Source organism: Mycolicibacterium peregrinum (assembly GCF_001665625.1).
Lineage (GTDB): Bacteria > Actinomycetota > Actinomycetes > Mycobacteriales > Mycobacteriaceae > Mycobacterium > Mycobacterium peregrinum_B.
This window is the reverse complement of the sequence record NZ_LZSY01000179.1, coordinates 1-85,122: the sequence shown is the minus strand read 5'-3', so window position 1 is coordinate 85,122 and position 85,122 is coordinate 1. Positions and strand designations below refer to the sequence as shown.

83 protein-coding genes and 1 tRNA gene are annotated in these 85,122 nt (G+C 66.3%); 32 read left to right on the top strand and 52 right to left on the bottom strand.

Annotation, left to right across the window (positions count from 1 at the left end; translation table 11 throughout):
* Positions 1–4: 4 nt before the first annotated feature.
* Genes A5779_RS29130 through A5779_RS29110 form a run of 5 tightly spaced genes read right to left on the bottom strand, consistent with a single transcriptional unit; the run spans position 5 to position 5,055 of the window.
* Positions 5–1,564 (bottom strand): adenylate/guanylate cyclase domain-containing protein, encoded by a 1,560-nt coding sequence (locus A5779_RS29130; RefSeq protein WP_064887196.1) that lies wholly within the window; start codon positions 1,562–1,564, stop codon positions 5–7.
* Positions 1,565–1,591: 27 nt separating this feature from the next.
* Complete coding sequence (locus tag A5779_RS29125; protein ID WP_064887195.1) at positions 1,592–2,323, bottom strand: cobalt-precorrin-6A reductase; 732 nt, start codon at positions 2,321–2,323, stop codon at positions 1,592–1,594.
* On the bottom strand, positions 2,323–3,078 hold the full coding sequence (gene cobM, locus A5779_RS29120) for a precorrin-4 C(11)-methyltransferase (protein WP_064887194.1): 756 nt from the start codon (positions 3,076–3,078) through the stop codon (positions 2,323–2,325). The genes A5779_RS29125 and cobM overlap by 1 nt, the downstream gene beginning before the upstream one ends.
* On the bottom strand, positions 3,075–4,250 hold the full coding sequence (locus tag A5779_RS29115; RefSeq protein ID WP_064887193.1) for a bifunctional cobalt-precorrin-7 (C(5))-methyltransferase/cobalt-precorrin-6B (C(15))-methyltransferase: 1,176 nt from the start codon (positions 4,248–4,250) through the stop codon (positions 3,075–3,077). Before A5779_RS29115 ends, cobM begins: the two co-directional genes overlap by 4 nt.
* A gap of 28 nt (positions 4,251–4,278) precedes the next feature.
* Positions 4,279–5,055 carry a decaprenylphospho-beta-D-erythro-pentofuranosid-2-ulose 2-reductase gene (locus tag A5779_RS29110; protein WP_064887192.1) on the bottom strand — a complete coding sequence of 259 codons (777 nt, stop codon included), beginning with the start codon at positions 5,053–5,055 and terminating at the stop codon, positions 4,279–4,281.
* A 35-nt stretch (positions 5,056–5,090) separates the two neighbouring features.
* Between A5779_RS29110 and A5779_RS29105 the strand changes: the two genes are divergently transcribed.
* Complete coding sequence (locus A5779_RS29105; RefSeq protein ID WP_055114847.1) at positions 5,091–5,516, top strand: F420-dependent biliverdin reductase; 426 nt, start codon at positions 5,091–5,093, stop codon at positions 5,514–5,516.
* A 7-nt stretch (positions 5,517–5,523) separates the two neighbouring features.
* Here the strand turns inward: A5779_RS29105 and A5779_RS29100 are convergent, their stop codons facing one another.
* The gene (locus A5779_RS29100) at positions 5,524–6,651 is read right to left on the bottom strand and encodes a M24 family metallopeptidase (RefSeq protein WP_064887191.1); all 1,128 of its coding nucleotides are present in this window, start codon (positions 6,649–6,651) and stop codon (positions 5,524–5,526) included.
* 86 nt (positions 6,652–6,737) lie between these two features.
* On the opposite strand from A5779_RS29100, the gene A5779_RS29095 reads away from it, so the two are divergent.
* The gene (locus tag A5779_RS29095) at positions 6,738–7,598 is read left to right on the top strand and encodes a hotdog fold domain-containing protein (protein ID WP_064887190.1); all 861 of its coding nucleotides are present in this window, start codon (positions 6,738–6,740) and stop codon (positions 7,596–7,598) included.
* The gene (locus A5779_RS29090; RefSeq protein ID WP_064887189.1) at positions 7,595–8,554 is read left to right on the top strand and encodes a 5'-3' exonuclease; all 960 of its coding nucleotides are present in this window, start codon (positions 7,595–7,597) and stop codon (positions 8,552–8,554) included. The genes A5779_RS29095 and A5779_RS29090 overlap by 4 nt, the downstream gene beginning before the upstream one ends.
* Positions 8,555–8,611: 57 nt before the next feature.
* On the opposite strand, the gene A5779_RS29085 is transcribed toward A5779_RS29090, so the two are convergent.
* The 7 genes from A5779_RS29085 to pafA form a co-directional block, all read right to left on the bottom strand.
* The gene (locus tag A5779_RS29085) at positions 8,612–9,433 is read right to left on the bottom strand and encodes a DUF4333 domain-containing protein (RefSeq protein ID WP_064887188.1); all 822 of its coding nucleotides are present in this window, start codon (positions 9,431–9,433) and stop codon (positions 8,612–8,614) included.
* A gap of 38 nt (positions 9,434–9,471) precedes the next feature.
* Complete coding sequence (locus A5779_RS29080; RefSeq protein WP_064887187.1) at positions 9,472–12,270, bottom strand: DEAD/DEAH box helicase; 2,799 nt, start codon at positions 12,268–12,270, stop codon at positions 9,472–9,474.
* On the bottom strand, positions 12,260–13,216 hold the full coding sequence (gene tatC / locus A5779_RS29075) for a twin-arginine translocase subunit TatC (protein WP_064887186.1): 957 nt from the start codon (positions 13,214–13,216) through the stop codon (positions 12,260–12,262). The genes A5779_RS29080 and tatC overlap by 11 nt, the downstream gene beginning before the upstream one ends.
* A gap of 76 nt (positions 13,217–13,292) precedes the next feature.
* Positions 13,293–13,544 carry a Sec-independent protein translocase subunit TatA gene (tatA, locus tag A5779_RS29070; protein ID WP_055114862.1) on the bottom strand — a complete coding sequence of 84 codons (252 nt, stop codon included), beginning with the start codon at positions 13,542–13,544 and terminating at the stop codon, positions 13,293–13,295.
* Between the two features lie 30 nt (positions 13,545–13,574).
* Complete coding sequence (locus tag A5779_RS29065) at positions 13,575–14,579, bottom strand: helix-turn-helix transcriptional regulator (protein WP_064887185.1); 1,005 nt, start codon at positions 14,577–14,579, stop codon at positions 13,575–13,577.
* A 103-nt stretch (positions 14,580–14,682) separates the two neighbouring features.
* Positions 14,683–15,672 carry a helix-turn-helix transcriptional regulator gene (locus A5779_RS29060; RefSeq protein ID WP_064887184.1) on the bottom strand — a complete coding sequence of 330 codons (990 nt, stop codon included), beginning with the start codon at positions 15,670–15,672 and terminating at the stop codon, positions 14,683–14,685.
* Positions 15,673–15,690: 18 nt separating this feature from the next.
* A complete protein-coding gene (gene pafA, locus A5779_RS29055) occupies positions 15,691–17,049 on the bottom strand; it encodes a Pup--protein ligase (protein ID WP_088304178.1) in 1,359 nt (452 codons plus the stop codon).
* A 145-nt stretch (positions 17,050–17,194) separates the two neighbouring features.
* Here pafA and A5779_RS29050 point away from each other — a divergent pair, with 145 nt between their 5' ends.
* Positions 17,195–18,319, top strand: a complete 1,125-nt coding sequence (locus tag A5779_RS29050) for a baeRF11 domain-containing protein (RefSeq protein ID WP_064887202.1) — start codon at positions 17,195–17,197, stop codon at positions 18,317–18,319.
* Here A5779_RS29050 and A5779_RS29045 read toward each other — a convergent pair.
* Positions 18,299–18,982 (bottom strand): TetR/AcrR family transcriptional regulator, encoded by a 684-nt coding sequence (locus A5779_RS29045; protein ID WP_064887183.1) that lies wholly within the window; start codon positions 18,980–18,982, stop codon positions 18,299–18,301. The two genes, A5779_RS29050 and A5779_RS29045, sit on opposite strands and share 21 nt — an antisense overlap.
* An 81-nt stretch (positions 18,983–19,063) precedes the next feature.
* Between A5779_RS29045 and A5779_RS29040 the strand changes: the two genes are divergently transcribed.
* Positions 19,064–19,501, top strand: a complete 438-nt coding sequence (locus A5779_RS29040) for a hypothetical protein (RefSeq protein WP_064887182.1) — start codon at positions 19,064–19,066, stop codon at positions 19,499–19,501.
* Here A5779_RS29040 and A5779_RS29035 read toward each other — a convergent pair.
* Positions 19,433–20,089, bottom strand: a complete 657-nt coding sequence (locus A5779_RS29035; protein WP_207549134.1) for a TetR/AcrR family transcriptional regulator — start codon at positions 20,087–20,089, stop codon at positions 19,433–19,435. The two genes, A5779_RS29040 and A5779_RS29035, sit on opposite strands and share 69 nt — an antisense overlap.
* Positions 20,090–20,113: 24 nt before the next feature.
* Here A5779_RS29035 and A5779_RS29030 point away from each other — a divergent pair, with 24 nt between their 5' ends.
* Positions 20,114–20,827 carry an SDR family NAD(P)-dependent oxidoreductase gene (locus A5779_RS29030; RefSeq protein ID WP_064887180.1) on the top strand — a complete coding sequence of 238 codons (714 nt, stop codon included), beginning with the start codon at positions 20,114–20,116 and terminating at the stop codon, positions 20,825–20,827.
* Here the strand turns inward: A5779_RS29030 and prcA are convergent.
* The 9 genes from prcA to A5779_RS28985 form a co-directional block, all read right to left on the bottom strand.
* The gene (gene prcA, locus A5779_RS29025; protein ID WP_064887179.1) at positions 20,816–21,577 is read right to left on the bottom strand and encodes a proteasome subunit alpha; all 762 of its coding nucleotides are present in this window, start codon (positions 21,575–21,577) and stop codon (positions 20,816–20,818) included. The two genes, A5779_RS29030 and prcA, sit on opposite strands and share 12 nt — an antisense overlap.
* Entirely contained in the window at positions 21,578–22,375 is a 798-nt protein-coding gene (gene prcB, locus A5779_RS29020) for a proteasome subunit beta (protein ID WP_064887178.1), read from the bottom strand.
* Positions 22,376–22,434: 59 nt separating this feature from the next.
* Positions 22,435–22,629: a ubiquitin-like protein Pup gene (locus A5779_RS29015; protein ID WP_055114885.1), complete on the bottom strand. Its 195-nt coding sequence runs from the start codon at positions 22,627–22,629 to the stop codon at positions 22,435–22,437.
* A 105-nt stretch (positions 22,630–22,734) separates the two neighbouring features.
* Positions 22,735–24,243 carry a depupylase/deamidase Dop gene (gene dop, locus A5779_RS29010; RefSeq protein WP_064887177.1) on the bottom strand — a complete coding sequence of 503 codons (1,509 nt, stop codon included), beginning with the start codon at positions 24,241–24,243 and terminating at the stop codon, positions 22,735–22,737.
* 9 nt (positions 24,244–24,252) lie between these two features.
* Entirely contained in the window at positions 24,253–25,164 is a 912-nt protein-coding gene (gene thpD, locus A5779_RS29005) for an ectoine hydroxylase (protein ID WP_064887176.1), read from the bottom strand.
* On the bottom strand, positions 25,161–25,553 hold the full coding sequence (locus A5779_RS29000; RefSeq protein WP_064887175.1) for an ectoine synthase: 393 nt from the start codon (positions 25,551–25,553) through the stop codon (positions 25,161–25,163). Before A5779_RS29000 ends, thpD begins: the two co-directional genes overlap by 4 nt.
* Positions 25,554–25,566: 13 nt before the next feature.
* Complete coding sequence (ectB, locus tag A5779_RS28995; protein ID WP_064887174.1) at positions 25,567–26,853, bottom strand: diaminobutyrate--2-oxoglutarate transaminase; 1,287 nt, start codon at positions 26,851–26,853, stop codon at positions 25,567–25,569.
* A 48-nt stretch (positions 26,854–26,901) separates the two neighbouring features.
* The gene (gene ectA, locus A5779_RS28990; RefSeq protein WP_064887173.1) at positions 26,902–27,447 is read right to left on the bottom strand and encodes a diaminobutyrate acetyltransferase; all 546 of its coding nucleotides are present in this window, start codon (positions 27,445–27,447) and stop codon (positions 26,902–26,904) included.
* Positions 27,448–27,790: 343 nt separating this feature from the next.
* Positions 27,791–28,765: a DMT family transporter gene (locus A5779_RS28985; protein ID WP_082941894.1), complete on the bottom strand. Its 975-nt coding sequence runs from the start codon at positions 28,763–28,765 to the stop codon at positions 27,791–27,793.
* Between the two features lie 73 nt (positions 28,766–28,838).
* Between A5779_RS28985 and A5779_RS28980 the strand changes: the two genes are divergently transcribed.
* On the top strand, positions 28,839–29,741 hold the full coding sequence (locus A5779_RS28980) for a LysR family transcriptional regulator (RefSeq protein WP_064887172.1): 903 nt from the start codon (positions 28,839–28,841) through the stop codon (positions 29,739–29,741).
* A gap of 70 nt (positions 29,742–29,811) precedes the next feature.
* Here the strand turns inward: A5779_RS28980 and arc are convergent, their stop codons facing one another.
* Entirely contained in the window at positions 29,812–31,653 is a 1,842-nt protein-coding gene (gene arc, locus A5779_RS28975) for a proteasome ATPase (protein WP_064887171.1), read from the bottom strand.
* Between the two features lie 145 nt (positions 31,654–31,798).
* Here arc and A5779_RS28970 point away from each other — a divergent pair, with 145 nt between their 5' ends.
* From A5779_RS28970 to A5779_RS28960, 3 genes are read left to right on the top strand one after another with little or no spacing between them, the layout of a single operon-like run.
* On the top strand, positions 31,799–32,302 hold the full coding sequence (locus tag A5779_RS28970; RefSeq protein ID WP_082940169.1) for an MTB12 family secreted protein: 504 nt from the start codon (positions 31,799–31,801) through the stop codon (positions 32,300–32,302).
* An 8-nt stretch (positions 32,303–32,310) separates the two neighbouring features.
* Complete coding sequence (locus A5779_RS28965; RefSeq protein ID WP_064887170.1) at positions 32,311–32,862, top strand: lipoprotein LppK; 552 nt, start codon at positions 32,311–32,313, stop codon at positions 32,860–32,862.
* A 3-nt stretch (positions 32,863–32,865) separates the two neighbouring features.
* Positions 32,866–33,159 carry a DUF503 domain-containing protein gene (locus tag A5779_RS28960; protein WP_064887169.1) on the top strand — a complete coding sequence of 98 codons (294 nt, stop codon included), beginning with the start codon at positions 32,866–32,868 and terminating at the stop codon, positions 33,157–33,159.
* A gap of 112 nt (positions 33,160–33,271) precedes the next feature.
* On the opposite strand, the gene A5779_RS28955 is transcribed toward A5779_RS28960, so the two are convergent.
* Positions 33,272–34,156: a tRNA (adenine-N1)-methyltransferase gene (locus tag A5779_RS28955; RefSeq protein ID WP_064887168.1), complete on the bottom strand. Its 885-nt coding sequence runs from the start codon at positions 34,154–34,156 to the stop codon at positions 33,272–33,274.
* A gap of 85 nt (positions 34,157–34,241) precedes the next feature.
* Between A5779_RS28955 and A5779_RS28950 the strand changes: the two genes are divergently transcribed.
* From A5779_RS28950 to A5779_RS28940, 3 genes are read left to right on the top strand one after another with little or no spacing between them, the layout of a single operon-like run.
* Entirely contained in the window at positions 34,242–35,069 is an 828-nt protein-coding gene (locus tag A5779_RS28950; RefSeq protein WP_064887167.1) for a RecB family exonuclease, read from the top strand.
* Positions 35,066–35,863, top strand: coding sequence for a thioesterase family protein (locus A5779_RS28945; protein ID WP_064887166.1), 798 nt, complete (start codon positions 35,066–35,068; stop codon positions 35,861–35,863). Before A5779_RS28950 ends, A5779_RS28945 begins: the two co-directional genes overlap by 4 nt.
* Positions 35,860–36,378 (top strand): DinB family protein, encoded by a 519-nt coding sequence (locus A5779_RS28940; RefSeq protein ID WP_064887165.1) that lies wholly within the window; start codon positions 35,860–35,862, stop codon positions 36,376–36,378. Before A5779_RS28945 ends, A5779_RS28940 begins: the two co-directional genes overlap by 4 nt.
* 43 nt (positions 36,379–36,421) lie before the next feature.
* Here A5779_RS28940 and A5779_RS28935 read toward each other — a convergent pair whose 3' ends face one another.
* The 3 genes from A5779_RS28935 to A5779_RS28920 all read right to left on the bottom strand — a co-directional run bounded on the left by A5779_RS28935 (position 36,422) and on the right by A5779_RS28920 (position 41,760).
* Positions 36,422–36,679 carry a DUF3297 family protein gene (locus A5779_RS28935; RefSeq protein ID WP_064887164.1) on the bottom strand — a complete coding sequence of 86 codons (258 nt, stop codon included), beginning with the start codon at positions 36,677–36,679 and terminating at the stop codon, positions 36,422–36,424.
* A 328-nt stretch (positions 36,680–37,007) separates the two neighbouring features.
* Positions 37,008–40,700 carry a YobI family P-loop NTPase gene (locus A5779_RS28930; protein WP_330220089.1) on the bottom strand — a complete coding sequence of 1,231 codons (3,693 nt, stop codon included), beginning with the start codon at positions 40,698–40,700 and terminating at the stop codon, positions 37,008–37,010.
* Positions 40,701–41,244: 544 nt separating this feature from the next.
* Positions 41,245–41,760 carry a hypothetical protein gene (locus tag A5779_RS28920; protein WP_131811707.1) on the bottom strand — a complete coding sequence of 172 codons (516 nt, stop codon included), beginning with the start codon at positions 41,758–41,760 and terminating at the stop codon, positions 41,245–41,247.
* A 299-nt stretch (positions 41,761–42,059) separates the two neighbouring features.
* Here A5779_RS28920 and A5779_RS28915 point away from each other — a divergent pair, with 299 nt between their 5' ends.
* The 3 genes from A5779_RS28915 to A5779_RS28905 are packed head-to-tail and all read left to right on the top strand — an operon-like array spanning position 42,060 to position 43,533.
* The gene (locus A5779_RS28915; RefSeq protein ID WP_064887160.1) at positions 42,060–42,377 is read left to right on the top strand and encodes an ArsR/SmtB family transcription factor; all 318 of its coding nucleotides are present in this window, start codon (positions 42,060–42,062) and stop codon (positions 42,375–42,377) included.
* Positions 42,374–42,889, top strand: a complete 516-nt coding sequence (locus tag A5779_RS28910; RefSeq protein WP_064887159.1) for an SRPBCC family protein — start codon at positions 42,374–42,376, stop codon at positions 42,887–42,889. The genes A5779_RS28915 and A5779_RS28910 overlap by 4 nt, the downstream gene beginning before the upstream one ends.
* 11 nt (positions 42,890–42,900) lie before the next feature.
* Positions 42,901–43,533 carry a flavodoxin family protein gene (locus A5779_RS28905; RefSeq protein WP_207549133.1) on the top strand — a complete coding sequence of 211 codons (633 nt, stop codon included), beginning with the start codon at positions 42,901–42,903 and terminating at the stop codon, positions 43,531–43,533.
* On the opposite strand, the gene A5779_RS28900 is transcribed toward A5779_RS28905, so the two are convergent.
* The 4 genes from A5779_RS28900 to A5779_RS28885 form a co-directional block, all read right to left on the bottom strand.
* The gene (locus A5779_RS28900; protein WP_064887158.1) at positions 43,499–44,875 is read right to left on the bottom strand and encodes an FAD-containing oxidoreductase; all 1,377 of its coding nucleotides are present in this window, start codon (positions 44,873–44,875) and stop codon (positions 43,499–43,501) included. The two genes, A5779_RS28905 and A5779_RS28900, sit on opposite strands and share 35 nt — an antisense overlap.
* 3 nt (positions 44,876–44,878) lie before the next feature.
* Positions 44,879–45,361 (bottom strand): DUF4126 family protein, encoded by a 483-nt coding sequence (locus A5779_RS28895; protein ID WP_064887157.1) that lies wholly within the window; start codon positions 45,359–45,361, stop codon positions 44,879–44,881.
* 89 nt (positions 45,362–45,450) lie between these two features.
* Positions 45,451–46,305, bottom strand: a complete 855-nt coding sequence (gene hisG, locus A5779_RS28890) for an ATP phosphoribosyltransferase (RefSeq protein WP_055120319.1) — start codon at positions 46,303–46,305, stop codon at positions 45,451–45,453.
* Between the two features lie 15 nt (positions 46,306–46,320).
* Positions 46,321–46,602 (bottom strand): phosphoribosyl-ATP diphosphatase, encoded by a 282-nt coding sequence (locus A5779_RS28885; protein ID WP_055114923.1) that lies wholly within the window; start codon positions 46,600–46,602, stop codon positions 46,321–46,323.
* A 37-nt stretch (positions 46,603–46,639) separates the two neighbouring features.
* Between A5779_RS28885 and A5779_RS28880 the strand changes: the two genes are divergently transcribed.
* The gene (locus A5779_RS28880; protein WP_064887156.1) at positions 46,640–47,140 is read left to right on the top strand and encodes a DUF7956 family protein; all 501 of its coding nucleotides are present in this window, start codon (positions 46,640–46,642) and stop codon (positions 47,138–47,140) included.
* Here A5779_RS28880 and A5779_RS28875 read toward each other — a convergent pair.
* A complete protein-coding gene (locus A5779_RS28875) occupies positions 47,137–48,612 on the bottom strand; it encodes a sugar porter family MFS transporter (protein WP_064887155.1) in 1,476 nt (491 codons plus the stop codon). The two genes, A5779_RS28880 and A5779_RS28875, sit on opposite strands and share 4 nt — an antisense overlap.
* Before the next feature lie 98 nt (positions 48,613–48,710).
* Positions 48,711–49,394: an HAD family hydrolase gene (locus A5779_RS28870; RefSeq protein WP_064887199.1), complete on the bottom strand. Its 684-nt coding sequence runs from the start codon at positions 49,392–49,394 to the stop codon at positions 48,711–48,713.
* 45 nt (positions 49,395–49,439) lie between these two features.
* On the opposite strand from A5779_RS28870, the gene A5779_RS28865 reads away from it, so the two are divergent.
* The gene (locus tag A5779_RS28865; protein WP_064887154.1) at positions 49,440–50,246 is read left to right on the top strand and encodes an NAD(P)H-binding protein; all 807 of its coding nucleotides are present in this window, start codon (positions 49,440–49,442) and stop codon (positions 50,244–50,246) included.
* A gap of 19 nt (positions 50,247–50,265) precedes the next feature.
* On the opposite strand, the gene metH is transcribed toward A5779_RS28865, so the two are convergent.
* On the bottom strand, positions 50,266–54,015 hold the full coding sequence (metH, locus tag A5779_RS28860; protein ID WP_064887153.1) for a methionine synthase: 3,750 nt from the start codon (positions 54,013–54,015) through the stop codon (positions 50,266–50,268).
* A 120-nt stretch (positions 54,016–54,135) separates the two neighbouring features.
* Positions 54,136–54,321, bottom strand: a complete 186-nt coding sequence (locus A5779_RS28855; RefSeq protein ID WP_064887152.1) for a hypothetical protein — start codon at positions 54,319–54,321, stop codon at positions 54,136–54,138.
* A 134-nt stretch (positions 54,322–54,455) separates the two neighbouring features.
* Here A5779_RS28855 and A5779_RS28850 point away from each other — a divergent pair, with 134 nt between their 5' ends.
* Positions 54,456–55,301, top strand: coding sequence for a PAC2 family protein (locus A5779_RS28850; RefSeq protein WP_413784948.1), 846 nt, complete (start codon positions 54,456–54,458; stop codon positions 55,299–55,301).
* Positions 55,302–55,340: 39 nt separating this feature from the next.
* Here A5779_RS28850 and A5779_RS28845 read toward each other — a convergent pair whose 3' ends face one another.
* The 3 genes from A5779_RS28845 to A5779_RS28835 all read right to left on the bottom strand — a co-directional run bounded on the left by A5779_RS28845 (position 55,341) and on the right by A5779_RS28835 (position 58,382).
* The gene (locus tag A5779_RS28845; protein WP_064887150.1) at positions 55,341–56,219 is read right to left on the bottom strand and encodes an SDR family oxidoreductase; all 879 of its coding nucleotides are present in this window, start codon (positions 56,217–56,219) and stop codon (positions 55,341–55,343) included.
* A 38-nt stretch (positions 56,220–56,257) separates the two neighbouring features.
* A complete protein-coding gene (gene mshC / locus A5779_RS28840) occupies positions 56,258–57,496 on the bottom strand; it encodes a cysteine--1-D-myo-inosityl 2-amino-2-deoxy-alpha-D-glucopyranoside ligase (RefSeq protein ID WP_064887149.1) in 1,239 nt (412 codons plus the stop codon).
* Positions 57,497–57,620: 124 nt separating this feature from the next.
* Positions 57,621–58,382, bottom strand: coding sequence for a 3'(2'),5'-bisphosphate nucleotidase CysQ (locus A5779_RS28835; protein ID WP_064887148.1), 762 nt, complete (start codon positions 58,380–58,382; stop codon positions 57,621–57,623).
* 68 nt (positions 58,383–58,450) lie between these two features.
* Here A5779_RS28835 and A5779_RS28830 point away from each other — a divergent pair, with 68 nt between their 5' ends.
* On the top strand, positions 58,451–58,858 hold the full coding sequence (locus A5779_RS28830) for a DUF2628 domain-containing protein (RefSeq protein ID WP_064887147.1): 408 nt from the start codon (positions 58,451–58,453) through the stop codon (positions 58,856–58,858).
* Positions 58,859–58,865: 7 nt separating this feature from the next.
* On the opposite strand, the gene A5779_RS28825 is transcribed toward A5779_RS28830, so the two are convergent.
* Genes A5779_RS28825 through A5779_RS28805 form a run of 5 tightly spaced genes read right to left on the bottom strand, consistent with a single transcriptional unit; the run spans position 58,866 to position 62,232 of the window.
* Positions 58,866–59,702 (bottom strand): Rv2133c family protein, encoded by an 837-nt coding sequence (locus A5779_RS28825; RefSeq protein WP_064887146.1) that lies wholly within the window; start codon positions 59,700–59,702, stop codon positions 58,866–58,868.
* Positions 59,686–60,273, bottom strand: coding sequence for an Rv2134c family protein (locus A5779_RS28820; protein WP_055114947.1), 588 nt, complete (start codon positions 60,271–60,273; stop codon positions 59,686–59,688). The genes A5779_RS28825 and A5779_RS28820 overlap by 17 nt, the downstream gene beginning before the upstream one ends.
* Before the next feature lie 35 nt (positions 60,274–60,308).
* Entirely contained in the window at positions 60,309–60,980 is a 672-nt protein-coding gene (locus tag A5779_RS28815; RefSeq protein ID WP_064887145.1) for a histidine phosphatase family protein, read from the bottom strand.
* Between the two features lie 54 nt (positions 60,981–61,034).
* Positions 61,035–61,865, bottom strand: coding sequence for an undecaprenyl-diphosphate phosphatase (locus A5779_RS28810; RefSeq protein WP_064887198.1), 831 nt, complete (start codon positions 61,863–61,865; stop codon positions 61,035–61,037).
* Positions 61,866–61,920: 55 nt separating this feature from the next.
* Positions 61,921–62,232, bottom strand: coding sequence for a hypothetical protein (locus A5779_RS28805; RefSeq protein ID WP_055114951.1), 312 nt, complete (start codon positions 62,230–62,232; stop codon positions 61,921–61,923).
* A 123-nt stretch (positions 62,233–62,355) separates the two neighbouring features.
* Here A5779_RS28805 and A5779_RS28800 point away from each other — a divergent pair, with 123 nt between their 5' ends.
* Genes A5779_RS28800 through A5779_RS28790 form a run of 3 tightly spaced genes read left to right on the top strand, consistent with a single transcriptional unit; the run spans position 62,356 to position 64,711 of the window.
* Entirely contained in the window at positions 62,356–63,384 is a 1,029-nt protein-coding gene (locus A5779_RS28800) for a YncE family protein (RefSeq protein WP_064887144.1), read from the top strand.
* The gene (locus A5779_RS28795; protein WP_055114955.1) at positions 63,381–63,650 is read left to right on the top strand and encodes a DUF5703 family protein; all 270 of its coding nucleotides are present in this window, start codon (positions 63,381–63,383) and stop codon (positions 63,648–63,650) included. The genes A5779_RS28800 and A5779_RS28795 overlap by 4 nt, the downstream gene beginning before the upstream one ends.
* On the top strand, positions 63,650–64,711 hold the full coding sequence (locus tag A5779_RS28790) for a quinone-dependent dihydroorotate dehydrogenase (protein WP_174554315.1): 1,062 nt from the start codon (positions 63,650–63,652) through the stop codon (positions 64,709–64,711). Before A5779_RS28795 ends, A5779_RS28790 begins: the two co-directional genes overlap by 1 nt.
* A gap of 11 nt (positions 64,712–64,722) precedes the next feature.
* Here the strand turns inward: A5779_RS28790 and A5779_RS28785 are convergent, their stop codons facing one another.
* The 4 genes from A5779_RS28785 to A5779_RS28770 form a co-directional block, all read right to left on the bottom strand.
* Positions 64,723–66,195, bottom strand: coding sequence for an acetyl-CoA acetyltransferase (locus A5779_RS28785; RefSeq protein ID WP_064887142.1), 1,473 nt, complete (start codon positions 66,193–66,195; stop codon positions 64,723–64,725).
* Between the two features lie 10 nt (positions 66,196–66,205).
* Positions 66,206–67,651, bottom strand: a complete 1,446-nt coding sequence (locus A5779_RS28780; protein ID WP_064887141.1) for an aldehyde dehydrogenase — start codon at positions 67,649–67,651, stop codon at positions 66,206–66,208.
* Between the two features lie 176 nt (positions 67,652–67,827).
* On the bottom strand, positions 67,828–68,352 hold the full coding sequence (locus A5779_RS28775) for a YbhB/YbcL family Raf kinase inhibitor-like protein (RefSeq protein ID WP_064887140.1): 525 nt from the start codon (positions 68,350–68,352) through the stop codon (positions 67,828–67,830).
* Positions 68,353–68,401: 49 nt separating this feature from the next.
* Positions 68,402–69,736, bottom strand: coding sequence for a M20/M25/M40 family metallo-hydrolase (locus tag A5779_RS28770; RefSeq protein ID WP_064887139.1), 1,335 nt, complete (start codon positions 69,734–69,736; stop codon positions 68,402–68,404).
* Positions 69,737–69,824: 88 nt separating this feature from the next.
* Here A5779_RS28770 and A5779_RS28765 point away from each other — a divergent pair.
* Positions 69,825–69,910, top strand: a tRNA-Leu gene (locus A5779_RS28765).
* Between the two features lie 140 nt (positions 69,911–70,050).
* Here the strand turns inward: A5779_RS28765 and A5779_RS28760 are convergent.
* Positions 70,051–70,728, bottom strand: coding sequence for a TetR/AcrR family transcriptional regulator (locus A5779_RS28760; RefSeq protein WP_064887138.1), 678 nt, complete (start codon positions 70,726–70,728; stop codon positions 70,051–70,053).
* 105 nt (positions 70,729–70,833) lie between these two features.
* Here A5779_RS28760 and A5779_RS28755 point away from each other — a divergent pair, with 105 nt between their 5' ends.
* The 6 genes from A5779_RS28755 to A5779_RS28730 all read left to right on the top strand — a co-directional run bounded on the left by A5779_RS28755 (position 70,834) and on the right by A5779_RS28730 (position 78,330).
* Positions 70,834–71,964: a VOC family protein gene (locus A5779_RS28755; RefSeq protein ID WP_064887137.1), complete on the top strand. Its 1,131-nt coding sequence runs from the start codon at positions 70,834–70,836 to the stop codon at positions 71,962–71,964.
* Positions 71,961–72,899 (top strand): fumarylacetoacetate hydrolase family protein, encoded by a 939-nt coding sequence (locus A5779_RS28750; RefSeq protein WP_064887136.1) that lies wholly within the window; start codon positions 71,961–71,963, stop codon positions 72,897–72,899. The genes A5779_RS28755 and A5779_RS28750 overlap by 4 nt, the downstream gene beginning before the upstream one ends.
* On the top strand, positions 72,896–74,785 hold the full coding sequence (locus tag A5779_RS28745; RefSeq protein ID WP_064887135.1) for an acyl-CoA synthetase: 1,890 nt from the start codon (positions 72,896–72,898) through the stop codon (positions 74,783–74,785). The genes A5779_RS28750 and A5779_RS28745 overlap by 4 nt, the downstream gene beginning before the upstream one ends.
* Positions 74,782–76,368, top strand: coding sequence for a bifunctional 3-(3-hydroxy-phenyl)propionate/3-hydroxycinnamic acid hydroxylase MhpA (gene mhpA / locus A5779_RS28740; RefSeq protein WP_064887134.1), 1,587 nt, complete (start codon positions 74,782–74,784; stop codon positions 76,366–76,368). The genes A5779_RS28745 and mhpA overlap by 4 nt, the downstream gene beginning before the upstream one ends.
* 10 nt (positions 76,369–76,378) lie before the next feature.
* Complete coding sequence (locus A5779_RS28735) at positions 76,379–77,062, top strand: amidohydrolase family protein (protein WP_064887133.1); 684 nt, start codon at positions 76,379–76,381, stop codon at positions 77,060–77,062.
* Positions 77,063–77,139: 77 nt separating this feature from the next.
* On the top strand, positions 77,140–78,330 hold the full coding sequence (locus tag A5779_RS28730) for a cytochrome P450 (protein WP_064887132.1): 1,191 nt from the start codon (positions 77,140–77,142) through the stop codon (positions 78,328–78,330).
* A gap of 22 nt (positions 78,331–78,352) precedes the next feature.
* Here the strand turns inward: A5779_RS28730 and A5779_RS28725 are convergent, their stop codons facing one another.
* Complete coding sequence (locus A5779_RS28725; protein WP_064887131.1) at positions 78,353–79,699, bottom strand: alpha/beta fold hydrolase; 1,347 nt, start codon at positions 79,697–79,699, stop codon at positions 78,353–78,355.
* A gap of 31 nt (positions 79,700–79,730) precedes the next feature.
* Entirely contained in the window at positions 79,731–81,614 is a 1,884-nt protein-coding gene (locus A5779_RS28720) for a S8 family peptidase (RefSeq protein ID WP_064887197.1), read from the bottom strand.
* 406 nt (positions 81,615–82,020) lie between these two features.
* Here A5779_RS28720 and A5779_RS28715 point away from each other — a divergent pair, with 406 nt between their 5' ends.
* Both A5779_RS28715 and A5779_RS28710 read left to right on the top strand, forming a co-directional pair.
* Positions 82,021–82,773 carry a response regulator transcription factor gene (locus tag A5779_RS28715; protein WP_064887130.1) on the top strand — a complete coding sequence of 251 codons (753 nt, stop codon included), beginning with the start codon at positions 82,021–82,023 and terminating at the stop codon, positions 82,771–82,773.
* A 292-nt stretch (positions 82,774–83,065) separates the two neighbouring features.
* Positions 83,066–85,122 (top strand): PatA/PatG family cyanobactin maturation protease (locus tag A5779_RS28710; RefSeq protein ID WP_064887129.1); only part of this gene is annotated, 2,057 nt, incomplete at its 3' end.

Genomic DNA, 85,122 nt, shown 5'->3' with positions numbered 1-85,122 from the left:
CTGATCAACGCCTGACCGGCGGTCCGGTGACCCGGGTGCCAGGGGTGACGCGGGCGATTCCCCGCACGATCCGAGGCATCCGCCGTGCCATCACCGCCATGGCCTGGTCCGATCGACGCATCGTGGGCCTCGGACCAGGAGTGGGTACCGAGGACAGCTCCGCTTCGGGCGTTCCGGCCCGCGCACCGTGGCGATCGACCGCGAGGAGCCGCCAGGTGCCCGGCACCCCACGTAGCTCGACGTCGCCGCGGTCCTGGAAGCCGGTTCCCGAGCCCACGACGAGATCGCGGACGGTGCTCGACACCAGGATCTCCCCCGCGCCGGCCAACCCGAGGATGCGCGCCGCGATGTGGACGGCGATTCCCCCGATATCGCCGTCCAGCAGTTCGCATTCGCCGGTGTGGATGCCGGCGCGGATCTCGATGCCCATGGTCTCGGTCTGATCGCGCAGCGCCTCGGCGCAGCGGATCGCTTGTGTGGGACCGTCGAATGTGGCGAGGTGTCCGTCACCGGTGCTCTTCACCACGACACCACCGAATCGACCGGTCAGGTCAGTGGTGATCTCCCCCATCCGATGCAGCACCGCCCGCCACCGCTCGTCACCGGTGGCCGCGGCGTGTTGGGTGGAGGCCACCATGTCGGTGAACAGCACCGTGCGCAGCGCCCGGTGGGACTGCGACGGTGCAGCATGGCTGCCGGTGAGGAATCCCTCGATCTCGCTGGTGATCTCGTCGGGGTTGGCAATCCAGGGCGCATGGTCGGTGCCGTCCACCTCCAACAGCCGCGCACCCGGGATGCGGGCGGCGATATACCTCCCGCCCTGGATCGGGACCAGATCGCCGGTGGCGTGGATGACCAGAGTCGGCGCCGTGATCGTCGACAGGACCGACCGCACATCGATCCGGAACAGTGCCCCCAGCGTGGCCCGGGCCATTCCCGGGCTGGCACTCATCCGCTCCACCATCCCGAGCTGGCGCACCGAACCGGCGTCCGGGAGCAGCAGTTTGAGTGCCGCACCGGTGCCCCACTGCGAGGTGCTGGCGCGGCCGAACTCCTGAAAGGTGGCCAGCTGCCGGGTCGAGGGCGTGTATTCCTCGCCCATCTCGGTCAAGATCCGGGCGTGCAGCTCGGACGGGTCACTGTCGAAGTCAGCCCACTGGGTGATACCGAAGTACGCGAAGGTGCCGGCGAGGATCAGGGCCTGGGTCCGTTCGGGCCGGGTCGCCGCGAACAGCATCGCCGCGGGTCCGCCCTCGCTCAACCCGAACAGCACGGCACGGCCGAACCCTGCGGCATCCATCACGGCCTCGATCTCGGCCGCCCGTTCGTCAAGCGTGCGTACCTGCGGGACGGGGTCCGACAGCCCGACGCCGGCCTTGTCGTACAGCAGGACGCGGCAGAACGTCGAGATCCGCTCCATGAAGGCCTCGAACTCGGGCATCGTCCAGAACAGCTCCAGATGGCTGACGAACGAACCGGCGTAGACAAGGTCGACGGGCCCGTCTCCGAATACCTGGTAGGCGAGACTCAGACCGCCGCACGGTGCATATGACGTCTCCGCCACGTTCGGAGCCTACTGCTGCAGGGCACCTCAGCCTGCGGTTTTGGCCCTAACCCAGCTCGCAGCCTCCTCGACCGTGGCGACCGTCTGCACGCCGGGCGGGAGTGCCGGGCGGTCCACCATCACCACCGCCACGCCCGCCGACTCGGCCGCCCGCAGTTTGGGCTCGGTCATCGCGCCGCCACTGTTCTTGGTCACCAACGCATCGACGCGGTGCTCCCGCAGCAGCGCCAGTTCCCCGTCGTAGTCATACGGACCGCGGGACAGCAGCAGTTCATGATCGGCAGGCAGCGTGTCGGAGTCGGGCGGGGTGACGGCGCGGATCAGGAACCAGGCGTCGACGTCCTTGAACGCCCGGGTGCCGGATCTGCCGGTGGTGAGAAAGACCCGGGAATAGCCGTTACCCGTCACGGTTTCGGCGGCTTCGGTGTCCGATCCCACCACGATTGCCGACCCTGGCGCCCAGGCCGGCCGGGCCAGGACCAGATGGGGCACGCCGAGTTCGGCGCACACCTGTGCCGCATGCGCGGTGATGGTGGCGGCGAAGGGATGGGTGGCGTCGACAACCGCCTCGACACCCTCGTCGACCAGCCATCGCCGCATTCCCTCCACACCGCCGAACCCGCCGATGCGTACCGGACCGACCGGCAGCGCCGGGTCGGGGACCCGCCCGGCCAGCGAGCTGATCACCTCGACGTCTGGGTGCAGAACGGCGGCCAGGGCCCGCGCCTCGCCGGTGCCACCGAGCAGAAGGACTTTCATCAGTGGGTGGCCCCGCGGCGCCGATCCGACGAGTACAGGTAGCTGTCGGAGAACCCTTCCGCGGCAAGGACATCGCCGATGACGATGACCGCGGTTTTGGTCACCTCGGCGGCGTGCATCTTCTCGGCGATGTCGGCGAGCGTGCCGCGCAGCACGATCTCCTGCGGCCAGCTCGCGAATGCCACCACCGCACAGGGTGTTTCGGGTCGGTATCCGCCGTCGAGGAGCTGCGGGACGATGTTGTCGATCTGGGCGGCGGCCAGGTGCAGCACCAACGTCGCGCCCGGGGCCGACAGCGTGCGCAGGTCCTCACCGTCGGGCATCGCCGTGGACAAGGTGGCCACCCGGGACAAGGTGACGGTCTGGGCCACGCCGGGAACGGTGAGTTCGCGCCCCAGGGCGGCGGCCACCGCGGCGAATGCCGGCACGCCGGGCACGATCTCGTACCCGATGCCCAGTTCGTCGAGCCTGCGGCACTGTTCGGCCAGCGCACTGTAGATCGACGGGTCGCCGGAATGCAGCCGGGCCACGTCGAAACCCGCGTGCTCCGCGGCCACCAACTCGTCGATGATCTGGTCCAGGTTCAGCGGACCGGTGTCGACGACCTTGGCGTCGGGCGGACACAGCGCCAGCAGATCGTCGGGCATGATCGACCCGGCGTACAGACACACCGGACAGCTACCGAGCAGCTTGGCGCCGCGCACGGTGATGAGATCGGCCGCGCCGGGGCCGGCGCCGATGAAGTACACCGTCATCGCTTGACCACCGCCCACTGGGTCACCGGCAGCGCAGGACGCCAGCCGGTGAATCCGCCGATCGCACCGCCCTGGTAGTGCTGATAACGCCGCAACTCGCCGCCTTCCTTCGAATACCATTGCGCAACAACTACTTCAGATTCCAGCGTGACGGCATTGACCACCAGGCGCCCACCTGAGGGCAGCCGGTCGAAGCACGCCTGCAGCAGCCCGGGCTGCGTGACGCCGCCGCCGATGAAGATCACGTCAGGATCGGGCGCACCGTCGAGCGACTCGGGCGCACCACCGCGCACGTCCACCCGGACCCCGAACGCCGTGACGTTGCCCATGATCCGGTCCCGTCGCTGCTCATCCCGCTCGAATGCGATCGCCGTGCATCCCACTGCGCTACGCGACCATTCGATCGCGATGCTGCCTGAGCCCGAGCCGACATCCCACAGCAGTTCCCCGGGCCGGGGTCCCAGCGCGGCCAGGGTGACGGCTCGGATGGACTGCTTGGTCAGCTGGCCGTCGTGGGCGAACGCCTCGTCCGGCAGCGCCTGAGCCCGGCGCTCGTCGGGAAGATAGGCCACCGCGATCACGTTGAGGTCGTCGATTCCGGCCGGCGGTGTCGTCGCCCAGTCCCGGGCGAGGCCGTCGTGGCGGCGCTCCCCCGGCCCGCCCAGTTGCTCAAGCACGGTCAATTCCGAATCCCCCCGGCCGGATTCGCTCAACAGCCGAGCCAGCACGGTGGGAGTCTGCGCGTCGCGCGACAGCACCACCGCCCGGCCGCCACGCCGCACCGCGGTGTGTGGTGGGGCGGTGACCAGGCTGATCACCTCGGTGTCGGGCACCGTCCAGCCCAGCCGGGCGCAGGCCAGCGTCACGCTCGACACGTGCGGCAGCACCCGCACCCGCTGCGCCCCGAACAACCGGATCAGCGTCGCGCCGATGCCGTGCAGCAGCGGATCCCCGCTCGCCACCACGTGCACATCGGCGTCACCGAAAAGCGTCGGCAGCGCGGGCAGCATCGGCGACGGCCACTCGCGCCGGTCCCGCGTCACGCTGTCGTCGAGCAGCTCCAGTTGCCGTGGTGAGCCGTACACGACGGTGGCGGTCGCCAACTCGTCACGCGAGGTCTGCGACAACCCCGCCATCCCGTCGGCCCCGATGCCGACCACCGTGATCGTCATCGGGGCCTTCTCTCTTCGCGCAAGCGGCTCATCGGGGCAACCTGCGCCAGATCGGCCGCGGCACGAACCGCGTCACGAAGATCATCGGCCGAATCACCCACGGCACCCACACTGCGCGCTTGCCCTTGTGCAGCGCCTTGGCCGCGGCCTCGGCCACCTGAGCCGGCGTGCTGGAGAACGGCGCCGGCTCCATCCCCTCGGTCATCCGGCCGATCACGAACCCGGGTCGCACGATCAACAACTGGACACCGGTCTCGTGCAGGGCATCGGTGAGCCCGGAGGCGAACGCATCCAGTCCGGCCTTGGCCGAACCGTAGACGTAGTTGGCGCGGCGGGCCCGGGCGCCGGCGATCGAGGAGAACACCACCAGCCGACCCCGATCCCTGGCACGCATGCGCTGGGCCAGCACGGTGAGCAGGCCGACCTGGGCCACGTAGTCGGTGTGTACGACAGCCACGGCATGGGCCGCGTCGACCTCGGCCCGGTCCTGATCCCCCAGCACCCCGAAGGCCAGCACGGCGGTGCCGATCGGTCCGTGCGCGGCTTCGACCGCGTCGACGACACCGGCGTGACCCGCGACGTCGTCGGCATCGAACTCGGCGGTGTGCACCGCCGCTGCACCGGCCGCCTGCACCGCCGCAACCTGCTCGACGAGCTGATCGGTGCGGCGGGCCGCCAGCACCACGACCGCCCCGGCGGCGAGCCGAACCGCGAGTTCGACACCGATCTCGCTGCGACCCCCGAAAATCACCACGACACGGGGATCCGTGCCGGTAATCCCGGCCGTGTCTGCTGTGTCCTCCATGGCAGCGATTATGTCCTGCGCTAGCGTGGACCCCGATGGCTACATCTCGTGGCAGGGCAACCACCAAGCTCACCAGCGAAGCATTGGCGTTCCTCACCGAACGTCACCTGGCGATGCTCACCACGCTGCGCTCGGACAACTCCCCGCACGTCGTGGCGGTGGGTTTCACCTTCGACCCGAAGACCCACATCGCGCGGGTCATCACCAACGGTGGTTCGCAGAAGGCGGTGAACGCGCACGAGCGTGGCATCGCAGTCCTCAGCCAGGTCGACGGTGCGCGCTGGCTGTCGCTGGAGGGCAAGTCCACGGTGAGCAGCGAGCCCGACGCGGTCCGCGACGCCGAGCTTCGGTATGCCCAGCGCTACCGCACCCCGCGGGTGAATCCCCGCCGTGTGGTGATCGAGGTACGGATCGAGCGCGTGCTGGGCTCCTCGGAGCTGCTGGACCGCAGCGAGGGCTAGTTCCCGGCTAGTTCACCGGCACCACGACGAGGTCGTGCGGTTGGTTGTTGACCGATTCTGCGCCGTCTTCGGTGACCACCACGATGTCCTCGATCCGCGCGCCCCACTGCCCCGGGAAATACACGCCGGGCTCCACGCTGAACGCCATCCCGGCTTCCAGCGGCAGATCATTGCCCTCCACGATGTAGGGCTCTTCGTGCACGGAGAGTCCGATGCCGTGTCCGGTGCGGTGGACGAAAGCCTCGGCCAACCCTTCGGCGGCCAGCACGTCGCGGGCGGCCGCGTCGATCTGTTCGGCGGTCACGCCGGGGCGTACCGCCGCGACGGCCGCCTGCTGGGCGCGCTGCAGCACCGCGTAGCGCCGCGCCACCTCGGGATCCGGTTCGCCGATGCTGTAGGTGCGGGTCGAGTCGGAGTTGTAGCCGGGCTCGTACGGACCGCCGATGTCGACGACGACGACGTCACCGGCGCTCAGCTCGCGTTCCGAGCATTCGTGGTGTGGGTCGGCGCCGTTGGGGCCGGAGCCGACGATGATGAACGCCACCTCTGAATGCCCTTCGGCCACAATCGCTTCGGCGATGTCAGCGGCAACGTCAGCCTCGGTACGGCCGGGCACCAGAAAGTCGGGCACCCGGGCGTGCACCCGGTCGATCGCCGCGCCTGCCTTGCGCAGCGCGTCGATCTCGGCCGGGTCCTTGATCATCCGCAGCCGCCGCAGCACGTCGGTGGCAAGCACCGGGACGACCCCGAGGAGGTCGGCAAGGGGCAGCAGGTGCAGCGCGGGCATCGAGTCGGTGACCGCTGTCTTCACGCCGGTTCCGCCCAGTGCCTCGGCCACCATCTGGTAGGGATTCTGGCCGTCGACCCAATCACACACCGTCACACCGAGATCGGTGACCGCAGATTCCCGCAACGCGGCCAGCTCGAGGCGCGGTACCACGATGGTCGGATCGCCTGTGGCAGGCAGGACCAGTGCGGTCAGCCGCTCGAAGGTCTGCGCCCGTGAGCCGACCAGATACCGCAGGTCATATCCCGGTGTGATGACCAGACCGGCCAGGCCGGCATCCGCGGCGGCTGACGCGGCCGCCGAAAGACGGTGGGCGTAGACATCGGTGCTGAATCGGCTGACGGTCATGGGGTCGAGGCTAATCGCTGCGTCGCCCCGGTGTCCGTCCGAGTGTCCGTCCAGGGCGCCACCTCGCACCGGCTACTGTCGCTGGAATGTTGCGTGATATCCGTGATCTCACCGACGATCCCGAGGCCTACGCTGCCGAGCTGCGCCGGCGCTGGGGCGGCCTGCTGAGTTACCGCTACCTCGGGCGCTCGTACTCTTCGATGGATCTGGGCCCGGTCGACGACACGGTGACGTTGCGCCGCGACATGCGCAACCCAACCGGCGGAGTGCTGCTCGCGGTGCTGGGCATCTCTTCCCCGGACAGTGGCGGCGTGAGCGATCTGGAGGCCGTGCCCAATCCGGTCATCCATTCCTGCCAGGTGCTGGACCCGGCGCGCGATGTGACGCGCATCCGGGTGGACACCGAAGTGCTCAAGCAGGGCAGGCAACTGGCCTACAGCCGGTCGGTGATCGTCGACGCCGACAATCCGGACCGGGTCATCGCGCTCACCGAGGGCCAGGGCATCTCGATCGGCGTGCCACCGGAGGGCCTCGAGAAGATGCCGGTGGACCCGATCGGCATCGTCGACGGTCCGGATCTGCCGCCGCTGTGGCAGGTGTTCGGCGGGACCAAACGCACCGACGGACACTGGGCGCTGCCGGAACTTGCAGTCGAGGTCGCCTCACCGGACGCCGCGCTGCACATCGGGCCGCAGTTCGTGATCCTGGAGGCGGCCGCGGCCGACGCCGCCGCAGGCGCGGCAAATACCGAGGCACTGCAAGGCCTTTCGTCGCATGTGATGTTCCTGGCTCGCGGCAAGGCCGGCCCGTTCCGGGTCGACACCCAGGTGCTGTCCGGAGCGGATGGCACCATCGCGGTGCGGGCGACCCTGCACGATGAGGGTGCCGACGGCAAAGCCGTCACTGCCGCGTCCTATGTCTTCGGTCGGATGGAGGAAACCCGATGAGCGACCCTGTTCTGCTGCTCGACGGCGCCAGCATGTGGTTCCGGTCGTACTTCGGCGTGCCGTCGTCGATCAAGGCGCCCGATGGCCGGCCGGTGAACGCGGTGCGCGGGTTTTTCGATTCCATTGCCACGCTGGTGACCCGGGAGCGGCCACGCCGGCTGGTGGTGTGCCGCGACGACGACTGGCGGCCGCAGTGGCGCGTGGACCTGGTGCCGTCGTACAAGGCTCATCGGGTCGAAGAGCCCCAGCCCGACGGAATCCCTGACGTCGAAGAGGTCCCCGACGATCTCACCCCGCAGGTCGACATGATCATGAACCTGCTCGACGCGTTCGGCATCGCGACCGCCGGAGCGGCCGGGTACGAGGCTGACGACGTGCTCGGCACGCTGGCCACCCGCGAGCAGCATGATCCCGTGGTGGTGGTCAGCGGCGATCGTGACCTGCTGCAACTCGTGCGCGATGAGCCGGTCCCCGCGGTCCGTGTGCTCTACATCGGCCGCGGTCTGGCCAAGGCGACGAAGTTCGGCCCGATGGAAGTGGCCGAGCAGTACGGGGTACCGATCGACCGGGCCGGGCCGGCATACGCGGAGCTGGCCCTGCTGCGAGGTGACCCGTCCGACGGTCTTCCCGGGGTTCCCGGGATCGGCGAGAAGACGGCCGCGACGCTACTGGCCCGGCATGGTTCGCTGGTGGGCATCCAGGAAGCCGCTCAAGACCCGAAATCGTCAATGTCCAAAGCACATCGGGCCAAGCTGGTGGCCGCCGCCGACTATATGGCCGCGGCCGAACCGGTGGTGCGGGTGGCCACAGACGCTCCGGTGACGTTGTCCGGCGCGACCGATGAGTTGCCGTTGGCCGCCGGTGACCCGGCGCGGGTCGCCGAACTGGCCGCAGCGTACGGCGTGACCTCGTCGATCAGCCGGTTGCAGGCGGCTCTGGACCGACTGCCCGGCTGATCGCGCGAGGTGGCGGCCACTGATCCGCGCCGTTGGGGGCCTATCTAGCGGGAGGGCCTACTTGGGTCGACCGACCTCGTAGGTGCCCTTGTCGTCCTTGAACGTCACCGTCACCTTGCGCTTGGTGCCGTCGATGGTGACCTCGCAGTCGAAGGTCGAATCCTTCTCGACCGTCGGGTTTTCGCCGTCGTTGCACTTGACGCCGGTGACCTTGGTGGCGCCGTAGCCGTTGGTCTTGTCGGTGAGGATCTGCTCGACGCCGCTCTGGGCTTTGTTGATGTCGAGCTTGGTCGTGACGAAAAAGCCCGGCTTCCAGAAACCGAGGATGCAGACCACCAGCACGATGACGGCGAGAACGCCGCCGACGACGCCACCGATCACTCCGAGGGATGCCTTCGAGCCCTGCTCGGCACCTGGAATGCCGTACTGACCGAACTGGCCGGGCGCACCGTACTGGCCCGGTTGACCGTATTGCCCAGGCTGACCGAACTGGCCTGGCTGACCGGGCTGACCCGGCTGTCCGGGCTGACCGTACGGGGGTTGCTGTCCATAACCGGGCACCTGGCCGTACTGAGGCTGCTGGCCGGGCTGCGGGTACGCCTGTTGCTGGGCGTACTGCTCAGGCCCGGGGTACTGCGGCTGCTGGGGCTGTTGCGGCTGCGAATAGTCCGGCTGCTGCCCACCCTGCTGCGGCGGGTACGACGGATACTGCTGCGGTGTGTACGCCGGGGGCTGCCAGGCCGGAGCGTTGGTCGAGGCGTCCTCGGAGGCGGGAGCCGGCGGCTGCCACGCCTCGGCGCCGGCCGCCTGGTCCGCCCCGGGCTCAGGCTGCTGACCGGACGATGGTTGTCCCTGGTCAGGTCCCTGCGGTCCGCTCATGGTTCTCCTTGATCCTGTTCGGTGTCGCCCCAGACACCCTACCCCGCATCAACAGCAACAACGCCGCGCCGAACATCGTTGACAGCGCGTTTCGCGGTATTGCGCAAGGCGGATTGCGGCGCGGCATTACGGACTTGGTCGAGCAGATCGAGCACCTGGCGGCACCACCGCACGAAATCGCCCGCCGAAAGCGCCGAACCCGACCCGACGTCGGAGGCGGCCAGGGCGGCTGCCAGATCACCGGTGGTGGCCCAGCGGTAGACGGCGGTGACGAATCCTTCGTCGGGTTCCCGGCTCGGGGCCAGCCGGTGGCGCTGCTCGTCGCCCCGCAGGTCCGCCGAGATCCGCCGGGTCTGCGCCAGCGCGCGGCGCAGGCCGGCAGTGGGAATGTCGACACCGAGCACACCGCCCGCAGCGTCTCCCCGCGACTCGAACAGGACGGCCGAGAGCACCGCGGCCAGTTCCGCCGGCTGCAGGCCCTGCCACTGACCGCCGCGCAGGCATTCGGCGACCAGCAGATCGCTCTCGCTGTAGATCCGGGCGAGTAGCCGACCGGCGTCGGTGACCCTGAGATCCGCCTTGAGTTCGCCGGCATTGTCCGCTTCTATGAAGCCGCGTTCGCTGAGCAGCGCCACGATCCGGTCGAAGGTGCGGGCCAGCGAGTTCGTCGCCGCGTTCACCTTCTGCTGAATCTGCGCGTTGTCCCGTTCGATGCGCAGATAACGTTCGGCGATCCGGGCCTGCGCTTCCCGGCCCGGTTGTTGATGTGCCGGATGATCCCGCAATTCGTCACGCAGGCCGGCAAGTTCGGGATCTACGTCACGTTCGGGGGCAGCGGCGCGCCGGCCCGCGCGGACCGAGGGCAACGACAGGTCGGCCGCGGCCGACTGCAATGCCGACGCCAGGTCCCGGCGCACGCGCGGCTGCCGGTGCTCCACCCGCTTGGGTAGCGTCATCGCGCCCAGCGGCGCCGAGGCGCCCGAATAGTCGGCCGACGAAATCCGGCCGGCCCAACGATGTTCGGTCAGCACCAGCGGTCTCGGGTCGTCACTGTCGCGTTGGGCCGCCTCCAGCACGACCGCCAGCCCGCCGCGGCGCCCCTGGGTGATGGTGATGATGTCGCCACGGCGCAGCGCGGCCAAGGCGTCAGTGGCCGCCTTGCGTCGCTGCAGGCGTGAAGCCCGCGACTGTGCACGCTCGCGCTCACCGATCTTGGCCCGCAACCGGACGTAGTCGAGGATCGGCGCGTCTTTACCACCGAGTTCGGCTGCCAGCTCGCCCATCATCCGCTCACCGCGCGCGATCCCGCGCACCAATCCGACCACCGACCGGTCCGCCTGGTACTGGGCGAAGGACCGTTCCAGCAGTTTGTGGGCCTGTTCGGGCCCCATCTGCTGCACCAGATTGATCGTCATGTTGTAGCTCGGGGCGAACGAGCTGCGTAACGGGAAGGTTCGAGTCGACGCCAGGCCGGCGACCTCGGCAGGTTCGGCGTTGCTGTCGTCGGGCCGCCACAACACCACGGCGTGGCCCTCGACGTCGATGCCGCGGCGCCCCGCCCGCCCGGTCAGCTGGGTGTACTCCCCCGGCGTCAACGGGACGTGCTGCTCGCCGTTGAACTTCACCAGCCGCTCGAGCACCACGGTGCGGGCGGGCATGTTGATCCCCAGCGCCAGGGTCTCGGTGGCGAACACCGCCTTGACCAGCCCTGCGGTGAACAGTTCCTCCACCGTGTGCCGGAACACCGGCAGCATGCCGGCGTGATGGGCCGCCAGGCCGCGCAGCAGGCCTTCCCGCCACTGGTGGTAATCGAGCACGATCAGGTCGGATTCGGCCAGGTCGGCGCAGCGTCGGTCGACGATCTCGGAGATCCGGCCGCGTTCCTCGTCCGTGGTCAGCCGCAGTGGGGCACGCAGGCACTGCTGGACGGCCGCGTCGCAGCCGGCCCGCGAGAATACGAAGGTGATGGCGGGAAGCAGCCCCGCGGCGTCCAGGGTGGCGATGACGTCGGGCCGGCTGGGCGGCCGGTACAGCTGGGGACGACCACCGCCCCGACCACGTCCACGGCCCCGTGGTTCCCAGTCCGCCAGCCGGTCGGCCTCACGCCGATGGCTGATGTGGCGCAACAGGTCCGGGTCGACCAACGTTGATGTCGCCGCCGGGGCGGCTCCGCCAGTGCTTCCGGTGCCCTCGAACAGATCGAACAGCCGCCGGCCGACGAGCATGTGCTGCGACAGCGGGACGGGCCGGTGTTCGTCGACGACGACGGTGGTATCGCCGCGGACGGTCTGGATCCAGCCACCGAACTCCTCGGCATTGCTGACGGTGGCCGACAGGCTGACCAGCAGCACCTCCTCGGGCAGGTGCAGGATCACCTCTTCCCACACCGCCCCGCGCATCCGGTCGGCCAGGAAGTGCACCTCGTCCATCACGACGTAGGAAAGTCCGTGCAGTGCAGGCGAATTCGCATACAGCATGTTGCGAAGCACTTCGGTGGTCATCACCACGATGTCGGCGTCCCCGTTGATGGACTGGTCGCCGGTGAGCAGTCCGATCTTGTCCGCGCCGTAGCGGGTCACCAGGTCGTTGTGTTTCTGGTTGCTGAGCGCCTTGATCGGTGTGGTGTAGAAGCACTTGCCGCCGGCGGCCAGCGCCAGGTGCACGGCGAACTCGCCGACCACGGTCTTGCCCGCCCCGGTGGGCGCGCATACCAGTACGCCGTGGCCGCTTTCCAGGGCGCGGCAGGCGCGGAGCTGGAAATCGTCGAGTGCGAACGGGTATTCGGCGGTGAACTTGGTCAGTTCGCCACCGTTCTGGTCACCCGACTCAGGTGGCATCGTCGTCGATGTCGATCCGCGATGCCCCCGAGTCCGGCGCTGTTACCGGGTCGGGCCTCGGAACGGGCTCCACCGTGGGGATCGGCGCGGCCTCGTCTTCCGGCACCTCCAGAGCCTCGCGCCGGGCCTTGCGTCTGTCGTTGATCCGGGCGACCTGGATGGCGAACTCCAGCAGCAGGCTCAGCGCGCAGGCCAGTGCCAGCATGGTGAACGGGTCCGAGCCGGGGGTGGCGAACGCCGCGAACACGAACAACCCGAAGATCAGTCCGCGACGCCACGACTTGAGCCGCTCGTAGGTGAGCATGCCGACGAGGTTGAGCATGATGATCAGCAACGGGAATTCGAAGCTGATGCCGAACACCAGCAGCAGGTTGATCAGGAATCCGAAGTACTGCTCGCCTGAAAGCGCGGTGACCTGTACGTCACTGCCGACGGTCAGCAGGAAGCCGAGGGCGGTGGCCAGCACCACGTAGGCCAGTACCGCGCCGGTGATGAACAACACCGCGCCGACGCCGACGAACGCCATCGCGAACCGGCGTTCCTTCTTGTACAGGCCGGGGGTGATGAACGCCCACAGCTGGTACAGCCAGACCGGGCAGGCCATCACCAGGCCGGCCGCCAGCGCCACCTTGAGGCGCAGCATGAACTGGTCGAACGGACCGGTCGCCAACAGCCGGCACTCACCGTCGGGGGCGATGGTCGCCCGGGCCGAATCCGGCAGCGAACAGTAAGGACCGCGCAGCCATTCGCCCAGGCTGTGCACGCCGAAGAATCCGTGGGTGTACCACAGGAATCCGAAGATGGTGGTGACCAGCACTGCGGCCACCGCGATCAACAGACGGTTGCGCAGTTCGTGCAGGTGGTCGACCAACGACATCGTGCCGTCGGGGTTGACCCGCGAACGGCGGCGGCGGGGATCGAGCTTCTTGATGAATCCGGAGGTCACGGGCGTGTTCTAAAGGCCTGGTCGTAGACGCGACACGGCATCGCGGGGCGATGACCGCGATCGATTGCCGGACCGGTCAGGCCGTGTGGCGATCCGGGGACTGCTCCGGGGCGGGAGCCTCGACCCGCTCGGATGTGATCGGCTTCGCCGGTTGCGGCGCGTCGGCCGAAGACCCGGAAGAATCCGACTGCATCTCCTTGATCTCCGACTTGAAGATCCGCATCGACTTACCGAGCGACCGGGCCGCATCCGGCAGCTTCTTGGCGCCGAAAAGCAGCACGAACACCGCGATGACAATGATCCAGTGCCAGGGTTGTAGACCACCCAATTTGGTTACCTCCAGACGTCTGTGCTGAGTCTACGCGCGTGTGTCGTCGGCGTCGTCGGCGTGCGGCACCACCGCGTCGTAGACGCGCAGAGCCTCACCGGCAGATTCCTGCACCCGCTGGGCGAGGTCGGGCGGGTCCAACACCCGCACGGCCGAACCGAATCCGAGCAGGAAGCGGGCCATCCACTCAGGCGAGGCGTACGTCATCACTGCCTCACACGCCCCGTCGGGCAATTCATTGACCACCCGCAACGGGTAGTAGTCGAACATCCACGAGGCGGAGCAGTCGATCAGCAGGGTGGCCGACGGCAATGACGGGTCGGCGGTGTCGGGATCGAACAGCGAGGTGTCGGTGCCGGCCTGCACCGCCGGCGACGGTGGCGCCGACGGATCGGCGAGACGCTCGGCCGCGACAATCCGGTCGAACCGGAACATCCGGACTGCCTCGGCGGTCCGACACCACGCCTCCAGATAACTGTTGTCACCGATCAGCACCACGCGGATCGGGTCCACCGTGCGGGTCGTGAGCGAGTCACGCGACGCCGAGTAGTACTCCAGGGTCAGCGCGCGGGCGTCACGCACGGCAGCGCGAACCGCCGCGGCCGCCCCGTTTTCCTGGGGCACGCTCTCCCCGGAACCGGATTCCTCGAGGGCCGCGCGCTGGGTGCCCGCCGCGGATTCGATCTTGGCGATGGCGCTGCGTGCGGCCTCCGGATCCACCATCCCTGGAACGTCGACCAGCGACCGCAACGCCACCAGGATGCCGGTGGCTTCCGTGGATGTCAGGCGCAGCGGGCGGTCGACGCCCGCGCTGAACGTGACTTCGACTGTGTCGCCTTCGAAGTCGAAGTCGATCAGATCGCCGGGACTGTAGCCGGGGAGCCCGCACATCCAGAGCTGCTCGAGATCGGAATCAAGCTGTTTGCGGGTAACCCCCAGTGCGGCCGCTGCTTCGTCGCGGGTCACCTTCGGGTTGGCCTGGAAATACGGCACCATGTTGAGCATCCGGACCAGCCGGGTCGAGACCTGACTCATGCGCGATCCGCCTCCGGCTCCTCGCTGACCCTCATGCGCCGATCCGCCTCCGGCTCCTCGCTGACCCTCATGCGCCGATCCGCCTCCGGCTCCTCGCTGACCCTCATGCCTGCGCCACCTGCGCCCGCAACCTGCTCACCACATCCTCACGCAACGACGGTGGTTCCAGCGCGACCGCATCGACGCCGTAGCTGGCGATCTCACGGGCCAGCCGGTCCGACATTCCGATGTCGACGGTGATCTCCTCCCCTGCGCGCCCGCCCAGCGTGCGCGGCACGGTCTCGATGGCCTGCCGGCGCAGCGCGGTGGCACGTCCGCCGGCGATCCACACCCTGGCCTGCTCCCCCGTCGGCTGTTCGGCGACCGCGCGGGCGACGATGTCGCGCAGGTTCAACCCCACGGGCTTGGCCACTGCCCCGGCCGGCCCCTCGGTGCTCACGTCGGGATCGATGCGGGATAGACGGAAAGTACGGGTGTCGTCGCGGTCCCGGTCATGCCCCACCAGGTACCACCGGCCGCGATGGGTCACGACGCCCCAGGGCTCGACGTTGCGGCTCGTGTGTTCGGCGTTGCGCGAGGCGCGGTGCCGGAACCGCACCGCATGCCCGGAGTCGATCGCCGCCAACAGGATTCGCAATACCTCTTCAGAACCGCGCAGCCCGGGCAGCGTCGCAGTCGACGCAATGGCGACACCGACCCCGTCGGCATCGACGTCCACACCGGCGGCACGCAGCTTCAGCAGCGCCCCCTGCGTCGCGGTGATCAACTCGGGCGACTGCCACAGCTGCGTGGCCACTGCGACCGCCGCCACCTCATCACCTGTCAGTTGGACCGCGGGCAGCGCATACTCGTCGCGGTTGATGCGGTAGCCCTCGGTCGAGTCGAACTTCGAGACGCGCCCCGTCTCCAACGGGATCCCGAGGTCGCGCAGTTCGTTCTTGTCGCGCTCGAACATGCGGGAGAACGCCTCATCGGTGGGACTGTCCTCGTAGCCCTGAACGATGTTGCGGACCTTGTCGGCAGGCAGGAAGCGATCGCTGGACAACAAGGCGATGACAAGATTTATCAACCGCTCGACTTTGGATACCGCCACGGGATGAAAGCTTAAAGCTCACATGCTGGCGATCAGGCGCTTGACCCGCTCATCGACCGATCGGAACGGATCCTTGCACAGCACGGTGCGCTGAGCCTGGTCGTTGAGCTTGAGGTGCACCCAGTCCACGGTGAAGTCCCGTCCGGCTTCCTGTGCCGCACTGATGAACTCGCCACGCAGCTTGGCTCGGGTGGTCTGCGGCGGGGTGTTGACCGCGGCGTCGATCTCCTCGTCGGTGGTGATCCGGGACGCCAGTCCCTTCCGCTGCAACAGGTCGAACACCCCACGACCGCGCTTGATGTCGTGGTAGGCGAGGTCGAGCTGGCTGATCTTGGGGTCGGACAGCTCCATGTTGTAGCGATCCTGGTAGCGCTGGAACAGCTTGCGCTTGATCACCCAGTCGATCTCGGTGTCGACCTTCGCGAAGTCCTGGCTCTCGACCGCGTCGAGTTGGCGGCCCCACAGATCGACCACCTGCTCGATCTGAGTGCTGGGCTCGCGGGTCTGCAGGTACTCCACGGCGCGGCTGTAGTACTCCCGCTGGATGTCCAGGGCGCTGGCTTGCCGCCCGCCGGCCAGCCGCACCGGACGACGACCGGTCAGGTCGTGGCTGACCTCGCGGATGGCCCGGATCGGGTTGTCCAGGGAGAAATCCCGGAACGGGACGCCGGCCTCGATCATCTCCAGCACCAGCGAGGCGGTGCCCACCTTGAGCATGGTGGTGGCCTCGCACATGTTGGAGTCGCCGACGATGACATGCAGCCGGCGGTACTTCTCGGCGTCGGCGTGCGGCTCGTCGCGGGTGTTGATGATCGGCCGGGAGCGCGTCGTCGCGCTGGAGACGCCCTCCCAGATGTGCTCGGCGCGCTGGCTCAGGCAGAAGGTGGCGGCCTTGGGCGTCTGCAACACCTTGCCCGCACCGCAGATGAGCTGGCGGGTGACCAGGAACGGCAGCAGCACGTCGGAGATCCGGGAGAACTCACCGGCCCGCACGATCAGGTAATTCTCGTGGCAGCCGTAGGAGTTGCCCGCCGAGTCGGTGTTGTTCTTGAACAGGTAGATGTCGCCGCCGATGCCCTCGTCGGCCAGGCGCTGCTCGGCGTCGATCAGCAGATCCTCCAGCACACGCTCACCGGCGCGGTCGTGGGTGACCAGCTGCGTCAGGTTGTCACACTCGGCGGTCGCGTACTCGGGGTGGCTACCCACGTCGAGATACAACCGGGCGCCGTTTCGAAGGAAGACGTTGGAACTGCGGCCCCACGACACGACCCGCCGGAACAGATAGCGGGCAACCTCGTCGGGGCTGAGCCGGCGATGGCCATGGAACGTGCAGGTCACACCGAATTCCGTCTCGATGCCCATGATTCGTCGCTGCACGCTAACGAGCTTACGGGGTGGTTCACAGTAACGGTGGGCAAGCACCGTCATTGTGTTCGTGGCGCCACCGATCTGGGACTTTTGGCCCTGGTCACTCCAAGTCACGGGAAGATGGTCGGAAAGGAGTCCGCGCAAAGGAGTGGTGATGACCCGCTACGAACTGCCCGATGTTGCCGACCTGATCCGCCTTGGCGAGCCCCATGAGAACGCCATCACGGTCTATGCGGAAACCGCACCGGGACCGGACGAGCGGGACAAGAGCGTGCTCACGGCGAAGAGCGCAGTGGACCGGGCACTGCGCACCATCCGCGAGTCCGGGGCGCGCCACGCCGTGGAGGAACAGCTGCGATCACGGTGGAACGAGATCGCCGAATCGGAACTGTGGCTGAGTCTGTCCCGTTCGGTGGCCATCTTCATCGCCGACGACTTCCATGAGGTCTACGTCCTGCCCAACGCCCTGGAGAGCCAGCTGCAGGTGGGCAGCTACTTCGACATCGGCCAGCTGGTCCGGGCGGTCACCACACCGCAGGAGGCGTATGCGCTGACACTGTCCGCGGACGGTTGGAACCTGTGGCAGGCGACCGCCAGCACGCGAGCCGAGGAGTTGGAGCTCACCGGCGAGTACGCGGTCGACGTCGCCGACGCGACCAACCGCGCGACGGTGCGCGACCGGGGGCATGTGCGGCGCCTGGTCGGTGACGAGGGCAAGAAGCTGTTGCTGGAGCAGTACGCCAAGCGGGTCGCCGATGCGGTGGACGACGAACTGGGACAGCTCGATCCGTCGTCGACGCGGCCGCTGTACCTGTTCGCGACGGACCCGCTGCTCGACATGTATCGCGGCCTCGACCACAAACGCCAGATCGTGGCAGTGCCCGGTGCGGCGGACCAGCTGCGGCCCGATCAGATCGACGGCGCCATCCGTGAGTCGCTGCCCGCCCTGAACGCCGAGCAGGCCAGCGCCTGGGTCGACGAGTTGGGCAACGACATCAGCAAGGGACTGGTGGCCACCGATCTAGGCGATATCACCCGGGCCGCGTCGGCCGGGGCGGTGGACACGCTGGTGTACAACTTCACCGTCGATGTGGTGGGCCGGATCGAAGCGGCCACCGGAGCGTTGCACTACGACGATTCCGGCTACGACGTCCTGTCCCGAGCCGCGGTGACGGTACTCGACAACGGCGGCGCGGCCTACGCCGTCCGGCCCGACGAGATCACCGCCGGCATCTGGAACCAGACTGCGGTCGCCAAGCTACGTTTCCCCCTGAGCTGACGACGCCGGCCCGTGCAGTGACCCGGCGGGTGCACCGAGGATGCGTTCGAAGGCCTGCAGGTAGGCACCCACCACCTTTTGCGCATTCGGCCCGCTGATGTCGGAACCCACGGCGCCGTCTGCCGCAATGGCGTCGATGAACGCATCGGCCAGATGGAGCCCCATGCCGGTGATGATGCCTGCGGCCTCGTGCGGGTAGTCCGTGTGGAAGACGCCTTCGTCGCACCCCTGGCGGATGATCGACTCCAACATGGGTGCGGTGGTGTGCATCGAGCCCTGGGTCATCTTCTGCCGCAACAGCGCATTGTTCTCGTCGTGCCACAACCGGATCAGCGTTGCCACCTCTGTGGCACTCTCCGATTTCCAGGCCCGCGACGCATCGAAGTAGGCGTGCATCTTGTCGAGTGCACTGCGGTCCGGGTCCTCGACGATGCCGGCCAACCGGGCGGTGGCGGTCTCGCCCATCTGCTCGATAACCCCCTCGAGCAATGCCCGCTTCGAGCGGAAATAGTGGTACAGCGCGCCTTTCGAGATCTGCAGTTCGGCCAGCAGATCCTCGATGGTCATGGCCTCGTAGCCCTTGTCGTGCATCAGCTGCAGGGCGGCATCGAGGATCTCCCGACGCCGGGCGGCGTATTCGGCGGGGTTCACCTGGCGTGCCACGCATCCTCCATTGACGTTGGGCGCAGTCCGAGCCTAGCCTAAAAATAGACCGTCGGTCGGTTTATCCATCAGGAGCCGCACATGCCTCAATCCACACCGCAGGCCCGGCAGCGCACCCGCGCGTTCGCCCGGGTCCTCGGGCCCTTCGTCGCCGTCGCCACCTTGATCATCGCGATCCGGCTGCCCACCCTGCAGGACCTGCTCAGCGACCTGTTCACCAGCGGCACCCTGCCCTGGATCCTGGGCGCCGCCATGTTGTTGATGGGACTGGTCGTGATCGCCTTCCACCAGTACTGGTACAGCGTGACGGCGGTGCTGATCTCCCTGTTCGGCTGGTTCGTCGCACTGCGCGGAGCCGCCATGATGGCCATCCCGTCGGCCATCGAATCCGGCGCCGACGCCACCGTGACCGGCCCCGGGCTGCTGATGGCCGCGCGGTGCTTCTTCCTACTACTCACCGCGATGGGATTGTGGTTCACCTACGTCGGCTGGCGCCCCGAGAGCGCCGACGGCCGGTGAGCCGGCCGCACTCTTCAGTCCGTCCAGCACGAATCCCAGGTGGCGCCGCCATACGGCGTCGTCACCGTCGGCCATCGCGATCACCTTCGACATGGCCCACATCAACGTGGCCAGGTCATCGGCACCGAAGTCGGCACGCAGCACACCGGCATCCCTGGCCCGGCCCACCACAGCTTCGAGAAGCCCACCGGCGCGGCCACATTCGCCCGCGACGTCGACAGCACCTACCGGATTTCTGGCCACCGCCTCGTTGATGCTGCGGTCGGACGCCTGCATCGTGAACAGTCCGTCGAGGAATGCGGCGAATCCCCGCCACGGGTCGGCGTCGTCGAGCGCCTGCCGCGCCAACCGGTCGATGACGGCCAACCGGTCGGACAGCACCACATCCAGGAGTGCCCCGCGATTCGGGAAATGGTTGTAGAGCGTGCCGATGCTGACGCCGGCGGCACGGGCGATCTCGTCGAGGGGGACATCGACGCCCCGTTCGGTGAAGAGCTCGGCGGCCGCAGCCACCAAACGGTCCCGATTGCGGATCGCATCTGCGCGCATCGCCGACATGCCGTCAGCATAGCGAAGTTGAGGGGTCACTCAACTTATGCTAGTAAGTTGAGTATGACCTCAACTTATTCGTCCCCGGTCTTGGCGGTACTCGGCGTCGGACCCGGCCTCGGGTTGTCGATTGCTCAGCGATTCGGTGCCGCCGGACACCGCGTGGCCCTGATCTCGCGGTCCCCCGCGCGCCATCCCGACTATCTGGAAGCCCTGACCGGCAACGGCGTCGAGGCCGCCGCCTACGTGGCCGATGCGAACGATCCGGAACAACTCACGGCGACATTGGGTGCGGTGCGCGAGCGTTTCGGACGCATCGACGTCGGCTACTACGGGCCGGCCGCATTCGAAACGGCACCCACCGAAGACATCGCCGATCTCGATGCCAGCGGCGCCCGGGCGGCGCTGAACAGCGTGGTGCCCGCAGTCGACTTCGCGAGTCAGCTCCTGCCCGAGATGCGTGAACGCGGCAGCGGCGGGTTGTTGTTCGCCGGCGGGCTGAGCAGCGTGGTACCGATGCCCCCACTCGGTGGCATGGCACTCGCGGCAGCGGCATTACGCAACTATGCGATCACCCTGCACGCCGCCCTCCGCCCCGTCGGCGTCTATGCCGGCACCATCACCATCGGCGGACTCATCGAGCGCGGTGACATTCACCGGGCGATGGCGGGTGACGCCGAGCTGCCGACGATAAATCCCGACGAACTGGCAGAACAGGCGTGGGGTCTTTACCGCGACGGCACCGAGGCCGAAGCGGTGATCAACCTACTTTCCTGACTTCTTCGGCTTCTCCGACGGCTCTTCAGCAGCCGGCTTGTCCGAAACAGCCTCGGGCAGAAGCGCTTCCAGCGCAGCACCGGTGATCCGACGGAAGCACCGACGCGGCCGGGTCGCATCGAGAACGGCCACCTCGAGCGTCGCGGGACCGAGCGTCCGAGGCTCAGAGCCATTGCCACTCGCGCTCAGCGCCTTCACGGCGATCTTGACCGCTGCACCCAGGTCGGCGTTCTCCGCGTACGACTCGTTCAATGCGGTGATGATCGGCTCGGTGGTCCCGCCCATTACCACGAAATGCGGCTCGTCGGCGATCGATCCGTCATACGTGATCCGGTACAGCTCAGGGGCTTTCGTCTCGCCGTAGTGCGCCACCTCGGCCACGCACAGCTCGACCTCGTAGGGCTTGGCCTGCTCGGTGAAGATGGTGCCGAGCGTCTGCGCGTAGACGTTGGCCAGCTGACGGCCGGTGACGTCGCGGCGGTCGTAGGCGTACCCCCGGGTGTCGGCGAACTGGATGCCGCCGCGCCGCAGGTTGTCGAACTCGTTGAATCGCCCGACGGCGGCGAAGCCGACCCGGTCATAGAGCTCGCTGACCTTCTGCAGCGACCGCGACGGGTTCTCCGCCACGAACAGCACACCGCTGTCGTACGCCAGCGCCACGACGCTGCGGCCGCGGGCGATGCCCTTGCGCGCCAGTTCGGAGCGCTCACGCATCGCCTGCTCAGGCGAGATGAAGTACGGGAAGCTCATTTACCCCTCACCGCCCGTCCGGGTCCGGCGCGCGATGACCTCGCGGGCCAGCTCGGCGATGCGTTCCTCGGTGATCTCCACGGCACCCTCGGCACCGATGGTCACCGCGGTCGGATAGATCCCGCGCACCAGATCGGGCCCGCCGGTGGCGGAGTCGTCGTCGGCCGCGTCGTACAGCGCCTCGATAGCCACCTGGAGCGCCGAATCCGCATCCACCACACCGGGATAGAGCTTCTTGATCGATGACTTGGCGAAGATGGACCCGGACCCCACGGACTGGTAGCCCTCTTCTTCGATGTTCCAGCCACCTGCGGCGTCGAAGGACACGATCTGGCCGGCGTTCTCGGCGTCGGCCGCGTCGATGTCGTATCCGACCAGCAACGGCAGGGCCACGAAACCCTGCAGTGCCGCACCGAGATTGCCGCGCACCATGATGGCGAGGCGGTTGACCTTGCCGCGGAACGTCAGGGCGACGCCTTCGAGCTTCTCGTAGTGCTCGAGTTCCACCGCATAGAGCCGGGCGAACTCCACGGCGATGGCCGCGGTGCCCGCAATGCCCGTCGCGGTGTAGTCGTCGGTGATGTACACCTTCTGCACGTCACGGCCGGCGATCATGTTGCCCTGGGTCGACCGGCGGTCACCGGCGATCAGCACCCCTCCGGGGTATTTGATCGCGACGATGGTGGTCCCGTGCGGCACTGCGTTGGTGGGGTTGATGACGCCGTCGGCGACACGGTTGACCGGCAACAGTTCGGGAGCCTGACGACGCAGCAGTTCAGAGAAAGACGACAGGTCCATGGCTACAGATTGGGTACCGGAGAGAGTGGGTCGGGAAAGAGACAGGTTTTCGTGCCAGGTCACTGGCCGCCCTTTTGGACGTATGCGCGCACGAAGTCTTCTGCGTTCTCTTCCAGCACATCGTCGATCTCGTCGAGCAGATCGTCGGTGTCTTCAGCCAGCTTCTCGCGACGCTCCTGGCCGGCAGCGGATGCACCCGGGAGGTCGTCATCCTCGCCGCCGCCACCGCCACGCTTGGTCTGCTCTTGAGCCATCGCTGCCTCCTGCAATTGTCATCGGCTGGGCTAACCGCCCAACCGGTTCTTCCACAGTACCGGTCGGCACCCCGATTGCCGGGGATAGCTCACCGGTCCAGATGGTCAGTTCGTGAGTTGATCGACGAGTTCGGCCGCGCTGTCCACGGAATCCAGCAGAGCGCCGACGTGCGCCTTGCTCCCCCGCAGCGGCTCCAGCGTCGGAATCCGGACGAGCGAATCGCCGCCGAGATCGAAAATCACCGAGTCCCAGCTCGCCGCGGCGATGTCCGCACCGAATCGGCGCAGGCATTCGCCCCGGAAGTAAGCGCGGGTGTCGGTCGGAGGGTTGTCGACGGCATCCAGCACCTGCTGCTCGGTGACCAGGCGTTTCATCGAACCGCGGGCAACCAACCGGTTGTACAGGCCCTTGTCCAGGCGGACATCGGAGTACTGCAGATCGACCAGGTGCAGCCGCGGCGCCGACCAGGCCAGGTTCTCGCGGTTTCGGAAGCCCTCCAGCAACCGCAGCTTGGCCGGCCAGTCCAGGATCTCGGCGCATTCCATCGGGTCGCGCTCGAGCAGGTCCAGCACGTGGGCCCACGTCTCCACGACATGCGCGGCCCGTGGGTCCGGGTCCCGGCTGTCCACCAGCTTGGCCACCCGGTCCAGGTAGACCCGCTGCAGTGCCAATGCGGTCATCTCCCGGCCGTCGGCCAGCGCCACCGTGGCCCGCAGCGACGGGTCGCGACTGATCACGTGCACGGCGTGCACCGGACGGGCCAGAGCGAGATCGGACAGGTCGAGCCCGAACTGCGGGCCCTCCTCGATCAGGTCGAGCACCAGGGAGCTGGTGCCGACCTTCAGATAGGTCGACGTCTCGGCCAGGTTGGCGTCACCGATGATGACGTGCAGCCGGCGGTACTTGTCGGCGTCGGCGTGCGGCTCGTCGCGGGTGTTGATGATGCCGCGCTTGAGCGTCGTCTCCAGGCCGACCTCGACCTCGATGTAATCGGCCCGCTGGGACAACTGGAAGCCCGGATCGTCCCCCGAGGGCCCGATACCGACACGGCCCGAGCCGGTCACCACCTGCCGCGACACCAGGAACGGCGTGAACCCCGCGATCACCGCGGAAAACGGGGTCTGGCGGCTCATCAGGTAGTTCTCGTGCGACCCGTACGAGGCGCCCTTGCCGTCCACGTTGTTCTTGTACAGCTGCAGCTTGACCGCGCCGGGCACGCTGGCCACGTGGCGGGCGGCGGCCTCCATCACCCGCTCACCGGCCTTGTCCCAGATCACCGCGTCCATCGGATCGGTGCACTCGGGCGCCGAGTACTCCGGGTGGGCGTGGTCCACGTACAGCCGGGCACCGTTGGTGAGGATCATGTTCGCCGCGCCGACCTCGTCGGCGTCGACGATGGGAGCCGGTCCCGAGGCCCGGGACAGGTCGAATCCGCGGGCGTCGCGCAATGGCGATTCGACCTCGTAGTCCCACCGCGTGCGCTTGCCGCGCTGGATCCCGGCGGCCGCCGCGTACGCCAGCACCGCCTGAGTCGAGGTCAGGATCGGATTGGCAGTCGGATCGGACGGCGAGGAGATGCCGTATTCGACCTCTGTTCCGATGATCCGTTGCATGGGGCCAGCCTAGGTGACGGCTTGTGCGCCCCGAGCCGCCAGGTATTCGGGCCGTGGCCGCTTGGCCGCGAACGGGTCGGTCAGCGCGTTGTCCACCGAGTTGAACACCAGGAACACGTTCGAGCGCGGCAGGGGCGTGATGTTGGACCCCGAGCCGTGCAGCAGATTCGCGTCGAACCACAGCGCGGTGCCGGGCGGACCGGTGAACTGGTGGATGTCGTGCTCGTCGACGGCCTTGGTCAGCGTCGTCTGATCTGGCACGCCGATGTTCTGGGCGACCAGCGACGTGTCGTGGTTGTCGTCAGGCGTGGCGCCCACGCACGGATAGAACGTCTGGTGCGATCCGGGGATCACCATCAGCGACCCGTTGTACGGGTAGTTCTCGGTCAGAGCGATCGAGCACGAAACCGCGCGGATCTCCGGCATGCCGTCCTCGGCATGCCAGGTCTCGAAGTCCGAATGCCAGTAGAACCCGGTCCCGGTGAACCCGGGCATGAGGTTGATCCTGGCCTGATGGATGTAGACGTCGCCGCCCAGCAGTTGCTGCGCGACCGGCAACACCGTGTCGAGCCGGACCACCTGGGCAACCAGGTCGCTCAGCAGATGCGGTTCGAAGATCGACCGGATCGTGCCACCCGGCTCCCGGATCACCCGCGGATCATCGGCATCCAGATCCGCTGCGATCCGGTCTAATTCGTGCCGGAGCAGCGGGAGCCAGTCATCCGACACGGTCTCCGGCGCCACCAGGTACCCGTACTCCGAGAAACCGTCCAGGTGGGGCTGGCTGAGCGGGCCGTCCGCTGCGCCACCCCACACCACAGGCTCGTGCCGCGGTATCGGCTCGATGGCGTGGTCGAGCCGGGTCGGGTAGCGATCCTCGACCGCGACCATGATGTCCTCAGCGTCTGGCTGTGCCGTCATGCGACCGACTGCGGCGCCGGGTATACGCCGTTCTCGTCGTGCACCTCCCGCCCGGTCACCGGCGGGTTGAACACGCACAGCATGCGCAATTGCTCATCGCACGTGACTCGATGGCGGTCATTGTTGTTGAGCAGGTACATGGTTCCGTCGGCGAGCGGGTACTGCTGCCCGGTCTCAAGGTCCGTCAGCGTGCCGGTGCCCTCGATCACCCAGACCGCCTCGACGTGATGCTGATAGTGGAACTCATTGACCGATCCGGCTTCGATGGTGGTCTCGTGGAACGAGAAACCGACACCGTCACCCGCCAGGATGATGCGCTTGGAGCGCCAGGTGCCGTCGGCCACGTCCCGGTCGGTCCCGGTGATCTCAGTGGTGGTGCGAACAATCATGTCTCAAGCCTCCTCAGGCGAGCGCGACGGCGACAGACTCGGCGAGAACGTCGAGCCCCTCGGACAATTCGGTTGCAAGTGCGGTCAGCGGCGGCAGCAGTTTGACCACCTCGTCGGACGGGCCACTGGTCTCCATCAGCGCACCGCGGTCGAAGGCGGCCCGGCACACCTGTCCGGCCAGGTGCGCCTCTTCGAACTTGAGGCCCTGGGCCATGCCGCGACCGCGGGCGGACACTCCGTCGTGGGCCGCGGCGATCTCCTCCAGACGCGACCTGATCAGCTCACCCTTGACGGTCGTATCGGCGCTGAATTGGTCGTCCTGCCAATAGGTCTCGATTGCCGCCGTGGCTGTGATGAAGGCGGGATTGTGGCCACGGAACGTGCCGTTGTGCTCCCCCGGTGTCCACACGTCGAGGTCGCGACGGAACAGGGTGAGCGCCATCGGCAGGCCGTAACCACTCACCGACTTCGATATCGTGACGATGTCGGGCACGATGCCTGCGGCCTCGAAGCTGAAGAACGGCCCCGTGCGGCCACAGCCCATCTGGACGTCATCGACGATCAGCAGGATGTCGCGTTCGCGGCACAGGTCGGACAGCGCACGCAGCCATTCGATCCGCGCGACGTTGAGACCGCCTTCGCCCTGGACGGTTTCGACGATCACTGCGGCGGGCCGGTTGAGCCCGCTGCCTGAATCGTCGAGTACACGCTCGAACCACTGGAAGTCCTCGGTGACCCCGCCGAAGTAGTTGTCGTAGGGCATCGGGGTGGCATGAACCAGCGGAATTCCCGCTCCGGCCCGCTTCATCGAGTTGCCGGTGACCGACAGCGCACCCAGGGTCATACCGTGAAATGCGTTGGTGAAGCTGATAACCGACTCGCGCCCGGTCACCTTCCTGGCCAGCTTGAGCGCCGACTCGACCGAGTTGGCCCCGGTCGGTCCGGGGAACTGCACCTTGTAGTCGAGCCCGCGCGGCCGCAGGATGTGCTGCTCGAAGCTCTCCAGGAATCGCTGCTTGGCCGCGGTCGCGATGTCCAGCGAGTGCACAATGCCATCGGAGGCAAGGTATTCGAGCAGCGGCTGCTTGAGCGCCGGGTTGTTGTGGCCGTAGTTCAACGCCCCCGCACCGGCGAAGAAGTCGATGTAGGTGCGCCCCGCGGTGTCGGTCACCCAGGAGCCGACGGCCCGGTCCATCACGGTAGGCCAGCTGCGGCAATAACTGCGAACCTCGGATTCCACCGAGCTGAAGACGTCGGGCAGGTCAGATTCGGTCAGGGGAGCTGTCGTTGCGAGCAGCAAGGAACAATCCTTCCAATTCGGATCAAAATGGTTATCAGATAACTGATTTCAGCGTGAAAGCGGTGTGGTGATCGGCCCCATCCGCAGAATGGGCTCATCCTCGTGCGCTCCGCCGGCGTCGAGCAGGTCGGACCCGAAGTGCGGGTCTTCGACCAGGGGGACGCCGTGACGGCGCGCGAAGGCACCAAAGAATGCGCGTGACGCGGTATTGCCTGGGGCGACCGTGGCCTCCACGGTCACCGGACGCCCGTCACGCTGCGACCGCACCCGGTGGACGAGCGCGTCGAGCATGGTGCTGGCCAGCCCCCCGCCCTGCGCCGATGGCGCCACGGCCACCTGCCACACGAACAGGACATCGGGTCGCGGCGGCGGGTGGTAACCCGTGATGAATCCGTGCAGGTCACCGTCGCGTTCGGCCACTATTGACGTGGCAGCAAAATCAGTGGCCAGCAACAGATAGGCGTAGGTGGAATTCAGATCCAGCACCCCGGTAGCTTCCGCGAGGTCACGGATGCCAATCGCATCGGCACCCCGTGGTTGGCGCAGGAATTCTTCCCGGGAATGGCGTCCCGGGACGCTTTCTAAAACGTGCATATCGAGTTAAAAGTCACCACCGAACTTCTCAGCGATCATCGTCAGTTTCATGCCATCGGTGCCCTCGACGTAAGCACACCGCCCTGCCATGATCAAGCGCCGACACTCCTCCGGGCGCGCAGATCCGTCTGCGCAGACAGCTCTTGACCTGCATTAACTTCGACATTCGTCAATCTCAGAAAAGTGTTAGCGCCGTTATCCAATCGTTACATTTGGGCGGGGGTACCAGCTCGTCGCCCGCAGCTCTCCCCACCCCGCCGCCCAGTCCGACGGGAACATGCGAACCGAACGCGTCCGCAACCATTTCCCGACCACATTTCATTGGAAAAATTCCAATCGAAATTTAATAATCGCTGGTGCGGCGCGGGACAATGTCCCAGTCGAATAGCCTCGGGGGCTTTCCCTGCAATCGGCGAATCCGCGTTGGTCGCCATATCGCACTGTGGGCAACACCACGTGATCCGTAGCCCAGCACCACCCGCCCCCAACCGGTGCCGGTCACGACCAATACGGCCCCGGCGATGCCGGCACCGGTGACGGGATCGCCGGCGAGGGCGACACCGAGGATCGCGGCCCACAGCGGCTCGGTACCCACCAGAAGGCTGACCCTGGCCGGACTGGACGTGCTCAGCGCCCGCAGTTGAACCAGGAACGCGAACACCGTGCACGCCAACGCCAGGTAGCCGACGAGGGCCCATTCGGCCGGTCCGTAGGCAGCTGTTGTCGCCACAACGGACTGCCCAGACGCCACGCACAGCGCCGAAGCCACCGCAGCAACCGTCACCAGCTGCACCAAAGTGGTTCGTGCTGAATCGATCCCGTGACCGTCAGAGAAGCGTGCCATGACGGTGACGTGGACCACCCGCAACAAAGCGGCCATCACCATCACGATGTCCCCGATGCTCGGGACGGTCAGGCCGCCGGATTGGGTGAGCAACCCGCAACCGATGACCGCCAGCATCGCCGCGAGATAGAAGCGGCGCCCCACCCGCTGGCGCTGCATCGCCGGGGTGGCCACGATGGTGAGCGCCATGATCAACCCCGCGTTGGAGGCCGAGGTCATTGTCACGCCATATGTTTCGGCGACACAGACGGCAGCCAGCAGACCACCTCCGACCACACCCGAAACCACCTCGGTGCGGGTCAGACCCGGCAACCGCCGGCACAGGACCATGGCCAGAACCGTTGCCGCGACCGCGAACCGCACCAACAGAAGCACGAAAATTGTTTGTGCCGTGGCGATTTCCTTGGTGGCCAGGTAACTCGAACCCCACACCACCGCCACGGCAAGCAAACAGAGGTCGGTGCGACGGGTCATGCGGATCAGCGTGTCGCCTGGCCAATAGTTCAGTCAAGCTAATGTTTCTACTGATTATATGTAGTATTACTTCATGGATGCCGGCCGCCTGCGGATGCTGCGTGAACTCGCCGACCACGGCACCGTTGCCGCGGTGGCCCAGGTGCTCTCCATGACGCCCTCGGCGGTCTCACAGCAACTCAAGATCCTGCAACGCGAGGCCGGTGTACCGCTGATCGAACCCGAAGGCAGACGGGTACGTCTCACCGATGCCGGACAGGTCCTGGTGGGCCACGCCGACGCCGTGTTGGCGGCCCTGGACCGCGCCCGGAACGAGATGGACGCCTACCGCAGCACCCCCCGCGGCACGGTCAGTGTGTCGTTCTTCCCATCCGGTGCGGCAATGCTGTTGGCCCCGTTGGTCATCCGGGCGGCCGAGCGCGGGGTCCAGGTGCTCGGGCGCGACGTCGACGTGCCGGCGTCCCGGGCACCGGCACAACTGGCCGACTTCGATGTCGTTGTGGTCCACCGCGACGAGCGCGACCCCGCCTCCTGGGGCCCGCGCTTCGAAGCCGAAGAACTGTTACGCGAGCCGTTGGATGTCGTCGTGCCGGCCGGGCACTCCCTCGCCGGCAGGGGTCAGGTACGGCTGGCCGATCTGGCCGACGAACGCTGGATCGGGGTCGAGGGTGGTCTGATGGTCGACGACGTCCTCAACTCGATAGCGACCCTGTCCGGCGTCCAGCCACGAATCACGCAGCGGATAAACGACTTCCGCGTGGTCGAGGAGCTGGTACAGGCAGGCACCGGCATCGCCCTGATGCCCCGCTACGTGAGGCTGACCCGCGACCTGGTGCGGCTGACGATCACCGACATCCCGGTGGCCCGCCGGATGGAGGCGGTCACCCGCGTGGGGGCGAACACCCGGCCCGCGGTGAATGCCGTGCTGGAAGACCTGCGCGCGATCGCGGCGGACATCAGCTCAACGGCCGGCTGACTTGACCGCAGGCGAGCCGGCCCGGGACCGACCCGGGCCGGCTCGGCCTGGCGGACCGCCCTCCCGAGACCTACAGGTACTGGCCCAGGTTCGACTCGGTGTCAATCGCCCGCGACGCACTCGAGCTCTTCCCGGTGACGAGCGTGCGGATGTAGACGATCCGTTCACCCTTCTTGCCCGAGATCCGGGCCCAGTCATCGGGATTGGTGGTGTTGGGCAGGTCCTCGTTCTCGGCGAACTCGTCGACGATCGAATCCAACAGGTGCTGGATGCGCAGACCGGGCTGACCGGTCTCCAGCACGCTCTTGATGGCGTTCTTCTTCGCCCGGTCGACGACGTTCTGGATCATGGCGCCGGAGTTGAAGTCCTTGAAGTACATGACTTCCTTGTCACCGTTGGCGTAGGTGACCTCCAGGAACCGGTTGTCGTCGATCTCGGCGTACATCCGGTCCACGACCTTCTCGATCATGGTCTTGATCGTCAGCGACCGGTCGCCACCGAACTCGGCGAGATCGTCGGCGTGCACCGGCAGCGCCTCGGTCAGGTACTTCGAGAAGATGTCCTGTGCCGACTCGGCATCGGGCCGCTCGATCTTGATCTTGACGTCCAGGCGGCCGGGCCGCAGGATCGCCGGGTCGATCATGTCCTCACGGTTGGAGGCGCCGATGACGATGACGTTCTCCAACCCCTCCACGCCGTCGATCTCCGAAAGCAGCTGCGGCACAACCGTTGTCTCGACATCCGAACTGACGCCGGTGCCGCGGGTACGGAAGATCGAGTCCATCTCGTCGAAGAACACGATCACCGGAGTGCCTTCGGAGGCCTTCTCGCGGGCACGCTGGAAGATCAGCCGGATGTGACGTTCGGTCTCACCGACGAACTTGTTCAGCAGCTCGGGGCCCTTGATGTTGAGGAAGTAGCTCTTCGCCTCGCGGGCGTCGTCGCCACGAACCTCGGCCATCTTCTTGGCCAGCGAGTTCGCCACGGCCTTGGCGATGAGCGTCTTGCCGCACCCGGGCGGACCGTAGAGCAGCACACCCTTCGGCGGCCGCAGCGAGTACTCCCGGTAGAGCTCCTTGTGCAGGAACGGCAGCTCCACGGCATCGCGGATCTGCTCGATCTGCCGGCCCAGACCACCGATGTCGTTGTAGCTGACGTCGGGCACCTCTTCGAGCACCAGGTCCTCGACCTCGGCCTTCGGAATCCGCTCGAAGGCGTATCCGGCCTTGGTGTCGACCAGCAGCGAATCGCCCGGCCGCAGTTTGCGGGGCCGGTCGTCGTCCTGCCTGGCGTCGGGAAGGTCGGGCAGGTCCTCGGCCGCGACGAGCGGCTCGGCCAACCAGACGATGCGTTCCTCGTCGGCATGCCCGACCACCAGGGCCCGGTGTCCGTCGGCCAGGATCTCGCGCAATGTGCTGATCTCACCGACGGACTCGAAGTTGCCCGCCTCGACCACGGTGAGCGCCTCGTTGAGCCGTACCGTCTGGCCCTGCTTGAGCGAGGAGGTCTCGATGTTCGGCGAGCAGGTGAGTCGCATCTTGCGGCCGGAGGTGAACACGTCGACGGTGTCGTCGTCGTGGGTGCCGAGCAGCACGCCGTAGCCACTGGGCGGCTGGCCCAGCCGGTCCACCTCCTCGCGGAGGGCGAGCAGCTGCTGCCGGGCTTCCTTGAGGGTGTCCATGAGCTTGGCGTTGCGCGATGCGAGCGAGTCGATCCGGGCTTCAAGCTGGTGGACGTCACGGGCACTTCGCAGCCCACTCTGGGGCCCTACCGCATTCTCCAATTGCTCACGCAGAACCGCAGCCTCACGGCGCAGCGACTCGAGCTCGGCGGCATCATCGCTGGACATGGGTTGCGGGTGGCCCGCCGAGAAACTCTCGGCAGAGCCGTCCGAACGCTCTGACTCACTCATATTGCGCTCCCTCCCGCACCGTAAGTTGGTGCAGTAACAACTTCAACGCTACCGGCGATTCAGCCATTGTGTGCGCTCTAGGAACGAGACACACCAGCACCACTGTTAGCCTCTTAGTTCAGTTGGTCCGATCGAAAGGACAATCGTGGCCTTGAAAACCCTCGTTACCGGCTTCATCACCGCAGCTGCTGCCGCCGCCGTGGTGGGCGGAGCAGCAGCGGGTGTGACTTCTATTGCATCCAGCGGCATGTCGGCCGCCCCGGCGATCCAGCCGGTCGTGTTCGACGCGCCGCTGCCGGCCACTCCGGCACCGGACCTGGCTTCACCGCTGGTGCAGACCTTGCAGGCACTCGCCAGTGGCGGCTCGTTCAGCGGCAAGGCCCCCTACATCCAGGGTGGCATCGGCCGGATCGAGAGCATCGCCGCGGACCGCGCGTACAGCAAGGCCGCCGCTGAAGGAAAGTTCCCGCTGACCTTCAACATCGCCAACATCGATGACCAGGGCGGCGTGGCTTACGCCGACGTCACCGCCACCTCGGCGACGGGCGGCACCGCCACCCAGAACATCCAGTTCGTGGCGGGCCCGAGCCCGACCGGCTGGCAGATCTCCAAGGGGTCGGCCCTGAACCTGCTGTCCTCTGTCGGCTGAGTAGGTAGTTGAACCACAGCCGTATCGCAGTCCTGAGTGCCGCCACGATCGTGGCGGCACTTGGGCTCTGCGGGTGTAGTAGTAGTGACGAGCACCCGGCCAAGAGGTCACACCCGACCACCAGCGCGGTGTCGACGACCATGCCGGCGGCTCCGCCCGCGGCACCGCTGCCTGCCCCCGAGGTACTGACCGGAGTGTTGGACCGGTTGGCCGACGTCAACGTCCCCGGCGCCGACAAGGTGGTCCTGGTGGAACAGGGCACGGCCGACGATGCCGCCGCGCTGGACAAGTTCGGCCGCGCACTGGCCGACAACGGCTTCATGCCGCTGACCTTCGAGGCCACCGACCTGGCCTTCTCGCAGACCGAGCCGAAGAACGTGGTGGCAACCGTCAAGGCCACCGCGGGCGGCGAGCATTCGGACCGCACCTTCAGCTTCCCGATGGAATTCACCCCGCACGGCGACGGCTGGCAGTTGACCAGACACACCGCCGACATGTTGCTGGTCATGGGCGCGGGTGCCGAGGCATCCACACCGCCCGCCCCGACGCCGCCCCGCTGAGCCATGTGGATCGGTTGGCTGGAGTTCGACCTGCTGCTCGGTGACGTGCATTCGCTCAAACAGAAACGCTCGGTCATACGGCCGGTGATCGCCGAGTTGCACCGCAAGCTCGCGGTGTCGGCGGCCGAAACCGGAACCCAGGATCTGCACCGCCGCGCCGGCATCGGTGTCGCTCTCGTCGCCGCCGACCGTCACCACGTGGTCGACGTGCTCGATGCCGCCGAACGAATGGTGGCCGGCCGCCCCGAACTCGAGCTGCTCTCCACCCGGCGGGGCCTGCACCACAGCGACGACTGAACCGTCAGGCCCGTATCCCGCGGATCGCCCGGCGCGCCATTTTCGACCTGAGGGCGGTGATGGCCGCCGCGAAGCAACCGCTATGCAGAAAACGCCGGCGATCGATACGCCGTCAGGCGCCCGACTCAGACTCGAGAGCAGCGTCGACGGCGGCCTGGACAGCGAGCTGACGCTTCTTGCGCAGCGGGACCGGCGCCACCGCGCCGGGCGCCAATTTGCGCGCACTGACCAGAAACGCGGTGTGGCCGCGCATGTTGTGTTCCGGGCGCACCGCCAGGCCCACCACGTGCCAGCCGCGCTGCATGCTCTCCCAGGCCCGCGGTTCGGTCCAGCACTGCTGCTCGCGTAGCGCCTCCACCACCCGCGACAGCTGGGTGACGGTGGCGACGTAGACCATCAGCACGCCACCGGCGACCAGGGCCTTGGCGACGGCGGGCAGCACCTCCCAGGGCGCCAGCATGTCCAACACCACGCGGTCCATCTCCGGGCCGTCGTAGTCGGCGAGGTCGGCGACCACCAGGTCCCAGTTCTCCGGGCGCTCACCGAAAAACGTGATGACATTCTTCTCGGCGGTCGGCGCGTGATCGTCACGGATCTCGTACGACGTCACCCGGCCCTCGGGACCCACCGCCCGCAGCAGCGAGCACGTCAGCGCGCCGGAACCGGCACCGGCCTCCAACACCCGGGCGCCCGGGAAGATATCTCCCTCGTGGACGATCTGCGCGGCATCCTTCGGATAGATCACCTGCGCGCCGCGCGGCATCGACATCACGTAGTCGACCAGCAGCGGCCGCAGCACCAGGAACTGATCGCCGTTGGTCGATTTGATCACGCTGCCTTCCGGCAGCCCGATCACGTTGTCGAAGGCGATGATGCCGCGATGCGTGTGGAACTCACCGCCGGGGTTGAGCACCATCGTGTAGCGCCGGCCCTTGGCGTCGGTGAGTTGTACCCGGTCGCCAACGGCAAACGGTCCGGTCGGTCTCTTCCCTGCCACGGACGTCCAGCCTGCCAGTACACCCGCCGGGACGGTTGCCCGGGGTTGCGCAATTTTGTCGGAGCACCGTCCTAGGCTTACGGATGTGAGTGAAGAACCGGCCCCGACGCCGCGCCGCCCGGCGCTGTCGCCGTCGCGGGCCGGCGATTTCAAGCAGTGCCCGCTGCTCTACCGGTTCCGCGCCATCGATCGGCTCCCCGAGCCCCGGTCCACGGCGCAGCTGCGCGGTTCGCTGGTGCACGCCGCGTTGGAGCAGCTCTACGGGCTGCCCGCGGCCGAGCGGGTGCATGACACCGCGCTGACGCTGGTCGAGCCTGCGTGGGAGCAGGTCGTCGCCGCCGAGCCCGAGCTGGCCGACACCGAGTATCCGGCCACGTTGCTCGCCGAGGCCAGGGCTCTGTTGTCGGGGTACTACCGCCTGGAAGATCCGACCCGGTTCGATCCGCAGTGCTGTGAGCACCGCCTCGAGGTCGAACTGGCCGACGGAACGCTGCTGCGCGGTTTCGTCGACCGGATCGATGTCGCCCCGTCGGGCGAATTGCGCGTCGTCGACTACAAGACCGGCAAGGCCCCACCGGAGGCGCGGGCCCAGGCCGAGTTCAAGGCGATGTTCCAGATGAAGTTCTACGCCGTGGCGTTGCTGCGTTCGCGTGGAGTGATGCCGTCGCGGCTACGGCTGCTGTATCTGGCCGACGGCCAGGTGCTCGACTACTCCCCCACGCACGACGAGCTGTTGCGGTTCGAGCGCACGTTGATGGCGATCTGGAAGGCAATCCAGGTTGCCGGGGCCACCGGAGACTTCCGGCCCAACCCGTCGCGGTTGTGCTCGTGGTGTGCGCATCAGAGTTTGTGTCCGGCGTTCGGCGGCACCCCGCCGCCGTATCCCGGATGGCCAGAATCAGGAGCTGCATGATCGGGTGTCACTACCATCGGCTCGGCGTCGATGGTGAGTACCAACTGTTCGAATCCACCGCCGACACCCGAAGCAACTGGGATCCGGCCATTCAGCACGGCTCCCCGCCGCTGGCGCTGTTGACCAAGGCCATCGAGGAACTGACCGCCGGGTCCGGACTGCGGGTGGGACGGTTGACTCTCGACATCCTCGGCGCCATTCCCGTTGCGCCGGTGCGGGTCCGGGCCTGGGTGGAGCGGCCCGGCTCACGCATCTCGATGGTCGCCTCGGAGATGGAGGCGGCCCGGCCCGACGGCACGTGGCGCGCGGTGGCGCGGGTTACGGCGTGGCTGCTGGCTCCCAGCGACACCAGTGACGTGGCCACCGACCGCTTTGCACCGTTGGTGGAAGGTGAGGCCGCCGACGTCGCACACAACTGGGAAGGCGCACCGGGCTATCTGGAAAGTGTGTCCTGGCGCAGGCAGCGCACCGTCGAGGGCGAGGCCGCCGTGGCCTGGATGAGCCCGTTGACACCGGTGGTCGACGACGAGGAGACGACGGCCCTGCAGCGTCTGGCGCTCGTGGTGGATTCCGCCAACGGTATTGGCGCAGCATTGGATCCGGAGAAGTTCATCTTCATGAATACCGACACCGCGGTGCATCTGCACCGGCTTCCCGAAGGCTCGGACTTCGCGCTGCGAGCCCGCGGTTCCATCGGACCGGACGGTGTCGGTGCGACGACCGCGGAAATCTTTGACCGCAAAGGGTTTATCGGAACCTCGGCGCAAACACTGCTGGTGATGCGGGCGCCGTGATCACCGAGCTGCGCCGTCAGTTCGACCTGGCCTGGGCGCTGGCCGACCTGCACCTCTCCGCCCTGTCCGACGAGGATCACCTATGGGAGCCCGGTCCCCTGGTGTGGACGGTGCACGAAGATTCCTCGGGTCGGTGGTGGCCGGACTTCGCCGACGTCGAGCCCGACCCGATTCCGGTTCCGACCATCGGCTGGCTCACCTGGCACATGATCTTCTGGTGGTCGACCGCTCTGGACCACGTCGACGGCCGACCCCCAACGCCGCGTGCCGAGATCGACTGGCCCGGCCCTGAGGCCGCCGTGCAGCGGATCCGGGTGCTCAGTGCCCGCTGGAGCGGCCTGCTGGATTCGCTGACCGACACGGATCTTGCTGTCCCAGCGGCATTTCCGTGGGGGCCGGACGCCGGCCGGTCACTCGCCGACATGGCGTTGTGGCTGAACGTCGAGCTGGCGAAGAACGCCGCCGAGATCGGCCAGCTGCGGATGCTGCGCGCCGCGGCCCGATCCCGCGGCTGAGCGGGGCCGCTCGACAACCGCGCCGGACGTCGAAAGGCGTCAGCTATTTCGCTGAGCGGAAATACGGTTCGACGGTGCCACTGAGCTTGACGACCATAGGATTTCCGCGACGATCCTTCGCGGTAGGGACTTCAACACGTACCCAACCCTCGGCCACGTCGTATTCGTGAACATTGGTTTTCTCGACGCCGTTGAACCGGATACCCACGTCGCGGAGGAGCACCTCTTCGTTGTAGAAGGCGCTCCGCGGGTCGATGGAGAGGTGATTCGGTGGAACGTCTGCGTTCTGATCCTCGGACATGATGGCCTTCGTTGAATGCTGCGTTAGGTGCTCGGATTGATCCTCAGAGAATCTACGCGACCCTGCAGTACCGGGTTGCGCTCAGGTCGTGGCGGGCCGACTTGGGGCGGACGGCGGCACGTCCGATCGGTTCAGCTGGGCATCCAGTGAAGGCAGCTGGGATGGCCTCGAAGCTTGCCCTGACGTCGGGAGTGAGGCGTGACCGTTCCGCCGGTCCGAAGATCCGTGAAGATAACTGTAGGGCTTCCACCTGTATGAACGACCAACGCCAGTTGAGCAAGTAGGCAACGGTGTTCACCGGGTCGAGGGGTCATAATCGCCTACTCAATTATTTGACACGGACCCCGATTCGCGCGTCCTTCCCCAGTGTTTTTGCGTAAGTCCTCATCGTGATCCGACCGTCGTCCTGGAGTCGCTTGAGAACAGCGGCGTGGTGATCATCCTTGGGGAAGGTGAGTTTCGCTTCAGATATCTCAAGCTGGTTGTACGGGTCTGGCAGTGCCAGCAGGCATTGGATGATGTCAAGAACGCCGATCTCGTGACTCGACGCATGGAGAAGGCGGACTACGAGGCCGGGGTCGTTGGTGCCAGCTGCGATTCGGACGATCTTGGCGGCAGCGAGGTGGTGCCTTATTGTGAGGGCTGCGCGCCCGGCCGCCAGGAGTACGTCGCAATCGTCGGTCGGTATGAACTCGTCGAATCGGTTGAGCACCGCCCGCTTGACGTCGTTGCCGATATGGTGGCTTGCTAAGAGGCACAACGTCATATCACGGCCAAGCAATTCAGCGGTGACAAAGTCAACGAACTTTTCCGACCGTTCAATTGCATATTGCAGAGTCGCCCAGTCGCCGGTGTCGAATCGAGCAAAGAGATCACGCCCATCGAGGCAGACTTGCTCGCCTATAAGTAACCCTAGCAACGGGCCAGGTTCTGGTTGGACGCGGTCAACTGGAAACCACTCCTCAAGTTCAAGCGACACCACGAGCGCGACTCGCATTTCGGCATCCGGAATTGACGCAGTCGCGTTCAGGATGGATTCGGACACCCGAAGCTTCGTCTCTTCGATTGAGACAGGTGACGAGTCGTCATCGTCGTCTGCACTCTCGTCACTGGCAGGGATGGTGATCCCGCCCGCGGTGGTAAGGACAGCCGCGAGGTCTGCGTCGAGTTCTCCCAGATGACATATCAGGCGGTCTACGTTTCCCAGAGTCGCGGGAAAACGTCGGCATTGCGCCAAGGCTTCCCATGTGGAGTCCGGCACCGCTCCAAGATCTGCAATCGTGCAGCCAGGCGTGGCGCGCGAAATGATGTCCGCGATCTGCTGTTTCGAGTGGCGCCGGAGGTCGGTGACGATGTCCACGAAGGCCGATGGGTCGGCAACCGTCCACGTCGTCGGGCTTGTGGCGGCGGTGGTCGCGCCGGCGGTCCCGGCTCCTGGTCCGGCGTCGGCTATCGCATTGTTCCCGGGCACAGTTTGGCCATCGTGGCCGTTATCGGCGCCTATAGCCGCGAGGTATTCGTCTGAGTGCCTGAGCACATAGTGGTAAACGTTGCCATCGATAGCCTTGATGCGATCGAGGCTTAGAGTGTGTGGATCACCAAGTGCGGTCGCCAAATTGGCAGCTGTCAGATCATAACAGTCGCTCTCGACCATAACGCGTATTGCCTGCGGGGTGAGTGCCGCTAGGTCGTCACAGATGAACCCGGCCCGCATCATCGTCGCCACGGCGTTACGTACTTGGATGTCTGAGGACTGCCGAAGACGTATTTTCGAGTCCACCGCATCCGGCAGTTGGCTGAGAATCGGCAGAGACTTGTAGGTGCTCTGCATCAAGTTGCGGACGTCTTGGTCTAGTTGGTAATCGATCTCGCGATTCGAAGCAGCGAGCGCGATGTCGACAAGTCCGACCTTCTGGTCGCGTGTGAGGTGGGCGTTGCGGACAATCTGGGTGAAGATATCCGGCCAGCGTTCGGCGAGGTAGGACACGGCAGCGAGGGTTTGGGTTCCCTCGGCCAGGTATGTCTGAAGGAACGACTGCTCTTGCTCGCCGACCCGGCCGATTAGCGACTCGAGAATGGTGTGGGCTCCAGGGTCATCCTGTTTGAGGAGGTAGTCGAGTATGCCGATGTTGTAGGCGCTCACCTCGGACAGGAACGATTCATTGGTCTCTCGTAGCACCGCGGCAATCTCGTCGTCGTTATCAAATGGGTAGTTGGGATCGGCCAGGTTGTTGTCGATGTTGTGAACGATAAAGTTCATCGCGTTTGGGGGTACTCGGTGGCCGTAGTACTGACCCACGTACAAGGTGTAGTAGCGGTCGATGAACCCCTCGGCGATCAGAGCGCGGCCAACCTCAGAGTTGATGTGGTCAGCGAGCAACCGTTCGAACGCCACGCTCGTATCACCGCGCGTCACAGTGAAGTCCGCCCGCTTGGCCAAGTCGCAGAAGTCGGCAGTCCGTAACGTCTCCAGGTCGGCACGGAGTTGCACCTTCTCTCGCTCCAGCTGGTCTAGTTCTCTGTGATCCCAGTCGTCAAGGCGCGGTACGTCCTTTCGACTGTCTGCCAGCAGCATTCCGACGTCGTTGACTGTCGCTGTGACAGCGAATGGGTTATAGCCTGGGGCTGAAAACGTGGCGGTGACACCAATTCCTTCTGCGAAGAAGGCTCGCCAGAAGGAGTCCGTACTTGCCGCAGAAACTTCGAATTCGTTGACACCGATACGGTATCCCTGCAAGGGCATGTTCGGATTTTGGAGGGCGGCAATCGTCCTCACGAACCAGGCGAGGCGTTCGCCCCACTCTGCCGACCGCTCAGCGAGGATTCGTTCGAGTGCCACAGCATCGGCGATCTCGCGAAGTTGCGCGCGTCGGACGGTGATGGACTCAGTGATCAGGTCTCGACTGAGTCGGTAGATGGTGTCTAGATTGCTGCGCCCTAGCAACACGTGTTCAAAGTCGGAAAGATGGACGTTCTTGTAGACCACCATGGCGAATAGCTTGTCGGGGTGCAGCCCATCGATACCCCGCTTATCTGTGATAAGACGTCTTGCATACACCGAGTATTCGTTGCTGATGTTGGTAAGTAGCCGCATGTCCGGCAAGTGGCGTGCAGTTAGATCGATCAGCTCGGGGCTTACCCGAGTAGCTTGCGCCGCAGTGTTATTGCCTTCGTTAAGAATCTCAGTTAGCAGATCCCTTGAGGTTCGGTGCGTGATGAACGGGACTACAGGTATCACGAGGTCGAAGAACTTCGTACGGTTCGCCCGAACCGCCTCCGCCTTAGCAGCGTCGCCTTCTTGGCATTTGGTGTCGTGGCCGAGCATCTCAAAGATGCTGTCTCGTAGCGCGTAAACGAAGCGGATTGACCGGCCCTCTGTTTGCTTACTGTTGTTCAGCAAAGTGTTCAGCTCTCGGAGCGCCTCGAAGATACCCGGCTCGTCGAAGCGATCTAGATCTTCGAAGATGACGATGTCGATATCGCGCGCAGACTCGAAGAAGTAGACGATCTCGTCCAGATACTTGTCGAAGTAGCTTTCGGACTTCGTCAAGGAGATTGACGCCCCGCCTGCCGAGACTGCGGATACCGTTAGCCGGTTATGCACAGCGAGTCGCGTCCACGCTACAAGTGAGATCGCTGCGATGGACGTGACAACCGCGGCGATGACTCGAAGCCACCAAGGGTGATTGTTGGCCATGCCTGGAAGTGCTGGTAGTGCCCCGAAAAGCCAGAGCACTAGGCCCAGGGCGATTAGGCCGAATACCGACTCCCCCACTGCTCGCCAACGAGGTAGCCGGTCGATTCGCTGATACCGCGATTGCGGCAACCGAGCCGGCTTCTCTCGGTGAAGGAGTTGCTTGACCAGTTCCTTCTCGATCTGGTTCGTGCGGGACTCATCGTCCGCATCAGGCCCCAAAGTCGAAAGCGAGAGGAACAGGACCCGGTTGCGGTTGTGGCGGGCGAACTCCTGCAAGACACTGGACTTTCCGGCACCGTACCGCCCGTGAGCGCGATGTTGCAAACGTTGTCGGTTTTCAGCGCAGCATTAAGGTGATCGACATAGATCTGGTGCTGTTCACGGTCGAAGCCCGGTGTCAGTGGAGCCAGACCTGCGTCCGTCGATGTCCGCGACGGTGTAACCGCCCAATGGGCGACGCGGCTGGCACAGTTGCCGATGCGAGCTCGCAGTGCCCCGAGGTTGTAGCGATGTCCATTCCTGCCCACCCGACTTCACTCCGTCTGTCATCAGGGCCTAGCAGCCGCGAAATCTGTAACCGTCGACCGGCAGCCAAGCATTTGTCAGCACTTTTCGCAGGCAATCCGGACAACACCGGAAAACGTTGCGCGTCGGCAGCCTGCGGTCACCGCGCGTCGAATGAGTTATACGTCGACCAGGCATTCGTTCGATAATGGGGCCACCAACACGTGCAGGATTCGCCGCGCACACGTACTCAGCGATCAGAAAGCGTGCCGCACACCGGCAGCTCCAGCAACTCGCCGCGCATTGAGCCGTTCGCGGTCAGTCGCCAGCGTTCAGTCTTGACCAATCTCATCGATATGGAACATCAGTCGCGCATCGCGCGAGTCCGATGACGGCGCCGCACTATCGCGACGGCGCCTACAGAAAGGCCGAGCTGCAGTGTCGCGCCGATCCAGGGCCACTTGTCCGTCCAGCCGACGTCATCGAACCATATCGGGCCAAGCCAACCCGCCGCAGCGTGTGCGATTGCCCCCGCCAGCGCGATGGCCCCTGCTAGTAGTTCCCTGCCATTAACCATCGCGTAGGCAAGGGCTGCCATGATTGTCGCCGTAGCTACCGCCCACACGAGCAGAAACGCCGCACTGGCAGATGGCTTGCCGACATACCCAAGAACGACGGCGCCGAGGTAGGCGACGAGGGCAACGAGTCCCGTCGACAACGACCGCGTTGTGATGTCTCGGTAGAAAGACTCCTCCTTGAACCAGCCGGCAACGATCTCACTTTTGGTCCGCTTCGGCTCCTCGTTTGGATACTCCTGTGCCCTCGGCTTAATCCTGACTGATCTCGCGGTCGGATTCATCGACCTGCGTGTCCCCCTCACGTCGCAGATGGTAAGGGACTAAACGTCAAGCAAGAGAGCAGGAGCGACGTCGAGAGCTCTACCCCAGACCGAACGGCTGTTCCGCCTCGTCAATCCGGCCAAATGGGCGGCCGCGTAGAGATGTTGGTTGCCATCACTATCTAGCGCGTCGCATCGGCCGCGCCCCAACGACCCGTCCGCAGACAACGCTTCCCCTCAGGTCCGCTCAAGAACGTCGGAGTCGAACCTCCTCGAGGCGGGGCGTCGCCGAGGGGTTATATCTGCTTGTATCTATATAGATGTAATGCAATACTCGATGCATGGACGTGTTCGAGGCAGTCGCCGAACCCAGTCGCCGCGCATTGCTCGACGCCCTCGTCGAGGGTGAGCGCACCGCGGGTGAGCTCGTGGCAACCCTGCCGGAGCTGACTCAACCCACCGTGTCGCGGCATCTGCGGGTGCTGCGCGAGGTCGGTCTGGTCGAGGTACGGCCCGATGCTCAGCGCCGCATCTACGCGCTGCGTCCCGACGGACTGATGCAGATCGACGAGTGGATCGAGCGGTACCGCCGCTACTGGTCCGATCATCTCGATGCCCTGGAGCGTCATCTCAAAGCGACCCACAAGGAGACGAAATGACCAGCCGTGAAGGAAAGCTCACCGTCGACGGCGATCAGGCCGCACTGAGTTTCGAGCGGCGCCTCCCCTATCCCGTCGACGCGGTGTGGGCCGCCATCACCGATCCCGAACAGCGCAATCAATGGATGGGCGAAACGACGATCGACGCCCGTGAAGGCGGCACGATCGAGATGATCCCCCATTCGCCTCCGATCCCGCCGCAGCAGAAGAAGATGACCGGACGGATCCGGGTGTGGGACCCGCCAAGGATTTTCGAGCACGAATGGAGCCAGTCCGTGTTGTCTGCTCCCGAGCCCGGTGTCGTGCGCTACGAACTGACCCCCGACGGCGACGGCACCCTGCTGCGGTTCAGCCACCGCGGCCTGACGGTCTCGGACGGCCAGGGCTTCCACCCGGGCACTCACGCCTATCTGGACCGGCTCGAGGCGCATCTCGGCGGACAGCCATTGCCCGACTGGGCCCGGCGCTATCAGGACGTCGCCAAGAAGCTCGGCACCCAGTGGACCCGATAGAAGGAAACAACATGCCACACAATGGAACTGACATTGCCGCACCCACGATCGCCGTGGTCTACCACTCCGGATTCGGCCACACGTCAACCCTGGCCGATGCTGTCGCGGCGGGCGCTCGTGACGGCGGCGCCGACGTCACCGTCATCCACGTCGAGACCATGTCCGACGAGCATTGGGACCTGCTGGACAACATCGACGCCATGATCTTCGGCTGCCCCACCTACATGGGCAACGTCTCGGCAGGGTTTCAGACATTCGCCGAGAAAACCGGCCGGCGGTGCATGGACGGCACCTGGCGCGACAAGGTGGCCGCCGGCTTCACGAACTCCGGAGGCAAGAGCGGCGACAAGCTCAACACACTCAGTTCATTGGTGGTCTTCGCCGCCCAACACCACATGCATTGGGTCAACCTGGGTTTGAGCACCGGCTGGAACCACTCGTTCAGCAGCGAGGACGATCTCAACCGGCTCGGCTTCTTCCTGGGCGCCGGCGCTCAGACCAACGTGGACGCCAACCCCGACCAGGTGCATCCCTCCGATGTGCGCACCTGCCACCACCTCGGGCAGCGGGTCGCGCTGGTGACGCGTCAGCTCAACATCGGCCGCACGTTCAGTCCAGCGGCTTCAGCTCCTGCAGCATCGTAGGAACCAATTCGCTGACGGTGGGATGGATGTGCATGGTCCGCGATATCGCGGTGTAGGGCAGTTTCGCGGTCATCACGTCGAGAATGGAATGCACCACCTCGTCACCGCCGACCCCGAAGATGGCTGCCCCCAGAATCTCTTCGGTGTCGGCATCCACCACCACCTTCATGAAGCCCTGGGTTTCACCCTTCTCCACTGCGCGGCCGACCCGGGTCATCGGGCGCTTGCCCACCAACGCTTTTCGGCCCGATTGCCGCACCTGGTCGACGGTCATGCCGGCCCGGCCCAGCGGTGGATCGATGTAGAGCGCGTAGGTGGTGATGCGATCGCTCACCCGCCGCGGGTCGTCATCGAGCAGATTGGCGGCGACGATCTCGAAGTCGTTGTAGGACGTGTGGGTGAACGCGCCCTTGCCGTTGCAGTCCCCCATTGCCCAGATGTGCCCGGCCGTGGTGCGCAGCTGATCATCGACCACGACGTAGCCGCGACCGTCGAGGTCCACGCCGGCGTGCTCCAACCCGAGGTCGTCGGTGTTGGGTGTGCGCCCCACCGCGAGCAGCAGGTGTGTCCCGACGATCGGGTCGGCGCCGTCGCGCGGGGTCACCGCAAAACCACCGTCCTGCTTGCTGAACCGGATGTCGGTGGCATTCAGTACCACACCGATGCCCTCGGCCCGCAGGACCTCGGCGATCGTGGCCGACACGTCCTCGTCCTCACGGGAGGTGAGCCGCGGCCCCTTCTCGATCACCGTCACCCGCGCACCGAACCGCCGGTACATCTGCGCGAACTCCAGAGCGATGTAACTGCCGCCCACGATCACGAGGTGCTCGGGCAGAACGTCCAGGTCCAGGATGCCGACATTGGTCAGGTAGTCGATGCCGTCTAAGCCGGGAAAATCCGGGACCACCGCGCGCCCACCGACATTGAGGAAGATCCGCTCGGCCCGCAGCAGTTCACCGTCGACGTCGACGGTGTGCGGGTCCACGAAACGGGCATGTCCGCGGATCAGCTCCGCACCGCCCATGCCCTGCAACCAGTCCTCGACGCCGTGCCGGTCGGACAGCATGATCGCATCCTTGCGGGCCTTGACCTTGCCCATGTCGACGGCGACTTCGCCTGTGCCGATGCCGAAATCAGCTCCGCGACGTGCCAGGTGGGCGGCGTGCGCGCTGGCCACAAGGGTCTTGGTGGGAATGCAGCCGTAGTTGACACACGTACCGCCGACCAGCTTGCGTTCGATCACCGCGACGGTCTGGCCCGCGGCGGTCAGCCGGCCCGCCAGCGGCGGCCCGGCCTGACCCGCGCCGATGACGATCGCGTCGAAACTCCGCGCGGGCGCCACGCGCTAGACGATCGCGGTCAGGGCGGCGATCGCGAAACCGCCGAGCACGGCGACCGCATCCTCGACGAGAGCGACCGGCAGATCATGCCCATCGTTGCGGGCGACCAGGCGGCTGCGTGCCTCGTATCCGCCCAAGGTTCCCAGCACCGCGCCGACGAGACCCGCGCCCAGACCACCGAAGGTGTACCCCCACGCCGTACCGATCACCGCACCGGCGAAGGCGCCGGTGAGCAGGCGAGCGACGAACTGCACGGGCGTCTTACGACTCGGCGTGCGCGGAAGCTGGTCGGTAACCAGCTCCACCACAGCGAGAACGGTCAACACGGTGACTGTGACGGGGTGCGCCAACCATTCGGCCCAGGTGCCGTCGAGGTTGATCCAGCTCAGTGCAGCGGCCCAGGCCACCGCGGCCGGGGCAGTGAACGCTCGCAATCCGGCCACCACGCCGATGAGCAGAGCCAACAACAGAACCAGAAAATGCGTCACGGCAACCTCCGAGGCCTGGATTTGTCACCCGGACGCTAACACGCAAGACGTCGCGGCACGCGCCGATCAGAGACGGCGGTGTGTGCCGATCAGAAGCGGCAGAACCGAATATCCGATGCGAGTATCGCTTTGGCACCGATCGCGGCGATCTCATCCATGATCGCGTTGACGTCGCGGCGAGGCACCAGCGCCCGTACGGCCACCCAGTCCGGATCCGCCAGCGGCGCGATCGTCGGTGACTCCAGGCCCGGCGTCACCGCGGTGGCCTGCTCCAAAACCGCACGCGGGCAGTCGTAATCCAACATCAGGTACTGCTGGCCGAACACCACGCCCTGCACGCGGGCCGTCAGCTGATCGCGCGCCGAAGCATTGTCGTCGCCGTCGGCACCGTCGCGTTCGATCAGGACGGCCTCCGACTCGCACAGCGGCGCACCGAATGCCACCAGATCGTGCAGGCCCAGGGTGCGGCCCGAGCCCACCACGTCGGCGATCACGTCGGCGACCCCGAGCTGGATCGAGATCTCCACGGCACCGTCCAAACGGATGACCGAGGCCTCGATGCCCTGCGCCGCGAGGTCCTTGCGAACCAGATTCGGAAATGAAGTGGCTATCCGCTTGCCCGCCAGGTCCTTCGGGCTCCACTCCCGGCCTGCGGGTCCGGCGTAGCGGAAGGTGGAGTTGCCGAAGCCGAGCGACAGGCGCTCACGCACCGGGGCGTCGGAGTCGGCGGCCAGGTCTCGTCCGGTGATGCCCAGATCGAGCTGACCCGAACCCACGTAGATCGCGATGTCCTTGGGACGCAGAAAGAAGAACTCGACGTTGTTGACCGGGTCGACGACGGTCAGGTCCTTGGGGTCGCGCCGGCGACGGTATCCGGCCTCGGCGAGGATCTCACCGGCTGCCTCGCTGAGCGAGCCCTTGTTGGGCACCGCGACGCGCAACATCTGATCGGCCACGGCTCACAACTTCCGGTAGATGTCGTCGAGGGTCAGGCCCCGGGAGAGCATCAGCACCTGGGTCCAGTACAGCAACTGGCTGACCTCTTCGGCGAGCGACTCGTCGCTCTCGTGCTCGGCGGCCAGCCACACCTCGCCTGCCTCTTCCAGGATCTTCTTGCCGAGCCCATGGATGCCGGCGTCAAGGGCGGCGACCGTGCCGCTACCGGCAGGTCTGGTGCGCGCTTTGTCGCTGAGTTCGGCAAACAGGGCCTCGAAGGTCTTCACAGGCATGAATTGTTTCATGCTCGGAGGGGGTCCATTTGTGGGGTTCCATAGAAGGGTGAGCGAATCTGTCGGCGACCCGCTGCCGACCTACACCGCCCGGGTCTCGGCAATCGGCACGATCCTGGCCAAACACCTGCCGGTCACGGACCTGGTCCAGAACAATCGCCGCGCCAACCCGATCTTGCCGCTCGACTGTCTGTCGGCGTCCTGGGGCCCTGATCCGACCTCGTCCGCAACCCTGACACTGTCGATTCATCCCGTGCCGGACTTCGCCGCCGAGGTCGAGGAGCTGCGCTACGGCGCCGACCCAGCCCAGGGGGCCTACGAGGCACACCGCGCCGATCCCGGCGAGTTCGCCCTGGTGCAGCCACACTTGTCCAGCGTCTGGGTGGTCGCCGGGCACTGCGAGGTCCATCTGGCCCACCAGGGTTGCTCGCCCGAGAAGCTGGTCGAGGCGGCTGTCGAGATCGCCCGCAGCATCGGTTGGTCGCCGTATACCGACGATTTCGAGCCACCACTGCTGCCGCCGGGCTGGGACCCGCCGGTTGACCGCTAGGCACTCAAGGCATTTGCGTGCATGTCTTCTAGGTTCTTGCCCTTGGTCTCCTCGACCCAGCGCCACACGAACAGGAACGACAGCACCGCGCACAGCGCATAGAAGCCGTACGCCGCGCCCAGGACGTTGCGAAGTTCCGGGAACGACACGGTGATCAGCCAGTTCGCTGCCCACTGCCCGGCTGCGGCCAGGCCCAGCGCGGCCGCCCGGATGCGGTTGGGGAACATCTCGCCCAGCAGCACCCACACCACCGGCCCCCAGGACATGCCGAAGGCCACCACGAACAGGTTGGCCGCGACCAGGGCGATCGGCCCGGTGATGCCGCCGAGGTACGGTTGCAGCTCCATCAGACCGGTCGACTTGTTGAGCACCTCATGTGTCTGGGCAGTCCCGAAGATGACTGCCATCGTGCCCAGTGTCACCGCCATCCCCACCGAACCGATCAACAGCAGCGGCTTACGACCGATCTTGTCGATCAATGCGATCGCGATCAGCGTGGTGACGATGTTGGTCACCGAGGTGATCACCGTGATGATGAACGAAGAGCTCTCGTCGAAACCGACGGCCTGCCACAACACATTCGAGTAGTAGAAGATCACGTTGATGCCGACGAACTGCTGAAACACCGACAGCCCGAGGCCCACCCACACGATGCCGTAGACACCGCCTGTCGGCTTTCGCAGATCGCGCCAGGCCGCCGGTTTCTCCTGCTGAAGGGTGTCCTGGATCCGGCCGAGGGTGATCTCCAGGTTCTTCTCCCCCAGCAGCCGCGACAGCACCTTGCGTGCCTCGGGAATCCGGTGTGTGGCAACGAGATACCGCGGTGATTCGGGAATGGTGAAGGTCAGCAGGCCGTACACGACGGCGGGCACCGTCATCAACAGGAACATCCACCGCCAGGCCTCCATGTTGAGCCAGAGTTCCTTCCCGGCTTCCCCGGCGATGTGGGCCAACAGCGCGTCGATACTCAGGGCCAGGAAGATGCCGCAGACGATCGCCAGCTGCTGCAGCGACCCCAACCGGCCGCGAATCCGCGGTGGCGAGGTCTCGGCGATGTAGGCCGGGGCGATCACCGAGGCGATACCGACGCCGATACCGCCGACGACACGGAACAACACCACGACCCACACGCTGGGAGCCAGCCCGGTGCCGATCGCGCTGATGAAGAAGAGCACCGCGGCGATCTTCATCACCGCGATCCGGCCGATCCGGTCGGCTATCCGGCCCGCCGTGAGCGCACCGACGGCCGCACCGAGCAGCGCAGAGGCGACTGCGAATCCGAGGATCTTGTTGTCGATGTCGAAGTGCTTCTGGATGGCGTCCACCGCACCGTTGATGACCGCACTGTCGTAGCCGAACAGCAACCCGCCCAATGCAGCGACCGAGGCGATACGCACAGCGCTGCGTCCGGACGAGTAATAGTCATCGTCGTGGACCGCGGGAGCGCCGCCATCTACCGGGCCGTGTGACATACCGTGTCCCCTCCGCACCATTGCGTGACTGGTCACAATCACCTTGGCACAGCGGACCGGCAGCTAGGGCCATATCCGGCAGCTGGATTCGACGCGGGTCAGGCGCTGCGCACGTCTGTGACCGCCGCCAGCTCGGCATGGATCATCCGCAGGTCCGAGACATCGAGCGCACCGAGCGTTTCGGCATGCCTGCGCCGCGCCCCCACTGGAACCTCGACGTCGTTGGGTATCACCAACACCGGGCAACCGGCGGCTTCGGCCGACGCCGTCCCGGTGACCGAATCCTCCACGGCCAGACAGTGCTCCACGGGCACCCCGAGCAGGTGCGCGGCCCGCAGGTAGGGATCCGGCGCCGGCTTGGCCTCGTCCACTTCGTCACCGCAGACGCTCACCGTGAAGTAATGGCTGCCAATGCTTTTCAGGGCCCGCTCGGTGAGCCCGCGCCGGGTGTTGGTCACCAACGCCATCGGGACCCCGGCGGCGGTCAGACCGTCGAGCATCTCCTTGGCCCCGGGCCGCCATGGCAATCCCTGTTCGAACAGCTCACCGGTGTAGTCATGCAGCCAGTCCGCCGATTCGGCCATGGCGGCAGGATCGGGGTCAAGGCCGAGATCGTCGTAGACGATGCGCATGACGGTCTCGGCCGAGCCGCCGACGGTCGATTCCCGGACCTCGGGCGTCAGCACTGCGCCCGACCGCGCATACAGCGCGTGCATGGCGATGTCCCACAGCTTTTCGGAGTCGACGAGCGTGCCGTCCATATCCCAGAGCACCGCACGCATGCCATCCATTCTCGCATTGTCGGACGGTGCCGATAGCGTGGGAGGATGACGATATTGGTGACGGGAGCCACAGGCAACATCGGCAGGCGCGTCGTGGACGAACTAATTCGTTTGGGCGGCAGCGATATCGGGGACATCCGCGCATTGACCGCAAACCCGGCGAAGGCGGCGCTGCCGGAATCTGTGACAACAATCACCGGATACCTGGGAAAGCCAGAGACGCTGCGGGCCGCATTTGAGGGCGTCGAGCGCGTGTATCTGGCGCCATTCCCCGCCACCGTCGGACCCACGCTCGAGATGCTGGTGCAAGCGGGTGTGCAGTACGTGGTGGCGCTGTCCGGCGGTGCACATTGGACGGAGCACGCCGAGGCCATCACCGGCTCAGGGTTGGCACACACCCAGCTGGGGCCCGGTGAGTTCTGCGAGAACTTCGCGATGTGGGCCCCGCAGATCAAGACCGGCACCGTCCACGACGTCGCCCCCGATCACGTCGAAGCCCCGGTGTCGATGGACGACATCGCCCGGGTGGCCGCGCACCTGTTGGCCGGCCCGCAGGACGCGCATCTGAGCGCGATGTACGAACTCACCGGCCCCGTCGCGTTGTCACGCGCCGACATTGCCCGCCAGATAGGTGCGGGCATCGGCTTGCCCGTCGACGCGCAGCAGTGCACCCGCGCCGAGGCCGAAGAACTGCTGCGCCCCGTCATGGGCGACGGCGCGCACTGGTATCTCGACCTCTTCGACGGCGATCTGGAGCCCCAGGCCGCCAACGACAACGTCGAGCGGCTGACGGGCACCCCGGCCGAATCGATCGCGCAGTGGGCGGCGCGCAACCGGAGCCTGTTCACCTAGCGGGCGCAAAGGGTTTCGGTCAGTCCTCCGGGTTGTAGGCCAGGTTGGAGCTGAGCCAGCGCTCAGCTTCCTGGAGGGTCCAACCTTTGCGCTTCGCGTAGTCTGCGACCTGGTCCTGAGCCATCCGGCCGACCACGAAGTACTGCGACTGCGGGTGTGAGTAGTACCAGCCGCTGACGGCAGCGCCGGGCCACATCGCCATCGACTCGGTCAGCTCGATACCGGTCCGTTCCTTGACCTGCATCAACTTCCAGAGCGTCACCTTCTCGGTGTGCTCCGGGCAGGCCGGGTAGCCCGGAGCAGGCCGGATGCCCACGTACTTCTCGCCGATGAGCGCCTCGTTGTCGAGGTGCTCATCGGGCTGGTACCCCCAGAACTCCTCCCGGACCCGCTGGTGCATCCGTTCGGCGAACGCCTCCGCCAACCGGTCGGCCAGCGACTCCAGCAGGATCGCGCTGTAGTCGTCGATGGCAGCCTTGAACTCCATGATCTTTTCCTGGCTGCCCAGGCCCGCGGTGACCGCGAAGGCGCCGACGTAGTCGGCCAGACCCGTGGACTTCGGCGCGATGAAGTCACCCAGCGACCGGTTCGGGATGCCGTCGCGGTGCTCGCCCTGCTGGCGCAGGTTGTGCAACGTGGTCAGCACCTCGGTACGGGTCTCGTCGGTGTAGACCTCGATGTCGTCTCCGACCGCGTTCGCCGGGAAGAACCCGATCACCCCGTTGGCGCGCAGCCACTTCTCCTTGATCAGGGTGTCGAGCATCTCCTGGGCGTCGTCGTACAGCTTGCGGGCAGCCTCGCCCGACGCCGGGTTGTTCAGGATGTCGGGGAAGCGGCCCTTCATCTCCCAGGCGTTGAAGAACGGCTGCCAGTCGATGTACTCACGCAGCTCGGCCAGGTCGTAATCGTGAAAATCCCGGACTCCCACACCCTGAGCCGGCACCGGCGGGGTGTAGCCCTCCCACTCGATCGGCGTCCGGTTCGCGCGGGCCTTCTCCAGCGTCAGCATCGGCCGCTCGTTCTTCTGGGCGTGCCGTTCGCGCAGAGACGCATAGTCGGCCTCGGTGGACTCCAGCAAGGCCGGTCGCTGCTTGTCGTCCAGGAGCGCGGCGGCGACCGGCACCGAGCGGGAAGCGTCCTTGACCCAGACCACCGGACCCTTGCGACGCGGCGATATCTTCACGGCCGTGTGGGCGCGCGAGGTGGTCGCCCCACCGATCAGCAGCGGGATCTCCAACCCTTGGCGTTCCATCTCGACGGCGAAGTTGACCATCTCGTCCAGGGACGGGGTGATCAGGCCGGACAGCCCGATGATGTCGGCGTTGTGTTCGTTCGCCGCGTCCAGGATCTTCTGGGCAGGCACCATCACGCCGAGGTCGATCACCTCGAAGTTGTTGCACTGCAACACGACCCCGACGATGTTCTTGCCGATGTCGTGGACGTCGCCCTTCACGGTCGCCATCACGATCGTGCCGTTGGTGTCCTTCGAATCGGCGGTCCCGTTCTCCGCCTTCTCCGCCTCGATGTACGGCAACAGGTAGGCGACAGCCTTCTTCATCACCCTGGCCGACTTCACCACCTGGGGCAGGAACATCTTGCCCGCGCCGAAGAGGTCGCCGACGACGTTCATGCCGTCCATCAGCGGGCCCTCGATCACCTCGATCGGACGGCCGCCGGCGGCGGCGATCTCGGCCCGCAATTCCTCGGTGTCGGCGTCGACGTGAGCGTCGATGCCCTTGACGAGGGCGTGGGTGATCCGCTCCCGCACCGGGAGGCTGCGCCACTCGGCCGCGGCCGGATCCTCGGATTTCTCCGACTTGTTGAACCGTTCGGCGATCTCCAGTAGCCGCTCGGCCGCATCCTCGCGACGGTTCAGGACGACGTCCTCGATCCGCTCCCGCAGCTCGGGATCGATCGAGTCGTACGGCACCAGCGCACCGGCGTTGACGATGCCCATGTCCAGGCCTGCCTTGATGGCGTGGAACAGGAACACCGCGTGGATCGCCTCGCGGACGGGGTTGTTGCCCCGAAACGAGAACGACACGTTCGAGATACCGCCGGAGATGTGCACCCCGGGAAGGTTCTCCTTGATCCAGGCGCAGGCCTGGATGAAGTCGATCCCGTAGGTCGCGTGCTCCTCGATACCGGTCGCCAGCGCGAAGCAGTTCGGGTCGAAGATGATGTCCTCGGCCGGGAAGCCGACCTCTTCGGTCAGGATCCGGTAGGCGCGCCCGCAGATCTCTTTGCGACGCTCCAGGTTGTCGGCCTGCCCCTGCTCGTCGAAGGCCATCACCACGACGGCTGCGCCGTACTTGCGGCACAACCGCGCCTCGCGGACGAACTTCTCCTCGCCCTCCTTCATGGAGATCGAGTTGACGATCGGCTTTCCCTGCACGTTCTTCAGGCCGGTTTCGATGACCTCCCACTTGGAGGAGTCGATCATCACCGGGACGCGGCTGATGTCTGGCTCGGCCGCGATCAGCTTGGTGAACCGGTCCATCGCGGCGACGCCGTCGATCATGCCCTCGTCCATGTTGATGTCGATGACCTGCGCACCGACCTCGACCTGCTGCAGGGCGACCGACAGCGCGGTGTCGTAGTCCTCGGCCTTGATCAGGTTGCGGAACCGGGCCGAGCCGGTGATGTTGGTGCGCTCACCGATGTTGACGAACAGGGAGTCCTCGGTGATGTTGAGCGGCTCCAGGCCCGACAGGCGGGTGGCCACCGGGATCTGCGGCACCTCACGCGGCGCCTTACCCTCGACGACCTTGGCGATCTTCGCGATGTGCGCCGGCGTCGTTCCGCAGCAACCACCGGCCAGGTTGATCAGACCGGCTTCGGCGAACTCGGCGATGTAGGACGCCTGGCTGTCCGGGGATTCGTCGTACTCGGCGAAGGCGTTGGGTAGGCCCGCGTTGGGGTAGCAGGAGACGAAGGTGTCCGCGATCCGCGACATCTCGGCGATGTAGGGCCTCATCTCCGGCGCGCCGAGGGCGCAGTTGAGCCCCACCGCGATCGGGTTGGCGTGCCTGATCGAGTTCCAGAACGCCTCGGTGACCTGGCCGGACAGGGTGCGTCCGGACGCATCGGTGATGGTGCCCGAGATGATGACGGGCCAGCGGCGTCCGCGGTCCTCGAACAGCGTCTCGAGGGCGAACACCGCGGCCTTCGCGTTCAGCGTGTCGAAGATCGTCTCGATGATGATGAGGTCGGCGCCGCCGTCGATCAGCCCGTTGGCGGCTTCGAGGTAGGCGGCAGCCAGCTGGTCGTAGGAGACGTTGCGGGCTCCGGGATCGTTGACGTCCGGCGAGATCGACGCGGTCCGTGTGGTCGGGCCGAGCGCCCCGGCAACGTAGCGGGGCTTGTCCTCCGTGCTGAAATCGTCGCAGGCCTTACGGGCAAGAGCAGCGCCGGCGTAGTTCAGCTCATAACTCAGGTCCGCCATGTCGTAGTCGGACAGCGAGACCGCGTTCGCGTTGAACGTGTTGGTCTCCAGGATGTCGGCGTCCGCCTCGAGGTATTCGCGGTGGATCGCCTCGATGATGTGCGGCTGCGTGAGGTTGAGCAGGTCGTTGTTGCCCTGGAGATCGCTCGGCCAGTCCTTGAACCGCTCGCCTCGGTAGCCGGCCTCATCCGGCCGGTCGCGCTGGATCGCCGTGCCCATCGCGCCGTCGATCACCATGATCCGCCGGCGCAGGGTGTCCGTCAGTGCCTCGGTGCAGTCGGGGCGGATGTTGGGCTCAAGCTTGTTCGGCTCGGGGGCGTTCACAGTGCACTCCTTCCGTAACGGAAGGCGTCCTTGACTCTGCCGAGCGTGGCGGATACCGAAGGAGACCCAGTCCCCCCAGATAGCCGTTGCAACGCCTCTCGACCAGAAGAGTCTACGTCGTCACCTGATCGACGTCTGGACGCCCAACTCGTCGCTGCGATCGACCCGACCCGCGTGGCGACGCGTGCCTTGACCAGATTGCAGCCGAACGTATTTGGTCTCGACTGCGCCGACACCCACCACCACGCGCTGCGACAAGGTGTCGAGCAGATCAGCGTCGTGGGCAGACTTGTCAGCGGCAGCCACCCAAACAGGATAGTCGGTCTATCGAATACGGCTGTTCGGCGCCGCCGCGACCCGCGCGGACAACAGGCTCATCGGCACCGTCCAAGGCTTAGGCTGAAGGTGTGACACCGTCGTATCCGAACGCCGGCCGGCGTATGAACCTGCCCGAATTGAAGGACGCCACCGTCGTGGCGGCTTTCGAGGGCTGGAATGACGCCGGCGACGCGGCCAGTGACGCGCTGGACCACCTGGATGCGATCTGGGAAGCCCAACCGATCGTCGAGATCGACGACGAGTCGTACTACGACTATCAGGTGAACCGTCCGGTGATCCGCCAGGTCGACGGCGTCACCCGGGAACTGGTGTGGCCGTCCATGCGGATCTCGCACTGCCGTCCGCCCGGCAGCAACCGTGACGTGGTGTTGATGCACGGCGTCGAGCCCAACATGCGTTGGCGCACCTTCTGTGCCGAGTTGCTGGCCATCGCCGACAAACTCAACGTGCAGACCGTGGTGATCCTGGGCGCGCTGCTCGCCGACACCCCGCACACCAGGCCGGTGCCGGTGTCGGGTTCGGCGTATTCGGCCGAGTCGGCGAAATTCTTCGGCCTGGAAGAGACCCGTTACGAAGGCCCGACCGGGATCGCCGGAGTGTTCCAGGACGCCTGCGTGCAGGCCGGAATCCCGGCCGTGACCTTCTGGGCCGCGGTTCCGCACTACGTGTCGCAGCCGCCCAGTCCCAAGGCCACGGTGGCGCTGCTGCACCGGGTCGAGGACGTGCTGGACGTCGAGGTGCCGTTGGCCGATCTGCCCGCTGCCGCCGAGGAGTGGGAGCAGGCCGTCACCGAGATGACCGCGGAGGACGAGGAGATCGCCGAATACGTCGCCTCCCTGGAGCAGCGCGGCGACGCCGAGGTCGACATGAACGAGGCGCTCGGCAAGATCGACGGCGACGCGCTGGCGGCCGAGTTCGAGCGCTACCTGCGACGCCGGGGGCGCTGACCAGACAGCGTGTCACAACCGGCCACTGAGCCGTGAGCGTTACTTGTCTTCCAGGGCCTCGATCCGGGCGCTGGTCGAGCGGCCGAGTGCGGCGGCCTCGGCGTCGAGTTTCGGCAGCAGCGTCGGGGTGAACTTGCGGATGTCGCGCTCGGCCAGTGGCGTGGTGACGAACGGCCGGATCCACCGGAACGCCCCGACCCATTCCGGGCTGTAGATCCGCTTCTTGCGGCCCTCGATGCCCTTGACGAAGGCGGCGCCGCAGGCGTCGACGGTGGTCGTCCGGTTCAGGGGCGGCGGCAGCTTGGAGAGCATCTCCCGGAAGGCCGACAGGTCCGACTTGGCGTCCTGCACCAGCGGGGTGTCGATCCAGCTCATGTGTGCCGAGCCGACGTCGACGCCGAGGTGGGCCACCTCGAGACGCAACGTGTTGGCGAAGTACTCGGCACCGGCCTTGGAAGCGTGGTACGCGGCCAGCCCGGGGGCCGAGGTGAAGGCCGCGAGGGAGGACACCACCAGCACATACCCGCGGCGCTTGACGACCGACGGCAGCGTGGCCCGCACGGTGTTGAACACGCCCGTCACGTTGATGTCGATGACCCGTTTGAACGCCTCGGGATCGACCTGCATGACCGAACCGAAGCTGGCGATACCGGCGTTGGCCATCACGATGTCGATGCCGCCGAACCGCTCGACGGCGGCATCGGCGGCCTTCTGCATGGCGGCCAAGTTACGCACGTCGGCCAACGCGGTCAGCACATGCTCCTCGCCGAGTTCGGCGGCCAGTGCGCTCAACGGCGCCTCATCGAGGTCGGTGAGCACCAACTTGGCGCCCCGGCGCCGCAGTCGGCGGGCCACCTCGGCGCCGATGCCGCGCGCACCGCCGGTGATGAAGACGACTTTCCCGTTCACAGAACCCATTGCCGCAACGTACCCCACCGGGGCGCGCGCGACGAGGCCTAGAGCTCGACGCCCAGCAGTGCATCCACGGTGGCGGCGACCTGTCGTGGCGCAGCGGTGTCATGTCCGCCGTAGGCCAGCGCATCGGTGCACCAACCATCCAGTGCGGCAAGCGCTTTCGGGGTGTCCAGGTCGTCGGCGAGATACTGGCGCACCCGGGCCACCACGTCGGTGGCATCCGGACCGGCGGGCAGGGCCGTGGCCGTGCGCCACTGCTTCAGTCGGGCGTTGGCCTCGTCGAGCACGGCGTCGCTCCAGAACCGGTCACTGCGGTAATGGCCGGCGAACAGCCCGAGCCGGATCGCCGAAGGGTCCACTCCCTGCGCACGCAGCCGGGACACCAGCACCAGGTTGCCGCGACTCTTGCTCATCTTGTGCCCGTCCCAGCCGATCATGCCGGCGTGCACGTAGTGGCGGGCGAACCTCCGCTCCCCCGTGACGGATTCGGCGTGTGCGGCGGAGAACTCGTGGTGCGGGAAGATCAGGTCGCTGCCGCCACCCTGGATGTCCAGCCCGGAGCCGATGCGGGTGAGCGCGATAGCCGAGCACTCCACGTGCCAGCCCGGCCGGCCCGCCCCGAACGGTGACGGCCAGCTGGGCTCACCAGGCCGTTCGGCACGCCACAGCAGGGCGTCGAGCTCATCGCTCTTGCCCGGGCGGTCGGGATCGCCGCCCCGCTCGCCGAACAGCCGCAACATGGTCTCGCGGTCGTAGCCCGACTCGTAGCCGAACTGCGTGGTGGCATCGGCGCGGTAGTACACGTCGGGGTACTGGGCGTCGTCGACGACGTAGGCCGCGCCGGAGGCCAGCATCTTCTCCACCAGCTCCACCACCTCGGAGATGGTCTCGGTGGCGGCCACGTAGTCGTGCGGGGGCACCACGCGCAGTGCCGTCATGTCCTCGCGGAAGAGCTGGGTTTCGCGGTCACCGAGGTCACGCCAGTCGATACCGTCGCGATCGGCCCGCTCGAACAGCGGATCGTCCACATCGGTGACGTTCTGCACGTAGTGCACGGTGTGCCCGGCGTCCAACCACAGCCGGTGCACCAGGTCGAAGGTCAGGTAGGTCGCCGCGTGGCCCAGATGGGTGGCGTCATAGGGGGTGATGCCGCACACGTACATGGTGGCCGTCGGTCCCGGCGTGACGGGCCGTACCTGCCGATCAGCGCTGTCGTACAGCCGCAGTTGCGGACCACGCCCTTCCAGCACCGGAATTGACGGTGCCGACCACGATTGCATGGCTTCGACTCTAAGGTGCTCGCTCAGGACGGCCTCCTACCGGTCGGTCCCGCACAGTTCAGCAAGTCAGACAACGCCGCGGGAAGTTTCATTCCCGCATCTCCCGCATCGTTGTGCGCATTTCTCATCGAGCCATCCCGATCGCCTCCAACAGGATCGGTGCCAGCTCTTTGCGGCACATCACGAAATCCGGCAGGTACGGGTCGGCGCGGTTGTAGCGCAGCTCCGAGCCGTCGAGGCGCGAGGCATGCAGGCCCGCGGCCAGCACCACGCCCGCAGGCGCGGCCGAATCCCACTCCCACTGCCCGCCGGCGTGAATGTAGGCGTCGACGTCACCACGCACCACCGCCATGGCCTTCGCCCCGGCCGAGCCGATGCGCACCATCCGGAAGTCGAGCTGTTCGCGCATCCGCCACAGCACCGCCGGGGGCCGGTTCGAGCTCGCGGTGATCAACAGCGGGCCGTCACGGCGCGGGCGGGGCGGACTGACCGTGTCACTGCGGTACACCTCACCGCGAGCGGGCAGGGCCACCACAGCGTCCGACAGACCTCCGTCGACGCCGACGGAGCGCTGCCACAGGGCGATGTGTACCGCCCAGTCCTCGCGGCCGGGCAGGGAGAACTCATGCGTGCCGTCGACGGGGTCGACGATCCAGACCCGGTCGGCGTCGACGCGGGACAGGTCGTCGACCGCCTCCTCGCTGAGCACGGAATCGCCGGGACGGGCCTGGGCCAGCCGGTCCAGGATCAAGGCGTTGGAGCGCCGGTCCCCCTCGTCACCGAGGTAGTACGGGTCGTAGAAACCGATCTCTTCACGTACGGCCAGCAACAACTCACCGGCCTCCTTGGCCACTGCGGCAGCCAGGTCGGCATCGGTCGAGTGCATCGGACCAGTATCGGTGGCACGCCCGGTTGATGTGCTGGCGGGGCCGGTTGTGCCGTTAAGGTCGGGCGATGACCGAGCAGACCCCCGTCGATAACTTGTCCGACTCGTGGCGTTGGAAGTTCGACTTCTTCCACACCTACGGCCTGCCGAGCTCCAGCCCCGAGGCGAAGGCCGCGTTCCGCAACCTCAGCTTCATGGCAAGGATGCGGCTCAACTCCAACATCCTGGCGTTCCTGTTCGGTCCGATCTACTTCTTCGTCAAAGGCATGTGGCGCAAGGGATTGACGCTGCTGGGGATCACGGTGGCGGCGGCAGTGATCTTCACCGCCGTCGGCGTCAACGACAACGTCGCCCGGGCCATCGGGATCGGTATCGCGGCACTGGCGATGTCGACGGCCAACTACGCCTACTACCTACATGTCACGCGCGGCAGCCAGTCCTGGAACCCGTTCGAGGGGTTCGGGCGCGCCCGCTAGCGGCGCGCTAGAACGCCGGCCACGGGATCGGGCGATGCCGATCCGGTGTCGGCATGACGGGATTGCGCAGTAGCCCAACGATTCTGGACCGCAGTGCGGCAGTCTCGGCGTCGGTGATGTGTGCGCACAACTGCTCTGCCAGGTCACCGAACCCGTCCCGCAGCGCGGTGACGTCGGCCAGAATCTCGTCGTCGACGGGCTTGCCGGCCCAGCCCCACAGCACGGTCCGCAGCTTGTCCTCGACGTGCAGGCTCACCCCGTGGTCGACGCCGTAGACCGCGCCGTCGAGACCGGCCAGGATGTGCCCGCCCTTACGGTCGGCGTTGTTGATCAGCACGTCGAACACGGCCATCCGGAACAGTCGCGGATCGTCCGCGTGCACCAGCGTCACCTCGTCGCCGGCGTAGTCGTAGGCCTGCAGGATCGGCAGGAAGCCCGGCGGCAGGTGCCCGGCCGGGAGCAGGTCCACCAGGTCCGGGCCAGAATCCGGCTCGTCCCCCACCTGATCACCTGGCTGGTCCACCCACAGCTGCAGCATGCCCGGACCGGCCGGCCCGTCACGAATAATGGTGCGGGGAACGACATTCCAACCCAATGCGGCCGATACCAGGTAGGCGGCCAGCTCACGGCCGGCCAAGGTGCCATCGGGGAAATCCCAGAGCGGCGCCTCACCCCGGATCGGCTTGTACACGCAGTGCACCTGCCGCGCACCCAGGTTGGCCTCACACAGGAAGGTGGCGTTGCTGGCCGACCGGATGCGGCCGATCACCGTCAACTCACCGTCGGCCAGGACCGCGTCATCGTCGGGGTCGGGATCCGGATCGGGGCTAGGAATCTGCGTCATCTTCGGACCCGGCCACCTCACCGCGCCGATAGCCGTTGGTGCGCACACAGATGTGGCCGTCGGGATCCAGTGGCTCATCGCACAGCGGGCAGGGCGGGCGTCCGGCCGAGATCACCCGGTTGGATCGGGTGGCGAACTCCCGGGCCGACTCCGGGCTGAGGAACACCCGCACCGCGTCGGGACCGTCCTCCGCGTCGTCGAGGACCACCGAGGCATCGAACTCGCCTTCAGAGACCGCCAGCAGCTCGACCACCACGGTCTGTGCTTCCGAATCCCAGCCCAGCCCCATCGTGCCGACCCGGAACTCGGCGTCGACCGGCGTGACCAAGGGCAGCAGATCGCTGACTTCACCGGTGTCGGGCGGGATCGGTGTGCCGAAGCGGCGGTTGATCTCGGTCAACAGGGCGGCGATGCGTTCGGCCAGCACCGCGACCTGCTGCTTCTCCAAGATCACCGAGATCACCCGTTTGTCGTGGACAGCTTGCAGGTAGAAAGTTCGGTTACCGGGTTGGCCGACGGTCCCGGCCACGAAACGGTCGGGAGTGCGGAAGACGTGAATTGCGCGGGCCATGGCACCTTCCAAAATACCGGTATCGGTACCGCGGGTCAGTTGGTGGACCCACCCACCACGGCGTCGGTGGCGGGTTTGGCGGCAAGGCCGGCGCTCAATTGCGTCCCGGTGTGGTTGATGTGCATCACGAATGGGCGCAGTTCGGTGTAGCGGATCACGCTCATCGATGCCGGATCGGCGGTGATGCGCTGGAACCCGTCCAGGTGCACACCCAACGCGTCGGCAAGCACCGCCTTGATCACGTCGCCGTGCGTGCAGGCCAGCCACAGCACGTCGGCGCCGTGTTCCTCGGCCAAGGCGCGGTCGCGTTCGCGCACCGCGGCGACCGCCCGGGCCTGAACCTGGGCCAGCCCCTCACCCTCGGGGAACACCGCCGCGCTGGGCTGCTGCTGGACCACTGACCACAGGGGTTCCTTCACCAGTTCGCCGATGGCGCGCCCGGTCCAGCTGCCGTAGTCCACCTCGGTCAGCCGTTCGTCGACGACCGGCTCCAGGGACAGCGCCTCAGCCAGCGGCGCAACGGTGCGCACGCAACGCAGCAGCGGAGAGTGCACGATCGCGGTCACCGGCAGCTCCCCGATGCGCGCGACGAGGCCGGCGGCCTGTTCGGTACCGCGCTCGTCGAGGTCGACGCCCTCGCTCCGGCCCGCCAGGGTGTGCGCGGTGTTCGAGGTCGAGCGGCCGTGCCTCAGCAGGATCACGGTCATATCGGCTCCTTGCGCCAGCGCTCGTCGGTCACAGTTCAGCTTGCACGGTCGGGATCACTGCGCTGCGACCACCCCGGTGCCCAGCAGGGCCAGCACCACCACACCCAGCACCACCCGGTAGCCGACGAACCAGTACATGCTGTGCGACACCAGGAATTTCAGGAACCAGGCGATCGCCGCGAAGCCGACGACGAACGCGATCACGGTGGCCACCAGTAGCTGGGCGCCGCTGGCGCTCATTCCGTCTCCGGCCGGGTGGAAGGCATCGGGCAGCGAGAAGATGCCGGAGGCGAACACCGCGGGGATCGCGAGCAGGAAGCCGAACCGGGCAGCCAGCTCGCGCTCCATGCCGAGGAAGAGCCCGGCGCTGATGGTCGCGCCCGAGCGGGAGACCCCCGGCACCAGGGCCAGGCACTGGGCCAGGCCGACAATGATGCTGTCGCGCCAGGTCAGCTGCTCGACGCGGCGAACCTGCCTGCCGTAGTACTCGGCCGCGGCGATCACCGCCGAGAACACGATCAGCGCCGACGCCACCAGCCACAGATTCCGTGCGCCGGTACGGATTTCATCCTTGAACAGCAGGCCGAACACTCCGATCGGAATGCTGCCGATGATCACCCACCAGCCCAGCCAGTAGTCGGAGGACCGGTATGCCGCATCGAACAGCCCCGCGAACCAGGCCTTGATGATCCGGCCGATATCCCTGGCGAAGTACACCAGCACCGCCAGCTCGGTGCCCAGCTGGGTGACCGCCGTGAACGACGCGCCCGCGTCGTCGTCGAAGAACACCCGCGAGGTGATCGCGAGGTGCCCCGAGGACGAGACCGGCAGAAACTCGGTGAGCCCCTGGACAATCGACAACACAACCACTTGCAGCCAGGACATGGCACCGACGTCAGTCACGCCGACGACCGTACCGTGACGCGGGCAGTGCGATGCGTCAGCGAGTGGCGCGCGAAACCCGTTGCGCGTCGGCTACCGCGTCTCGGACGGTTGCCGAGAGGCTGCGTTCGTCAGACAGGTCGATATCGGTCAGTTTGCGGGTGGCCATGGCCACCACATCGTCCTCGACCGGAACGGGGCCGGACAGCCGCGGACGGTAGACCTCGATCACGAGTTGCTGACGTTCGATATGGAAAGAAAAACTCCGGCCATCGCCAACTTGGCCAAACCCACTGGCGTGTACACCAGTGGAAATATCCTCCATAGCAAACTCTCGGTTACCCAGTTCCCGGTCTGCGGCGAGGGTCATGATCGAACCATACCTCTACTTATGCCGCGATGGTTGCAGACGCGACCATTTCAGATCCAGCGCCATGCCTAGACTGGATTCCTGCACGTCACCGACCATCCGATTCCGACCGAGAGCCCTCCGTTGCGCCCAATTCTTGCAGGTCAGCCAGTTCGCGCCGGCCTCGTTGCGCTGGCCCTGCTGCTCACCGCGGGCTGCACGTCCAACCCCGCCGACACCCCGCCGCCCACCATCGAGCCCGCTCAGGCTGCGGTTTCGCCTCCTGTCACCGCCGCGCCGGACGGCCAGATCCGACAATTACGCGGACATGCTGTGAGTGCGGTATTCGACCCAGCAACCGGCACACTGGCCGTTCTGTCCCCCGCGTCCGAAGGTCAGTCGACGCTGAGTCTGTTGGCCACCGGCCGGGCATCGCGCGAGGTGACGCTGATGCCCGCGGCCACCGCGCTCAGCGTCGACGGCAAGGGTGATGTCCTGGCGTCCACCCGTGGCGGGTACTTCCGGGTCGACCTGGCCGATGCCAAGGCCAGCAAAATCGACGTGGACGGCGCACAGGGCGTCGACTTCACGGCGATCGCACTGCGCGCCGACGGCAATCCGGTGCTGGGCAGCGCAGACGGAGCGGTCTACACATTGGGCAGCGACCACGCAGTGGCTGCCCAGCTCAAGATCTTCGCACGGGTCGATTCGCTTGTCACACAAGGAAACACCGCGGTGGTTCTGGATCGCGGCCAGACCTCGGTGACGGCCGTCAACCCCAGCGGGACCAAGGCCGCGCAGGCACTGCGGGCCGGCGAAGGCGCCACCACGCTCGCCGCCGACGCGCGCGGGCGGGTCCTCGTCGCCGACACCCGCGGTGACGAGCTACTGGTGTTCGGCGCAGACCCGTTGATCATGCGGCAGCGTTACCCGGTGCCCGCCTCCCCCTACGGCCTGGCCGGATCCGACAAGCTGGCCTGGGTGTCGCAAACCGCGACCAATAACGTGATTGGTTACGATCTCTCCACCGGCATACCGGTGGAAAAGGTGCGTTATCGAACCGTGCAGCAACCGAACTCCCTGGCCTACGACGACAGGACCGACACCCTCTACGTGGTGTCGGGGTCCGGAGCCGGGGTTCAGGTGATCGGTAGCGCGTCGGGTCACCCATGACCACCATCCAGCAGGGTCGCATGCCCCCGGGATGGGACAAGGTCGTCGCCGAGGACCATTCCGAGGAATACGACTGGATTCCGCTGCGGCTACCGCCGGATGTCACGAGGATCAGCGCCTCGATCCGCTTGTCGATCGAGGCTGAGTACCGCGGCTGGGAACTGACCCGGGTGCGGGCCTACACAGATGGGAGCCGACGGGTGCTGTTGCGCCGCAAGAAATCCGCGTCATCCATGCCGGGCACACCCCAGGCGCCTTCGCTGTGATCTACGCGGCCCTGCGGCGGGCGCTGTTCCTGGTGCCGCCGGAACGGATCCACCTGTGGGTGTTCACCCTGCTGCGCACCGTCACCGGTCCCGCCTTCCTGCGTCGGGCGCTGGAGCGACGGTTGGCGCCCACCGATCCCGTACTGGCCAGCACGGTGTTCGGAGTGCGGTTCCCCGGCCCGATGGGGCTGGCCGCCGGGTTCGACAAGGACGGCCGTGGCCTGCAGACGTGGGGCGCGCTGGGCTTCGGGTACGCCGAGGTCGGCACCGTCACGGCGCAACCACAACCGGGCAACCCCGAGCCGCGGCTGTTCCGGCTGCCCGACGACCACGCGCTGCTCAACCGGATGGGCTTCAACAACGAGGGCGCCGGGGCGTTGGCCATCCGACTGGCCCGGCACACCCCCGAGGTGCCGATCGGGGTGAACATCGGCAAGACCAAGGTGACGCCACCCGAGGACGCGGTGGCCGACTACGCCGAGAGCACCCGACTGGTGAGCGCACTGGCCGCCTATGTCGTCGTCAACGTCAGCTCCCCCAACACCCCCGGATTGCGGGATCTGCAGGCGGTGGAATCGCTGCGCCCGATCCTGGCAGCGGTCAAGGCCGAGACGCACAAGCCCGTGTTGGTCAAGATCGCCCCCGACCTCTCCGATGCCGATATCGACGAAATCGCGGATCTGGCAGTCGAATTGGACCTCGCCGGGATTGTCGCCACCAACACCACCATCTCGCGGGACGGGCTGGCCACGCCTGGTGTCGCCGACCTCGGCACCGGCGGAATCTCGGGACGCCCCGTGGCGCACCGATCGCTGCAGGTGCTGCGCCAGTTGTACCGGCGGGTGGGCGACAAGCTCGTGCTGATCAGCGTCGGCGGCATCGAAACCGCCGACGACGCGTGGGAGCGGATCACGTCCGGGGCGACGCTTCTCCAGGGCTACACGGGGTTCATCTACGGCGGCGGATTGTGGGCCAAGCAGATCCACGACGGCGTCGCCGAGCGGTTGCACGCCGGTGGGTTCACGTCGCTGAGCGACGCCGTGGGTTCTGCTGCACGCTGAGTCCCGCCGCCCTACTCCAGACCGGCAGTACCGTCAGGCTTGACGGTGACCTTGGCGCCCGCGATGTCCTCACGGATGCTGGCCTCGACCTGGGACAGATCGGAGACAACCGCGAGCGCGCGGCTACCGCTGGGGGTTCGGACGGCGACGAACACCTTCTCGGGCTCGCCGTCCCGGTTGAACGGCGTGGTCCAGGTCTCCACCGTCCCGGTGCCCGACCAGCCGTCCTCGGCCACCACCGTCGGCTCCGCATCGACCTCGGATTGCACATCTTCCCAACGGAATTGTTCTTGGGGAGGTTCGGTGCTGTAGATGCCGAAACTGTGCTTGCTCAGGTAGCCGCCGTTGGCGGTGATCAGGCCCAACTGACCGGGGTCGGCCGTCAGCCGTTCGGCCATCGTGGCGATGGAATGCGACACGTAGTTGTTCCACGGTCCGCCGGCGAAGGTCAGGCCGCCGGTCACCGTCAGCGGACGCTGCGGATCGTCCAGCGGCAGCCCCAGTTCCTTGGCAGCCACCTGGACCGCCGACGGGAAGCACGAGTACACGTCCACCGCCGCCAGATCGTCGACACCCACACCGGCGAGCTCCAATACCCGACGACCGGCGACCCGGATCGCCGGCGACCCGGCGAAACTCGCCCGCTGCCCGATCAGGTAGGTGTCGTGCGCGTCCGTGCCCGCATATGGGAAAACCCAACGCTCCCTGGGGATCTGCAACTCCGTCGCCTTCTCCACCGACGTGAGGATCAGCACGGCACCCTGGTCGACCATGTTGTTGGAGTTCATCAGCTTGGTGTAGGGCCAGCTGATCATCCGGTTCGACGGACCCGGCTGCCAGATCTCGTCGGCCGGGACCGCCTGCCGGCTCCAGGCATGCGGATTGCCCTCGGCGACGTGGCTGAAGCGCGACCACAGCTCACCGATCCGGCGGCGGTGGTCGTCAGGCTGCTCCCCCGCCGCGATCCGCAGGGCCTGCTCGAACATCGGGTAGACGTGCGACGGCGCCACCAGGCCGATCCGGATCTCGGCCGGCCCGGCCATCTCGAACTCCGGATCGCTGGGCGCCATCGGCACCGACTCGTCCTGTTCGGTTCCGGCCAGCCGCTCACCGCGGGACTTCAATCTGCTTCGGGTACGCCAGGTTTCGCCACCGGCGATCAGAACCACATCGTTGCGGCCCTGCTGGATGTCCAGGCAGGCCTGGTTGACCAGCGACTGCGGCACATTGCCGCCGACCGGGGTGTACCGGGTCGCGGCATCGGGTGCGCCGATCCGCTGGGCCAGCAGCAGGCCCGGATCCCGGTAGCGCAACGACAGCAGGTTGGCCACCCGTACGGAGTCGACCGCTCCGAGCACCGCGGTATCGGCGGCAGCCCGGGCGGCGGCCTCCATCAGGTCGACCGGCTCGCTGTCGGGGTTCTCGTCGTGCTGGTTGACCTGGCCGTAGCCGACCAATACCGGGGTTCTGGGATCAAGTGCCACTTTCGAATTCCTATTCTGCCGCCGGGCCGACCCGGTAGATCGACTTCAGACTCTGGTACGCGGCCAATCCCTCCGGGCCGAGCTCTCGGCCCAGCCCGCTGGCCTTGACGCCGCCGAACGGTGCGGCGATGTCCAGTTGGTAGTCGTTGATGCCCACGGTGCCGGTATGGATCGCACGGGCGATGTCGGTGGCGCGTTCGGGATCGGCGGACCAGACCGTTCCGCCCAACCCGTACTCGCTGTCGTTGGCCAGTTCGACGGCCTGCTGTTCGGTCTCGTACGGGATGACCGCGAGCACCGGGCCGAAGATCTCCTCCTGGGCGATCCGCGCCGAATTGTCGACGTCGGCGAACACCGTCGGTGACACGAACCAGCCGTCCGGCTGGTCGGCCGGAATCCCACCGCCGGCGACGAGCCTCGCGCCGTCGGCTTTGCCGGCTTCGATGTAACCCAGTACCCGGTCACGCTGACGGGAGCTGACCAGCGGCCCCACCTCGGTCGACTTATCGAGTGGGTCACCCACTTTCAACCCGGTCGTCAGGGCGGCCAGGGCGTCGACCACCTCGGCGTAGCGCGACCTCGGCGCGAGAATCCGCGAATTCAGGTGGCAGGTCTGTCCGTTGTTGACGAACGACGCGTTCTTCAGACCCTTGATGGTGGCATCCAGGTCGGCGTCCTCGAGGATGACCGCCGCCGACTTCCCGCCCAATTCCAGTGTGACCGTCCGCAGCAGCCGGCCGCACTCCTGCGCGATGAGCCGCCCCACAGCGGTCGACCCGGTGAACGACACCTTGTCGACACCGGGATGCGACACCAGATGGGCGCCGGCGTCAGGGCCGCCGGCGATGACGTTGAGTACTCCCGCGGGCAGTCCGACGGCCAGCGCGGCCTCGGCGAAAATCAATGCGTCCAAAGCGGTTTCCGGGGAAGCCTTGAGCACAACGGTGCAGCCGGCCGCCAGCGCGGGGGCCAGCTTGAACGCGGCCAGGGCCTGCGGGTAGTTCCACGGCACGATCGCCCCGACCACGCCGACGGGTTCACGGCGCACGATGGTGTGCCCGATCGCGGCGGGCCGAATCTCCTCGGCGGCGGTCTCCTCGATTAACCCGGCGTAATACCGCAGTAGTCCCGCCGGGAACAGGCCGTTGGCGCCACGCGACAAGCGGATCGGCATGCCGTTCTCCCGCGTGCACAGCTGATCCGTCGACGATGCCCGGGCCAGCAATTCATCAGCCAGCCGGCCCATGGCGGCCGCCCGGTCAGCGGGCGACGTCGAAGCCCAGCCTGGCAGCGCGGCCCGCGCTGCTGCGACTGCCGCGTCGACCTCGGCCTCGCCGGCGGCGGCGCCGTCGCCGAGCCGCGCACCAGTGGCGGCTTCCAGCACCGGCGTGGATACCGCGGCGGCCCGGAACCGGCCTCCGATGAAGACCCGCGCACCATCATCGACAACGGTCATGCCGGGCTCCTTCGACGCTCCAGTAAGGCGGCCCATCGCCATGTCATGGCGACGCCGTGATGGGTCCACCTTCGCGCGAGCGGGCCCGCGCTGTAAACGACCAGCAGGGAAACCCAGGCGTGAGCGATCGGGACATCTGTTGGTGGGCTCGGTGCGCCGAGCGTGAGCTCCTACCGCTACTTCTGCTCGTAGGTGCCGTGGATGACGGCACGGGCGATCGCCTGACCGAAGAGGTTGAAGCCCAGGTAGGCCGGGGTGGCACCCTCGGGCAGCTCCAACGATTCCACCGGCAGCGCATGGACCGCGATGTAGTAGCGGTGCGGGCCGTGACCGGCGGGCGGTGCCGCACCGAGGTAGCGCCGCAGGCTCGCGTCATTGGTGAGCGTGACGGCGCCACCGGGCAGGTCGCCGCCGTCACCGGCGCCGGCCGGCAGTTCGGTGACCGTGGCGGGCAGATCTGCCACCGCCCAGTGCCAGAAGCCCGAGGCGGTCGGCGCGTCGGGGTCGTACACCGTGACGGCGAAGCTCTTGGTCTCCGCCGGGAAGCCCGACCAGCTCAGCTGCGGCGACACGTCTGCACCGCCGGCTCCCATGATCCCGCTGACCTGGTCGTTGGCCAGCGGCTGACCGTCGGTGACCGATTCGGAGGTCAGGGTGAACGTCGGCAGCTTCGGCAGGTTGTCGTACGGAGATGCGGTCATGGTTCCCTCTCGTAGTCAGTTCGTGTAGCCAGCTCATGTCGCAGTGCGGTCAGCAGTTCTGCAGAAAGTGTTCCAGAACGCCGGCCCCGAACTGCAGTGCGTCCACGGGTACCCGCTCGTCGACGCCGTGGAACAGCGCAGCGAAGTCCAGCTCGGGCGGCAGGCGCAGCGGCGCGAACCCGAAGCAGCGAATCCCCAACCGCTGGAACGACTTCGCATCGGTTCCACCCGACAGCATGTAGGGCACGGTGCGCGCTTCGGGGTCCAACGCCAGGATCGCCGCGTTCATCGCGTCGACCAGGTCACCGTCGAACGTGGTCTCGTAAGACGGCAGGTCCCGCTCCCAGCTGCGGGTGACATCGGGCCCGATCAACTCGTCGACCTCGCGCTCGAACGCCTCCTTGCGGCCCGGCAGCACCCGGCAGTCGATCACGGCCTCCGCCGACGCGGGGATGACGTTGGCCTTGTAGCCGGCCTTCAGCATGGTCGGGTTGGCGGTGTCGCGCAGGGTGGCCGAGACGATCCGGGCCACGCCACCGAGTTTGGCGATGGTGCCGTCCAAGTCCGGCGAATTGATGTCGAAGTCGTAGCCGGTCTCCTCGGCGACCGCGGCGAGGAACTGCTCCACGGCCGGATTGAGCACCAGCGGGAACTGGTGTCGGCCCAGCCGGTCCACCGCACCGGCAATGGCAGTGACAGCGTTGTCGTCGTGCACCATCGAGCCGTGCCCGGCTCGCCCCCGTGCCGTCAGCCGCATCCAGGACAGGCCCTTTTCGGCGGTCTCGATCAGGTAGAGCCGGCGCTCCCCGCCGTCCTTGCGGGGCACGGTCAAGGAGAAGCCGCCCACCTCGCCGATCGCCTCGGTCACACCGTCGAACAGGTCGGGCCGGTTGTCCACCAGCCAGTTGGCGCCGTAGGTACCGCCGTGTTCCTCGTCGGAGACGAACGCGAACACCAGGTCGCGGGGCGGGACGATGCCCGATCGCTTGAAATGCCGGGCCACCGCGATGGCCATCCCGACCATGTCCTTCATGTCGACCGCACCGCGGCCCCAGACATAGCCGTCCTTCACCGCACCCGAGAACGGGTGCACGCTCCAGTCGGCGGGCTCGGCCGGCACGACGTCGAGGTGTCCATGGATCATCAGGGCGCCGCGGGACCGGTCGGCACCGGGCAACCGGGCAAAGACGTTGCCGCGGCCGGGCGCCCCGGCCTCGACGTATTCGGTCGTGTAGCCGACCTCGCGGAGCCGGTCGGCGACCCATTCCGCACAGTCGGCTTCGGGCTTGGTGGTGGCCGGATCACCGGTGTTGGAGGTGTCGAATCGGATGAGCTTGCTGACGAGGTCGACCACCTCGTCTGCGCTGGAGGCGGGGACAGTCACAGTCACATTCGTACCACCGAGACGCCGGTTTGGGTCTAGGGCACTCAATCCGATAACCTTAGGCGCCCGACCCCGAGTGGTCGGTCGAGTCCGAGTGGCGGAATGGCAGACGCGCTAGCTTGAGGTGCTAGTGCCCTATTAACGGGCGTGGGGGTTCAAGTCCCCCCTCGGACACAGTGTGAGGCGAGCGAGATGAACGCTCGCCTCTTTTCATGGCCAATGGAATGCGTTGAGCGGAGCATGACGGCGCAATACAGCTGTCAAACCCTCAACGGCCACACCAGATTCCACCGCCGCTCGCGCCCCGGCCTCAATCACAGATCGGTCCGGCCATCGCGGTGAGCAGTTTCTCTACTGTCATCGAGGTCGGGAAGCGGCCGCTGACAGATCTGACGCGCTTCCTCGGCAGGCAGTCCGAACAGTCGTAATACATCTTCGGTAACCCGATCTGCGGCCGCCGCGTCGTCGCGTTCGGGCTCTGTTTGCAGGAGTTTGCCCAGCCCGAGAAGTGCCCCGGCAGCGACGGCCAGGGCCAATTTGGGATCGTCAACGGTGAATCGGCCGGCGGCGACGCCGGCCGCGATGTCCCGTAATGCGCGTGGGGCCAGACCGCGGTCTGAGCCTATGAGGCTGAGGCCATTGACCAGCAGGATCTGGCTCTCCTGCGGGCGGCGCCGAAACAGCCGACCAGTCATCCGGAAGCTGCAGGCAAATTTTTCGGCCGGGTCGTGGATCGACGCGGTGAGATGATCGAGCAGCGCGCCGTGGTTGTCGAGTACATCGGCCACGGCTGCCTCGAACAGCGCTTCCTTGCTGTCGAAGTGGTTGTAGAACGAACCCATTCCGACGTCTGCCGCCTGCGTGATTTCCAGGACCGGCACGTTGAGTCTGCCCTCGGCTATCAGCGCCTGCGCCGCCTGGATCAGGGCTGCGCGGGTGCGCTGTTTCCGCCGTTCCAGGCGGTTGACCGGCTCATCCTGCACTGCGCTCACCGGCTCAGAATAGCAGCAGCGATCAGTTTTGATGATTTCATCAGAACCTCTTGACTGAGTATTGCATCGCATGTGACGATTTCGTCAGAATGAGAGGGGTCAGGGATGAACGACCTGGTCGGCGCGCATAACGAACTCCACAGCGAGCAGGGCGCCGTGAAAGGCGAGCATTGCGGGCGATCCCGCAACCCCGTGATCAAGGTGGCTGATATCGCCTGGCTGGAGTTCGAGAAACCGGACCTTCAGCGGGCCGAGGCGTTCGCGGTCGCGTTCGGTTTCGCCACCTTGCTGCGAACCGCCGATGAACTGTATCTGCGTGGAAGCGATTCGACCGCGCCGTGCGTGATCATCCGCCGCGGCACCCGGAGCAGGTTCCTCGGGGTCGCGTTCGCCGCTACCGACGAGGCGGACCTGCAGCGGCTGGCCACCGCGACCGGCGCACGAACCAGGTCGCTACCCGCAGCCATCGGCGGCATGGCGGTCGATCTGATCGACCCCAGCGGGGTGCCGGTGCACGTGGTGTCGGGGATGCACTCCCTCGACCCGTTGCCGTCACAGACTCCGCATCGCTACAACATGGGGCACGACATTCACCGCGTCAACGCCACCCAACGCCCGCGTCGGGAGCCGACCACGGTGCAACGGCTCGGTCACCTCGTCATGCAGTCGACGAAATACCTTGAGACGCTGGACTGGTATCTCGACACCCTCGGCATGATCGTCAGCGACTTCCTCTACTTCCCGGGTCAGCGCAGCCGGGGACCGGCCATGAGCTTCATTCGATGCGACAGAGGCGCGACGCCCGCTGATCACCACACGCTGGCGCTGGCCCTCGGACCACAGAACCGCTACGTGCACTCCGCCTATCAGGTATGCGATCTCGATGCGCTGGCCGCCGGCGGCGAATACCTCACGGAGCGTGGATATTTCCGGTCCTGGGGAATCGGGCGACACATCCAGGGCAGTCAGCTCTTCGACTACTGGCGTGATCCTGATGGCTTCATGGTCGAGCACTTCACCGATGGCGACTTGTTCGACTCAACCCTTGAACCGGGTTGGGCCCCGTTCGCCGCCTCGGGCCTGGCCCAGTGGGGACCACCGGCGAGCAAGGACTTCCTCGGCACAAATCCGAAATCCCTACCACACGAAGCACAGTCGATCTTCGCAGCCCTGCGAGGCGACAACGAATTCGATATCAACCGCCTCATCGGCCTGCTGAAAGTAGCGAACTCATGACCATCTCAATCCTGCGCACCGCCGACGCCTGGTGGGTCCAGACCGCCACCGGCGCCGTGCGAATCGACACCTCGGCCACGACCACCGGAGAGCTGCTAGCCGATCGGACCGCCGTAGACGCCGCGACGCGTGGCGGGGAGGCGGTGCCTGTCGACAGCCTCGATCTGCTCTCCCCTGTGACCGCTCCCTGCCGGGTGGTTGCCCAGATGACCAACTTCGCCTCGCATGTCAAAGACGCCGGTATGGACCCAAAGACCATCCCGCTCACCTTTTTTCGCAAGACGTCGGGTTCCATCAGTGGCCCGTTCGACGACATCGTCAAGCCGCAGCACGTCAAGTTTCTCGACTACGAGGTGGAGATCGGTCTGGTCATCGGACGCGAGCTGCCCGTTGGCACCGAGGTGACCGAGTCGAACCTGCCCGACCATGTCGCCGGCCTGGTCGTCACCAACGATGTCTCCGCCCGGGATATTCAGCTTCCGCAAACGCAGTTCTATGAAGCCAAGTCGTACCCGACATTCACGCCGGTCGGTCCGGCGCTGGTCTTGTTGACGGCTGACGAGCTCAAGCGGTTCGGCGACCTGCGCCTGGAGCTGCGGGTGAGCGGTGAGGTTCGCCAGAACAGGCTGGTCGATGGCGACATGATCTACAAACCCCTACAGGCACTGCAGTCATTGGCCCGGTTCCAACACCTCAGTCCCGGTGACCTCGTCTTGACCGGCACGCCTGCGGGTACGGCCTTGAGCGCGCCGCCCAAGCCTGTCGAGATCATCGGATCGCTGCTGCCTCCGGCCATGAAGTGGAAGGCGTTCTTCTCGCGTCAAGCCGGCAATCCCAAGTATCTGCAGCACGGGGACGTCGTGGAACTGTCGGTGACTACCGACGACGGTGCCATCGACCTCGGCACCCAGCGCACCTCGGTGCGGTACACGTGAACGCGGACCTGTTGTGGCCGCGCCATGCCACACCGGGCGACATCGGCGCCATCGAGCGCGTCCCACTGGCCGACCGGGGCCTGCCGAACTCGACATATGCGGTGCTGCAGCGGGCAGCCACGTTGTGGCCCGACCGCGCCGCGATCAGCGCCATGCCCGATGCCGATCGATGGCGACAGGCAAGCACGCGGACGTTCAGCGAACTGTTGGCGGACGTGCACCGAGCCGCAAACATGCTGCGTCAGAAGGGCGTTCAGCGGCACACCCCGGTCGCAATGATCAGCCCCAACTGTGATGAGCTGATCACGGCCACGCTGGCCGCGCAGCTGGCGGGCATCGCCGCGCCGGTCAACGGCGCTCTGTCGAGCGACCACATCGCGCATCTGGTCGAACGCTCGGGCGCACGAACGCTGGTGGCCGCCGGTCCCGAACTGGACGAAGCCAGCTGGCGGGCCGCCGAGCATCTGGTGGCTGCAGGGGTGATCGACACCGTTCTCTTGCTGCGCCCCAACGGAGGTCGCGATGCGTCGGCGCCCGTTCCGGCGATCGAAGGCGCAACAGTGCACTACTTCAGCGACTTCCGACCCGGAGATGACGGTTTGACCTTCGACGGTGAAGCCCCGTCGTCCACCGATCTGGCCGCCCTGTTCCACACCGGCGGAACAACCGGCAAGCCGAAACCGGCGGCCCATACCCATGCCAACGAGGTCACCGACGCCTGGATGATCGCCGCCAACACTGTGCTCGACCAGGACTCCGTCTTGTTCGCGGGCCTACCGCTGTTCCATGTGAACGCGCTCGTGGTGACATTGCTGGCGCCCATGCTGCGCGGCCAGCACGCGGTGTGGGCCGGCCCGCTCGGATACCGGGACCCGGCTCTGTACCCGAACTTCTGGAAGATCGTGGCGCACCACGGCATCAGCGCCACGAGCGCGGTGCCGACCGTATATGCGGTGCTGTCGAAATGCCCCGTGGACGCCGACATCTCCAGCCTGCGCTACGCGTTGGTGGGTGCCTCAGCGCTGCCGGCAGCGGTTCGCTCCGATTTCGAATCACACACCGGGGTGCCTCTGATCGAAGGCTACGGGCTGACCGAAGGAACGTGTGTCAGCGCGCGCAGTTTCCCCGACCACCCTCGCCCCGGCTCGGTAGGCCAGCGGCTGCCCTACCAACTCGTCAAAACGGTCAGGATCGATGACGACGGCCAATGGCACGACCTGCCGGCCGGCGAGACGGGAAACCTTGCGATCAGCGGACCCACCGTTTTTCCCGGTTACGTCACCGCCCGCACCAACAACGGCTACGTGCTCGACGGGCTCGGAAAACTGAACGGCGGCTGGCAGGACACCGGCGACCTGGCCTGGGTTGACGGCGACGGGTTTGTCCATCTGACCGGTCGGGCCAAAGACCTCATCATCCGCGGCGGGCACAACATCGACCCGGCGATGATCGAAGACGCGCTCCTGGACCATCCGGACGTCACGGACGCCGCGGCAGTCGGACGTCCCGACGTCCATTCCGGCGAGGTGCCAGTGGCGTATGTGACACTTCGCCCCGACGCTACCGTCACTCCGGAATCGTTGCGGCAGTGGGCCGTCGAGCACGTCAGTGAGAGTGCGGCCGCGCCGAAATCGGTGATCATCATCGATACCATCCCGGTCACCGCCGTCGGCAAGCCCTACAAGCCCCCGCTGCGCGCCGACGCCACTCGCAGCGCAATCCGTGACGCGCTGGTCACTGTGCCCGGCGTCGTCGACGTCGAGGTAGCCGTCGACGACGGAGCCATCGTGGTGACCGTGGTCGTCGACGCCGGCGCCGACACCGAGGCCATTGCCGCGCCCCTGGGTCGCTACGCGCTCGCGTGGGACATCAAGGAACAACCATGACCGATCCCTCCGCGAGCTGTTCAACGAAATCCGTGCCCGTTGTCGTCGTCGGAGCGGGGCCGACCGGCATCACCGCGGCGACGTTGCTCGCGGACTACGGCGTACCCACGCTGGTTCTCGACCGCTGGGAATCGGTCTATCCCCAGCCACGCGCGGTCCACCTCGATGACGAGATTCATCGCATCCTCGCCCGCCTCGGCGTGGCCGAAGAGTTCGCCGCGATATCCCGACCAGCGCTCGGGCTGCGTCTGCTCGACCAGAACCACCACGCGCTGGCACAGTTCGACCGCGACCCGGCCCGCAGCCGGCACGGCTTCCCGCAGGCCAACATGTTCGACCAACCCGAGCTGGAGAAGCTGCTGCGCGCCAACCTGGCCAAGCGTCCAAATGTGAAGCTGCGCGGCAATTCCGAGGTCATCGACGTCACCCAGCACGAATCCGGCCGCGTGCGGGTGACCTACGCCGACCGTGCCACCGGAACGGAGCATGTCGTCGAAGCCGGCTACGTGTTGGGCTGCGACGGGGCCAACAGCATCGTGCGAGCCGCCATCGGTGCGGCCATGGAAGACCTGCGCTTCGAGCAGCGCTGGCTGGTGGCCGATGTGGTCACCGAGGCCGAGCTCGATCAGTGGGATGGTGTGCATCAGGTATGCGATCCCGTTCGGGCTGCGACCTACATGCGGATCGGGTCCGACCGCTACCGCTGGGAATTTCGGCTGCTGTCTTCGGAAACTGCGGCCGACTTCAGCACGATGGCGACCCTGCGGCCCCTGGTCGCCCCATGGGTCGGCGATCTCGTCGACGATGAACTCGAGGTCGTACGCGTCACCGAGTACACCTTTCGCGCACAGATCGCCGACAAATGGCGGGAACAGAACGTGCTCATCCTCGGCGACGCCGCCCACCTCACACCGCCTTTCATCGGGCAAGGCATGGGAGCAGGCCTGCGCGACGCGATGAACGTGGCATGGAAGGTAGCCGGCGTGATCAACGGAGATCTACCCGAGGCCCTGCTGTCGACCTACGAGCAGGAACGGAAACCCCACGCGCGCAGCATGATCGGTCTGGCATTGGCCATGGGGTGGGCAATGACAGCCGGTGGTCATGCGGGAAACATGGTGCGGCGCACCGTCGCACCCCGGCTGCAGTTGATACCCGGCCTCCGCGACAAACTCACCGATGGCACCACCCCCCGCCTGCACGAGTCGGCATTGGTCATCAGAAGCCGCGGCCCCCGCCACCTCGCCGGGACTTTGTGTCCCAACCCGGTTCTGGCCGATGGACAGCGCCTGGACACGCTGCTGGGCAACAGCTTTGCGCTCGTCACCACCACACGCCCGCTCGCGTTCCAATGCACCACACTCGAAGAACACGGCATCGTCGTGCACGTCGCCGAACCCGGGGGCGAGCTGGAACGGTGGCTACGCGACGGGCATGCCACCGCCGCTGTCGTCCGGCCTGACCGCACGGTCATGTGCTCGGGCCGTGCCGTAGGGAAACTGTGTGCGGCCATACCGGGGATCATGTCGTCCACTCTGGAAGCTCGGGAACGCAGCGCCCACCCACCCATCCAGACCAGTTAGGCGATCGCTCATGTCATCCACTCCCCTGGTGGACGTCCACGCGCACTTCCTCACCGACGAATACGTCGCCGCCGCGATCGCTGCAGGCATCGAACATCCTGACGGCATGCCGCAATGGCCCTGCTGGAGCGCAGAACAGCACCTTTCACTGATGCAGGACAACGCAATCCGGCACGCCATCCTGTCGCTCTCCTCTCCCGGCGTGTCGTTTGCCGGTGCGGCCGACGCACCCGCACTGGCGCGGCACGTCAACGACGTCGCAGCCCGCACGGTCGCCGCGCATCCTGAGCGCTTCTCCTTCTTCGCCTCGCTTCCACTCCCCGACGTGGATGCCGCCATCAGCGAAGCCATACGAGCAACGGATATTCATGGGGCGGCGGGTGTCGTGCTTCTGAGCAACAACGGCGGACGCTACCTCGGCGACGAATCGCTGGCACCGTTGTGGGAATGCCTGACAACCGATGCCCAGCTGCAGCGCATGTGGTTCGACACGGCCGGGCATCCACTGCCGACGCAAGCCGGAGTGCTTCGGGACGTAGTCGGGTCCAACCGCATTCTTTACGGCAGCGACTACTGCTGGACGCCGGCGTTTGCCGTAGGCCAGCAGATCGCCGCCCTTGACTCCGACCCCGAAACCGACTGGCGGGCGGTGACATCCGCGAACGCACACGAGTTCCTTCAATGCCGAGCGTGAGCAACAGCGATCCTTCGCCGTCCTACCGGACGCTCCACGCGTAATCGTCCACCGCCAAAGTCATGAGAGGACCATCAATGCGACGCCCACCTGCCGGCCTCCCCATCTACGAACCCGACATCTACTCTGTCGACGCCATCACCGACCCCTACCCCCACTACCAGCGAATGCGTGACCTCGGTCCGGTGGTGTGGCTGGCGAAGCAACGGGCGTATGCGGTGCCGCGTTATGCCGAGTGCAAATCGGCGCTACGCGACGACAAGACCTTTCTCTCGGGCCACGGTGTGGCACTGAATCCGATCACCAACCGAATGTCGCACGGCACCACGCTCAACAGCGATGGTGTCGAGCACGAACAACGCCGCAAGCGCGTCGCGCACCGCATGCTGCCACGTGCTCTGCGTGCCATCAGCGACACCGTCGATGACACGGCCCGTAGCGTCGTTGAAACTGCGCTCCACAAGCGCGAGATCGACGGTGTCAACGACCTCGCGGCCGCGCTGCCGCTGGCCGTCGTGCCCGACCTCATCGGTTGGCCCCGCGATCAACGCGATCACCTGGTTGCCTGGGCCGGAGCGACGTTCGACGTACTCGGTCCGCTCAACTGGCAGGCGATCAAGGCAGTACCCAAAACTATACGTATGCTGCGGTTCGCCCGGCGCGTGGTTCGCGAGCGCAACGTCATCGAGGGCAGCATGGCGGATGAGCTGCTTGCCGCCGCGGACGAAGGCAAACTGGCGCACCACGAGTGCCCGCCGTTGCTCGTCGACTACATCGCCCCGTCGATCGATACCACGATGAGCGCTATCGCCAATGCGCTGAATCTTTTCGCCAACCACCCCGACCAGTGGCAACTGCTCAAAGACGAACCCGACCTCTTGCCAAACGCCGTCAATGAAACCATCCGCTACGAGCCACCGCTGCGCGCCTTTGCGCGGAGCACCGCGCAGCCCACTGAAATCGCTGGAGTGCCAATCGCCTGGGGCGCGCGAGTCCTGGTGATCTATGCCTCGGCCAATCGTGACGAACGCGAGTGGGAAAACCCAGCGGACTTCGACATCCGACGTGACGGCCGGCGTCACGTCGGTTTCGGACACGGTGCCCACGCCTGCGCCGGACAGGGCTTGGCGCGCTTGGAAACAACCGCGATGTTGCGGGCGCTGCTCGAGCGCGTGGAGCGGATCGAGCTAGCGGGTACGCCCAAATGGGCGGTCAACAACATCATCCGCCGCCACGAGCACTTGCCTCTCAAGCTGATTGCCGCATAGGCGCACGTAACAGAGGGCGAGCTCAAGCCCGAATCAATTTCCCGGCAGTCGCGGCAACCCAACTGAGTTCCTTGTGGAAGATGTCGCTGTGCGCACCCGATGGGCCGTCCTCCTTGGCCACCACGTCCGACGAATCCAGACTCAGGATCTGACCGGGCTGGAACGGGTACGTCGTGCCCTCATCGTCCAGGGGCAGTATGTCGGTCCGAAACGCCCCGAGCGCCCCCATGGCCCGCCAGCGCGCCAAGGGATCCTCGATGCCGGCCGCATCCTCGCCGGCCGTCAGTGACGCCAGCGGGTAGAACGTCCCCAATGCCTTGTCGTGGCTGGAGAAGCAGACGGCCATCGGACCGTCGATCCGGGCCAGCCGCCCGACCAGGGCGCCATCCCCGTCCCGGAACGGCAGCCCCTTGGTGAAGGTGAACCGGGAGAACGCACCCTGCAGCAGAGTCACCGATTTCACCGGTGACGGTGTCCGATCGGCGATCCCGTCGAGCGCGAACGACACCAGCCGGGCACCGAAGCTGTGGCCGACCAGATGAATCCGCAGATTCGGGTGGGCGCCGACCAGGTCATCGATTGCCGGGCCCAGCCCGTCCTTGCCGACGACACCGGCACGGTTCTTCATCTTCCAGTAGCTCAGCTGGCGCAGGACTTCCTTGGCACCGTGCCAGATCTTGCTGCCCAGATCGCCGAGACCGGCCTCACCTCCCCCGCCGTCGCCGAACTGCGCGCCGGCGTCGGCCAACCGGTCGGCGAATTTGTTGAAGACGTCGACAGGGGGGCGCTGTTCGTCGAGCATGCCCGGGACCTGCACCGGCTTGTCCTCCTCACCGTCGTCGAAGCCGGTTTTGGTGGCCGCGTTGAACTTCCGCAACTCCTCGAACATCTTTCCGGCCCGCTCAGCGGTGGGCGGTTGTTCCAACAGGGCAGCGATGGCATCCAGATGTTCGCTGCCGTCGGGGAACATGTCCTTGAGATCCCTCAGCTCGGCGGGATCGATGGTGGCCGGCCCGGCCACCGTCACTGCCCGCTCGTCCAGCGCCGCCGCGCCCCCTCCGTCCGCTGCCGACGCATCGTCGAAGTCCGGAATCGGTTCGTCGCGCCACAGCTGCGACGGCCAGCGGATACCGACGAAACCGACCTTGCGGTCCGGATCGAGCTGGTCGGCGAGCAGCCCGAACCAGCGGGCATACAACGACTCCGCCGCCGCCTCGTCGTTGTTCCAGCCGTGCGAGAAGAGCACCAGATCGGTGATCCCCTCCGCACCGATACTGTCGCGCAGTTCGGACAGCGTTGCCTCATCGACATCACCGTCGGCGTCGAATACCAACCGCCACAACGGCCTGCCTTTGATGGATTCGGTCATGTCGACTCCTTGAGACTCGTGAATGAACTCGTCAGACGGACTGCAACGCACGCATCAGATCCAGCAGACCGCCGCCCTGGAATGCCGGGTCCCGGCCGAGGGAGGTAGCCGATTCGGTGAAGATGCGTTTGATCTCCTCCGGGTTCCCGATGAGCTCGCGCTGGACGGACAGAAATGCCGCAACCGCACCGGATACGTGCGGTGCTGCCATGCTCGTCCCGGTGGCCTCGATGTAGATCGCCGCGCTCTGCGGCGGGGCGTCGGTCTGCCGCAGCACATCGCTGCGGAATTTGCCTGCCGCGACCGACGTGATGCGCTCACCGGGAGCCAACAGATCTGGTTTGCACCGACCATCGCCGGTCGGCCCCTTGGACGAGAAGTAGGAGACTCCGGACGTGTGCGGAGCGTCGCGGTGCGTCGACCCCACGGTGATCGCCCGCTGGGCGTTGCCGGGGTCGTTGATCGTCATGCCCGCGCTGAATTTCGTGACGTCGGTGGTGAACAGCGGATTGAGCGACACGTATCCGCTGTTGCCCGCCGCGGCGACCACGACCACCCCCGACCGCACGGTCTTGTCGACCTCGATACACAGCGGACTCTGCCCGCACGCGAACCATTCCGCCGCGAACTCGTATCCCAGACTCAGGTTCACACCGTGGATGCGGGGCATCCGCTCGCTCGCCGCATTGACTTCCCGGACGTAGGCGAGGGCGCGCATCACCCGGCTCACCCGCGAGGCTTTCTCGCCGGGACCCAACACCTTGAGACTGACCAGCTTGGCCTCCGGAGCCATCCCCGCCAGCCGACTGGGATCGCTGACCACCCGCTTTTGCAGTATGGGTATATCGCCTTCGGGTGCACCGACATTGAAACGCTTTTCTGCCACATACACAGCGTCGGCGGTCTTGCCGACCAGCCCTCCGGCGATGATGCCCGCCACGTGGGATCCGTGCCCGTCGGCATCCTGCAGGGCGGTCGGTGCGAATGCCTTCTCGCCACCGGACACGGTGAAATCCCGGTGCAGGTCATGCACCGCGGGATCACTCACGGTGGCGTGGTCGGTGAAGTGCGGATGCGTCTCGTCAATCCCGGAATCGACCACCGCCCAGACGATTCCCGACCCATAGCAGGCAAAGGCCCGCTGCGCCGGGACCGCCTTGACGGTGTTGCCGGAGGAATCGATCTGGGGGTGGGCATCGAAGTCTGGCCAGATCCGGTAGACCGCCCGCTCTGGCCAGCTCTGCGGCACGGAATCCGCCGACACCAGGCCCTCGATCTGCCTGGTCGTCAACTCGCCGACCATGAACTGGTCGGCCACCTCGAGCGGTTCGCCTGGTCCGTCCAACAGTCGCCACAGCTCACGCACGCGGGCGACCGCTGCCGCCACGCCTTCGGCGTAGCGCAGGTTCAGCTCGATCATGATCGGCCACAACGTTTCCCGAGCCTTCTCCGGATCCTCGCCGGGGCCCACCACGAACTTCTCCCGCAGCGGCGGGGTGATCACCCCGGCCACCAACAGGTCGCGGTGCGGCGGCTGCTCGGCCGGGGCCGGTGCCACGGTGCGGGCCCGCTCGGGGGGCGTCATCGCCTGTGAGCACGCCTGCTCGGCGGCGGTCCGACCGGCCGGGGTCAACCGCACGATCGGCTGCGCCGCATCAGCCCCGGCCTTCTTCGCCGGCCTGCGCCGCGTCGCCAGTTTCTGGTGCACCAGTTGATCGACGGCAGCGTCCACACTGCGATGCCACCGGGGCGCCCCGTCTACGCCGAGGCGATCATCGGGGTCGAAACGTGAGGCAAACCGGGCGGCCACCGCCTCAAGCAGCTTTTGCGGACTGGCGTCGATCTCCTTGGCCGCCAGGCCCGACAGGGCGCACTGCACCCGAACGGCCCAGATTTCACTGTCAGCAGGACTCACCACGACACCTCGGAACTGTGCTCGATCCAGTAGAAGGCATTCAATACAGGATCGGACATTGTGGAGGCGGTCGTGTGCCAAATCGACATGCTGACGATCCTGGCTCGATTCGGGCCACGCGGCACGAGTAGCCGACTACCCGAATCACTCATGGCATCCCCTCGTCGACCGGTCCCCGGAATCGGAGCGCACCCACTGCTTACGCGCGTCGGTTCCGTCGCGGCCGCACATCGGAAAACTCACGTAGTCGATTACTCGATACCGCGGGTCGGCGGGTTCCTTACCATCGGTTGACACGCCAGTCACTCGGGGCAGTAGGGGAAGTGCCATGAATACGCTTGAGTCGAATTTTCAAGTGGCCCCGAACTTCCTGCTGTACAGGCAGATCTGACCCGGCGAACACATCATGCAACACCACGTCTTCGCCATCGTCGCGGTACGGGCATGGACCGAACTGCTCTCCGAATGGATCCACCGCATCCCAGAATTCGAGATGGTGGGGACCGCGACCGATGCCACAGCCGCACTGGGCGACCTGGCGCGGATCGACCCGCCCGTCGACATCGTGGTGATCGAGGTCAGTACCCGCTTGGCGCTGGAGTCCGCAGCAGCGCTACGCCGCTGCGACCCGCCGCGAAAACTGATCGCGGTCGCACTCGATGACGATCCCGGTCAGGCGATGGCCTGGGCAAGCGCGGGCGCGGCAGGACTGGTCGGACGCAACGCCTCCGTCGACCAGCTGTGTCACGCCCTGGTCAATGTGTCCCGGGGTGCGGCGCACTGCTCCGACGAGATCTCGGGCGCCCTACTTCGCGGCATCGAGGCCAACGGCGGCCGACGCGCGGGCGGGCAGAGCAACTGCCTCACCGAGCGGGAGCAGGAAGTGGCCTGGCTGTTGGCACACGGGCTGACCAACAAGGAGATCGCCGACCACCTGCACATCTCCCCCGGCACGGTGAAAAGCCATGTCCACAACGTGATCTGCAAACTCGGTGTGCGGCGCCGGGCCTACGTGGCCCGCAAGCTCAGCCACGGCGCGGACGCGCCGAGAATCAGGGATTCTGCGCCGGCGCAGGCCGGACATATGGGCGCAACGGAGGGGGGCAGGTATTCCACCGGCGCTGCTCTCGAAGGATGGCCGACTCACCGCCCGAGTTGAGGTCGAGCTCGCGGATCAGCCTGCGATGCTCGGCCCGTAGTCCGTCCTGACGTTCCTTGACCGCGAACAGATCCTGACGCATCTGCTCGATGCTTCTCTTGCTCCGCTTTGATGCCATGTCTTTCGTGTTACTGCCGCGCCGTCGGCAATGTCAATGCCGACGATGGGAAATCGACCGAAAGATATAGGCCGAGTTCGCCGCTCGGTACATCCGCCACCCCCACAGGGGGCACGGGCAAGATCCATCCGAAGGCCAATTGTGGGACGCCCTGCTGCCGCGCACGATTGCGCTATGAACCAGGTGCAGGCTACCGAGCCACCGCAGACCGTGCGGGCGGCCGACACCGACTACATCCTCGGTGAGCTGAAGTCACTGCGGGACAGCATAATTCCCGACCCCGAGGTGTGCATCGCGATTCTGGACGGGCCGGTCGATCTTGCCCACCCGTGCTTTGCCGACGCCCGGATCACCCGTACGGATTCGCTCGTCCTCGACGAGGCCGGCCCCGGCGCGATGTCGGGCCACGGCACCCACGTGGCCAGCATCATTTTCGGGCAACCGGCCACCGGAGCACTGGGCCTGGCCGCCGGATGTCGCGGCGTGGTGGTCCCGATCTTCACCGACACCAGTGGACACCTCTCACAACTCGACCTCGCCCGGGCCATCGAACGCGCCATGATGAGCGGGGCAGATGTGATCAATATCAGCGGTGGCGAACTCGTCGAGCTCGGAGAAGCGGATCCCCTGCTCGCCCGCACCGTCGAGGCGTGCGAGCGCAACGGCGTGCTCATCGTTGCCGCAGCCGGCAATGACGGGTGTGATTGCCTGCACGTTCCTGCCGCTCTGCCCAACGTGCTGGCCGTCGGCGCACTGGGTCGAAACGGAGTTGCGTTGCCGTCGAGCAACTTCGGTGACCGGTATGCACGGGGCGGCGTGCTGGCGCCGGGCGAGGCGATTCCCGGCGCCATACCGGGCGGCACGATCGCCGAACTCACCGGTTCAAGTTTCGCCACCCCGATCGTGAGCGCCCTGGCCGCGCTGCTCCTCTCCGCTCAGCGGCGGCGAGACGGCAGCACCGACGTTGCCGAGGTGCGACGGGCAGTGATCGCCAGCGCGCTGGCCTGTGCCCGAGATTCAGACCCCCGCTGCCTGGCGGGAATTCTCAACGTTCACGGCGCACACGCGCTGATCACACAAGGAGACAAAGTGACCGACATGGCAACCACACCGATCCCCCACGTCGCGAGTTCAGGAATCGACGCGACACCAACCGATTCCGGGCTGATGAATCCCGGGCCGTCGCCGATACCACCCGATGCCGTTCCGGTCCCGACCGGAGTCGCGCCGTCGTGCGGTGGAGCCCCTTGCTCATGCGGATCCACGGCATCCCAGGAGGCCACGACCGCATCGGCCGCGCACGAGGCGCCGACCCCGCCGCAGTCAGCCCACCCGATACCGGTGTCAAACGTGTTCGCACTGGGCAATATCGGGTTCGACTTCGGTACCGAAGCCCGTCGCGACGGTTTCCGCCAACTCATGCCGATGGCAGAGAGCTCCGACGAGACACCGATCGTGACCGAACCCAACCCGTACGACGCGGTCCAGCTCGCCAACTACCTCGACAAGCACCCGTGGGAATCGACCAAGCTCATCTGGACGATGAACCTGAACCTCACCCCGATCTATGCGATCGAGGCCGAGGTCACCTACCACGAAGCCGTCTACGAGATGCTGCGCTATGCGTTGCGTTGTCAGGTGCTCCCGGCCGAGGACGACGACTTCGTCTCTCGGGTATCGCTTCCCGGTGTCCTCACCAACCGCACGGTGACAACGTTCGCCGGGCAACGCCTTCCGGTGATCGTCGTGCAGCGCCGAGGGCTGTACACCTGGAACGAGAACAACCTCGTCAAGGCGGTGCTGGGTGCGATCGACTTCGACAAGCTGACCAACCAGCTCGGCATCGACCGGTCCAAGGCCGAGTCCCGCACCGAACTCAAACTGCGGCAGATGCTCGACAAGGTGTACTACGAGCTTCGCAATCTCGGCTCGTCGTCGGCGGATCGCGCGATCAATTACACCGCCACCAACGCCTTCATCTTCTCGGACGTGATGGCCAAGGGACTGCTGGCCGGCGAGTTGGTCGACGGCGATGTCACCAGCCTGTACTCACTGGAGAGCATCAGTGCGGTCAAGAGTCCGTTCGGTCGGCTCGACTGCGATTGCTGGGACGTCAAGATCACGTTCTTCTCGCCGGAGAACGAACGACGGGCCCGGGTGGTCTATCAGGCCACCGTCGACGTCAGCGACCCGTGGCCGGTGCAGCTGGCTCCCATCCATCAGTACCTGAT

What these genes read in the sequence shown, in the direction of transcription:
- A5779_RS28755 (WP_064887137.1), top strand. Translation starts at nt 70,834, where the DNA reads ATGAACGACCTGGTCGGCGCGCATAACGAACTCCACAGCGAGCAGGGC.
- A5779_RS28835 (WP_064887148.1), bottom strand. Translation starts at nt 58,382, where the DNA reads ATGCACTCGACCGATGCCGACCTGGCTGCCGCAGTGGCCAAGGAGGCC.
- A5779_RS29125 (WP_064887195.1), bottom strand. Translation starts at nt 2,323, where the DNA reads ATGAAAGTCCTTCTGCTCGGTGGCACCGGCGAGGCGCGGGCCCTGGCC.
- ectA (WP_064887173.1), bottom strand. Translation starts at nt 27,447, where the DNA reads ATGCACGTTTTAGAAAGCGTCCCGGGACGCCATTCCCGGGAAGAATTC.
- A5779_RS28945 (WP_064887166.1), top strand. Translation starts at nt 35,066, where the DNA reads ATGATCGGGTGTCACTACCATCGGCTCGGCGTCGATGGTGAGTACCAA.
- hisG (WP_055120319.1), bottom strand. Translation starts at nt 46,305, where the DNA reads ATGTTGCGCGTCGCGGTGCCCAACAAGGGCTCGCTCAGCGAGGCAGCC.
- prcA (WP_064887179.1), bottom strand. Translation starts at nt 21,577, where the DNA reads ATGAGCTTCCCGTACTTCATCTCGCCTGAGCAGGCGATGCGTGAGCGC.
- A5779_RS28730 (WP_064887132.1), top strand. Translation starts at nt 77,140, where the DNA reads ATGCGACGCCCACCTGCCGGCCTCCCCATCTACGAACCCGACATCTAC.
- A5779_RS29065 (WP_064887185.1), bottom strand. Translation starts at nt 14,579, where the DNA reads ATGAGTCAGGTCTCGACCCGGCTGGTCCGGATGCTCAACATGGTGCCG.
- A5779_RS28780 (WP_064887141.1), bottom strand. Translation starts at nt 67,651, where the DNA reads ATGACCGTTGTCGATGATGGTGCGCGGGTCTTCATCGGAGGCCGGTTC.
- A5779_RS29095 (WP_064887190.1), top strand. Translation starts at nt 6,738, where the DNA reads ATGTTGCGTGATATCCGTGATCTCACCGACGATCCCGAGGCCTACGCT.
- A5779_RS29110 (WP_064887192.1), bottom strand. Translation starts at nt 5,055, where the DNA reads ATGGAGGACACAGCAGACACGGCCGGGATTACCGGCACGGATCCCCGT.
- A5779_RS28905 (WP_207549133.1), top strand. Translation starts at nt 42,901, where the DNA reads ATGCCACACAATGGAACTGACATTGCCGCACCCACGATCGCCGTGGTC.
- A5779_RS28815 (WP_064887145.1), bottom strand. Translation starts at nt 60,980, where the DNA reads ATGACCGTGATCCTGCTGAGGCACGGCCGCTCGACCTCGAACACCGCG.
- A5779_RS28935 (WP_064887164.1), bottom strand. Translation starts at nt 36,679, where the DNA reads ATGTCCGAGGATCAGAACGCAGACGTTCCACCGAATCACCTCTCCATC.
- A5779_RS28910 (WP_064887159.1), top strand. Translation starts at nt 42,374, where the DNA reads ATGACCAGCCGTGAAGGAAAGCTCACCGTCGACGGCGATCAGGCCGCA.
- mhpA (WP_064887134.1), top strand. Translation starts at nt 74,782, where the DNA reads ATGACCGATCCCTCCGCGAGCTGTTCAACGAAATCCGTGCCCGTTGTC.
- arc (WP_064887171.1), bottom strand. Translation starts at nt 31,653, where the DNA reads ATGAGTGAGTCAGAGCGTTCGGACGGCTCTGCCGAGAGTTTCTCGGCG.
- A5779_RS28980 (WP_064887172.1), top strand. Translation starts at nt 28,839, where the DNA reads ATGGATGCCGGCCGCCTGCGGATGCTGCGTGAACTCGCCGACCACGGC.
- A5779_RS29090 (WP_064887189.1), top strand. Translation starts at nt 7,595, where the DNA reads ATGAGCGACCCTGTTCTGCTGCTCGACGGCGCCAGCATGTGGTTCCGG.
- dop (WP_064887177.1), bottom strand. Translation starts at nt 24,243, where the DNA reads ATGCAACGGATCATCGGAACAGAGGTCGAATACGGCATCTCCTCGCCG.
- A5779_RS28865 (WP_064887154.1), top strand. Translation starts at nt 49,440, where the DNA reads ATGACGATATTGGTGACGGGAGCCACAGGCAACATCGGCAGGCGCGTC.
- A5779_RS29015 (WP_055114885.1), bottom strand. Translation starts at nt 22,629, where the DNA reads ATGGCTCAAGAGCAGACCAAGCGTGGCGGTGGCGGCGGCGAGGATGAC.
- A5779_RS29080 (WP_064887187.1), bottom strand. Translation starts at nt 12,270, where the DNA reads ATGCCACCTGAGTCGGGTGACCAGAACGGTGGCGAACTGACCAAGTTC.
- A5779_RS28825 (WP_064887146.1), bottom strand. Translation starts at nt 59,702, where the DNA reads ATGACGCAGATTCCTAGCCCCGATCCGGATCCCGACCCCGACGATGAC.
- A5779_RS28915 (WP_064887160.1), top strand. Translation starts at nt 42,060, where the DNA reads ATGGACGTGTTCGAGGCAGTCGCCGAACCCAGTCGCCGCGCATTGCTC.
- A5779_RS28875 (WP_064887155.1), bottom strand. Translation starts at nt 48,612, where the DNA reads ATGTCACACGGCCCGGTAGATGGCGGCGCTCCCGCGGTCCACGACGAT.
- A5779_RS28850 (WP_413784948.1), top strand. Translation starts at nt 54,456, where the DNA reads ATGAACCTGCCCGAATTGAAGGACGCCACCGTCGTGGCGGCTTTCGAG.
- prcB (WP_064887178.1), bottom strand. Translation starts at nt 22,375, where the DNA reads ATGGACCTGTCGTCTTTCTCTGAACTGCTGCGTCGTCAGGCTCCCGAA.
- thpD (WP_064887176.1), bottom strand. Translation starts at nt 25,164, where the DNA reads ATGACGGCACAGCCAGACGCTGAGGACATCATGGTCGCGGTCGAGGAT.
- A5779_RS29085 (WP_064887188.1), bottom strand. Translation starts at nt 9,433, where the DNA reads ATGAGCGGACCGCAGGGACCTGACCAGGGACAACCATCGTCCGGTCAG.
- A5779_RS28795 (WP_055114955.1), top strand. Translation starts at nt 63,381, where the DNA reads ATGACCACCATCCAGCAGGGTCGCATGCCCCCGGGATGGGACAAGGTC.
- A5779_RS28810 (WP_064887198.1), bottom strand. Translation starts at nt 61,865, where the DNA reads ATGTCCTGGCTGCAAGTGGTTGTGTTGTCGATTGTCCAGGGGCTCACC.
- A5779_RS28885 (WP_055114923.1), bottom strand. Translation starts at nt 46,602, where the DNA reads ATGAAACAATTCATGCCTGTGAAGACCTTCGAGGCCCTGTTTGCCGAA.
- A5779_RS28805 (WP_055114951.1), bottom strand. Translation starts at nt 62,232, where the DNA reads ATGACCCTCGCCGCAGACCGGGAACTGGGTAACCGAGAGTTTGCTATG.
- A5779_RS29040 (WP_064887182.1), top strand. Translation starts at nt 19,064, where the DNA reads ATGCCTCAATCCACACCGCAGGCCCGGCAGCGCACCCGCGCGTTCGCC.
- mshC (WP_064887149.1), bottom strand. Translation starts at nt 57,496, where the DNA reads ATGCAATCGTGGTCGGCACCGTCAATTCCGGTGCTGGAAGGGCGTGGT.
- A5779_RS28870 (WP_064887199.1), bottom strand. Translation starts at nt 49,394, where the DNA reads ATGCGTGCGGTGCTCTGGGATATGGACGGCACGCTCGTCGACTCCGAA.
- A5779_RS28735 (WP_064887133.1), top strand. Translation starts at nt 76,379, where the DNA reads ATGTCATCCACTCCCCTGGTGGACGTCCACGCGCACTTCCTCACCGAC.
- A5779_RS28845 (WP_064887150.1), bottom strand. Translation starts at nt 56,219, where the DNA reads ATGGGTTCTGTGAACGGGAAAGTCGTCTTCATCACCGGCGGTGCGCGC.
- A5779_RS29100 (WP_064887191.1), bottom strand. Translation starts at nt 6,651, where the DNA reads ATGACCGTCAGCCGATTCAGCACCGATGTCTACGCCCACCGTCTTTCG.
- A5779_RS28960 (WP_064887169.1), top strand. Translation starts at nt 32,866, where the DNA reads ATGTGGATCGGTTGGCTGGAGTTCGACCTGCTGCTCGGTGACGTGCAT.
- A5779_RS29105 (WP_055114847.1), top strand. Translation starts at nt 5,091, where the DNA reads ATGGCTACATCTCGTGGCAGGGCAACCACCAAGCTCACCAGCGAAGCA.
- cobM (WP_064887194.1), bottom strand. Translation starts at nt 3,078, where the DNA reads ATGACGGTGTACTTCATCGGCGCCGGCCCCGGCGCGGCCGATCTCATC.
- A5779_RS28750 (WP_064887136.1), top strand. Translation starts at nt 71,961, where the DNA reads ATGACCATCTCAATCCTGCGCACCGCCGACGCCTGGTGGGTCCAGACC.
- A5779_RS29050 (WP_064887202.1), top strand. Translation starts at nt 17,195, where the DNA reads ATGACCCGCTACGAACTGCCCGATGTTGCCGACCTGATCCGCCTTGGC.
- A5779_RS29000 (WP_064887175.1), bottom strand. Translation starts at nt 25,553, where the DNA reads ATGATTGTTCGCACCACCACTGAGATCACCGGGACCGACCGGGACGTG.
- A5779_RS28985 (WP_082941894.1), bottom strand. Translation starts at nt 28,765, where the DNA reads ATGACCCGTCGCACCGACCTCTGTTTGCTTGCCGTGGCGGTGGTGTGG.
- A5779_RS28725 (WP_064887131.1), bottom strand. Translation starts at nt 79,699, where the DNA reads ATGACCGAATCCATCAAAGGCAGGCCGTTGTGGCGGTTGGTATTCGAC.
- A5779_RS28775 (WP_064887140.1), bottom strand. Translation starts at nt 68,352, where the DNA reads ATGACCGCATCTCCGTACGACAACCTGCCGAAGCTGCCGACGTTCACC.
- A5779_RS28830 (WP_064887147.1), top strand. Translation starts at nt 58,451, where the DNA reads ATGACCGAGCAGACCCCCGTCGATAACTTGTCCGACTCGTGGCGTTGG.
- A5779_RS29115 (WP_064887193.1), bottom strand. Translation starts at nt 4,250, where the DNA reads ATGACGATCACGGTGGTCGGCATCGGGGCCGACGGGATGGCGGGGTTG.
- A5779_RS29030 (WP_064887180.1), top strand. Translation starts at nt 20,114, where the DNA reads ATGACCTCAACTTATTCGTCCCCGGTCTTGGCGGTACTCGGCGTCGGA.
- A5779_RS28715 (WP_064887130.1), top strand. Translation starts at nt 82,021, where the DNA reads ATGCAACACCACGTCTTCGCCATCGTCGCGGTACGGGCATGGACCGAA.
- A5779_RS28820 (WP_055114947.1), bottom strand. Translation starts at nt 60,273, where the DNA reads ATGGCCCGCGCAATTCACGTCTTCCGCACTCCCGACCGTTTCGTGGCC.